This is a genomic window from Wolbachia endosymbiont of Encarsia formosa (assembly GCF_039540065.1).
Taxonomy (GTDB): Bacteria; Pseudomonadota; Alphaproteobacteria; order Rickettsiales; family Anaplasmataceae; genus Wolbachia.
Genome location: NZ_CP154278.1, coordinates 691,542 through 806,884 on the forward strand (window position 1 = coordinate 691,542; position 115,343 = coordinate 806,884).

Consider the following 115,343-nt stretch of genomic DNA (forward strand, 5'->3'; position numbering starts at 1 on the left):
ACTATATAACTTACGCCCTGATTATTATTTTAGTTATTGCTTGCTTGCTTTGTCTTCAATTAGCTTGGGGAAATATGATCTTGCAAGTCAGCATTTAGATATTGCTATGAAAAAAGCTAATTACATATCAATCTACCTTGTTATGGTACAGCTCAAGATTATGTTGCAAGAGTATGATCAAGCAATTTATTGGTTAAACAGGATGGACTCAGAAGCTGTGCCTGATCCAGGTTGGAAATGTGCTGATTGTAATAAAGAGCTAAAGCAATGGGATTATAAGTGCTCAAGTTGTAATAGTCTTAATTGTATTTACCTTATATTATAAGACTCCATAAGGTGTGATACTTTTACATCGAGATTGCTTTAATATATCTCAAAACAGTAAATCTGTGAGTTTCTTAGTTAGGTTTGACTCCAATGTCAAAAAAACTTGTTTTTAGACATTACCAGTTATATATTTTAATAAATTAGAATTATATACAAAATGAAGAGCTTAAAGGAATTATCCTTAAGAATTAAAAATATTAAGTCTGTGCAGAAGACCACGAAAATAATGCAAATGGTTTCTGCAGCAAAATTATTACAAAGCCAAAAGAAATTATCAAATTCAAAATTGCATATATCTAAGCTGCATAGCATTATTTCTTCACTAGCGCTATCAGCGGATCAAGAGTTACTAGCAAGAATTCTAAATATCAATAATGAAGATTCTTTCCTAGTATTTATTATTGCATCTGATCGTGGTTTATGTGGCAGCTTTAACTCCTATGTTGTTAAATTCAGTCAGGAGCATATAAACAAATTAATTGTAAATGATAAGAAAGTAGACATTGTTTTTTTTGGCAAGAAAGCTTTTGAGGTAGGTAAAAATAGATTTAATTCTAAAAATATCTTGAAGGTTGAAAATAGTAAGGGAATCACACTAAAGCATGTGGAAGCTTTGGTTAGTGATATAGATCTAAGTAAATACAATAAAGTTAAAGTTTTTTATAGTAAATTCTATAATACCTTCATGCAGAAGCCAATATTAGAAACAATAAAACCATGGAGTAAAGACTCATTATTAATTGATAATTCTGTAGTTAGTTCTATAACAGATTACAGCTATGAGTATGAACCACAAAATATTGAGTTTATTTTAAAATCTTTGACTCAAGATTATGTTATAGCTGCTCTTTATTCTGTTTTACTTGAAAGTGCAGCAAGTGAAAATAGTGCTAGGATGGTTGCTATGGAATCAGCAAATAGAAATACAAAAGAAATGCTAAATAAATTAGCGTTACTTTATAATCGCTCTCGTCAAGCAGCAATTACAACTGATTTGATTGAAGTTATAAGTGGTGCAGAATCTTTCTGAGGAATAAAAAATGAGTATATTAAATATTGCAGCGGATATCACTAAACTAATAAAAAAGCAGAATCAAGACGCAGAAGTTACAATATATGAAACTAATAAGACCTCGATTTCTCAGCGTCTATCAAAAATTGAACAAATATCACAATCTAGAAACTGTACTGTCGGAATTAGAGCTATAGCAGGTAAGAACAAAGCTGCGTATATTTCCACAAATGATTTGAATAATCTTAGTAGTGCAGTGAGCCAAGTGGTGGAAATGGCAAAGAATGCCCAGGAAGATCCTTATATTAGTTTTGCTGTAGATGGCAGTAATTATATCTCTTCTGCAGATTTAAATATCTCAGATAATAATGTTGTAACAATTGATAAATTAAAAGAAATTACTGAAGCTACAGAAAATTCAGCTCTTGCACATAAAAATATTATTAATTCCGAAGGAGCTTCATCTTCACATACTTCAGTAAATACAGTATTATCAACCGTTTCTGGTTTTGTTGGTTCATTTAGTAAGTAAACTTTTGTTAATCAGGTTTCTGTTGTTGCTGGAGAAAAGAGTGAAATGAAAATAGGCTACGATTACGATGTAGCATGCAACTTCAGTGATTTAAAAACACCGGAGTTAGTAGGGAAATAAGCAGCAAAAAGAGCAATAGATCAATTGGGTTCATGTACAATCAGGACAGGCAAATTTCCGGTTGTTTTTGAAAAAAGAGCAGCAAAAGAGCTGGTAAAGAGCTTTGCTTCTGCCATAAATGGTAGCAATATTGTAAATAATAGCTCTTTTTTGAGAAATAGTTTAAATAATCAAATTTTTAATACCGAGATTAGCATTATTGATGACCCGTTGTTACCAAGGGGTATAACATCAAGACCGTTTGACGGAGAAGGAATAATGAGCAGAAGAAATGAATTTGTAAAAAATGGAGTACTGCAAAACTGGATTTTAGATCTATATTCGGCTAGGAAATTAAACTTGGAAACGACCGAAAATGCAACTCGTGCAAGTAATGCTGCAATTATTCCTTCAGCTAGTAATTTCTATTTCAAAAATGGTAATAGATCGTTTAAGGAATTAATTGAAGAAGTAAAAGAAGGAATATATGTAACTGATTTATTTGGTTTTGGTGTTAATTTAATCAATGGCGATTATAGTCAAGGTGCATGCGGATTTTTTATAGAAAATGGTAAAATAACGTATCCAATACACGAGATTACTGTTGCCGACAATTTGAAAAATATGTTTAGCAATTTAGTTGTTGCAAATGACCTAACTTTCTGTGGGCAGTTTAATTCACCAACGATTAAAGTTAGCGAAATGACAGTAGCAGGTTCATTTAGTGATTAAAAATTTTAGTTGCATTAAGTACAATAATTGTGTACTATTACTATGTAATGTTAAGAATAGACTATGGAGTATAGAAGTTTAGTTGCAGTAACTAAGCTTAAAGCATTCTAAATCGTAATTTCAAAGTTTTTCATCACATTAATAATATTAGTTAGTAGTTTAGGAGTTATCCATATGGAATTTGGTAATATAAAATGGTTTAATGTTGAAAAAGGCTATGGTTTCATCAAGCCAGAAGGTAAAGGTGAGGACGTTTTTTTACATGTTAGTACATTAGAACGTTCAGGAATAAGACCTGATGCACTTCGAGGAGAGGATAAAAAGAGAGGAATGAAAGGGGAAAGAGTAAGTTATGAGCTTAAAGAAGAGCGTGGTAGGAACGGAGAAGATAAAAAGTCTGCAATAAATTTAAGATTGGAAGATTAGTCTATCGTGAAGCTTTTTAATAGGGTAATGTATTGTGAGTAATTTTAATGAAATGGGGCTTCCAACTTTGCTTAGGCAAGCTCTAAGTAAAAATAATCTTTGTGTTCCAACCCCGATTCAAGTGCAAGCGATTCCTCTAGCTCTTCAGGGGAAAGATATTCTTGGGTCTGCTCAAACGGGAACTGGAAAAACCTTAGCGTTTGCTATTCCACTGGTTGCTAAATTGATGAATGAGCCAAGCATTGGTTCAGCTTTAGTCATCGTGCCAACCAGAGAGCTTGCTCATCAAGTAACAAGTGAGATAAGAAAACTCTTATCTCAAAGTTCTTTACTAAGAGTTGCTTTGTTGATCGGAGGCGAGCCTATTTTTAAGCAGCTAAATCAGCTTCAGAAAAAACCACAAATTATAATAGGTACTCCTGGTCGTATTATAGACCATATTGAGCGTAAAACTTTAGTTACTCGGAATGTTGATATTTTTGTGCTTGATGAGATGGATCGTATGTTTGATATGGGCTTTGGAATTCAGATTGAAGAAATTATGAAGCATTTGCCTAAAATAAGGCAAACTCTTATGTTTTCTGCAACTCTTCCTGGAGAAATAGTAAAACTTACTGAAAAATATCTTAATCAACCAGAGCGTGTTTCTGTTGATTGCCAGGCTACAACTTCTGTAAAAATTAAACAAGAAGTTGTTTATGCATCAGAATCAGAAAAATATGGCAAGCTTGTTACACAATTATGTCAGCGCAAAGGATCAATCATTATTTTTGTCAAAACAAAGCGAGGAGCGGATCAGCTAGCTGACAAATTGCACAAAGATGACTATAGCGCCTTGGCAATTCATGGTGATTTAAGGCAGCACAAGCGTGAAAGAGTCATTGATTCTTTTCGTCGTGGCCGCAATCAAATCATGGTTGCAACAGATGTTGCTTCTCGCGGCCTTGATATTCCGCACATTCAACATGTTATCAATTATGATGTACCACAATCGCAAGCTGATTATGTTCATCGTATAGGTAGAACTGCACGTGCGGGAGCTGAAGGATTTGCATTATCTTTTGTTACACCTCAAGATAAGAGAAGACTGCCTGCACTAGCAGATAAAGAAGGAGAGCCAAATTTTGATTGTAGTATGCAATCTCAAAAACGTAACAGCAAAAAGATCTTTAAAAGGCCAAGTACGTTAAAGGCTAAATACGGTAGAAAAAAGATCAATGTATTTAAGAAGAAAAGCAGAGTACTAGAAAAAGCGTATTAATGTACTTAACTATTCTTCTATTCTTTAAAAGCTCCAGTAAACTTGCTGAAAAGCGAAGTGATTGGAGGATGGTAGAAAGAATATATAGCTAGCCCAAATTAGATTTACCTACAATTTGATAATCTTAATTCTGCTGCTTATAACGTTTTGAGATTATCACAACGGTATAATGTTAGGATGTGTGGACTATAATCTGTAGCTTAATTCAATTTGGCTACAACGAGCTGCTAGATTTCAGTTTTTTTAATAATTGTGTGCTACTAATTATATATAGATTTACACTTTTAAAGAGAATAGATGATTTCTAAAAATTTAGAGGCAAGTTTAAATAGAGCGTTACAGATTGCTTCTAATTGTAAGCTTAAATATGCAAAAGTGGAACATTTGTTGCTAGCATTAACCAAAGATTTGGATGTAAATTATGTTTTATCAAGATGTAACATCAGAGCTGATGAAATCATAAATATAGATAATATTATATTAAGAAATGGTCGTGGTAATAATATAAAAGGTTTTTTGCAAGACAACTCCGAATTAACTGTCAATAAAATTGAGCCTGATTCGCTATTTCAATGCATAATACATAAAGCCATGATACGGGCTCATCGCTTAGGGAGAAAAGAAATAAATGGAGCAAGTGTTCTATTGGAGATTCTGTCTTCTGAACAAGGTTCATACGTTGAAGATCTATTGCGCAAACGAAATGCAAAGGATTCTAATTTGATTGATAATATATCTAATATAAGATATTCAGATGATGTAGAAGAATACATAGCTAATCGCAAGATAAAACTTGATAAAAATAACGATATCTCTACTGTAGCAAATAAAGGTGAATTATTAAAAGATGAAGAAGTTCTACAAAATTATTGTAGAAATTTAAATGATTATGCAAGAAGCAAAAAAATAGATTATATCATTGGTCGTGATTATGAATTAAATCGCACTATAGAAATCTTACTAAGACGCAGAAAGAATAACCCTTTATATGTCGGAGAACCAGGTGTTGGTAAAACAACAATAGTTGAAGGTTTGGTGTTGAAAATTATTGAAGGCAGCGTTCCGAGTGCACTGAGATCCAGCACAATTTATGCTTTGGATTTAGGATCACTTCTTGCAGGAACACGCTATAGAGGTGACTTTGAAGAGAGAATAAAATCTATAATAAAAGTAATTGAGGCAAAACCTGGTGCTATTCTTTTTATTGACGAAATACACACTATTATTGGAGCAGGTTCAACAAGTGGCAGCTTTCTTGATGCTGGCAATCTGCTTAAACCTGCGCTTGCAAGAGGTACATTGCGTTGTATAGGTGCAACTACATACAGAGAATACAGGAATAGTTTTGAAAAGGATAAAGCATTAGCAAGAAGGTTTCAAAAAATTAATGTAAAAGAGTCTTCTGTTAATGATACAATAAAGATATTGGATGGTATAAAGCATTACTATGGAGGGTACCATGGAGTATATTACACGAAACAAGCCATTAAATCTGCAGCTGAACTTTCACACAAGTATATTACTGGGCGAATATTACCTGATAAAGCAGTTGATGTTATAGATGAAGCAGGGGCGTATTGTAAGTTACAAAAAAACAGGCGAAAAATTATAAACAGTAGAGATATTAAGAATACTATCACTAGGATTACAAACGTACCTTGCGAGCTTGATGATGTGCAAAGAGTAAAATCTTTGAAAGAAAATCTCAAGAAAGCCATTTTTGGTCAAGAGCAAGCGATAGAGTCTCTTGTTAATTCTATTAAAATTGCTAAATCTGGTCTGAGAAGTTACAGTAAACCCTTGGCAAATTATCTTTTTGCAGGACCAACTGGCGTAGGTAAGACTGAGCTTGCAAAGAAATTAGCACAGAATATGGGTATGAACCTTATACGATTTGATATGTCCGAGTATATGGAACCTCACACAATATCTAGAATGATTGGTTCCCCTCCTGGATATGTGGGTTACGATCAAGGTGGATTGCTTACAGAATCTGTATCTAACAATCAATATAGTGTGGTACTTCTTGATGAAATTGAGAAAGCTCATAGTGATATTTACAATATATTACTACAAGTCATGGATTATGGTTATGTTACAGATACTTACGGGCGTAAAGTTAATTTTTCCAATACAATTTTAATTATGACAACCAATGCAGGGGCATTTGAGCGTAGCAAAAGTTCTATTGGCTTTGGGTATAAGGACTTTAATATTGGTGATAGCGAAAAAGCAGTAGAACGGATTTTTAGCCCTGAATTTCGTAATCGCTTGGATGCAGTCATTTCTTTTTCTGACCTCAATTTAGATGTCATTTTGCACATTATGGATAAATTTATTCAGGAATTAAAAAAACAACTTGTGCAAAAGGGTATAAGCTGCTCAGTCGAAGAGGAAGTAAAGTCTTATCTTGCGCAAACAGGTTATAGCAAAGAAATGGGAGCACGCCCAATAGAGAGGCTGATTGAAAAAGAGATAAAAAGTCATTTGGCTGAAGAAATACTGAATCGTCGATTAATTAAAGGAAAGAAATTAAGGATTTATATTGGTAAACACGGAATTGCTTTTGATATAGTTTAAATTCTTGCTTGAGTATTAAATTTGTAGTATAGTCACTATTTTTTAATGAGGCTATAGTGGCAAGTTTAACCAGAAATCAATATTACAGTAATCAAAATTTATTTTCAAGACTGGGAATAAAAGCAGAGGAATTAATAGGTCAGGAGTTTGATGATATACTCAAGTTAGTTGAGCGGTGCTTTAGAAAAGATTCATTAAAATGTCATCCTGACAAAGTAGTAGGAGAGAAAGAGAAGAAAATAGCTGAAGAAAAGTTTAAAAAACTTAGCGCAGATAAAGATAGGCTGGAGCAATATCTTAATGCTTTAAAAGCAGGAAGAATTTTTTCTATGCACACAACTTCACCAGAAGGATTAGGGGGAAACAAAGAAAAATCGATGAGATTTTATCGCGTAGAGGGCAGGCTATAATTAGAGCGGCTTTATTTTATATATTGGCAGGTGTTATACTTAATCCGTCGCATAAAGTCGAATATTGCTTATCGCAACTTGCTAATGGTAGCAAGGTGCAAAGCGTTGCTTATAAATTTTATGCATTCAGCATCGGGATTTGGCCATGGTTATTTATTATATCCTTTTGTAGTATTATTTATGCAGCAAGTAAACAAAGAGGTTCACAAGAAGAAAATCTAGATAGGTTAAATAGGGGATAAAAATTACTTATTGCTGCTGATAGTTATGTGCTATGTATAGCAGCAGCGTTTGCTGTGTGCAGTTTAGCGTCGGAAATTGCACAAAATGGCTGGCCTGTTCAATATGGAATGGTGCTTATGGCTAATTTAGCATTAGATTTATTACTTATTGCTTTACTTAGAACTTTTATAAAAGCTTCTGAATTATATAGTGAGCACTGCATCCAGCCTTTATACGAAGAAGATGCAGAATTTAGATACAAGGAAAAGTTTGCATGGTATGACTATAAATTAGTGCTTATGCCGCTCATTCTTCCTATTGTTAAAATGTATTTTGAAGATTTAATTCAAGAAAAACCACAACAGCACACCACCGATCCTAAAGTTACACCTTTAAATATAGGCGTAGGAACAAGAGCATAAAAAGTTCTTTGCTTCAACTATAGTTTTTGCTACAGTTTGAGTAAATTTGAAGATATTAATGAGTGAAGAAGTAAAACAAATCCTAAGTTACTACGAAAGTGAAAACCCTGGAGTAAAAGCGAATCTTACTCGCATTCTTATGCATGGGAAACTTGGTGGAACTGGCAAGTTAGTAATTCTCCCTGTAGACCAGGGATTTGAGCACGGACCAATAAAAAGTTTTGAAGTTAACCCTGATGCTTACGATCCACATTATCATTTTCAGCTTACAGTTGATTCAGGAGTAAGTGCATACGCTGCTCCGCTTGGTATGATCGAAGCTGGTGCTTCAACTTATGCTGGAATGCTACCACTTATTTTGAAGCTTAATAGCGCTAACTCTTTGCACTCAAAAAGCTTAACTTCAGATCAAGCAATAACTGCCTCTGTAAAAGATGCGCTGCGTTTGGGCTGCATGGCTGTTGGGTTTACTATATATCCTGGTTCTGCTAAGTGTTTTGATATGATGGAAGAAGCTCGCAAAATTATAGCTGAGGCTAAATCTTGTGGCCTTGCTGTAGTGCTATGGTCTTATCCACGTGGTGAAGGGATTTCCAAAGAAGGTGAAACAGCAGTTGATGTGATTGCTTATGCTGCGCATATAGCGGCTTTGCTCGGTGCCAACATAATAAAAGTAAAACTTCCAACCAATCATCTTGAAAGAGAAAAAATAGAAAATATTGAATCATTATCTAAAAGAATTGAATATATTAAAAAGTCTTGCTTTGCAGGAAAAAGAATAGTAGTTTTCTCTGGTGGTGAGTCAAAGTCAGTGGATGATATATACAATGAGGCAAAAGAAATTAAGCAAGGTGGTGGTAATGGTTCAATTATCGGGCGCAACACTTTTCAAAGAAAAAAAGAGGATGCTTTATCTATGCTAAAAGATATAATTAATATCTACGCATAAAAAAACGGCTGGGTGGCAGAATGGCTTATGCTGAGGACTGCAAATCCTTTTATACCGGTTCAATTCCGGTCCCGGCCTCTTACTCCAATTAGATCGTTTTTTCTTCTGAAATTTTAACAAGAAGTGTGGCTTTTAATGAAATATTTAAAAAAATAAGATACTATATTCAAAATATAATCAGTAAAATGCCAAAGAGATTAACAGAAGTTTTATTATTGATTGGTTTGCCCTTCTTGCTTACCAGTTGCACTTTTCACTATTTATTAAAGATCTCGTATACTCATCTTGCACCAGAAAAGTACCCTTCATCCAACAAACAGCCGGTTTACGTCGGTACAGCTTACAGTGCACAGACTATATATAATGCGTTATTTAATGACTTTCTGTTAATAGGTAAGTCATCATTCACAGCCAAACATGGGCGTGCTAGTCAATATGTTAACTATGGAAGAGAAGTTGGAGCAGATGTGATAATCGTATCATTTCAAAATATGCAAAAGGATAAAGAGCATTTTAGCATCACAGAAAAACTATTATGGGACACAAGCTTAACAACATTTCATACAAGGACCATTATAAACTTTGATCAGGACGTACTCTTTCTAAAAAAGGTAGGTGATGCAAAAGCTCCATGGGAATATGTCAAAGGAGAGTTCAAGCTTCACGAAAAAGACGATACTGATCCATATCTAGGGAATTGGGTAGGGTATAGAATATGCAAGATTGCAATATCTTCTTCAGAAGATGAATACTTAGGATTTGTAAATGAAGATAATTGTAAAGAAAAATCTGGAATAAATAAGATGCTTGCTTGGAAAAATGGGGATGTAAGGTTGCGAATTAATAAACAATCAAAACAGGGATTTTATTTAAATCGAAATAAGATTCCTATACTAATAAAATCTCAAATTAACAAATTTGGCTACCTCGAATTAGTAGATAAAAATACTGATCAAGTTCTGGTTTCCCTTCAGAAAAATTAGTTTTTACTACTCATAGAAACTATATACTTACTATTTTGATAAACCTCAAGCTTTCTAAGTTATTCTTGTTGCATGGTAAAAAATAAACTAAAAATAAGCAAAGTGTTTTACAAAATGATATTACGTAATTTATTGTTTTTACTGCCGCCTGAAATCGCTCACTCCTTGGTAATAACGGCGTTAAAAAAGATGCCCTGTAGGAAACCTATAGAACTACCTAAGTCTTTAAATGTAAACTTTTTTGGTAATAAAATTAGGAGTCCTGTAGGTCTTGCTGCAGGTTTTGATAAAAATGCGGAAGTTGTAAATCCGATGCTCTCATTTGGTTTTGGATTTATTGAGGCTGGTACTGTAACTAAACATCCCCAATATGGAAATAAAAAACCGAGAATTTTTCGATTAATTAAAGATGAAGGAATAATTAATAGATTGGGATTTAATAATAAAGGAGTAGACTATTTTCTTAAACAGATAAGTAAAACTAAACTTGGTGATTGTATTTTTGGTATAAATATAGGAAGAAACAGTACATCAAAGGACCAAATCAGCGATTATGTTGACTTAATAAAGATAGTATATGGAAAGAGCAATTATATAGTACTGAACATCTCATCCCCAAACACACCTAACTTGCGCGATTTGCACAATAAACAAGAATTATCCAAATTGTTGAAATCTATCACTCTAACCCGGAAATCAATCGATAGCTCTGAATCCATACCGATAATATTAAAAATTTCTCCAGATATAGATCAGCAAACAAAAGAAAATATCGCTGAGCTTACACTAGAATATAAAATTGACGGCTTAATAGTAAGCAACACTACGATAAGTCGAGATTCTTACTATAATGAGAGTGGTGGGTTGAGCGGCAGACCATTGTTTCAACTTTCAACCGAGTTATTGAGTGATATGTACAAGCTTACTAAGAGCAGGGTTCTATTGATAGGATGTGGGGGAGTTTCAAGTGGTATTGACGCATATGAAAAAATAAAGGTAGGAGCCTCTTTAGTACAACTGTACACTGCTCTCGTATATCAGGGGCATCAAGTTGTGAACAAAATCAATCTGGAGATTGCAGAATTGGTAAAAAGAGATGGATTTAGTAACATTACTGAAGCAGTGGGTTGTATACATTAATTTTGGAAGTTATTGATATTGTTTTAGTAAAGTAGAGCTAACTTTTTAGTGTAAAGGTATGATATGGAGTGCTTTTCTTTTGAATGATGAACATGAAAGTTTTGAACGATATAATATCTAAAGTTATTAATTATAAATTTACAGATCATGCAATATTAGAAGAGGCATTAACCCATCCAAGCGTAAATAAAAGGAATAGCGAAGACCAGATCGTAAGCTACGAAAGGCTAGAGTTTTTGGGCGATAGTATTTTGAACATGGTTGTATCTGCTATGCTGTTTAAAATGTTTCCTGAAGAAAAAGAAGGAGCATTGGCAAAAAGAAAAACGGATCTAGTTTGTGGCAGTACCATTGCTAATGTTGCTAAAGAAATAGAGTTAGGTAACTTTATCATAATGAATAATAGTGAACGTTGCAACGGAGGGAAATGTAACTTAAAAAATTTAGAAAATTCGCTTGAGGCACTAATAGGTGCAATTTATATTGACGGTGGACTTGAGAGTGTTGAAAAATTTATTATCCAACATTGGGAAAAGCTAGCTAAAGACATCCTCGATCCTCCTCAAGATCCTAAAACTTCACTGCAAGAATGGACTCAGAGAAATAAATTACCTTTACCAAAGTATGAGCTTGTAAAACAAACTGGACCAGCACACAATCCTGAATTTACTATATCAGTTTGCATAGAGAGTTATGACAAAGTTTCTGCATGCGCTCCTAGTAAGAAAATTGCTGAACAAAAAGCTGCTGAGTTGATCCTAGAAAAAATTAAAAAAACGACTTAGTTTAATCAAAACAGCCGTTAGCATAAATTTAAAGTAAGCTAAGCTCTTTAGTTCAGCTTACATATTTTTTTATCTCAGCCAGAATCTTATCAGATTGACTTTCATCTGAATTTAAATCAGCTACAAAGTTTGTGACATATTTTCCTTCAGGGCCGATAAGGTATATTATTGAAGAATGGTTAATTTCCTCTTCTCCACCTACTTTGTTTGCATATACTTTATACTTTGCAACTACTTCATCTATTTTTTGTCTTTCACCAGTTAGCATTTGTATTCTATGGTCAAATTGCTGCTGAAATTCTTTAAGCCTTTCTATGTTATCGCGCTCAGGATCAACTGTGATAAAAAATGTTTGTATCTTATTGTCAGTTTTCTTATCTAACTTTGCAAGTGTTTCTGAAATTATTCCGAGGTTCATAGGGCAAATTCTTTTGCATGAGGAAAATCCGAAAAAAATCATCATATACTTATTTTTAAAATCACTACTGCGTACTGTTTGTCCGTCTTGATTAATCAAAGAAAAATCCCCACCTATTTTAATTTCTGTATTTTGTGAAACAAATATGCATTGCTTGGTAAAATAACAATAACCTAAGAAGACAGCTGCTACTATTATTAATAAACCAGACAATAACCTTATGAATTTTACCATTAAAGCGTTTCCAATAAAATTAAATCATATCTTGATTAGCTGATTGATTCAACATATTCCTTCCAAAGTGGATTGTTAATTTTATCTAACAATTTCTTATGCTCATCAATTTCTTCGCTGCTTGGTGAATGTTCTCTGCGAGCTAAATTTCGCACTTTATGCTGAATAAACGTAGAGCTATTGTCCTGATCACATTTACTATTAAACAAAAAGGTTTGCAATCCTCCTGTAAGCTCAACGTAGACCTTTGCAAGCAATTGAGCATCAACTAATGCTCCGTGCAACTCTCTACCTTCCAGCGATATGTCAAAACGTTTACATAATGCATTTAAAGAAGCAGGTGATCCTACAAACTTTTTTCTTGCAAGCGGCAATGTATCTAGCACTCTATCTGAGGAAATTAACCTAGCATTTAACTTGCCTAACTCCATATTAAGGAACTTAACATCGAATTCAGCATTATGAATCACCAAAATGTCATTAGATATGAAGTCGAGAAATTCAAATGCAACATCTGAAAATAGTGGTTTATCCTCTAAAAACTCCTCACTAATACCATGAATCTTAAATGAGTGGTAAGGTACATCTCTTTCTGGATTAAGATATCGATGAAATGTTTTACCTGTTGGAACACGATTAATTAGTTCTACACATCCTATCTCGATAATTCGATGGCCAGACTCAGTGTCAAGACCTGTAGTTTCAGTATCAAGTACTATTTCTCGTAGCCTACTTTCCATCGGTGTAACTAATCTTACTTGTCATTTGCTGTTAAATTTTTATCGGTACTTGCCTTCTTGTAGTTAATGGAAACAAGCAACCAGGTTGGATCTGATGAATTAATATTTTTTTTGAATTGCCATACATCCTCAACTTTGTTAATAGTAGAAATACTACCTGATATGATATCTCCTTCATTATTCTTAACGAAGTTAATTTGCTCTGAAAGGAAATATAATGCAATAAATATTACGTTTTTTACTAGCTTTATTTCTAAGATCTTTTGTGAAACGATAGAAACAATTATAGACTCGTGTATCTCTTTACGATGCTTAATCTTATCCACAAAGCTGTTATACAAATCTTTGTCCAGAAGGGATTTTAATTGAGGTAAATTCCCTTGGTTAAAATATTTAATTATTAATTCAAAAGCTATGCTTGAACTTTCTATAAAATTGGAAATAGAGAACTCTCTGTTTTTTTGTAATATTTGTTTATAAGTAGCTTCTATTGAACTTTTGTCGTTGCTATAAATATAATCTTCGATATTTTCTACCACATCCTCTTTACTTTGACTTGCATCCAATACAACTGTTAGCTTTTTTAGGTTGAGACTGGCTGATCTTCCTAAAGAATTGTATAAGCGTGAAAAAATAAACGCCGCTAGTAAAGCATATATTACAAGCTCTATCATGGTAACTTAACCCCTTGGTATATAAAGTATCTAAATATTATTAATTATTGATAAAAATATGTTTTGCATATTAGCCTATAGTTAGGTTTGCTATTCGTTTATAAATGAATATATTATATAAGAAAGTATTAAATATCTCAACTTAATTAAAGGAGAAGTAAGAAATGTTACAACACAAAATGAAAATTCATGGTCAGTATGTCAAAGATCTTTCGTTTGAGAATCCAAATTCGCCATTCCTTCCTTCTAGTAAAGCTCACGATATTAATGTAACGGTTAATATTAATTCAGCAAAATTAGAAGGAACGGAAAGCAAAGAAGGAATAAATGAAGAAAAACCTTTTCATGAAATTAATTTGCATATAGAAGTCAAAGCGACGGTAAAAGATGAAGATATAAAAAATGGTATAGCTTTCATTTGTGAGATAAAGTATTGTGGTATTTTTTCAATAGAAAATTTGAAAGAGTTGAGTAAAGAGGAAGTAAGACAAGCTTTGTTTATTGGCGGGCCTACTTTTCTTTTTCCTTTTGCAAGAGAAGTAATTGCAAGAACTACAAGTAGTGGTGGGTTTCCTCCACTTATGCTAGATCCTATAGATTTTGAAACTATGTATCAGCAGCAAAGTCAACAACAAAAAAGTAGCGCTAGTAATTCCAATTTTAACTAATACAGGATGAACAATTCTTTAAATGCAAAGACGACTTTAAATATTGATGGAAGGTTATATAACTACTTTAACCTAAGTAACGCTGGTAAATTCTTAGGAGTAAATTTAACCAAATTGCCTTGTTCACTCAAGGTATTGCTTGAAAATTTATTGCGCAACGAAGATGGAGTAAGCGTTAAATTAGATGACATAAAGATATTAGCAAATTGCGTCAAGAAACACATTAATCACGAAATTAGCTACAAGCCAGCAAGGGTTTTGATGCAGGATTTCACAGGAGTTCCTGCTGTCGTTGACTTAGCTTCAATGCGTAATTATGTGAAGAAAAACGGAGGTAACCCAAGCAAAATAAATCCATCTGTAACTGTTGATCTTGTGATCGATCACTCTGTTCAAGTAGATAGTTATGGAAGCACTTCCGCATTCAGTAAAAATGTTGAGCTAGAAGTAAAAAGAAATTTGGAGAGATATCAATTTTTAAAGTGGGGAGAGTCGTCCTTCACAAATTTTAGAGTAGTACCACCAGGTACTGGAATTTGCCATCAAGTAAACCTTGAGTATTTAGCGCAAGTTGTGTGTAATAATGATGGGGTCATATATCCTGACACTTTAGTTGGTACTGACAGTCACACTACAATGATTAACGGGTTATCAGTCCTTGGTTGGGGTGTTGGAGGCATAGAAGCTGAGTCTGTGATGCTTGGTCAACCAATTAGTATGGTGATTCCAGAAGTAGTTGGATTTAAATTAATTGGCAGACTACCGGAAGGAGTAACTGCGACTGATTTAGTGCTGACGGTTACCAGTATCCTAAGAACAAAAGGTGTTGTTGGTAAATTTGTAGAATTTTATGGTGATGGTTTAGATTATTTATCTCTAGCAGACAGGGCCACTATAGCTAACATGGCCCCAGAGTATGGTGCAACTTGTGGGTTTTTTCCAATTGATCAGGAAACACTCGATTATTTACATTTAACAGGGCGACCAGAAGAGCTGATCAAATTAGTTGAAGTCTATTCAAAAGAGCAGGGATTGTGGCGTAGCAGTAATGAGTTAGCATTTTTTGACACACTAGAGCTTGATTTATCAAGCGTAAAGCCAGTGATGGCTGGTCCTAAAAGACCACAGGATAAGATTTTCCTTTCAGAAGTAGCGGAATCTTTTTCTACATCTTTTCCTATTAATGAGACAAACAGACCTACGTTGGAACCTATCTATGGCGATCAGCTCCAGAGTGGCAGCGTAGTGATTGCAGCAATAACAAGCTGCACTAACACCTCAAATCCAAGTGTGATGATTGCTGCAGGTCTTGTAGCTCGTAATGCAATTAAACTTGGATTAAAATCAAAGCCTTGGGTTAAAACTTCTCTTGCTCCAGGGTCACAAGTTGTGAAAGAATATTTAGAAAAGTCTGGATTACAGGTAGATCTAAATGCTTTGGGTTTTAATCTAGTTGGATATGGCTGCACAACTTGCATTGGAAATTCTGGTCCACTTAATAAGGATATAGAGGATGATATAAAAAACAAAAACTTAACTGTTGCTGCAGTTTTGTCTGGCAATCGTAACTTTGAAGGAAGAATTCATCAGTTAGTCAAAGCTAATTACTTGGCATCTCCGCCACTTATTGTTGCATATGCACTTGCAGGCACTGTGCAAATTGATTTGACAAAAGATTCAATATGCAAAGATAAGAATGGAAATGATGTCTATCTCAAAGATATATGGCCAACAAATAATGAAGTTGAGAGCTGTGTTAAAAGTGTTGTGACGCGTGAAATGTTCATACAAAAGTATAAGGATGTTTTTTCTGGTGATGAGCATTGGCAAAAGATAAAGTGTGAGAAAGGTGAAATCTATGATTGGGACGCGAAAAGCACTTATATACAAAACCCTCCCTATTTTGATAATTTATCGACTAAGAACAATGGAAGCAACATAGTTGATATAAAGAATGCGCAAATACTAGCGATGTTTGGCGATAGCGTCACTACCGACCACATTTCCCCTGCTGGGAATATTGCCTCAAATAGTCCTGCAGGCATATATTTAAAAGGTCTTGGAGTTGAATCGCAAGATTTCAATTCATATGGATCTCGCCGCGGTAACCACAACGTAATGATGCGTGGAACCTTTGCTAATATCAGAATAAGAAATAAAATGGTGAGCGCTGAGGGTGGCTATACAAAACATATTCCTTCTCAAGAAACTATGTCAATTTTTGATGCAGCAATGCAATATAAAAGAGAAGCTGTTCCATTAGTTGTCATTGCAGGAAAAGAATATGGTACAGGTTCAAGTAGGGATTGGGCAGCAAAGGGTACTGCATTACTGGGAATTAAAGCTGTGATTACAGAAAGTTTTGAACGCATACATAGGTCCAACTTGGTCGGCATGGGTGTTCTTCCACTTATATTCCAAAATGGAATAACCAGAAAGATATTTGATGGTAGTGAGATAATAAGCATAAAAGGTGAAATAGTATCAAATGGAAATCTAGAATGTATCATTAAAAGACAGGATAATTCAAAGCAATCAATACAACTCAAATGCTGTGTACAAACCGCAACTGAGATTAAATACTTAATGAGTGGTGGAGTGTTAAGCTACATACTTCTTTCGACTTAGTAAAAGTAAGTACTAGACTTCTTTTAGCTCCAGCCCTGGTCCTTTTAAATAATGATTTGTTCTATGCGAAGTTATGATATAATTTTACCTTACATATAGTAAAGGTATTTTATAGATAATTATGATTAGCTCTATACAAGAACCTAATGAACTCAGAAAACGTTTACAAGGATTTTATCGTACTGATGAAAAAAGCTGTGTACGTTATCTTGTAGAAAAAGTAGAACTTTCGGTTGATTCGAAAAACAGAATTTACAATATTGCAAAACAAGTTATTGAAAAAATCAAACACAATAAATTAAGTATTGTAGATTCCTTTATGCAGCAATATTCGCTTTCCAATGATGAAGGAATAGCATTGATGTGCCTTGCTGAATCGCTACTTAGAATACCAGATGATTACACAATAGACGAATTGATCAAAGATAAAATTACCAACCAAGAATGGAATAAACACTTGGGGCGTTCCTCTTCATTGTTTGTTAATGCTTCCACATGGAGCTTGATGATAGGTAGCAGTATATTGAGAGATAATGAAGGCGATTCGAAGTTCTATTACGCAATTTCTAAGTTACTTAAGAATTTAGGAGAACCGATCATTCGCAAAGCAGTAAAACAAGCAATGTCTATGCTTGGTAATCATTTTGTTGTTGGAGAAACCATAGAAGAAGCTTTAAGATATGCAAAACTAGATGACAATAGTAAGTTTTTATACTCTTTTGATATGCTTGGCGAAGCTGCTCACACAGCTGAAGATGCAGAAGAGTGTTTTGATTCATACATGCACTCAATAAAAGCTATAGGTGCAACTACTGAAGTGAATGATTGTTTTAAATCCCATGGAATTTCAATAAAACTTTCTGCTTTGCACCCACGTTATGAATTTGGTCAATTTGACCGAATTGCTGGTGAGATATTTACTAGGGTTTTAGAGCTCTGTCGTGAAGCAAAAAAATACAACATTTCACTATGCATAGATGCAGAAGAATCAGAAAGACTTGAGATGTCATTAGTTTTATTCGAGCAACTGCGTCTTGATGAGTCACTTTCTCAGTGGGGAGGGCTTGGCTTGGCTGTACAAGCATATCAAAAACGTGCTTTATCTGTGCTTGATTTTGTTGAGGATGTTGCTATCCGATCAAAGCATAAAATTATGGTAAGGCTTGTGAAAGGTGCATATTGGGACTCAGAAATCAAGTGTGCACAAGAGCTAGGGTTAAGTGGTTATTCAATATTTACAAGAAAAAGCTATACTGATGTATGCTACCTTGCGTGTGCACAGAAGCTTTTAAGCAAAGTAAATCACTTTTACCCATGCTTTGGAACTCATAATGCCTATACTTTTGCTACTATAATAGAGCTTGCTGACAAAGATCATCCTGGATTTGAGTTTCAGCGTTTACACGGAATGGGTGAGGATTTATATGATTATGCAATGTCAGAACTTGCAACAAGCATCAGATGTCGTATATATGCACCAGTTGGTAAACGTAGTGATTTATTACCATATATTGTTAAGCGTCTTCTTGAAAATGGAGCTAATAGTTCGTTCGTCAATCAAATAAATGATCCTAACGTTAAAATTGAAGAATTAGTCTCGGATCCATTAGAAAAAGCTAAAAGTTTAGAATATGAACCTCATCAAAACATTCCATTGCCACAAGATATTTTTGGAAAGGAAAGAAAAAACTCCTTGGGGATGGATATTAGTGATTCAATTACAGTTTCGCAATTTGCAAATGATATAAAAAAATTTAGTGAAAAGAAATGGCAAGTTGGGCCAATAATTGATGGAAAGGCACTACTTGACAGTGCTGAATTTATCGAAGTAGTGAATCCTGCACATTTGGAAAATGTAATTGGAGAAGTGTCAAGTACAACAAGCGCTCAGGCTTTAAATGCTCTTGAAATAGCACATAGTGCTTTTACTAAGTGGCAGAATATTTCATCAGAAGAGCGCGCTAAATGCCTTGAAAAAGCTGCAGATTTGCTTGAAGAAAGGATGAAAGAGTTGGTTTACATTCTGATCTTGGAAGCAGGAAAAATTTTATCCGATGCAATAGCAGAAGTAAGAGAGGCAATCGACTTTTTGCGCTATTATGCAATGATAGCAAAAAACGAACTGAATGACTGGAAAAAATTGCCAGGTCCAACAGGTGAAGATAACTTCATCTTTTTTGAGGGCAGAGGAGTTTTCTTATGCATATCACCGTGGAATTTTCAACTTGCTATCTTCATTGGGCAGGTTTCAGCTGCACTTGTAGCAGGTAATGCAGTGCTGGCAAAACCGGCAGAGCAAACGCCGATTATTGCCTATGAAGCCGTTAAGATACTACACGAAGCTGGAATACCAAAAAATGTATTACATCTTGTTCCAGGAGATGGTCGATATTTAGGTAAAATATTAGTGCCAGATAATAGAATTTCCGGTGTAGCTTTTACCGGCTCAACACAGACCGCTCAAATAATTAATAGAATGCTTGCCAGCAGAGATGGTCCTATTGTGCCACTTATCGCTGAAACTGGTGGATTAAATGCTATGATTGTTGATAGTTCTGCTCTTTTAGAGCAGGTAACTAAGGATGTTTTAATTTCTGCATTTCGCAGTGGCGGTCAACGTTGTTCTGCTCTCAGAGTGCTATTTATTCAAGAAGATATAGCAGAAAAACAGATAAAAATGATATGCAATGCAGCTCAAGAACTAAAGATAGGTGACCCAATACAACTGAGCACAGATATTGGTCCAATAATTGACAAAGCATCTATTGATATGCTCACTAAACATACGGAAAAAATATCAAGGGATGAAGATTCAAACCTTTTGTCCAAGGTACCCATGGATACAAATTCTTATGATGGTTATTTCTTTCCTCCGTACATTTATGAGATACAAAAAATTTCGCAATTAAAGCAAGAAGTGTTTGGACCTATTTTACATATCATACGTTTTAATAAGTCGAAGTTAAATGAAGTTATAAGTGATATAAACAATACAGGATATGGACTTACGTTTTCTTTGCAAAGCCGTGTACAAAGTCAGATCGATTTAATAAGCAAGAAAATATCAGTTGGAAATGTATACATCAATCGCAATCAAATAGGTGCAGCAGTTGGAACACAACCATTTGGCGGTAGAGGACTGTCAGGTACCGGACCAAAAGCTGGTGGTCCTAATTATCTGCAACGTTTTTCTATAGAAAAGGTTGTAAGTGTCAACACTACAGCATGTGGCGGTAACATTACACTTGCGTGTTTGGATTGATTTGCAATTTCTAAATTGGAAGTCCGTGCAGTTGTGTATGCAGTACTAAAACCTAAAACTCATACACTGAAAGGATAGTTGTGATTCTAAGGAGGATTAAAAGAAAGTCTTGTCTTTAATAAAAGAAAAAGGTTGCTATAATTCTGATAAAAGCACTATAAACAAAATGAATGTAAAAAATATCTTATTAGCGTTTTTAGTACAATTTATATTCGATTTGTCATTATTTGCGGCTGATCCTATTTTGCTTAATTGTATTGAAACTCCAGGGATTTATGATCTTGAAACAAGGCCAAAAAGCTTTAACTCTTCAAATAATTTAAGAAGAAAACCTGGATCTCCAAATAATGCAGCAGGAGAATTAATAAATGTAGTGGGTAGAGTTACTGATGTAAATTGCTTACCGATACAAAATGCTGTGGTTTCTATATGGCACGCAGACTCACTTGGCATGAGCTATTATGATGAAAATGTGGAGCTTGATCCAAATTTTGCTGGATCAGGAAGATTTGTAGTAAATAACCTTGGCTATTATAATTTTATTACAATAGTACCAGGTAAAATTGGTGATAGGGCTCCACACATCAACTTTTTGGTCCAACATCCAGATTTTCCAGAATTCACAACACAAATGTTTTTTGCTGATCATAATTGCGATAACTGTGATGATCTTCTTCTTGGTAATTTTATTGAGAGTGGACTTGCAAGCCTTCTGATAGCACCATTTACTTATAACACTCAGGCTATGAAGACCTACACATTTAATATAACCCTAGGTGGGCATAACAAATTTTCTGATAAAAGATAAAGCCCTTGCATATCATGGTAGTTCATAGTAGTCTTAAGCGCTATTGTACTTAAAATGTATATGAAAAATATCTTACTAATGTTTTTACTATGCTTTATGTGCAGCTTACAATTATTTGCAACGGAGATGTAAACGATGAAGATAACAATTTCTAAAGCTTTACCCGATTTTGAGACGCTAGTGGTAGGTTTGTTTGAGGGTGATAAGCTCATAACTAATGTTCTACAAGATAAGCAAGCTATAGATAACATCAAGAAATTTAGTGATTTTAATGGAGGTTTCGGTGAATTTTTCTCCGTTACTTCATCAGAGGGAAAAAATATTATAGTTGCTGGTCTTGGAATGAGAGATGAATGGGATGAAAGCAAAGGATTAAATATTGGTGGTAAAATATATTGTGAGCTAAGCAGATTAAGAATCAAGCGAGCGGCAATCTCAATCGAAGGCAATGCAGCAAATGTTGCATACGGTGCATTTTTGCGCAGTTTTAAATTTGATAAGTATAAAACCAAAAAGGATGAAAAAGTTACAGAATTAGAGGAGATTACAGTGCTAACGAAAGATGAGCAATTCAGTAGTGCTGAAAAATCATTTGAGCGTTTAAGACAAGAAGGTGAAGGCATATTTCTTGCACGTACTCTTACCATTGAACCACCTAATGTTTTATATCCAGAATCCTATGCTGATTATATAAAAACCGAGCTTACTAAGCTTGGACTTGAAATCGAAGTGCTTGGTAAGAAGCAGATGGAAGAGAAAAAAATGGGAGCATTGCTTGGGGTAGCACAGGGAAGTAGTAAAGAGCCAAAATTAGTAGTGATCAAATGGAATGGAGCTTCCAAGGAACAAAAGCCTGTAGCTTTTGTGGGTAAAGGCATAACGTTTGATACTGGTGGAGTGTCACTCAAGCCTTCGCGTGGCATGGAGTCAATGAAATATGACATGGCGGGTTCTGCTACTGTGGTTGGGGTGATGCGTACTCTAGCTGGACGAAAAGCAAAGGTAAATGCAGTTGGTGTAGTTGCACTTGCAGAAAATGCAGTGGACGGTAATGCTCAAAGACCAAGTGATGTAGTAACTTCGATGTCTGGACAGACGATAGAAGTGTTGAACACTGATGCAGAAGGAAGGCTCATACTTGCAGATGCTTTATGGTATACACAAGATAGATTTGCACCGAAATTTATGATTGACCTTGCAACTTTAACTGGTGCTATAGTGGTTGCACTGGGAAATAATGAATATGCTGGTCTTTTTTCAAATAACGATGAATTAGCGAATCATCTGATTGATGCAGGAAATGAAGTAAATGAGAAATTATGGCGATTTCCTATGAATGAAACTTATAACAAAATTATTGATTCGCCGATTGCTGATGTGAAAAATATAGCTCCTGCAGGTTCTGGTGGAGATAGTATAATGGCTGCACAGTTTCTACAGCGTTTTGTAAACTACACTTGTTGGGCACATTTAGACATTGCAGGCACTGCTTGGCACGAAAAAGGCACTGATATTTCTCCAAGAGGGGCAGTAGGTTTCGGTGTAAGGTTGCTAAATAAGTTGGTTGAGAAGTACTATGAGATTAATAATTAAGGATCTTTATATTGAGTTTATAGCTTAATTTACGGCTACATGAATGTCTATTTATAAGACGTAGAAAATGATATCATCAAAGTAACTTACATTTTCTTTTTTGGGGATTCTAAAGTTACACACTTGAGCAGCATCAAGAGAAAGTATTTTGTTCAAATGATGATTGTAATGATGGACTATTAAAACTTTAAAGCTATTTGGTATTGACGGTATATACTTAAGTGTTAGAATAAAATAGGAAGTTTTTAGGAGTTTATATGGCAGCAGGCGGAAAAGCGAAAACAGCTAGTAAAAATAACCCTACTCAGCGTAAGAAAGCAGAACAAAAAATGTATAAGGATAAACCGGTAAAGCCGGTTAGATATATAGACCGTGATTCACGTATGAACTATATGTCTGCTCAATACGATAACGGCAATCTAGTTGAAGATGAGGTAAGCGGAAATCCTATAAAGTGGGAAGCTGTATAGTAGTTGTGGTTAAAGTTACTATTAATTCTAAGGAATGTGAAGTAGAGCATGGGCTCACTATAATTCAAGCTTGTGAAGTTGTGGGCGTTGAAGTTCCGAGGTTTTGTTATCATGAGCGTTTAGCAATTGCTGGTAACTGCAGAATGTGTTTGGTTGAAGTTGAGGGTGGACCTCCAAAACCAGTAGCTTCTTGTGCAATGCCAGTTGCAGAGGATATGGTTATTCACACGAATACTCCCAAGGTAAAAAAGGCGCGTGAAGGTGTGCTTGAGTTTTTGCTAATAAATCACCCGCTTGATTGCCCAATTTGTGATCAAGGTGGTGAATGCGATTTGCAAGATATCACGATGGCTTATGGTAAAGGAATCAGCAGACTTGATGAATATAAGAGGGCTGTGCCAAAAAAACATTTTGGTCCGCTGATTGAAACTGCGATGAACAGGTGTATTCATTGCACTCGGTGTGTTAGATTTTTGTCTGATGTTGCAGGTACAAATGAACTTGGAGGAATTGGAAGGGGAGAAAATATAGAGATTAGTACTTACATAAAAAGGCATATTAGCTCTGAATTATCTGGGAATATTATAGATCTTTGCCCGGTGGGAGCTTTAACTTCAAAGCCCTATTCTTTTACAGCACGTCCATGGGAGCTATTACATTGTGAAACTATAGATGTGCTAGATGCTGTGGGAAGTAGCATTAGAGTTGATTATCGTGGCCTGGAAGTTATGCGAATATTACCAAGGCTGAGCGAAGAGGTAAATGAAGAATGGATATCAGATAAAACCCGTTTTGCCTATGATGGACTAAAAGTTCAGCGTCTTGATCGACCTTATGTAAAAAAAGATGGTAAATTAGCCCCAGTTGATTGGAATGAAGCATTAACTGTTGCTGCAAAGAAACTAAAGAGTACGAAATCAAACAAAATAGCTGCAATTGCAGGTGATTTAGCAGATTGTGAGTCTATGCTTCTACTCAAAGAAGTGATGCAGAAGCTTGGTTCGGGGAATATAGACTGCAGGCAAGATGGAGCAAAGCTTATACCAAATAATCGTGGGTCATATGTATTCAACACCACTATTGAGGGTATAGAAAATGCAGATTTATGTCTGCTTATAAATACAAATCCAAGAATAGAAGCACCAATAATTAACGCAAGATTGAGAAAGAGATATTTACAAGGTAATTTCACTATTGCAAATATTGGTCCTAATCTTGAATATCTATATAATGTTGAAAGATTAGGTGATGGTCCAAACGTTCTAAAAGAAATAGAAGAGGGAAATCATAAATTCTGTGAGTTACTGAGTGCGGCTCAGAACCCTATGCTAATTATCGGTCAAGATGCATTAATAAGAGATGATTCTGAATCAGTTTTAGCTCTAGCTGGCAAAATTGCAGAAAAATTTAACATGATCAGAGATGACTGGAATGGCTTTAACGTACTGCATAAGGCTGCAGCAAGGGTTGGTGGACTCGATATTGGATTTGTTCCTAGCAAAGGTGGAAAAGACATTAATCAGATGCTAAAACAGGCAGAAAGTGGTGAGATAGAAGTAGTTTATCTTCTTGGCGCAGATGAAATTGATATATCAAAGTTAGAAAGTACATTTGTAATTTATCAAGGCCATCATGGTGATAGTGGAGCACACATAGCAGATGTTATTCTACCTGGAGCTGCTTACACAGAGAAATATGCAACTTATGTAAATACTGAAGGGCGAGTACAGAGAACGAATTTAGCTGTTTTTCCTCCTGGTGAAGCAAAGGAAGATTGGTTGATTATAAAAAATTTATCCCAATATTTGTGTCTTTCCTTGCTATATGATAGTTTATTTGACGTGAGAAAAAAATTAGACACTGTTGGCCTACAGTTTAAAGATGCTGACCAAGTAGTAAAAAATAAATGGGTGTCGATTGCCTATGATGAGATCAAATTAAGTAATATCCCTTTCACTCTAAAAAAGTGTAATTTTTATATGACAGACTCAATAAGTCGCGCTTCAAAAATAATGGCAGATTGTACTAAAGCTTTCCATGGACACGCTGATTAATATCTTATTTGTTTTAGTACCGCTACTGCTTTCAGTTGCATATTTAGTATATTTTGAGCGCAAAGTTATTGGTGCAATTCAACTTAGACATGGTCCAAGTGTAGTAGGGCCATTTGGTTTATTGCAGCCGTTTGCAGATGCTATTAAATTGATAATTAAAGAGCCGATAATACCATTTAGAGCAAACACCATACTGTTTATTATGGCTCCAATGCTCACCTTTATTTTAGCATTAATTTCCTGGGCAGTTATACCATTTGGAGCTGAAATAATTACAGAAAATGGACAGCAGGTAATAATCCCTAAGGTAATAGCAAATATTAATGTTGGAGTGCTTTATGTGCTAGCTATATCCTCTTTGGGAATATATGGCATTATTATTGCAGGCTGGTCTAGTAATTCTAATTATGCATTTCTTGGCGCTATAAGGTCAGCTGCTCAAATGATTTCATATGAAGTTTCAATAGGTCTAATAGTTGCTACAGTTGTTATTACAACTGGCACATTAAATCTCGGAGAGATGGTGGTAGCGAAACATAATATGCCATTTTGGATTGATTTGCTACTAATGCCTATGGGAATAATATTTTTTATTTCTTTGCTTGCAGAAACTAACCGTCACCCATTTGACTTGCCAGAAGCTGAAGCAGAGCTTGTCTCTGGGTATAATGTTGAGTATTCATCAATGCCTTTTGCTCTCTTTTTCTTGGGAGAATATGCAAATATGATTTTAGCAAGCGCTATGATGACAATATTCTTTCTAGGAGGGTGGTATCCTCCATTAGAGCTTAGTTTGCTGTATAAAATTCCTAGTTTAATCTGGTTTGTTTTGAAGATAGTTGTACTTTTGTTTATATTTGTTTGGATTAGAGCTACAATACCTCGTTATCGTTATGATCAATTAATGCGTCTTGGTTGGAAAGTATTTTTGCCAATATCGGTACTTTGGGTTATACTCATTTCAGGAGTGTTGCTTTTTACTGGGAATTTGCCTGGATCCAATGTTTAATTTCCCAAATACAAGGTTAAGGCGTAGGCGCTCAGGCAAGTGGATTCGCACTTTAACAAGTGAAAGCACTTTATCAGTAAATGATTTGATTTTTCCCTTATTTGTTCATGACGGAGAAGAAACAATTGAGCCAATTTCTGGCTTACCTGATATCAAATGTTATTCAATAGATGGGCTGGTTTCCATAGCTCAGGAAGCTAAGGATTTGGGAATTAATGCTGTTGCAATTTTTCCTGTAGTTGATAGTAAACTAAAATCTGAAAACGCTGAGGAAGCGTACAATCCTGACAATTTAATCTGTAAAGCAATTTGTGCTGTAAAATCAGATGTACCGGATATTGGCATTATTGCAGACATTGCACTAGACCCATACACTACTCACGGTCATGATGGCATTTTAAAAAGCAGTAGGATAGATGTAGAAAACGACGAGACTGTGTCAGTATTATGTAAGCAAGCTCTTGTTTTAGCAAAAGCAGGATGCGATATAGTTGCTCCTTCTGATATGATGGATGGCAGGATAGGAAAAATAAGAGAAACATTGGATGATAATGACCTTCAGAATGTGTCAATATTGTCCTATGCAGTAAAGTATTGTTCTAGCTTCTATGCGCCATTCAGGAAGGTTGTCGGTTCGTGTGCGTCATCAAATTTCATTGATAAAAGTGGTTATCAAATGGATTATAGAAATGCACGCGAAGCAATCTGCGAAATCGAAATGGATATAGATGAAGGCGCAGATTTTATTATGATAAAGCCAGGTATGCCATACTTGGATGTAATAAAAACAGCAAGTGAAAAGTTTAATTTTCCAATTTTTGCTTACCAAGTAAGCGGTGAATACGCAATGATAAAAGCTGCAGCAAATAATGGCTGGCTGGATTATGACAGAGTGATTTATGAGTCTTTAATTGGTTTTAAACGTGCAGGTGCAAGTGCAATATTTACCTATGCTGCACTTGATATTGCAAAAAATTTGGTATCTACTTAGCAGTGTGGAACATCTAAATAGGTAGCTGGCCGAAATGACTTGACAAACCTTCCCACTTTCCTTATCATATCAATAAGAGTATTTATCCTTGTTTTTAATCTCTGCAGATTTAACAACAAAAATTCAGTAAAAAACTCAGGTATATATTGGCAGATTACATAAAATTATAGCGGCTGCATGTCTTTTTTATTTTTTCTACATTCAGCCAAAACACGCTTATTTTAAGTGTTAGCACATTATTACAATGCCAATTTAAATTATTATAGGGTTAAAACTCGTTACAAGGGGATTTTTTGCCTTTTTTTTATTTGGTAAATTTTTTAATATTTATAGCTAAAGCTTCAGGCCAGCGCTTCTTATTACCTGGTCTGGATTCCAGCGTCATGCGCTGGAATGACATCAACTTTTGAATTTTAGTTATGCAAGAGATCTAATGACACAAATGGGCAACTTGGATAACATTCCACTATGTCATTCCAGTACTGGAATCTAGAAAAAAAGAGCCAATCTATGGGCACTGGGATGACGATAGAAGGGGCAACGGTTATTGGTAAACTTAGATCGTTTTTAACTATTTGCCTTTTTTCTATGCAAGAAGTGTATTGATAAGTCCATTACAATTCAGTATTGTGAAAAATATAAGTCAAGTGTTAGTTAGGACATGGGGATTTTTTTTCAATTTTTGGGTAAGATGCTAGGCAAGGTTTTTCCTGCCAAAATAGTAAGCTCTTTTTTAGGAGTAGGATATTTACCGGGTTGGCAGCATTATTGGTCTTCTTTTCTAATATTATTTATTACCGACATTATATTAATGCTTACATACGGAGGTGATTTTATACTATATAAAATGCCGAATTCAGGCATAGTTGTAGCTGCTATTTTTACCAAGCTAGCAATAGTTATGTTAGTGCTTCAATTAGTTGCAATATCCATTTTTCACATTCAAGATCCTTCAGCCAGCAGTGATGAGAATATAGTAGTACAAATAGCATCAGGACAGGTGATGACTGTTGCGCTTTCGATGCCGGCAATAATGTCAATTTATTATATTGTAAGTAAATTCTATTTAAGTATATGCAAGGCAATACTTCAATGTCCATTTTGGTTTAATGATCTTATGCATTTGTTCTTTTTCTTTATAATACCTTATTTATTTTTTAATATTGTAGAAGTAATAAAACCATGGCCGATAAGTACGATACAGCTTAGTTATAACAATGCAATATCAATCACATTTGAAGGGATTTTTCATGTGTTTTATGCAGTGATTTTATTGTACTTGACTGCATTTATATTCTGCGATCTGACTATGCATGATGCGATTGTTCTAAACAAAAGCATATTTGAGTATGTAAAAGAAAGTTCAATAGCCTTGAGTGACTATTTTCATGGCACTATTAAAAAAATAAGTATAGAATAGTACTTATTTGCTTATGTATTAAGTTTAAAAGATATACAGTTTGCGTGAATCTACATGATATAATAAAGGGATTACAAGATTTTTGGGCAGATGAAGGGTGTACTATACTTCATCCATATACGTCTGAAGTTGGAGCTGGAACACTACATCCCGCAACAATCATGTCAGCAATTGATGAAAAATCAACAAAAATTGCGTATCTACAACCAGTAATAAGACCTACAGATGGGCGTTATGGCGACAACCCTAATCGCTTATATCAGCATCATCAATACCAAGTTATAATAAAACCATCTGGCAGCAATTTGCAAGATGTTTACTTAAATAGCTTAAAAGCTCTTGGTGTATCGACAAAAGAATATGATATTAAGTTTATTGAAGATGATTGGGAAAACCCAAGTGTTGGTGCATCCGGTCTTGGTTGGGAGGTTACATGCAACGGAATGGAAGTAACACAACTTACTTATATACAGCAAGTGGGAGGTATTGACTGCAGAATAATTCCTGGTGAAGTAGCATATGGGTTAGAGCGTTTAGCAATGTGCATACAGGGTGTAGATAATGTTTACGACATAATGTGGAACGATAATGGTGTAACTTATGGAGATATTTTTAAACAAAGAGAGCGAGAGTTTTCTTACCTGGCACTTGATTATTATGATACTAAAGTAGTACAACAGCAGTTTGAGGATACAGAAAAACTGTGTAAATTCCTTGTTGAAAAAGAATTGCCGATAGCAGCTTATGACCAATGTATTAAAACGAGCCATCTACTTAATATACTTGATGCAAGAGGTGTGCTTGGTGTGAATGAACGTACATCCTATATTGGTAGAGTGAGAGAGTTAACAAAAAAATGCTGTGAATTATATAGAGCAAAGTAGAATATGTTGTCACAATTATTGTTTGAATGTCTTTCAGAAGAAATTCCATCAAGAATGCAGAATTCATCTGCAGCTCAGGTTAAGAGCTATATCACTAATGCTTTTAGTAAAAATAATGTGAAATTTGCATCTATAGAAGTTTATGTGACTGCACGTCGCATTGCTCTTTTTATTGATGGCATAAGTGCTTTAGAGCTAAAAGATTCTAACAATGAAATTAAAGGACCAAGAGTTAATGCACCGAAAAGTGCTATCGAAGGTTTTTTGAGAAAAAATCGGAAAGGTGAAGAAGATTTACTCATTCGCAAAGTAAATGATGAAGATTTTTACTTCATTAAGAGAGAAAGCTGCTTATTTAACATCAACGGGTTTCTCAAAAATCAACTGGAGGAAATGCTAAAAAACTTTTCTTGGCCAAAGAGTATGAGATGGAGTGAAAGAAAAGAGAGATGGGTTAGGCCAATTAAAAATATTCTATGTATTTTAAATGACGAAATAATACCTATATCTTTTGCAGGGGTTACAGCATGCAACGTGACGTATGGTCATAGGTTTCTTTCAGGTGATGCAGTACTTACTGTTAAAACACCCAAAGACTATTTTGAATTGTTAGAAAAAAATAATGTCATTCTCCAGTTGGACAAAAGAAAGCAATTTATACTAGATCAGATTAATAAGTTTACAGAAGAGGAGAACTTACAACTTGAAAAAAATGATTATTTACTTAATGAATTGGCAGGGCTTATAGAGTGGCCAATAGTATTATTTGGTAAAGTAAAATCATCAGAATTACCGAAGGAAGTAATATTTAGTATAATTAATACGCAGCAAAAGTATCTTGCTTTAAGTGATGGACAGAAAATATCACATTTTGTTACTGTTGTAAATGTTAACAATAATGAAGTTGTCAAAGGTCATGAAAGAATATTAGAAGCACGTCTTGCTGATGCCCAGTTTTTGATATCTCAAGACAAGAAGGAAAACCTAGATTACTATGTCAAAAAATTGAGCTCTATTTCATTTCATGCTTCGCTCGGTAGCGTAGAAGAAAAAGTGAAGCGTATTATCGCTCTTTCAAAGTATATAGCGATATTTATTCCACATGCTTCATTAATTAAAGTTGAACGTGCTGCATATTTAGCAAAGGCAGATCTTGCAACGTTGATAGTGAAAGAATTTCCTGGATTGCAAGGAGTAATGAGTGGATACTACGCTTCTTATTTTCAAGAAGATAAAGAAGTAGTAGAAGCTATAACTGAGCACTATAAGCCAATTGGATCGGAGCAAGAATGTCCTAAATCTCCTACTGCGATTGCTGTAGCTATTGCAGACAAGATGGATAGTTTGGTTGGTTTAATTGCAGCAGGTGAGAAAATCTCTGGTTCGTATGATCAGTTTGGTTTGCGGAGAATGACAATTGGTATAATTAGAACAATACTTGAAAATAATTTGCATATTCCAATTAGATTGCTGATAGATAAGTCAGTATCTTTATGTTCAAGACTTCTATTGAATAAAAATATAACTCCAGTTGATAAGCCAAGTGAAAAACAAATTTCAGAACTAGTATTTAAATTCTGCTTAGAAAGGTTCAAGATTATTTTAAAAAATAGAAATATAAGGCAAGATGTTGTAGATTCAATACTATATAAAGTCGATATTAATGATCTGCTGAAAGCGGAAAAGCAAACTGTGATATTGGATCGTTATCTTAGTACAAAAGAAGGTGAACAGGTTCTAAGCACTTATAAAAGAGCCAGTAATATGATGGGCAAAGTGAGAAAAAGTGATGGCACTACTTATAATCCATCTTACAGTAAGAAGTTTTTGATTGAAAATGAGGAGATTGCGCTATCAAATTGTGCTATAGCTGCTTGTAAAAACATAAAACAAGCGATAGAAAATAACGACTTTAATACAGCGCTTGATGAACTTGCTCGTTTTGCTCCATTTATCAATCAATTTATGGACAGTGTAAAGATTAACTGTGATTCTAATGAGCTTAGAATAAACAGGTTATCTTTGCTTGCAAATGTTGTTTCTACCTTTCATTTAGTAGCAGAGTTTAACCTTATACAGGTTAAACAATTGATAAATGCTCAGGCAATATAAGGAACAAATCAAATCATCTCCACAATCCTGTGGCGTTTATAAGATGATTGGAGATAAGAGTAAGGTTTTATACATTGGTAAAGCAAAAAACTTGAAGTCGAGATTATCTGACTACCTTCAATTCGAAAACCTTTCTGAACGAATCAGAGTAATGATCTCACAGGTTATTAAGGTTGAAATATTCATCACTGAGAATGAAATCGAAGCATTGCTTCTTGAAGTACAGTTAATAAAATCGTTAAAACCATCTTATAATATTTTGCTTAGGGATGGAAAATCTTATCCTTATATAACAATTTCTAAGCATGATTATCCAAGAATAGCGAAATATAGAGGTAAGTTTAAGAAGAATGAGTTTCATTACTATGGCCCTTTTCCATCTGCTGCTGCTGTTAAGAACACTATATTATCATTGCAAAAAGCTTTTCTCTTAAGAGTATGTTCAGATCAATATTTCTCTTCAACAAAAAGACCATGTCTTGAGTATCAAGTTAAGCGCTGTTCAGCACCATGCGTAGATAAAATTACAAAAGATGATTACTGCAAATCAGTAAAACAAGCACAAGATACTCTGCTAGGAAGGAATAAAGAAGTGCAAAGACAGCTATTTTCTACAATGGAAAAGTGCAGTAGGGAGATGAACTACGAGCTTGCTGCTGTCTATAGAGATCGATTGAAATTTCTTCAGCAGATTCAAATGCAGCCAATGGATTTTTCTTTTGAAGAAGATGCAGATTTCTTTAGCGTTGTACGTGAGGCAGACTTAGCATTCATTGGTGTACTATCTTTCAGAGATAAAGGTAACTATGGAAGCATTCCTTACTTCATTGAGAATTGTAGTGATCATCCAAATGATGAAATTTTATCAACCTTTTTGGTCAATTTGTATAATCCAGTTAACACACCACCAGCGCAAATTTACGTTCCCGATTTTATTAAGGATAAGGAAATTATAGAACAAGCACTTTATGATCTTACTCAAAAATCAATAAAAGTTTTGCATGCGAAAAATAGCAAAGAACGTGATTTGTTGAATTTTATTTACAATAATTCTCAGCATAGCCTAGAGCAGAAGCTTACTGATTATAGAAATAACCTAGAAAAGCTCGAAGAGCTTAGGAAGATTTTCTCGTTACCAAATATTCCAAAGCGTATCGAGGTTTATGATAATAGCCATATATCTGGAAATCAACAAGTTGGTGTGATGATTGTTGCAGGGCAGGAAGGTTTTTTAAAAAGTGAATACAAAAAATTTACTATAAAAGAAGAAATTTCAGGTGATGACTATAAAATGATGAGAGAAGTGCTGACTAGACGTTTCTCTGGCAATATAAAAGATATAATCCCTGATTTTTTACTGATTGATGGCGGTCCAGGACATGTTTCCATAGTGCAGAATGTGTTGGAAATATTGAATATAAAAGTTCCTTTTGCTTGTATGGCAAAAGGTCATGATCGTAATGCAGGAAATGAAAGATTTTATGTGCCTAGCAGAGAAGAATTTACTCTAGCAAGTGACAGTAAGGTCATGCTTTATTTACAATTGCTGCGTAATGAAGCTCACCGTTTTGCAATAACTTCGCACAGAAAAAAACGCGATAAACAGTTTTTTGCTTCACAATTAAGTGAAATATCAGGTGTTGGCAGTAAAAGAAAGAAGGCACTCATGTCTCATTTTGGTTCGGTAGAAAATATAAGCAAAGCTTCTCTAGCTGAAATTCAAAACGTACCTGGAATTAGTAAAGGTTTAGCAGAAATCATTCTTCAACACGTGAATTCTAAGAAAGGTACTCCTAAATAGGTACTCTAAAATTAACCTTTATTTCTTCTTAATAAGACATAAAAAGCTCCTTTGCCACCATGTTTTTTTATGGCTTGCTGATAGTATAAGATCATATTTCGAACTTTTGTGTCATTCAACCACTTATTTACGCTATTCTTTATAGTGTCTATTTTATCTGTACTATTACCATGCCCCGTAATTACCAATAAGCACCTATTCCTTGCTTGATAATTTTTGATAATAAAATCTATCAATTTACAATAAGCATTATCTATACTATATCCATGCAAATCGAGTTTATCGCTTATAAAATATTTGCCACTATCGATCTTTAATTTTGTATTGTAGTCAAGACAAAATGATGAATCACCATTATCAGTATTAAGAAAATTTTCTTGTAAACTAGAGGCACCTTTATCAATCATAGATTTTATATTTACTTTGTGATCAACTTTCAAAGTAACTTTTCCACATTCTATTGGCTTAACATTTTTTTGCCAATCTAACTCATCGTCTGACATTAATTCATTAATTGAACTGCATAATTTTACAATAATATATAAACACAGTAAAATATTGCTTACTCTATAAAAATCTGATTTTTAATAATGAGATGAAGTCATTAAAAGCTAATGAAAACTGTTGGATATATGGAAAGCACACTTGTATTTCAGCATTAAGAAACAAAAATAGGCGGTGTATAGAACTGTTAGTAACAGAAAATTTCTACAGAGAATTTGAGAAAGACATTAAACAATGTGCAGATAGTAAGGGCATTAAACCTCGACTGGTAGAGAACAAAATGTTCAATGATGTTTTACCCAAAGGTGTAAATCACCAAGGAATTGCTTTAAAAGTTACTCCTATTTTTCATAGCTTAAATATTGAAGAAATAGCTGAAAACAGCTCTACTATAGTCATTTTAGATCAAATTACTGATACACACAATATAGGATCGATTTTAAGAACCTCAGCTTGTTTCAACATTGATGCACTGGTTTTACCACATCACCATTCACCTAGCGAAAATGCATCTATCGCAAAAGCAGCAAGTGGAGCACTGGATATTGTTCCTCTAATATACGTTACAAACATAGTAAAAACGATGGAGTCTTTAAAAAAGATAGGCTACTGGTGTTATGGGTTTGATTGCAATGCAAAGGAAAATATAGATGAAATAAAGAATTTTGGGCAAAAAAGAGTAATTATTTTTGGTTCTGAAGAGAAAGGAATGCGGAGATTAGTGAAAGAAAGTTGTGATTATCTTTTAAAAATTCCAATGTCAAACGTAATTGATAGTCTAAATGTTTCAAACGCAGCAGCAATAGGACTATATTCCATTTACATTAAAACAAAAATCACTGCAAATTAGTTGCAATAAAACAAGGATGTCATTCCAGCATGTGATACTGGAATGACAACAGTTGATGATATCTTGCGATGTCATTCACTAGCACTTACATTACCAATCCCAAGAAAGAGGTGAACTTGAATCTGTTGGAATCTCGAAGGATGGCTGTGACATTACTGCCTTTACAGCTTCTTGAAATCCTGCATCTTGAGCATTGACTGCAATTTTGGCACTAGCTTGAAAACTTGGGTTTTTTACTAGCTCGGTGGCTACATCTTCAGGCGTTGGTCCCAATCCTTTTGCAGTTAAGAACTCTTTTGCTATCTTTTCACTACCTTGAGCACCATATACTTTGTCGTCAGCATTATCTTGAACCCTGTCTAAAGCTTCCCCAAGTTTATTTACTAAGATTGATTGTTTGCCATCTTTAGCAGGAAGAATAACTTCTGCGAAAGCTTTTTGGTTTGCTGCATCTGTAAGGTTGGAAGCATCGATTTTAACAAAACTAGTATCTACTGTGCCTTTAGTGTAAACCTTCTTAGTATCATCAGTACCAACTGTTGCAAGAGCAGGAACTAAAACATCCACAACAGGCTGTTTTACTACTTCTTCTGCAACTTTTGTTGCAAGATCTGCAGTTTTAAGAAACGTACTCTCTGCTGTTGTTTTAGTGTAAACACCATTATCACCAGCTCCTGCTTTAAGCTTTCCTACTAGAGCATTTATAAAGTCACCATCGTCTATGAGCTGTTGTTCTGTTTTACCATTCAAATTATCACTCAACGCCATATCACACTCTCCGTTAATTATAAAAACCATAATGTGCATGAAAATAATATAAATTCCGTAAATACTAGATTTTGCATAAGATTTCCTTGAAGCTTTTTGCTTCAGAATTCTTCTCTTGTGATTCAAGTATGTAGCAGATGATGTCATCCCAGTGCTTGACACTGGGATCTCATTTTATTTTATAATTTCATCATATAAATCAGTCCAATTTGGGTTTTCCCTTTCAACTAAATCAATTTTCCACTCTCTTTTCCAGCTTTTCAAAAGTTTTTCTCTGTTCAGAGCTGAACCTACATCTTGAAATATCTCAAAGTAAACTAATTTCTGCACATTGTACTTTGATGTAAAGCCAGAAATAACTTTATTTTTATGTTCCCAAATTCGTTTAGTTAGATTTGACGTTATACCTATATACAGAGCCTTATTGTGCTTGCTTGTAAGTTATAATAACTTTTCATATCTAGTAAGTAAATTTACTAGATCCCAGTGTCAAGCACTGGGATGACAGAAGAGAGAACTGGGGTAACATCGAATTGAATGACAAGAAGAGGGCAGGGCCCTCCTTGTATATTATATATAGGCTGAGTTATGATCGTGATAAACGTGATCGCTTGTGCAGTCGAACATTTTCACAAAACCATTCTCTAGATAGAGATTATATTCATGATGTTGATCTAATAACTCAAAGTTATCTTGTGTTTCTAAGCTGAAGTGACTTGAATCTGATAGCAATTCGTAATTTGGATTATCTATTTTACTAATGCTGCTTATTACTTTGCCATTACCATTTGATATAGCCAAACTATAACTATCACCATCCTTCATTATTTTGATGGATACCTTATCTTCAGGTAACACTATAAGCTTTTTCGTGTCACTATCGTGAATTAGAAATTTGCCATCTTTAAAGTAATACTTGTCTTCCGGCAAAGCACCAATCTTATAATCCGATGTATGCAGTTTGTTCCAAAAATCTAACACAGATTGCTTATCTGCTCCTTCTGATCTATTATACAAGGCTTTCACATCATTATAATCTATGATTACATTTGCCTTATGCTTTCCTTCTACATCTCTATCATAGCTCTTTTCTATTTTCAAGATTGTGTCTTTCAACACTACCTGCTCTTTCTCCTCCACTGAAGATGACCTTTTTGCCCTTGTTGGAATTTGTGGTTGATCAGACTGTATTTCACTATTGTCGTTTGATACAGTTCTCTCTTCAGCAACAACATTAGTAGTACTATGAACTTCTGTCTTAGTTTCACTTACTTGCCCTTTTGGACTTTCGGTTTGTTTCTCTTTTGTGAATATTCTCTGATAGTCAGTGTAGCCTCTATTAGTGTCACCGATATCTCCATCACCTTGATCAAAAGTTATTTTTTTACTTCCATTTCCCATATCCTCAATTTCAACTTGAGGAGAAACAGATGATAGGAAATCGTTATAACTGTAGTTATAATCAGCAGAAAAGAATATTTTTCCTTTGAAGTTATGGAAGTTATTAGATAACATTCCAATTTCTTCATCAGTATCACCATCAAATAGTTTTACTTTAGTGAAATATCTTTGATTGTTGATTCTCACTATTTCACCACTCGAGTTTCTTTGTATCTGATAATCATTTGGATCATGTTTAATGGTAAAAAGTTTACCAGGGGCATATTTTTCTAAGTTTATAAGGCCCACATTTATATGTTTATGAGAATAATCTCTCTTTTCATATTCATGTGCAAATACTGGGTCAATATATTTGTATTCGTCTGGTATGCTACTATATTCTCTTCCTTCAGAATCAGATGGTGCTAATTTATATTGTCGATCTTTTTCCACCAATTTTAGGTGAGTAACATTGCCTGGCAATTGAAACCTTACGTTTTTTCCATGATCATGAATGAGCAAGTTACTTTCATTTATAACTTCACCTCTTTCATTTTTTATTTCTTCAGTAATATAGAAACCCATATTTTTGAATGCATGTAGATTTTCGCCTCCTTGCTTTACAACCGCTTCGTATACATCGTCGTCTGTTCTATCAGTCCCTTTATCATCCAATAATGTTCCTTTTTCTACGATTACGCCGCTTTCTCTTTGCTCATCAGAATATTGAGCATGCTTTGAATCCTGATGATTTAGAATTTTGGTCCCTCTAAGAAGAAGAGAATCTAAATCTTTTTGAATGTGTCCAGTGCTAGGATGCAACAATTCATTTTCATGTAAATGTGCTTCATCAAAGTATTCATCACGTTCAACTGTTCTACCGTCTATTAAAGAAGCTTTATAATGACCATTTTCTTTTGTAATAGCCATATAAGCACCACCGTCATATTGAGTATTCAAGTTGTGCAATATGTCCTCAAAAACAAAAGTTTCTTTAGTTTGGCCTTCAATTTGCTTAAAAAATCCTGACTCGCTTGACAATTCTCCAAGCTTTGTATTTCCGTCATATATAGACAGTGCACCCATATCCCCGTGACCAAGAGCTTTGATAGAGAAGATCTTGCCTTCTTGTGGATCAATTGTACCTCTGATCAAGTTTGTATCGATATTGACCATTTCTTCTAACATCTTTTCTACGTCAATGTTCTGAGTTTATTTTACTTGTTTCAAGCCAGCGTTTATGGTTTTATCAAGCAAATCATCTTTCAGTTGTGTATATTTGTCCTGTGTAGCATTATATAATCTCTTATCTTCATTATGATAATTAGTGCTGGCTGAATTGCATTTTTCTACAAATTTCTCATAAGAGATCTCTACTCTTTTGTATTGTTCGTATGCATCATGACGCTGTGTTTCTTCCTGTTCACGCAGGCTTTTCAACATATCATTATATTTTATATCCTTCTGCTTATCTAAGTCTTCTTTCCCATCATAGTAAGATTTTCTAAGATCTTCACCATGTTTTGATAATATCCTCAAAGCTTGCATTTTATACTCTTGACTATTTTGATATTCATTACCTTGTTGATCAGAGTAAGTCAGCTTAACCTGCCCATCAGTAGTTTTTACTGCCTTTAAGAAATGATATTCCTTTGATATATCTAGGGTATCATTTGTTGCCCTATTAACAGCACGAGCATAATCGTAAAATGACACATGCTCTACAGCAGAGAAACTTCCAACGTTTTCTCCATCTATTTTTTCTATATTTGCTTTATAATACGATACATCTTTAATTTCTCCACCCACTATTTCTTGACCAGTTGCTATAAAATCTCCTTTTGTAACTTGCAAAGCGTTGAGATGTTCCATTGCAGTTTCTGTATCATTCTCAGCAAGCCAACTTTTGAAGTCAGCATCATGTCCTTTTATGTCTTTCAAGAAACTTTTTGATTCATCTGATTTACCTTGAAGTAAAGCATCTAGGTAGTCTCTTAATAAACTAGGATCTTTTTCCTGTAAGTACATTATCAACGCATGACCAGTTTTATACACTAAACTGTTTTCTTCACCATTGGCTGAGTATTGTAAATTTAAAATTCCACCTAGATCCAAATTTGCGGCTTCAGTTTTATCAATGCTTGACCCTTGAGCATTAAACTTGTGATATGAATGATGTTCAAAGTAATCTTCAATTCCCTCCATTAATAATGTAGGTAGAGATTTTCCTCATGTAGCCAAGTAAGTTAAACCATGTGCAAATTCATGCTGAAGGTTATGAACGCCACCTTGCTGATAGACATAAATCTCAGCAAAAACATCAGCTTCTCCTTTGTAGTAACATTTACCACCCTCATCTCCAAGGTAAGAACCAAAACGTTCGCTTCCGCCAAGATGAGTGTAATCAGCCTTATCATAAAACACATAAATTTTGAACGTTTGTTCTGAGCTACCAGGCTCCAACTTAAATGCATCTTTAAAATTAGTAGCTGTTTCTCTTATTTCACTTTCAATTTTAGCAACTTTACTTGCTCTTAAATCGTGAGAATAAACCTCTACTTTAATATTTAAATCTTTAACTTCTATAACATGCTTATCGTTAAAATATTCTTCTTTAGTTATATTTTTGTTTACTTGTTGATTGATTGTCATTACTTTAACCCCTAATTTATTAGTCTTTACAATATCAAGCATAAAGTGACTCATCTGAAAAAAACGTAAATTCTCATATTGGTATAATTTATATCTTAATAAAAAAAGTATAGATAGTTAACTTAATATGCAACATTTAGAATGTGGCTAAAATTCTATAGCTAACCTCAAGCAGCCGCTAAGAGCATGTCTGCAAACTATATAGGAAGCAGTGAATAATGTCATTTCAGTAAAAACTGTATGAACATTTTAGCTAATTTACATAGCGAAAGGTGTTACCCCAGTATCATAACACCGGGGTAACGATAAAGAAGAAAGTAGCTATATGCTCTGTCCTGGTATATTTGGTTGTTCAGTATCAACATCTTCCAATTTTGTAAAAACAGTTCTTGACAATGCAGCACCAGCTCCACCCCCAATTGCAGTTGCAGCTAAAGTTATAAGGCCAGATTTCAATGATTCTTTATGAGTATTAAAGATGATGTAAGAAATCGATGTACATAATCCTGCAATAACTCCTGATAATACAATATTTTTTGTACTAATTGACCTGCATACTTTTTTTAAATTATCTGCAATTGGCGCTAACTTCTGTCTTGCTTCAGAATTATCTGACATTGTCTCCAGTATTTCTGATGAATAATTTACAGCTGGCATGGATAGCAATCCTACAAGTGTTGCTGTAACAATTGTACCTATTTTTGATTCTCCAAGACGAGTTTTTAAGGTTATTGCCGTAGATATTGAAAGTATTACTGAGGACATAAGAATTATTTGATTTTTATTTTCTTGATGTCTTTTCTCTGACTCTTGTTGTTCCCATGATGAGTGCCCATCATAAGTTTGTTGACTAGGATCATCTACATTATCGTACTGGCTTTTTTTTGCTGGATCAGATAATACTTTGAATGCTACTGATATCTTTTTGAACTTTTCCTCGCTCTCTTTAAATTTTTTTTTCAGTTGAATTAGTTGATCTCTTTCTACTTCTGAAAGGTCCGTCTTTGCTTTTAACATATTGAGATCTGTTTTTTTAGGAAATTTATCTAGATGAAGCTTAAGTGCTAATTTTCGATATGCTTTTTTTATCTCGTCTTGAGTAGCATTTCTTTCTACTTCTAATACTTTATAATGATCAATCATTTATTCCTCTACTATTTTGAAACATTTTTCATTACATCACCAATACTACATCTTTATGAAAGCACGGTACTGCAATATAAATGTGTAGCAAATATTATAATAAGTATCAAGATTTTAATAAATTGAGTAAAAATTTGTAAAAAATACTAAACCCTGTAGCGTTACAAGAGACTTGTTTATTTACCTTCTTAAAATTGCAAAAAATACCCACCTTTGTAAGAGCAAGCCGCATAAATACATGGTTGTAAAAATAGAAGCTTCAAATTGCTGCAACAAAGTCAGGTAAATTAGTTCGTATATAAATATGACAAAAGTAGGCTAATATAGATATTTTCACGATATACTAAATTTTCCTACCATTTCCAAATAAATTACATTAACTTGGACATTAATGAAAGTGTATATTTATATAAACAGCTTCTTGTTTATAAAATCAGAAATAACTTAGACGGATTTAAGATAGCACTATTACAGTTTACATTAGATCTTAATGACTCTTTTTTACGTTCAATTGTTTTACTATCAGGAGGTAACTTACATGTCGTTGATCACCTTATATCACGCCATTTTTGATGCTTTCAACACTTATGGAAGTTTGTCAAGGAATTTCATCCAGCAAAAAGCAAATTGACTTTCATTTCACTGAAGCACTATACTAAAGCTACGATGGGTAATTAGCTCAGTTGGTAGAGCACTTGCTTGACGTGCAAGGGGTCGCTGGTTCGAGCCCAGTGTTACCCACGATTTTTGCTCATAAAAAGATTTTATATGACAGCAGTGCACAATGGCAAACACTCAATAGCAGAGTCCAAGCGCTTAATTTATTCCATAATAATAGTTGCAATAACAATGGTTATGGAGATAGCAGGTGGAATAATTTCACACTCGCTTGCTCTATTATCAGATGCAGGGCATATGCTTACTGATCTTTTTGCCTTAGTTTTAAGCTGGATAGCGCACAAATTTTCAGCTAAGAAATCTGATTCACAGAGATCATATGGGTATCATAGGTTACAGATAATAGCAGCATTTGTTAATGGTTTAACTCTATTTTTCATTGCAGCGGTCATTATAATTGAATCAATAAAGAGATTCATTTGTCCAGTCAATGTGGAATGGAAAATAATGCTAATAATTGCCACACTTGGCCTAATCTCTAACATTATAGTCTTTTTTATATTACATAGTAAATGCGAAAGTAATATAAACATAAAAAGTGCTGTATTGCATGTTATCGGAGATATTTTAGGTTCTGTAGCTGCTATACTTGCATCCATAATTATCATGTTTACCGGATGGCAAATAGTGGACCCTATTTTGTCAGTATTTGTCAGTGTAATAATCTTAAACAGTGGATATAAAATTCTCAAGAATTCTTGCCATATACTCCTTGAAGGTACACCTGAGAGTGTATCTGCTGAGGAGATAAAAAGTGAGATTGTATCTAAGTTACCTGAAGTGATAGATGTGCATCATATACATGCATGGTCACTATCTGATAATTATTTTATACTTACTATGCATGCCAAGATAAAGCAAAATGGGCAACATACTAATATTATGTATGAGATAAAAAAAATACTATTAAATAGATTTGAAATTGCACACTCTACAGTTGAAATTGAATACGATGAGTGCGTAGACAGTAAGATACTTAAGCATTGACATTTATAGGCTATTTGTTATTACTAAAATATAATAATATTAGAGGGTAGGCTATGATAGGTATTTCCCAAATACAACTTCCTGCAAAAGACTCTTACAAGTTAAAGACAGCAGGTTACTTTGCAGCTTTTGTTTCTTTAAGCATTTTAGTTAATCCGGCCAATGTCTTTTTATCTTTCGCCACAGTATTTTTTAGATCTGAAATAAAAACTTTTTATGTTCATAAGGATATAAAATATGCAAAACAGGAAAAAATAAGTAAAAAAGAATATTGGGAAATATTTTTTAAGAATAATAAAATTAAGACAGCATCTTTCCTTTTATTTTTTGCTTCCGTAACATACCTAACCTTTACGACTACTTTCCTGCTCATTTCGTTACTTGCAACAATACCACTTGCAATGGTTTTAATTCTATTACAAAGTGAATTAAGGCCAAGGGATTTTAATCCATTTACGCTACTCAAAGCTGCTATAAATTTCTTTTTAGAAGGCATAAAAGAAAATACTCGAAGTATGGTAAATAGATTTGATTATACTTATGAGCATTTACTGCCCCATCAATTGAATGATGATATTAATAATAATATTGATAAGCTATTGTATAAGTATGGTGGGGTACCAGAAGACGCTATTAATAATGAAGAACTTAGAGAATTTATTGAATATATAAATTATTTATATATTCTTGATGGCCAACCATTTAGTAATGAGAATAAGGGAAAATTAGTAATGTTTTTGCAAGATTTTTGCAAAGGTAATGAGAAACATAGATCTGGTTTCACTGGTGGACAAATTCTTCTGTTAGTTCTTAGAGCCTGCAATGATGGAGATGGAGAAGCTGTAAAAAATAAAAAAGACGCGTTGATTGCAAATTTACTAGATAGCCAAACTTTCTCTAGAAAAGAACGAATTCCTAACACATGTTTTACTGGTGTTATCTACAGAATGTTAAGTACATTAGAGGGTATTCATTCCGATCCAGAGATTAAATTTACACCACCTAGACAAATTCTCCTTACAGAAGCAGAAAATGAAGCACGTAAGTTTATGTTAGACAGGCTAAAAAATAAGAAGAACAGTAAAGAAATTCTTAGGGCTTGGCATAACGCCCAAAATAATTATTAAGATGATAAAAGTCAAAAAATAGTTGATGATTTTATTGCAGAAGTAAGTATTTCCTTAATGAGAAATTTACTGAGTTTTACTTCTCAATATAGTGAACAAATTGTGCTGACGTTAATGAAAAATATTAACTCTGTAAAGTTAAATAAATTAGAGCACTTTGCGCTGTATCAGCACATAACAAGTAAACTACAGGGGGATGGTTTAGACGATCAACTCGAAAACATCAAAGGAAAAGTCTTTTTGGAGCTTTTAAACCAAAATTTACTTAGAACAGATTTTTTTCTCAAGGACTCATCTTTAACTGAAGCTAAGAGAATAGCTAGCAAAATAATAAAAGAAGAAGTAAAAGAATTAAAATTGAAAGCCAAGAAGACTATTAAGGTTCAAGTGGCCAGAATGTTAGATAGTTTAAGAACGTTACCACGAGAGAAAAGGTGTTATAGGGTATACACGGAACTGAGTAAAAATAGCAGAGACGATAAAGAAGAAATAAAGAAAATTCTGCAAGAAAAACTAGCAACAACAGAAGCAGTGATAAATAACATGTTAAAAAAAGAAGCTTCACACAGGCTAGAGATAGAGATTGAAGATATTTATAATCAAAATAAGCGAAATGTAACCACACTTTATGAAAAAATACAAGAAGTGAAGCAAAGATTCATTGAAGATGAATTTTTAATACCTCAAGAAGTAGAGAGTATAACAAGAGTAAAAATTACAATCTTAAATAAAGAAGATAAAATAATACCATCAAGCAGTTTATCTAGTAGTTTAAGTGTCAGTGATTTTACATCTCATCGCTTATAAAAACTTATGCTCTCTGCCTTGCAGAAGATTTGCAATGTTTCTATAGTGCTTTAAGAAAATTAATATTGCTACAGTGAGTAGTATAAGGAATAACTCCTTTTGAAAAAAGAAAGATGCTATAACAGCTGCTGCAGTAGCAGCCAAGGAAGCAAGAGAGGAGTACCGAAAGATAAAAAATACTATTAGCCAGAAAAATACAAATGCTAATGCTATCGAAATGTTAAGTGCTATCAAAACTCCCAAAGTTGTTGCAACCCCCTTTCCTCCATTGAAGCTTAGCCAAATAGGAAACATATGCCCTAGAACTGCTAAAATTGCAGATACATATATATAAAAATCGTTATTATCACAAAATTGTTGTGCTGTATAAACCGCGACAAATCCTTTCAAAGAGTCTAAAAATAATGCGAGGACAGCAAGTCTCTTATTTCCTGTTCTTGCAACATTTGTAGCACCAATGTTTCCTGAACCTACTTCTCTTAAATTTATACCATTTATTTTTGCAATAATTAAGCTAAACGGTATTGAACCTAGTATGTAGGATAATATAAGAATTATATATTTCTCCATTATTCTAGCATCCTCTCTCTTGTCATCCCAGTGCGTGACACTGGGATCCAGCGAACTTTATTCGCAAACGAATCTAGTAGATAAATATAAAATTTTACATTAAAATATAACACTATGGTGGAACTATATGCAAAATAGATCCCAGTGTCACGCACTGGGATGACAAAAGGGAATTTTGCTATGAAAAGAAGATGGCACTGGAATGACATCTGTTGTTGTACCTTCATATGCCAGAATTTAATTAATTTTATTATTCCTTAGCCTTTTTAGATAACATTGGACTTCATTGTTAATCTGATTGCTAAACAGTATAAGTGCTGTCATATTGATGAGTGCTAAACAAGAGAATAAAGCCCCACCAATATTAGCAATAGCCATTATATCTTTAGACAAACCTGACAAAAATGAAACTACTACCACCGCTATACGATATATTACTACACTTTTTACACCAAACAAATACAGCCATCCCATTTCACAACAATATACAAATGAAATTACTGAGGAAAACGCAAACAAAGGCGCAGCGATGGTTAAAAGTATAGGAAACCAAGAAGAAACTGTTTCAAATGCTTTTTGGGTGATCAATATTCCCTCGCCAATGCCGGTATGGTATGCACCTGTTATTACTATTGTTATTCCTGTCAAGCAACAAATTAACATTGTATCAAAGCATGGTTCTATCATCGCAACCAGCCCAGTTCTAACTGGCTCCTCATCTTTAGCTACCGCATGAGTGATTGCAGCAGAACCAACACCTGCTTCACTGGCAAAAATTGCCCTTTGAATCCCAGCAACAAATGCTCCTACCGTTCCTCCACCAACGGCATTGAAGTCTATCATACTGGAAAACAATATTTTTAATGTATTGCCAAAATTGTGAATATTGAATGCAATGATTGTGATACAACTCAAAATATATATTAGTGACATGATAGGCACTAGTGCAGAAGATACTCTAGCTATTCTTCTAATTCCACCGATAATTACCAGAGCAAGTAACGTAGAAATTATGGAAGAGAGAAACCAAGGATGACCATCTATCCAATTTGAATAACCAGATAATATTGAAACCATTTGGTTAGTTTGAAATGCTACACTTCCACCAAGACCTGACAATACAAAAAACACTGCATATATTGCAGCTATTACAATACCAAGCTTCTTAAATCCAAATTCCTCTAGTCCATTTCTTATATATTGAAAGGGACCACTGAATAACTGCTCCTGGCCTTCTGTTCTGTGTCTGAATGCTAAAGTTACTTCAGCAAACTTTGCAGACATACCAAAAAAGCCTGTGATCATCATCCAAGGTACCGCTCCTGGCCCTCCGATTGAAATTGCAATTGCAACACCAGCAACAGTTCCAAGACCTACTGTGCTTGATAGCGCGGTTACAAATGCCTGAAAATGCGTAATGTGACCATCATGATGATCTGTGTCATATTTTCCACATAAAATAGCGAACGCATGCTTAAACATCCTTATGTTGAGAAATCTAAAACGTAGTGTTAGAAATATATAACCAAAGGCCAATAAAAGAATTATAAATGGTACGTGAAAGATCTTGAAAAACAACACTTCATTCATGAAGTTGCTTACTCCATTTAATGCAGTGTCATAACTTTTATGAAAAACTGAAGCAGCGTATACATCATTAAATGGTAGGCAAAATAACACTATATAAAGCATTCTATAAATCATGTTTAATACCTTTTGTAATAAGAATCTATTGTATTTAAGACTTCCCTTCTCAGTAGATATATCGCAACAGCATTTGGAATCATAAGGCACATAAACAGGCTATCACCTAAATAAGATATAAATTCTATATTTTTTGATATACAGCTTATATACACTGAACCCACTATAAAAAACTGAAACAATATCAGTACTTTTTTGTTACCAAATAAGTACACTAGGGCAACTTCACAGTAGTAATAGTAAGCTATTATTGTGGAAAATGCAAAGGAAAACATTATCAGCGGAAGAGCTAGCTTGCTAAATAAAGGTAAGGCTGTTGAAAATGCTGAGATAACTAACGTAATATCACCTACGGTATTAGTGATATGCATATCGGTGATAATTATCACAATACCAGTCAAAAATGAGACTAATATTGTGTCTACAAATGGTGCAATCATTGCAACACTTCCAACTTTAACTGGGTCTTTCTCTTTTACAATAGAATGTGCTATAGCTGCTGTTCCAGTACCTGCTTCATTAGCAAACACTGACCTTCTTACCCCTGCTATTAATCCACTCAATACTCCACCTCCTATAGCTGATTTGTTAAAGATATCTTGAAATATTATAGATAGAGCATTCAGTAGATTATTTCCGTTTACACAGATTAAATATATACACATGCCTATATATAACATTATCATGATCGGCCCTAAACCTGTTGCAACTAAAGCAATTCGCTTTATTCCTCCCAGTATTACAATTAATACAAATAGCGAGATAATAACAGATGTGTTGTATTCAAATAAGTTACTTGACAACGCTGCAATTTGATTTGCCTGAAATGGTATGCCGCCTAGAATCATTGCAACAAGCAGCATAACTGCGTAGATAAATGCAAGGAATTTGCCAGTCTTCATAAATTCAATCTTTGCAAGTCCATGTTCCATATAATAAAAAGCCCCACCAGTTGTGTTTTCAGAGCGATGAGTAAATGCAAGCACTACTTCAGCAAATTTTATTGACATGCCAAGTACTCCGGTAATTATCATCCAAAAAACTGCACTTGGCCCCCCTATTGTAATAGCTATTGCAACTCCTGATATTGTTCCAAGACCAACTGTTCCTGAAATTACCGTTGCAAATGCCTGAATGTGGGTGATTATGCCGTTATTATTATGGCTCTCTAGGTTGAATAGTGTTTGTATCCCATATTTGAACAACCTAAAGTTAATAAATTTGAATCGAATCGTACAAAAAACCCCAGTTGCAATTACCCAAATAATTATAAATGGTATGTTGAATATCTTTATATATAAAAAAGAGTTTAATAGATCAGTTGCTTTTACAATCATGCTGCTCACTACTTTTATATAGCTAATGAGTTTTATATGTGTAGTATATATAAAGTCCAGTGCTTATTGGAATAGTAAGTATATACAATGCGCCTAAAATTGGTAGTGTTATCCAGGGCTTGCTTATAAACAGTATGATCAATATTCCAAAAAACGACACAAATATATAGGATAGGCTTCTAGGAACATAAATGTACTTTGCAGAGAAAGTTGGAATATGACTTATCGAAAAAAATGAAATGGCCAAAAAGTAACAAGCTGTATTCTTTACGTTAAAAAATTGCTCTATAAGAAGTAAGTATTCACTCTCATGAGATTGAAAGGTAATAATTATTGGTAACAGAGCAAGTAAAGCGCATACAGGAGCTGGAACGCCGGAAAAGAAAAATTTTTTCCAGTATAATTGCTCTAAATGTAGCGAAACATTGAATCTTGCAAGTCTTATTGATATGCAGATTACATATATCATTACTAAAATCCATCCTACAACTTTAATTTCCTTTAATTTCCAAAAATATAAAAGAAAAGCAGGTGCTGAACCAAAATTTAGAAAATCTGCAAAAGAATCAAGCTGTGCTCCAAAATCGCTAGTTGATTTTAGAATTCTTGCTATTCTGCCATCCATTCCATCTATTATTGCTGCAATGATAATAAAAATTGCTGAAAATTCCCATTGTTCATTAAATGTGAATTTAAGTGAAGTAAGGCCAGCACATAAACCCAGTAAAGTTATAAAATTTGGAAATAACTTGGTAATAGGTAATGATTTACCGTTACTTTCATCGTTATTCATACAATGTCAAAGGTAAGCTTCTCTTGTTTATTTAAATCTGCTATAACTGTCTCACCGCCAATAACAGTTTGTCCTTCTGAAACTCTTACTTCTATACCAATAGGAATATAAATATTTACTCTGCTACCAAATCTTATAATTCCAAATCTTTCACCTGCTTTTACGCTCTGAGATGTCCTCAAATTACAAACAATGCGTCGTGCAATAAATCCAGCTATTTGCTCTACAATGATTTCTTTTCCCTTCTCATATTCAATCGCAATAACCTGCTTTTCATTCTCATTACTAGACCTATTGCTTATTGCGGAAACAAACTTGCCTTTTTTATAACTCATTTCCTTTATTGTACCAGATATTGGTATACGATTAACGTGGACATTCAAAACACTTAGAAATATGCTAACAAGCGTAAACTTCTTTTCTTCTTCATTCTCTTCTGATAAAGAGTAACTAACTTCTTCTATCTTTGAAATTACACCATCAGCAGGGCTTAATATAAAGTCCTTATTGTTTGGTACAGCTCTTGCTGGATCACGAAAGAAATAAGTACATAGTAGTGTTGGTAATAAGCAAGTAATGCCAGTCCCCCAAGATATAGAAAATGCTATACACGTTACTATAAAGGAAACAATTATAAATAAATAACCTTCTCTGTTTATATTAGGCAAACCAAAGCACATAATTTATTCTCGATAATTCATTATTAATAATTTATCATTTATCATTTCTCATGAAAAGCTTTTTTTCACTGCTTCATTTTTGGAATGCTTATATAATCATTGATGGGTATTAAATTTTTAATAAAAATTAAAGATTTTTAGCTGTTGTTAATATTATTTTAATAAAAAATTAATAACAATTCTTAATAATATATGAATTGTTGTGTTCTTAATTTCGTATGACAGGGGAAATAGAAAAAGATGAATCTCCTTCTCTAAGAGATGTAATTCAGGGAGGTGATATTGAAGCTACAGAGCTGCTAATAAAGTTTGGTGCAAATGTCAATGATAATTATGAACGTAATCTTACACCACTACATATTGCTATCGGGTATAAGCAGTTTGAAATAGCGAAATTGCTGATAAATAACGGAGCAAACGTTAACGCAAAAACTGAAAATCATGGCAAAGATGACTTAACACCAATGCACCTTGCAATTTTTGCAAACATGCCAGAGTTTATAGAATTGCTAGCTAGCAATGGTGCGTCAATTGATGAAAGAGAAAGCACTGAAGGACATACGCCTTTTCACCTTGCTGCTTTATATGGGAATAAAAGTGTAATACAAGCCTTAGTTGATAAGGGACAGAATATTGAAGATATTGATAATAATAGGCGTACAGCTTTATTTTTAGCTATTAGGCAATGCACTGGAGCAGAGGATGATAGCAGAATAGAAGTTATCGAGTATTTGATAAATAAACTCAAAGCAGACATAACGAAAAAAGATAATAATAACAACACAATACTTTTTCCTGCTGCTAATAATTGTCCTGGAAAGGTAGTAAAACTCATTATTAAACAATATGTAGAAATTTTTGGTAGAGATAAGCTAAAAGATTTTATCAATCACAAAAATAATGCTGGAATGGATGATTTGGATATTGCGCTCAACAGTGAAAATGAAGAAGCCATTGAAGTACTTAGATCATATGGAGCAGATATCGAGAATAAAGTAACTCCCAAGATTACTGTAGAAAAACCAAATAGTACCTTAGATGGAGCAGAAAGTGTAGAAGTGGTATCCTCAATCAAGCAAAAATAAAAGCAGCTCTAAATTTCTTGCTTTCTTTACATTCTTTCTATAGCATTGTATATTAATGTTAGAAAGGGATGTTTGGTATGTTTCCAGGTCAAAATAATAATCAACAGCAGAATAGAAATAGAGTACAGGCTTTAATAGAAAGAATGCAAAATGCTTACAACAACACTAATAAAATTAAAAGATTCATTAATATAGTTTTATTAGTAAGTATGATTCCTTCATTTCTTCTTCTTGTACAGCTCTCTTTATATTTATCATTATTAAATTATTTTTTCAAACCAAGGGAAAATGAAAAGAGATTATCAGCATGGCCAAAAAATGTTATTAGAATAACATTAAGCATTTTTTTTATTATACACATTATTAATTCCTGTGTGTTTTTGGTACTGCCTATATTGTGCTTATGGTTGCTAAACAAATCACTCATTGAAGAAATACAGCAGTTTAACTATTTAATACAACAAATTCCAGAGGAAGAAAGGCATGTTTTCTTTCAAGATTTAGCAACTATTCCTTTTATGGCACAAACTACTCATGACCCAAGTGCAGTTGCTAGTATAAACTTGAGTGTTGATAGACTCATAGAAAAGTATAAAGAGAATTTAAGCAAAGATGAATTCTATGTACAGCTAAATAGAGGCAACACAACCGAAATTGAAGAGTACATCAAACAGTCAAATGAATTTACAGAAGGCGATAAATCTCATGCACTTGAATGCTTAAGATTTATCAATAGAACAGGAGATAATTTTAAATACAACCATAGTAAGTTAACACTAAAACAGGCAGCTATTTTATGTTGGAAAGCCTGCAATGATAGAAATACAGGGACAGAAAATCAAAGAACTCATTTGAATGATGAAGACATAAAAAACAGAAAAGATATGTTTTTAAAAGGTCTTGTAGACGCTGCAACAACTTACGGTAATCAAGGTCAAAGTTGTGCAGGTGGAACATACAATAAATTATTTGAGTTTTTATCTGGTTTACATCCATCAGTGGTTATTACACTCGATGGAGAAGAGGCTAGAGCAATGATAAAAGAAACGATCACACAAAAATTACCTGAAATGGCCAGAGCCAATTTCACCAATTTCTCTGGAACAGAACAAGAAAGGATCCGTAGCGAGTTACCAGAGTTATCATCTGAAACAGTAAGGTATATTATGACTACGCATTCAGCTCTTGAGAGAAGGTGTCAAGAGTTCAGCAATAGATTAAACAATGATAAAAAGAATGAAATATTAGAAGAGTGTATGAGCAACTTATCCTGTGTTGAGCTAGAAAGTCCAATTGAAAGAAGAAGGTAAATTGTATTTGATTGTAGCCATTTATCTTAAAATATGAAGCAGAGTTTTGGATTATTTAAACTTAAGTTTATGTATTGAAATAACATGTAAAACCACTTCGTGTAGGTGATGTATTATATTTTATCTACATGTCAAGGATCCTTCTTTCAACTTAAAGATGTTGCTAATCAGCACATACAAATGTAATATTAATTAATATTTATAAATAAATCAATTCCATGGAAAGTAACTACAACGCTGACGCAATAAAAATCCTAAGAGGTCTTGATGCTGTGAGAAAGCGTCCAGGTATGTATATTGGTGACACTGATGATGGATCGGGCCTGCATCATATGGTGTATGAGGTTGTTGATAATGCGATAGATGAGTCTTTAGCTGGATATTGCAGTAGGATTGAAGTTAGCATAAATGAAGATGGCTCAGTATCTGTAACCGATAACGGTCGTGGCATTCCAACTGATATTCATGCAGAGGAAGGAATATCAGCAGCAGAAGTAATAATGACCCAACTACATGCAGGAGGTAAATTTGACAGCAATACCTATAAGGTTTCCGGAGGATTACATGGTGTTGGAATTTCAGTTGTTAATGCGTTATCGAGTTGGCTGGAATTAACCATCTGGCGCAATAAAAAAGAACATTTCATACGCTTTGAAGATGGTGAGTCTGTTGAATCTTTAAAGGTAATTAATGAACACACAAATAAAAGAGGAACTAGAGTAACGTTTATGCCATCAACGGGGACTTTTAGTAGTATTGATTTTAGTTACTCCACTCTTGAGAGTCGCATCAGAGAATTGGCATTTTTAAACTCAAATATTGAGATCATTTTGTGTGATCTCCGTAATAAACCACATGTAAAGTCTCATTTTAACGATAGTAAAGAGTCTGAAGATAATTTTGGTACAGCTAATTTTGTACGGTACTTAGACAAGAATAAGACACATGTTACTAAAATTGCCAGCATTAGAGATAATGTAAAAGATCTAGGTACCAGTGTAGAAATATCAATGGAGTGGAATGATTCCTACTATGAGAATATGCTATGCTTCACAAATAATATAAGACAACGGGATGGCGGTACGCATTTGGCAGGGTTTAGATCTGCACTAACCAGATGTATCAATAACTATGCAAACAATGAAGGTTTTTTGAAGAAGGCAAAAGTGAATTTGACTGGAGAAGATGTTAGAGAAGGCTTAACTTGTGTTTTATCTCTCAAGATGCCTGATCCTAAATTTTCTTCACAGACAAAAGATAAATTGGTCAGTTCTGAAGCGCGGGCAGTTGTAGAGAGCATAGTTTTTGACAAGTTGAGTACAATGCTTGAAACTGACCCCAAGTTAGCAGCAAGTATAGTAGAAAGAGCGATTAGGTCAGCAAAAGGAAGAGAAGCCGCAAGAAAAGCACGAGAGTTAGTTAAAAATAAAAACAATATTAATATTGCAACTCTACCCGGAAAGCTTGCCGATTGTCAGGAAAAAGTTCCTGAGTTATCGGAATTGTTTATAGTAGAGGGTAATTCCGCAGGTGGTACTGCAAAGCAGGGACGTAATCGTAAAACACAGGCGGTACTTGCTTTAAGAGGGAAAATTCTAAACGTAGAACGTGCAGGGATGGATCGTATTTTTTCATCTGCAGAAATTGGCTCTCTGATCACGGCAATTGGGGCTGGAATAGGGAGTGAGAACTTCGATATTGAAAAAACTAGGTATCATAAAATTATCATTATGACAGACGCAGATGTTGATGGCTCGCATATAAGAACTTTGATTCTAACTTTCTTTTTTAGACATATGCGTGAAGTAATTGAGAAAGGATATTTATACATAGCGCAGCCGCCGCTCTATAAAGTTACAAAAAATGCTAAAGATACTTATATCAAAGATGATGAAACTTTTGAAGAGTATATAGTAAATTCAGCGATTAAAAGATTAACATTAAATGGTGTAGGCAAAGACTTGCGTTTCGTTTTGAATAAGTGCATCAGTATTTCAAACATTAGCAAAAATTATGATAGGGAAATACCACAAAATCTCTTAGAATCACTGCTAATTTTAAGCAAAAAGAATGCTCTATTGTCTGCTGATGAGATATTAAAATATTTAAAATTGATGTATAGTGAATATAATTGGGAAGTAGAAGTAAAAGATGAGGAAATTCACATTGCTAAATTGTTTCAAGGGTTAGCAGACAAATATGTATTCTCGCTTAGTATGCTTGAAAGTAAAGAAATACGGAATATATTGAGTTCTCTTGATAACATAATTGACTTATTTGATGGTGATTCATTTTTACAGTCGCAAGAAACTGAAATAAAAATAAAGTCTCCGAGTGCACTCGCAAAAATAGTGATGGATTATGGTAAAAAAGGTTTAACTCTGCAGAGATTTAAAGGCCTTGGTGAAATGAATGCTGATCAGCTTTGGGAAACTACACTCAATCCAGAAACTAGAACTCTGCTAAAAGTTGAAATAAAAGATTGTGAGGAAGCAGATGGCATATTCTCGGTGCTAATGGGTGATATAGTTGAACCACGTCGTGACTTTATAAATAACAATGCACTTAACGTGCATGATGTTGATATTTGATTTTAGAAATGCTAAACCCTTATGGCTCAGCATTGTGTGCCAAACCGGCTATTTAAAACGTACTACTAACCAATCCATTTAAGAAATCTGAATTGATCTCGGTTGTATTCCCGTTTTCGATCATAAATATATAGATTTTCTGCCGTATTGTTGTTACAATTAATGCCTCGCTAAATTGAATATTAATGGATGAATGAATTAAGAAAGCTAAGTATTACAGAGATGCATGATGGACTTAGGCAAGGAGATTTCTCTGCTGTTGAGCTTGTGGGGGCACATGTCAACGCAGTTGAAAGTGAACAGCTAAATGCGTTTATAACAAAGACTCCAGAAATCGCAATAAAAGCTGCTAAAATAGCAGATGAACATTTCTTAAAACAAAAAGATGATATCTCACCACTTATGGGCATACCAGTTGGTGTTAAAGATTTATTCTGCACGAAAGGAATAAAAACAACAGCATGCTCAAAAATGCTGGAAAATTTCATCCCGACTTATGAATCTACGGTATCTAATTTGCTTTTAAAAAGTGGAGCAGCCATGCTCGGTAAACTTAACATGGATGAATTTGCTATGGGCTCTGCTAACATAAATAGCTATTTTGGTCCTGTTGAAAATGTATGGATTAGAAAAAGTGACGGAGAAAAAGTTGTTCCTGGTGGATCTTCCGGTGGATCTGCAGCATCAGTTGCTGGGTTTTTATGCGCTGGAGCATTAGGAAGCGATACTGGTGGGTCTGTACGTCAACCAGCAGCTTATTGCGGATTAGTGGGAATAAAGCCAACTTATGGAAGGTGTTCGCGTTTTGGTATGATTGCATTTGCGAGCTCTCTTGATCAAGCAGGAGTAATTACTCGTTCCGTTTCTGATTCAGCGTTAATGCTGGAAACAATTTGCGGCTATGATGAAAAAGACTCAACATCGAGCGAAAAACCAGTGCCTAAATTTTCTAATCTTATAAATGGTGATATCAAGGGTAAGCGCATTGGTATACCAAGAGAATATAGAATGGATGGGATTTCAGAAGAAATCGTTCATTATTGGGAAAAAGTTTCTTCTAATTTAAAAGAAAATGGTGCTGAAGTTGTTGACATTACTCTGCCTCATACTAAATATGCGGTACCGTTTTACTATCTAATTTGTTCTGCTGAAACTTCATCTAATCTTGCTCGCTATGATGGTGTACGTTACGGATTCAGGGTTGATGCTGATACTCTTGAAGAAATGTATTCGCTAACAAGAGCAGAAGGTTTTGGTAAAGAAGTGAAAAGGAGAATTTTAATTGGTGCTTATGCGCTTTCTTCAGGTCATTACAATGAGTATTATGAAAAAGCACAGTGCATTAGGGCATTAATCAGAAATGATTTTATAAAAGCATTTGAAAAAATAGATTACATACTTGTTCCATCTGCTCCAACAGAAGCTTTCGGCTTGAATGAAAAGCCAGATCCATTAATTATGTGCATTAATGATGTGTTTACGGTGCCGGCAAGCTTGGCTGGATTGCCTGCTATCTCTATTCCTGTTGGACTCTCCAATGAGGGCTTACCGCTTGCCTTGCAAGTAATTGGAAATTATTACGATGAAGCTGGAATATTAAATATGGCAAGTGTGATAGAGCAAAATTGTGGCAGAATAATTAACTATCTTATGTAATATGCCTTCTTATAGTAACTATAGCATTTTAGCTATAGGAAGCAAGAACTTGATTTTTGTAGCTAAATAATAGATTATCAAAGGCACACTCAAATATCTAAAATGAAAGAAAAGACTTTCACGATCATTGATGGTTACGGTTTTCTTTTCAGAGCTTATTATGTTTTGCATCATTTAACTACCACAACTGGTATTCCAATAGGTGCTGTATATGGTTTTCTGAATATGGTTCTTAAATACATTGTCCACTCGGACTACTTAACTATAGCATTTGACTCTGGCAAAAAAAATTTTAGGCACGATTTATATTCTGAGTATAAAGCAAACAGAGTAACGCCTCCTGAGGATCTAATTCCACAATTTACAATACTGAGAGAAGCAGTGGAAGCTTTTAACTTCAGCTATGAAGAGATTGAAGGCTATGAAGCAGATGACATAATTGCAACACTAGCTGCAAAATATGCCAACCACGAAGACTTTAAAGTAGTAGTAGTCTCATCAGATAAAGACTTATTTCAACTCTTGAACCACAATATTTTAATATTCGATCCCATTAAAAATATATATATAGATGAAAAACAAGTAATAGAAAAATTTGGTGTAAACTCACACAAGCTTCTTGACTTATTTTCTCTAACTGGAGATGCATCTGACAACATTCCAGGCGTCCCAGGAATAGGCCCAAAGACTGCAGCTAAATTACTAGATGAATTTGATTCGTTGGATAACATTATAGAAAACATCAATAACATCGAGCAAACAAGAGTTCGTAATATTCTTACTGAGCATAAGGAAAAAGCACTTATTTCAAGAGAACTTTTATCACTATACGAAAAAGTAGACCTTCAACATGATATTGCAAAATATGAAGTCTATCCTCCAAATATGGAAAAATTGTTATCCTTTTTGAAGAAATATGAATTTAATTCATTGATAGGAAAAGTAGAAAAGCTTTTTTCTTATAGTGGATCTAGCACAAAAGAGAAAACAGAATATAGCGGTGAAGAATTAGAAAAATTTTTGGAGCATTGCAGATATGAAGGCAAAATTGCAATTCATTGCCACTTTGAAAACAACGCGTTAAACAAAATCTCCTTATCTTGCAGTGAAGATAATATTTTCTACATAGATCAAAACTGTCTACAAGATGCACTCACTATAATAAATTCAACTTTATTTTCAAATGGGGTGCTTAAAATAATACATGATATTAGAAAGATCAGAGAAATATTTCCTACAATAGAGAGAGTGCTAGACTCAATTGATGACTTGATGATCATGTCATACAGCCTTGACACAGGTAAGCATGATCATAGTATTCCAAACATAGTTTCACACAATTTAAGTGAAAATGTAGAAACTTTCTCGGCAAAAACTTTAATAGCGATCCATGAGAAACTGACACAAAGATTATTTCAGGAAAAACTTTTTACGATTTACGAGCGCTTTGACAAGCCTCTAATGAAAGTAATATTTGATATGGAGCAAAATGGAATACTGCTCAATATTCAAAAACTACAGGAATTGTCTGATAAGTTTGAGCAGCTAATTGCTGTACTTGAAAACGATATACATAATTTAGCAGGAGAAAAATTCAACATTGCATCGCCAAAACAATTAAGTGATGTTTTATTTAATAAAATGGAGATAAGTAAAAAGAAAAAGTCAAAATCTGGGTCTTATAGCACAAACTCTGAAGTTCTAGAGGCGCTTGAAGAGGAAGGAGTAGAAATTGCAGGTAAAATTTTAAGTTGGCGACATTCAAGTAAATTAAAGGTTACTTACACTGATGCGTTAATAAAACAGGTTGATCCGCTTGATGGTAGGATACATACAAGCTTTTCAATCACTGTGACTGCAACTGGAAGGCTGAGCTCTAGCAATCCTAATTTACAAAATATTCCTATCAGAAGCGAAGAAGGTAGTCTTATCAGGCAAGCCTTTATTGTGCCAAAAGGGTGCAAGATAATTTCTGCTGACTATTCGCAAATAGAATTAAGACTCCTGGCACATGTGGCAGATGTTGCGGCATTTAAAGAAGCTTTTGCAAATAGGGAAGATATTCATGATATTACCGCAAGACAAGTTTTTGGAGTGCAAGAAATAGATGAGCAATTAAGACGCAAAGCAAAAACCATTAATTTTGGAATTATATATGGAATTAGTCCATTTGGCCTTGCAAAGCGACTTGGAATTACCTTTCAAGAGGCTGCTGAATACATTAATTACTATTTTTCTTGTTACCCAGAAATAAAGGTCTATATGGAAAAAGCAGTATCTATCGCGAGAAATCATGGTTATGTAGAGACTTTGTTTGGTAGAAGATGTTTTGTAAGAGACATAAACAATAAAATTCCTTATCTAAGACAATTTGCAGAAAGGGCAGCAATAAATGCACCACTTCAGGGAACTGCCGCTGATATAATAAAACGCGCGATGATTCGGCTTTTTGATCAGTTAAAGTTAGGTAAAATAATCCTCCAAGTCCACGATGAGCTACTAGTTGAAGTAGAGGACGACAAGGTACAAGAAACAGCAAAACTTATGAAAGACGTAATGGAAAATGCGATAGAAATCTCTATACCACTTGAAGTAGAAATAAAAATTAGCGACAACTGGGGCTTTTCTTAATTATACCGTATACCCTAAGAACCTGTCTTGAAAGGACTTAATTAACAAGCATAGTCATATTAAAGAGTTCTTGAAGTAAGGAGAGCACGTTAAGCAAACAACGTTTACCTAAAATTATGTGATATTAGCAGCTTTCTTGCCCCGTTTTCAGTAAATAGTGATTTTTCTATATAAATTTTATTTTAGCTAGCAATAGGCGCCTATTGGTTTTTAGCTAAAGTAAAGGTCAAATATCTGGAATTATGGACATAAAATCCCCCTGTGTGAAAAAGATTAGAAAAAAGTGCAGCGCACATACGACAGAGATTAAGTATACGTTTATACACTGAAGAAGATACGCTACGCTTTTTGATTAAAAGTTTGACTGAAAAGTCTGCAGACAAAGATAGATTTTGAGCTCTTAAAATATCTCTAACTGTAATTATAATCAGATTTAAAATATATGGAAGCAATTTTTTACATTCCCTTATCATTTGTTACTTTTCTATTTCTTGCTTTATTCTTTTCTTTTTTTCTCTTTCAAGACAGGTTCTAAGAAATTTGAATTAATGCGAAAATATGCTATAATTAAAGCATAGGTTAGTACGGATAGATCAGTTATGACAGTTCCAAAAGCAAAAAATAAGCCTTTAGAATCATCTACTCAGGTGACCGGGCAAAATGAAATGCTCTTCAAGAAGGAACATAAGGAAATTTACGATTACTTTGTGAAAGTATTAGAAGTTAAAGCCAAATTAAAGGAGAGCAAAGGAATAACTGATTATTTTATATTAGCTTACAAGAAGATACTACTAACTAATGTCAATCCAGAAAAGATAAGACCACTCAGTGAAGAGAATTTTTGTCAGTTTTTACTTTCTATATTTAAAGAAGTTAGAGAGAAAAAATTGGCTATAGAGGAAGATATTAAAGTAAAGCAAATAGTAGAAGGATGCTTAGATGATGTACGTGGTACAGAAGCTAGGGATTGGGTTGTTGATTTTGTTAAGCGTAAAATACCTGGAAGAGGATTATTAGAAAAAATACCAGGTCTTGGAAAAGTTTTAGATGTTAAGGAAGAAGAGGATAAACCACTACTTAGTGATGAAGAGATGGTAACAAAGTTCTTACGTAAAGTTTTTTTTCCTATTCTTTTTTCCATTGCTTCAATATTAATTTTTGGTCCTATTACACTTGCGATAATTTCTGCTGTTATTGGTACAATATTTGCTGTAAAGGGAGGAATTGAAGTTCTTTTTTCAAATAATAGGCCAGGTACTTTATATGACCCTAGCTCACCAGATAAAGATGATATAGAAAAGAGAGAAAAATTGAATGAAAAAATTCGCAATGGCATTGATGATATTTTAAAAACCCCAATTGAAAGACCTCTTGAAACAATTGCTGACGGGAGTAAAAAACAACCTACTCCGAAACAAGCTTCTCAGGTGGGAAATAAATGGGGTGAGCAGCTTACTATGCTTGATGGAAAAATTACTATAGATCAGCCAGCCAAAAGCACAGAAAAGACAGCAGTCAATTAAGACCTATTTGCCAAAGGTGAATTGTGTAATAGGTCTTTTATTGTTTTATAACACATACAACGGGAGTATGATCAGATGGGTTTTCTAGTTTACGCAACCTATCATCTATGTAACATGTTTCCAATTTATCTGCAGCTTGTGGCGATAGCAGCATATGATCTATTCGCATTCCTTGATTGTTTCTGAGTAAATTGCCTTGATAATTCCACCAAGTGAATTGTTGTAAGTTGAGGTGAGATATTCTAAATGCATCTTTAAAACCAAGATTCAAGATCGCTCTTAATTTCTCACGCTCTTTTATATGAAAGCACACTTGGCCATTTAATAAATTTGAATCAAAAACATCAATTTCATCCAGTGCAACATTATAATCACCAGCTATAATAGTTAACTCTTCATTTTTCAACAAAGTGCCCATCCTTTCATATAGGTTATCAAAAAACTTGAGTTTATACTCAAAAGTATGAGAGTCTGGGCTTTGACCGTTTGGAACGTATACACTTCCTACCCTTACCTTATTATTGGTGTGTTTTATCACACACTCTATATAACGTGCTTCTTGATGACTCTCTACAACATCAATTTTTAATTTTTCCAGTATTGGATATTTAGATAAAACACAAACACCATTTCTTGCAACCTGTCCATAGACAGCATATTCATATCCTAACTTTTCTATCTCTGCATAAGGAAATTGCTCTTCTGTACATTTTATCTCTTGCAGCAAAACTATATCTATCTGACTATCAACTATAAAACTACAAAGTTGGTTAATTCTTTTACGTATGGAGTTTACATTCCAAGTTCCAATCTTTAGCATCAACAATCCTTATTAATTATATCAATTAAACTCTCCCCTGTAGGCAACCTCGATGTTATAATTTTTTTCCACTTGATTAACTTTAAACTATCAGCAATGTTTTTACTCATGGTATATGCAACTGTATTATTCATCACAGGAGATAGCCCACTTTTTAGAACTAATGAACAAAACACCCTTGCTGTCTGTGAGGAAAAAAAAGCAACACTATCAATTTTACCATCCAATAGTAAATTTTTACACCTATTAGTTAGACTCCTTTTAGTAATTGTTTTATAGAGTACAACTTCTCTTACGTTAAAACCTTCTTCAGATAATCTTTTTTTTAGGTCACATGATACTTCTTGTCCCCTTATATATAAGAACTTTATTGCATTTGAATAATGAGCTTTTATGAATGATATCAGACCATCAACGTTGCTGTCTGCTGAGATTATATCGGAAAATCCCAAATTTTTTGCAGCCTGCATAGTTGAATTACCAACCGTAATAATTGGAAAGCCATCCTCTTTACATATTTGACTGAAAGCCTTTACACTGTTTTTACTTGTAGATATCACAACGTCAAATTCATACGCAGATATATCAGGATTTAAGTACTTTATTGTGAATACTGGCTCTATAAAAACTTTGTATCCATATTTTTTCAGCGTGCTTCTTGTGCTCAACGAATCTAATAAAGGCCTTGTCAATAAAATATACTTCATTCTGATTTATTTCACTAGCAGTAAAATAATATCCCTTATACACAAATTATTGAATAAAAACTTTTATTTTTTAAGTTTCTTGCGTAATCTATGAAAAAGGCAAGAGAAACTCAATAGTTGGCCTAGTAATAAAAAATTGATCATAAACAAGCGAATGTTTTTGATCAAATAAAAAAAAGATGTTACTCACTGAGTAACATCTTTTTTAAGAAGATAGATAGTTTTGTTTACTCTCTATATCTTCACTTTTGGAGCTTTATGCTCTACATCAACTTCATCAGTTACTGTTGAAGAAGGTCCCGCCAATTTGTCAAAAGAACCTGTCTTTCTTAAGTCAGCTTGGGTTTTTAACTTGCCATTTTTCTCAGTGAACATACCATGTTGCGGAGAAGAACTTGGTGAATTGAACCCACTATCAGAATTACGACGGTAACTGGCAAAGCTAGAAGTTGTAGCAGTACTGTCAGTGCTTAAATAACCCATTGAATTGCTTCTTGGCGGTTTCTCCGGAGAAACATAAAAACGGCTATTTCCTATCTCCGCAGATTGTATCTGATCCAACTCATAATCTTGATATCTTATATAAGTAGCTTCCTCTGGCTTTTTGTCACCTTTTAGAGATGATGACAACTTGCTCCAAAATGAAGTAGATGCTTTTACTTCCTTGTGCTCACTAGGGTTTAACAACTCCGCTTCGCTGCTAGTAGTGCTGTAACTACTTAAAGAATTCATTGAACTACTTCCTGATAAGCTATTTTCCAGTGAATTCATAGAACTTGCTTTATGCCTTTTTGCTAACTTATTAAGCCTTTCTAAAGTATTAAAACGAGTATGCTTTTCCTTGCATTCTTTAATAACTTCCTTAATCTCATCATGATGTTCAGAGAAAATTTCATATAGGCTGCTATTATCTTTAGCTAACAAATGTTGCAACTTCTTAGCATCTAATTTATTGATAAAATCTATTTGCTGCTTCAATCGGTTGATCAACTGGTCCTTTTTGGCACTGTGTTGACCATCAACAGAATAAGCTTTCTCTAATATTTTTTCCCCCAGCTTAGAAAATATTTTCCTAGTTAAAGCAGAGCTATTCACACCTTTGTCTTCAAAAACTTCCTTGACAAACATTTCCTTTACACTATTAAAACTTCTCGTTTTTTCTTTTGTTTTCAAAATAACAGTTTGATCTTCATTACCTATTGAATATGCGATGCCATCTAAACTAGACATGCTTGCACCACTATCACTCATCTTCCTTCCAAGGTTTTGAATGTTATCCCCCATTTTTCTTAATGTAGAGCTAGCTCTCTCTTGTGTTGCCTGTTTTACAGAACTTGCAGTTTCTTTTACCGAATTCTTGGCATATACAGCACCATCCTTAATTTTTCTGCCAATATGCTTCGCTCCTTCAACTGTTTTTTCTGCTGACCATTTGAGTCCTTTATATCCAGATAGAACTGCTTTTACAGCAACTTTCACAGCGAAAAATAAAGTAAGACCAACTATAGCACCTGGTATAGCAAGTGTTGCACCAACTGCCAAAAGTGGTAGCACTGCTGTAAATAATCCACTTGCTGTACCTACTACAAGAGCCTTATCTCCTTGCTTCATTTTAGAGAATTCTGTATCTCCTTTTAACAAGTCAGTAATTCTTTCCTTTAGTTTTTTAGAATCATGAACAATATCTGCACTTAATGAATCTTGCATAATTGTACTAACACCAAAATTATCTTGTTGAGCTTCAACAGGACGTGAGTTAGATTTTATTTCACTAGGTGACATTTTTAACCTCACTATTAATTAAACATACTAATATTGTATATACATGATTCTTAAGTTAGGGTTAATTCACCTAACAATGTCCACTTGCTTTTAAATGATTTTGCTTGATGTGTTTTTTTGAAAGCACAGAAAATTAGTGATTGTTGCGGTATGATGTTTCGTTTGGATTAGCTATAGTTGAAGTAAAAACTCATAATCCTAAAGGGGTAGATTTTTCCGTAGCCTTAGCAGGAACTGTGTTTGGATCTGATAGTTCTGTTCTGACATATTTGCCTTCTTTATCATATAGATCACGGAGATCACTCATTTCCACGTCAGTTTGAACTTCCATTCCTCTAGTCTCTTTTTGATCTGTTGAAGATGATGCATCAACTCCTACATTTTTAGCCTGTGTACCTTGGTCTTGTGTTTTAGGAACTGTAGTTTCGTGATCACTTGCCTGGATTCCTCTACTTTCATATTCAACTTCAGTTTGAGTTGCCTGACCTTTTTCCTGCTGTAATATGTTCTGCAGTTGCTCTAGACTCTCTTTGACAGATGCCAGCTCTTCCCCTGTACACGTTAACATCCCTTCCTTTTCCTTAAGCTGTTGTTTAAGCTTATCTATTTCTGATTGTTGCTTTCTGAACGATGTTGAATCTGTACTTTTTGCTCTTAATTGTCTAAATAAATTTTCCTTTTCTTCTGCCAATTTTTCTATTTGCTTAGTCAGCTTATCTTTATTATCGATAAATTTAATCTCAGCTTGTTTTAGTTTACGGGTTAAATTTTCAATATACTCACTATCTTCGTTTTTTACTTCCGAATACTTTGCCCTTAAATATTGAAGCTTTCCTTCTAATTTCTGGCTCTCTCTTACTATCTGCTGTATCTTTTCATCCTTCTGCTTAATTTCTTCTCTCAAACTCTCTATTTTCTCATTTTTCTTCACTCCTTCTATCTCATCTGCAAGAGACTTTTTACCTATACTAGATTGCTGAATTGCTATTTCTAAATCTTCTTTTTTTTTGTACAGTTGATTTAATTCCTTAACTAATTCTTGATTCTTTAATTGCTCTTTACTCATAAGCGACTCAATTAAAGTACCTTGTTCCTTTATTCTTTGATTTTTTTCAGATATAACTTGCCGTTGTTTATTAACTTCATCCCTCAAGAAGTCACGCTGATCTGCAAGTTTGTTAATTTCATTTATAGTCTCATCTACTCCTTTTAGTCCTTCTTGTTCATACTTTCTCTCATAATCTTTGTGCATTTTTTGTTTATCGTAACCGTCGTCAATGTATTCATCAGTGATTTCAGACTCTTCATCACCAATTTCGCTCTCAGTGAAAAAAGAACTTCTGCGTGAAGAAGGTGTACTAAGAGAAGAATATCCACTGCTACTTGGTATAGGTGACTGTGGTGAATCTTTTGTAAATGTTTCCTCTGCTGGTGTTTGTTGATCGTTCACACTTTTGCCCGTATCAGTGCAAGCTTGATGTAGAGTTTTGCCATTGATAAAAACTTCTGTGTTTTGTTCTACTAATTCTAATATTTTCTTTTTTGTTTCTTCTGATTCTAAATCTTTGAAAATTAAATCACCAAATTTTGGTTCACCAATCACTCTTTTTATGCCCTTAGAATTTACTTCTACAGTCATGCTACAATCTATGCTATTGCCTTTAGAATCCTTAGCTTGCCAGTTAATGGTCATCTCACATGAGCTTGAACCAGCAAAATTATAGTGCCTTTCGCTGCCTTTTTTGGTTGCAGTTATTTGACTATCTTTCCCTAAAGATAGGTTATAAACCTTACCTTCGTCACTGGCTCTTAAAAGGGTGCTAATCTCTATTGGTTTTTCTTTATTTTCAAATCTAATTTGAAAGTCATTATCTTTTGTTGTATATACTAAGAAATTTTCACCTGGTAGAGATTCTTCAAAATTTTTATGTGTTTCAATTTATTAATTGCTCAAACTTGTGAAACTCATCTTTCCACTTTGAACTTACCTGTTCTTTAATGTTCTCATCTTTGTGTAAAGGACCAATAAAGTACCAAATTAAGTTTTCTTCCTCTAATTTTTTTATAAAATCCTGAAAATTGTTGCAAGATTCAATGAAACTTAAAATATCATTTTTCTTCTGATCATCTACATCTAAATCTTGATTTTCAGCTATAAATAAGTTTTCTTTTAGCATAATTTCTGTTTTTAGAGAACTATATTATAATATTAACATATTTTCTTAAAAAATCAACTAATTTTATAGTTAAATAAACTTGAGTATTTGACGGGAATGTTATATATTAACCACTCCAAGAAGTGCACTATGGACAATACTATTATAAGAAAATACGATATTAGAGGTGTGGTAGGCAGAGACCTGCAGATCAGTGATGGGTATGAAATAGGCAGAAAATTTGGTCAAACTGCAGCTAACGTTTGTGTAGGCTATGACAGCAGGATAGATTCACCAAGTATAGAAAAAGAATTAATCAGAGGTTTAATTTTATCCGGTGCAAATGTTATACGGGTTGGACTATGCTCTTCACCTATGCTCTATGCTGCAACAATGCAGGCAGATCTTGGGATTATGATCACTGCTTCTCATAATCCCAGAGAATATAACGGCTTTAAATTTTTCAGTAGTAAAAAAGTTTACTCAGATCAAGAAATGAAGGAAATTATAGGCATTACAATTAAAAACAGCACGAAAATTGGAAGCTTAATTAACACGAATATATATAGTGAGTACGTTAACATATTAAAAAATGCGCTCAAGAATAACGCTACACAAAAACTAAAAATAGCTTGGGATTTTGGCAATAGTCCAACAATTGTAAGGTATATTGAAAAGATTTTACCAGATCATATACACATCGTAACCAATAGCTTTATAGATGGAACGTTTCCACTGCACGACCCAGATCCCATAGAAGAGAAAAATCTTGCTCAGTTAATAGATATTGTCAAGAAAGATAAATGTGATCTTGGTATTGCACTTGATGGTGATGGTGATAGGGTACGCTTGATTGATAATAAAGGTAATGTTGTTTCCAATGATCACTTGTTTATGATTTTTGCACGTGAAGTATTGGCGGAACACCCAAAAAGCAAAGTTATTGCCAACGTAAAAATGAGTATGAAAGTGCATGATTTCGTTAGCAAATTAGGGGGGCAAGTAATTACCTGTGCCACTGGACACTCACTAGTTAAGAAAAAGATGGTAGAAGAAGGGGCAAAATTTGCCGGTGAACTCAGTGGGCATTTTTTCTTTTCTGAGCTGGGTTTCGATGATGGACTATATTCTGCTGTTAAAGTCATTAACATTTTACTTAAGAAAAACCACAGCCTATCTGAGATGATTGAAGATTTGCCAAAGTTATATATCACTCATGAAGTGAAAATTGTAGTGAAGGATGAGAAAAAATTTCAAATAATTGAGTCAGTAAAGGAGACACTAAAGAAGAAAAATATTGTATTTTCAGAGCTTGATGGTATTAAGGTAAACGATAATAAAGGTTGGTGGCTTCTTAGAGTATCAAATACGCAAAACTGCATTACAGCAAGATGTGAAGGAAATACCTTAGAAGATTTTGAACTCACTAAAAAAGTTTTGTTTTATTACATTGATGAACTAAAATTATACATTTAAATTTTTTTTGATGGTTTACTTATTAGTCAATGTTTGCAGTTTTGTTTGATTAGTCATAGGAATTGGTAACCTATGGCGAATTGCTGTGGATAATAGCTGTCTAAGCTAATTTAGCTATAGAAAATGAACACTCACTTTTCTTTATTGTTTTGAGATTTTTCTTTATCAACCATTTCCTCACCGATCTCTTTTATTTTTAGTATCAATGACTCTGGCACATACATGTTAATTACTTCTTCTGTTGTCACAAATAAAGCCTGATAAGAGTGTGAATTTATTATCCAATTGGGCAATATGTCTTCTGCTTCTATTTTAGACTCTCCCTCTTTTTTATCGTATACTGTGTGGCAATATAAGTGCACAGCAAAAAATAGTACATAAGAAAGCAATATTCCTCTAAGTGCTCCGACAAACATTCCAGTAACTCTATCCATTAATCCCAACCTTATAGGTGATAATATGTACATTAGCCAGTTATTCATTGTCATGAATGTAAGATTAAGTATGATAAATACAGAGATTGTAGAAAGTATGTTTTGTGTAACTTTAGAGTCAAAATACTTACTATAATTTATAATAAAAAAATCATAGTAACTAGCTGTCAAAAAGACTGATAAGAGCAAGAACATTAATGCACATAGCTCTTTTATAAAACCTCTAGTTATTGATATTATTACACACAAGACAATAATAAAAATAATTAGGCTATCGAAAAACATATTTTGTATCTATATGATTTTCAAGATATAATAGTTGTAAATAACAAGGTTGTAAAATTAATTGTGTTGATATTTTATCAGCTGGTCTAAGTACCGAGCAATCATATCAACTTCTAAATTTAGGTAATTACCTGTTTTATTATGCTGAAAAGTTGTGTTTTTCCATGTATAGGGAATGATATTCACAGTGAATTCTTGATCGACAACTGAATTTACTGTAAGGGAAACTCCATCTAGCGTTACAGAACCCTTTTTCGCAACAAATTTAATTAATTCTTGTGTGCACGATAGCTTGATTTCATGAGAATCTAAATCTTGTTCAATTATTAAAATTCTTGCTATCCCATCAACATGACCCTGAACTAGGTGGCCGTCAATTCTGTCACTCAGTTTCATTGCTTGTTCTAGGTTTATTTTTTTCCCTGTTTTCCACGTATTTAAGTTAGAAACCTTCATGGTTTCTTGAGATACTTGAACTGTGAATACATTGCTCATTATGTTGACAACAGTTAAACACACTCCTGAGCAGGATATTGAATCTCCTTTGTTTATAGAGGATAAATTTTGTGTCTCAATATGGAAGATTTGATCAGAGTTAGGATGGATAGTGATATCAGTTATAGTGCCAATATCTTTGATAATTCCTTTAAACATGCAATAAAATAAATAATTATATCACAAAAGATCTTATTTGTTAGGTGCGCAAAGGAAGATCTTTTTTACTTATCTGCTCAATAGATTCTACAGAATATTCAGAATATAGAAAGTAAGCCAGGTTCAAAACGCACAGTGTAATTAATATTGGTAACCCTATGTTTAATGTTAGACCGATACTTTCCCTTTTTTCTGTTGGCACCAATTCCTTTAAAATTGACACTTTTTCCAGCGGCAAGTGCCATAGGCAGAGTGCTGATATAGAAGCTGCTACTAAAAATAGACAAAAATAAGTCTCTTTTGAAGAAAATACAGTTTTTAATGGTGATTTGAGCCTAATATTAGTAGGCAATGGAGTTTTAGCTTCATTTGTTTTTGGTAAATGGTCTACAGCTTTGCTTGGCAAAATTTCATGAGAAACATTTTTAGGCTGTGGAGAAGGTTGGCTTGAAACTAATTTGAGTAATTGCACTTTTTTTCTATATACTTGCTTTTGTAAGTATTCTTTACCTAGAAGTGAGTTATTAGGAGGTTGTGGCCTTTTGAGTACCTCTAGCACTTCTGATATTTCATCTGGTTCTAATATCTCATGTAATTGTTTATCTTGAAAGTAAACAATATTGAATATTGAGTTGAAAATATTGCTAAATGTTTCTGGATCTTGATTTTTGTATCCATTTATCACTTCAATAAATATTTCATCAAGTTTTTTCTCTCTACGCTCAATCTGGTTATCTATCATAGCTACTCTAGCATCATTTTGAGCTTGTTTTATGATAGATTGTTTTTCTTCTTCTGATAGTTCTTGAGCTTGCTTTTTTGACTTCTTTTTTCTGTTAGCCTTAAAATAATCTGTGTGCGAAGTAGTTTGACCTATATCCCGTTCCACTTCTTGAGGAATTGGATTTCCTATACTACCCTCTGTTATCCTCACTTTTACCCACAAATAAAAAAGTGAGTAAAATGGATACCAAATAAATTTGGGATTAAAATGAGTGAAGTAAGTACAAATGTGCAATATACTGATGGCTTAGGGGATAAATGGCTGGAAAGAGAGTTAAAACACGTTAATTTAGGAAATACAAGACTTAATAAGAGACTTATTAAAACAGGATATTGTATAGAGGGTAAGGCGTCTGGATCAATTAATCAAAGCTGTAGTGGATGGAAAGAAGCTAAGGGTGCATACAGATTATTTAGCAATGAAAAGCTTAAGGATAAGGAAATTTATTCTTCCCATTACAAAGAAACTATGGAGAGAATGAAAGGAAATCAGTTTGTTTTTTCAGTTCAAGATACAAGTTATTTGGATTTTGACTCTCATATAAAAACCAAGAGGCTAGGTAGTATTTCTAAAGCTTATACGAAGAATAAAATGGGTTTACTGTTGCACAGTGCCTTAATAGTCAGCAAAGGAAGGATTGCCTTTAGGTCTATCTTCTCAACAATGTTGGGCACGTTCTATTAGGGAAAAAGAAAAGGCACAAGAAAAAGCAAACAGGAAATACCGTACCTCCATAGAAGAAAAAGAAAGTTATAAGTGGATAACAGCTCTCAAAGAAAGCATAAACAACCTTCCTGCAAATGTACAACTTGTTACCCTTGGTGATAGAGAGGCAGATATCTTCAAATTTTTATGGATCACTGAGACATTAGGTAGTTTTTATGTAATCCGTAATCGAACTAATAGAAGATTTATCTGTACTGAAATTGGAAAAACAGATTTGCAAACACGCATCACTCAACTGCCAGTAAAGAAGAAAATTTCTCTATAAGTTAATAAAGATAGAAACCAAAGATCAAGGAAAGCTAATATTGAAGTTAAGTATATGAAAGGCTATATACCTATCAGATCTTCTTCAATTTATGGATCAAAAGACACAGTGCATAAAATAAGTGATAAAATCCCTGTATATGTGGTAAGTGCAAAAGAAACAAATCCTCCTGAAGGATTGGAAGCTATTGATTGGACTTTGCTGACTAATGTACCAGTTAATAGCACTTTAGATGCTATAGAAAGGATAAATTGGTATAAGCTAAGATGGAAAATTGAGGAGTATTTCAGGGTTTTAAAATCAGGATGTAAAATATAAAGCTCTCGTTTAACTAGAAAGGAAAGGCTACAGAAATTAATTGCTATAAAGAGCATTATTGCATTTAAAATTTTATATTTAACAAAAGTCGCTTTATCAAATCCCATGGAAACCTGTACTAAAATTTTAAGCAATGAAGAGTGGAAGGCCCTTTTCATACGTGAGCATAAAGTAGCTACATTGCCAGAAGAACCTCCAAAAATAAAACAAGCTATTATTTGGTTAGGAAAATTAGGTGGATTTATGAATAGAAAAAGTGATAATTTACCAGGGGCTATGACTCTATGGCGGGGCTATGAAAATCTTAAGGAGAGCATAGTTATGCTTCACATCATGACCTCTCAAAATTGTGGGTAAAAGTGAGGTTAAGAAGAAGTGGCGTAAGGAAGAAAGGAAATAAGAAAAAGCTATTTTATATATTAATTAATAAAGTGAAATATTCAAAAAAGCATAAGGGTCAAGTTAAGGAAATAAAGGTATGAAGAAGATAGGATAAGAAGATATAAAATTCTCTCGGATATATTTTAGTGAGAGAACTAATGATGAATAAAATAAATTGCTTATCAAATTACCTCAACAAATTTTTCAATGAAATGGCAAATAATTGAAACAGAAAAGGAAAAGAAAATTGAGTAATTGATGATTCATAAAAGCTATAATTTTGGGTAATATAGGGGTTACAAACTGAATCATAGATACAATGTGCCAATTATTAAATGAAGAATCTGTGATAATAACGAAACAGGGTTTAGATTTCAGGTTTACTAAAGAAGCAGTAGAATTTATGAAAAGAATGTACAATGGCTTTATTTAAAATACCCTGCAAATTGATTGTAGAATCTTGCAGCAATTTAAAAGCATTGGATAGTAGCTTTGCCTAACAGCATGGAAAATCTATATAAAGGTTATGGACAAAGGTTATGAGAGTAACACTAAGTGTGGAATAAAGTTAAAATTAGTTTTTGATTACCTAAATCAGACATTGGATCAACTTAACATAACGGAGGGAGTAAGAAGGTTATAGGGAGAAGTTGCTAATATCTGACCTTGGTTCAAGTTCTTTTAAACAAATCAATGGAACGGGAGCTTATTTTATAAGTCGTTGATACCAATGTATATGCTATAGAAACAAATCAAAAAATGGAATTATTGGAATGTTTAGGAGACAAGCTATTTTTAGAAATGAAGGTGTTGTTGGGAAAAGAAGCAAAGATTAGAGTAAGAATGATATATCATAAATTAACTGAAGAGCAGTCTCTAGCCAGAAGAAGAAAAGCTAATAAATTGGCAAAATCACATGATCTTCCAAAAGTAATCAGAAATTGTTGAACTGGTCAAAACTAATATTCCAGAGGATAAAATTAGTGCTGAGCAAGTATTACAGAGTAAGGTGGCAAATTTAGTTGTTTTTTAAACTATACAAGAGCTACATAAGACTTAAAAGGGAAGCCACACAGAGTATTGTGTGAATTATATGCTAAATTATGTGCAATTCTCATATTTCATGAGTTGTACAAAATTAAAAAAGAATACAGAACTCAGTTTAACAAAGGCATTTATTGAGCTAAAAAGGCGGATTAGAGAGTTATTTTTAGCACTAAAGAATAGAGTTAATAGTTTGAAAATTTTTCTTAAAAAGATTGCAATAACTTGTTCATGATTTTCATTAAAAGACAAGTACAGAAAAACTAGAGTATCTACTTTAACTTCCCTAAATTTTCAACGTTCATATGATTATAAGCAGTATAGCTATTAATCATCGATTATTGATATACCTGAATTATTCTCAGTAAATAAATCAAGTATAATGTTAGGTACTCTACCATCAACTATGTGAACAACCCCTGCACATTCTTCTACCATTTTAGTATATGACATAAGCCTTTCAACAAATTTTTCTCCTTTAATTTTTCCACAATCAATCGATTCTTTTAAATTTTTAATCAAGACTCTTCTATTGCCAAATTTGTTTATTTCTTCATCTGTATCACTCAAGATTATCATTTTAGATGCGTAAACTGCAAGTGCAATTGCACTTGCAGTGCTATCAGTATCAATATGGTATGTTTCTCCATTTTTTCCATAACCGATAGGTGCAATAACTGGTATAGAATCTGATTCTTCAATAAAGAATAATATATCAGGATTGATTTCAGTTGGTCTACCGATAAATCCCATGTCTAGTATTTTTTCAATATTATTTAATCTATTTTCCCTAAGCGTAGTGCTTATCTTTTCAGCTTTTATGAGGTTTCCATCTTTTCCACATAATCCAATAGCTGAACCACCAGCAGAATTTATATGCTGAACAATTTTTTTATTAATTGAACCACACAGTGCCATTTCAATGATTTTCATAGTGCTTTTGTCTGTAAGTCTGACGCCATTTATAAACTTATCTTCCATACCTAGCATTTTTAATACTGAGTCAATTTCATATTCTCCATCATGAACTATCACCAGATTTATACCAAGCTGTTTCAACAGGACAACATTATGCGCAAAAGCACTAAGCAGCGTTTCATCTGAGATTACTACACTGCTGCACTTGATGATAAAAGTTTCGCCTACAAATTTAGGTATGCTAGACAGCACTTCAAATAATATTTCTGCTTTTTCCTTCAATGGCATCTTACCATTTAAAGATTCATCACTTTTCATTTTTTTATCTTGTAAATTTGAAAAACTCATCTCTTACCTTGGTTATTTTATGCTTAACACGAATGCTTATTTGATGAATTGATACATGTTCATTATTAACCCACTTTTGAGTGTTTTCTAGAATAGTATCTAGACTTTCCTGATTCACTTTATCTATTTTTGTTAGCACAATATTAAAGTTAATATTATTACATATTAACCAATAAACAAAGTCTTTGTCTATTTCTTTTAATCCTACCTTGCTATCTATAAGCACAAACACTCTTTTTAGATTTCTCCTGTGAATTAGATAATACTCAATTAGGTTTAAGTACTGTACTGCTTCTTCTTTGCTTGCGCAAGAATAGCCATAACCCGGTAGGTCGACAATCCTAAACTTATCATTGTACATAGAGTAAAAATTTATTTGTCTAGTGCATCCAGGTTTAGAAGAAACTCTTGCAGCTTTTTTGCTGTTTATCAGCAAGTTGATCAAACTCGATTTTCCTACGTTTGATCTACCAGCAAACGCAATCTCTGGAGCCGACTCATCTGGTAATGATTTTTTGTCTGAAGCTCCAAATATGAAGCTGCAGATTGATGTTATCTGTTTTGCCATTATACTTAGGTAGAAATATTCGAGACAATTATAGTGTTATTGCTTGATATAAGAAATTTTTTATTTCAGTATATATTACTTACTTAAACAGCTAAAAACTAGAGCTATACTATATGGATATAGAGAATAATTTACAAGACTTAAAAAAAAAGTTTTCTGATGTAGAGAGAAATCTGGAAAACCCTACCAATTTGAGTCAAAAAGAATTCGTTAGTTTTTCAAAGGAATACTCTGAACTCAGACCAATTATCGAGATAATCGATGAATATAATGTATTAAAAGAGGAAATTTCAGATTTAGAAGAAATCATGAAAGATGAGAACAGCGAGAGTGATATAAAAGAGTTAGCAAAAGAAGAACTTCTTGAGAAGCAAAAGATACTATTACCAAAAGTAAAAGCCAAGCTAAAGTTAGCGCTATTGCCAAAAGATGAAGATGACTCAAGAAATGCAATATTAGAAATTAGAGCAGGCACAGGAGGAGAAGAAGCAGCATTGTTTGCAGCGATACTATTTCGCATGTATCAAAAATATGCAGAAAGAAGAAATTGGAAATTTGAACCAATAAACATTTCTAACACAGGTATAGGTGGTTATAAAGAAGCTTCTGCAATCATTAATGGAACAGAAGTTTTTGCAAGGTTAAAATTTGAGTCAGGAGTGCACAGAGTACAAAGAGTGCCAGAAACTGAATCCTCAGGAAGGTTGCATACCTCAGCAGCCACTGTTGCAATATTACCTGAAGTTGAGGAGGTTGACTTTAAAATAGAAGAAAAAGACTTGCGAATAGATGTTTACAGGTCTAGTGGCCCTGGCGGGCAATCAGTGAACACAACCGATAGTGCAGTAAGGGTTACTCACTTGCCAACAGGGATAGTTGTTATACAACAGGATGAAAAATCGCAGCACAAAAATAAAGCTAAAGCACTTAAGGTATTGAGAGCTAGGTTATATGAAATTGAAAGACAAAAAAAAGAAATGGAAAGATCAACAATGAGAAAAAGTCAAATTGGTTCTGGAGATCGCTCTGAGCGTATAAGAACTTATAACTTTCCACAATCAAGAATTACAGACCATAGAATTAATCTGACTTCACATCGATTAGAACAGATTATAAAAGAAGGTGAACTAGATGAATTTATTGAGGCATTGATTTCACGAAATGAAGCAGAAAGGTTGGCTGGAGGGGGTAACGTCACTCTTTGAAGGGAATTTGAAGTAAAGCATAGGTATCAGGTTAAAAAGAAGTAAAGTTAGTTGTTCATACGGTTGACAATTATTTAAATTATACTATAATTAGAATCTCTATAACTTATAAAAACCATGGAAGTTGACTTTAATCAATATGTTAATAGTAACACCTTAGGGTTAAATAATCTATATATATATGGAAAAGCTAGTAAACTTTTTACAGAAAAAGCAAAATATTACAAGCTTGACTTTATCTAATTGCTATATTGATGCTCAGTGTGGAGAAGTTTTAAATGAAGCATTAGAAAGTATTAATCTTCCAAATATTACTGAGTGTAAATTAACTTCTAGCATTATTGGCGCAGAAGGTTCGATAGCAATCACTAAATTGTTAAAGAATGGTAACTTTCCAAATCTTGTTAAACTTGATTTAATTTCTAATGATATTGATGTTGAAGGTGGAATAATATTAATGAATGCACTAAGGGATGGTAGTTTTTCAAATATTAAAGAATTTAATTTACTTTATGACAATGTCTGCAATGAAGGCATAACAGCATTACGTGAATCATGGAAAAGTAATATGTTTCCAAATCTTATTAAGTTTAGTTTTCCCTTTAGTATTACTAATGATAACAAAGATATAGAAATGTCAAGCCAATACCTATTCGGTGAATAGTATCATATAGAAAAAGGCAAGTTACATTTATTTGTTGCTGCTTATAGAACACCCAAATTCAACCATGGACCTGTTAAAAGATGTAGGCAGTCTTACTGCTATTGCGAAAATTCCATCAATAATTTTCTCTCAAAAAGAGACAAGTTTAGTAAAAAATAATGATATTATAAGTGGAACATAAAATAGTCCCACTGCAGTACTAATTAGGAGCAATAAAGTAGCTTTATCTGGTTGATAATTTAAAATATTAGCAAGTATTATACTGGATCCAGAAATCGGAATAATAGCAAGTAAAATCAGTGCTTTATAGATGCTTTCATCATATATACCTGTAACATGCTTGTCTAGTAAGACAATTCCCAAAACAAATAACGGCCAGAATATGTACTTTGCTACAATAGTGGTCAAAGCAAGCTTCCAATCTACTTTAAAATTTGTAATTTGTGCAATACTTACTCCAAGCAGCACCATTCCTAATGTGATAAATGTACTTCTAATATTTATCATAACATCTGTTAAAAAAGTGGGTATTTGTATATCATATATACTTAAAAAGAAACCTAGAATCATCGCATATAATGAAGGAAGTTTGAGTAACTTTAATATGCATTCTTTTGCAGTATAGATACCATTTGCAGCTATATAAAATCCCAAGCTATTTTCAAATAGTGCCATTCCTATGTAACAGACAACATACACAGACACTGAATCTTCATCAAATAAAGCCATGGCAATCGGTAGACCAAAATAACCCATGCTTGTGCTGCCCGAGCTAAACGCTAATATGTTTCTCGTGTTGTCCTTAAATAAAAAAGAAGAAAGATAATACACTAATAAGGACATAGTACTACCTATAAACCATATCAAAATCGGCAGAGAAATTACTTTTAAATTAACTTCTGTATGAGATACTCCGTATAAAATCACTATTGGATTAGCTATATAAAAGAGTATTTGCGATATAGTGTTTCTATCAATTTTAAGGTATTTTCCTGCTAAATAACCAATAAGTATTGTAATGTAAATAGGTAATATTTTGAGGAAAAGAGTAAAGAACATACTAGCCTATTGTGATATCTTTGCTGATAAAGTGATATTAGATTTTAAGGTATTGTAAAAGTAAATAAAATTTATTTTCCAATTAATCAAGTTCATAGTTAGATTCACTGAGTGCCAAAATTTGTTCTTATATAGGACTTAATAATGATATTTTTATGATAAAATTATGTTAAGTTTTTATAAAGCCTCTTGTATGTTTTTATAAACCACTTGTAATAATTTAATCAGAAATTCTTGCCTTAATCATTAAAATCGCACTATTACTTTCCATAATTTTTTTAAAGCCAACTTTTTCGTAAACACGGATTGCACAAACATTTGCTATACCTGGGTCGACAAAGGCATTCTCATAAACTTTAAAGACAAATTTGTTTAAAAATATATTCAAAGCTTGTGAACCAACTCCTTTACCTACATAATTCAGCTCTCCGATATACCAGTCTATAGCAGCACAACTTTCTGGAAGCTCTGAAGTATCGTAGCCTTGTTCAGGTGGAAAATCTTGCCTATTATAGTATTGAATATAACCAATATCAACTGCGTCACAATTAATAATGAATGCATACATCGGTTTTTCAATAATTTGTGTCTCAAACTTCAAACGTTTGAACCCCTTAATGTAGGTACTATATTTTTTCTCAATTAACTCTGGTGTCCAATTTATATCTGCATCCCACCATAGCTTTACGTGAGGTGTTTCTAACCATTTTAATAACAGTCAAAAATGTTCTTCTTTCAACGCTTTAAATGTGATATTTTTATTCATTAATGAAAAATCTCAAATGTTACTACCATTTCTGTTAATCCTGTCTCTAATTGCCAAGTTCATTGAGATTGACATTTCCGTACCTAGTTTTCCTGATATGGTGCGCTATTTTAACGTATCAGAAGGCACAATTCAATTAACTATTGCTTATAATTTTTTAGTCGTTTGCATAGGAGGGTTATTTTTTGGTCCATTGTCTGAATGCTATGGCAGAATAAGTATGATGATCATAGGCAACACTTTGCTACTCATCGGTGCTGTTGGCTGTGTTTTTGCGCTGTCAGTTTCTTGGCTTTTAATCTCTCGCTTTATTCAAGGAATTGGTGTTAGCACGTCTGTAGTTGTGTTTGCAATTATTGCAGACAGCTATAAAGGCAACGAAGCAGTAAAATTTATTGGAATCATGAATTCTATTATCACAGTTCTCATAGCAATTGCACCAGTATTAGGCAGTTTCATCAACAAAATTGTTGGGTGGCGTGGCAACTATGCAAGTGTTGCAATACTTTGTTTCATCTCTTGGGTTTTGCTGCTTTTTTTGTTACCAGAAACAAAAAAGGACCGTGATATTTTTAGTCTAAAAAAAATGATGAAAGACTATAAAAAATTATTATCAAGTTCAAAATTTATGGTGTTGTCTTTGGCACAGAGCCTTTTTTCTGCGGCTTATATGTCATTCATTACTTGTGGCCCTTTTTTGTATATGGAAACTTTTGGTTTATCCAGCACTATTTATGCGCTACATCAAGGTGCAATGGTTGGGTCTTTCTCACTAATTAGCCTGTTTTCCAGTAAGATCTTAAAGAAACTTGGAGCAATTTGGTGTGTAATTTCCGGTACAGGCGTAATTTCTATTGGATCCCTATCACTTTTAATATTCAGTATAATCATGCCCAGTGCTTACTACTTAGTAACGCTGTCTATGGTTATTTTTTGTATTGGCTGTGGAATTTGTCAAGCAGTCATTTTCAATGCATCATTAAATATTTTCCCTGAAATGAAAGGCACAACTTCTTCTGCAATTTCATTTATTAGAGCTTCTATCATGGCTATTTTTATCGGCTTAACAAGCTACGTTTACGATGGTCAAGCAACCAGTGTAGCTATTCTTGTTTTTTTTGCAGTAGTTCTAATTTACTGTCTATTTATTGTTTTCAAGATCTGGAAAAATCTATAATCACCATATAGATCCTTCTCATTTCTAGTTATTGCGGTAATATGTATTGTAACTTTGCCGGCTGCTCTAGATGTATCTCTTCCAAATCACTAATCTATATTAGTTAAAGAGTATTATCTTGCTCATGCGCCTAAAGTTTGAGAGCCAATTTTCAGCAATCCAATCAAATTCCAATTTTTTTCAAACAACTGTTTCTTGCTATTTTTGTACCTTAAAAAATTTAGCTTACTTTTACGCTAGCTTGTTCAAATAGCATTAGTACGATTTACTTTTTTTGAATGTAGAGATTTTCTAGGGATTGTCCTCTTAAATTCTATAGTATCTTGTTTAACATTGAAACGAGAATCCAGTTTCAAGCATTGAGGTGATGAAGAAAGGGCTGCTTTTATTCCACCCCTCTCAACTACTCGAGTAGTGGACAATGGAATAAGATTACTTTCGTTTATACTAATCAGCACGTCAAATTCTATGCTATTATTGTGTTGTTTGATGTTGCTAGCTCTAATTTTACCATTTCCAAACCAAAACTTTATAGAATTACTCGCATCATGATTGATGTCTGCAGAATCAGGTAAAATAGCAAAATTCGCGTTGTTTACAAATCTAGAAAACGCATTTTTGATGTCGTTAAATGTACCGTAATGGTCTATATGGTCGTCATTAATACTTGTTACAACAGCAATATCTGCAGGAATTTTTAACATAGTTCCATCAGACTCATCAGCCTCAATTAAGAAAATGTCACTTTTGCCAAGTTTTGCATTACTCTGATAGGAATTTAATATTCCTCCAACAATTACAGTGGCGTCAGCACCAGAATGATCAAAAATGGAAGCAATCATAGCTGTCGTCGTCGTCTTGCCACTTGAACCTGAAACTGCTATCACATATTTACCTTTCATAATTTTAACCAGCATGTCTGACCTATGCAAAACGGTTTTATTGTTATTTCTTGCTGCAACTAGCTCCACATTATCAGGTTTTATTGCGGAAGAATGTACAACTATTTTAGCTTGTCTAATACTACTTGCATCGTGACCAATATAGACCTCTATACCTAATTTTTGTAACCTATCTATATTGTCGTTTGATCGCGTATCACTGCCTTGAACTTTATAACTGGAATTATGAAGAATTTCAGCAATTGCGCTCATTCCAATTCCACCTATACCGATTATATGTATTACTTCTTTTTTAGTGCTGTGCATATTTGGCAGTAGACGTTTACTTATTACTAAATTTATTATAGTATAATTTAAAATCCTCATGGTATCGAACCATTTCAATAAGTACAATGATAAAAAAACTAGCCTTTCTATGTCTAATATTCGTTTTGATGAGTAGTTGTAGTTTTAGCAATAGGTGTAATCACACCGCAGGTCATTATAAAATTGGTAATAGCTATACAATAAATGGTATCACCTACCACCCAAAATACTGTAGCTGTTATGAGGAAGTAGGAATAGCATCGTGGTATGGAATAGAAGATCATGGCACAATTACAGCTAACGGTGAAGTGTTTAATCGTCACTTGATTTCTGCAGCACATAAGACCTTGCCCCTACCCTGCTTTGTTCGTGTTACTAATTTAGAAAATGGAAGAAAGCTTGTTATAAGAGTTAATGATAGAGGGCCATTTGTTGAAGGTAGAATAATAGACTTGTCAGAAAAAGCAGCACAAGTTTTAGGACTTCATAAGTCTGGGCTTGCGAAGGTAAAAGTCGAGTACTTGAGAAAGAGTTCAGAACAATTGATACAAAATACTCCTCATTACAAAAGGCAATATGAAAAAGAAATGCAGAAACGTCACCCAAAACAAAACAATGCAGAAAGTAAGGGATATGTAGCATTTTTTGTAAACGCTCAGGTAGCTAAATCAGCTGCATCAAAGCTTCGTAATCAAGGAATAGAAAATGTTAGATTGCTTTTCAAGAATGATCAATATTGCGTAAAAGTAAGTTAAAACCTGCATTACAGATTGTGTAGCATGACAGAAACTATTTGACAAATGAGAATGTTCCAAAAGCATGTACGTCTAGTTAAGAAACTATCGTGAAATATAGTAATATTTAAGATTGGTATTTTATTTGTTACATTTCAGGTAGTGACAGCTACCTCAGCTATAGCTGTAAAAAATAGCATAATCTTATTTCTCTATAAAATACTATTTTCAACTTGAATATGTTGAAAAATATTTTGCATATTATCCAAAAAGTTATTCTCTATAGTAGCTAACTCAGATTGTTTTTGGGATAGATTATCATCCATTGTTCTATTGAAGCAATTAAGATCACTGCACTTTAATTGAGAGTGCATGTCTCCATTTTCATACAGGCCTTTTATGGTATTAAGATATGCCAAATCTTCATCATCATTTTCTGATAGACGCCTTTCTTCGAGTATTGCCTTTAATTTTGAATCTATTGATTTCAAATCAAATTCTTCTATATCTAATTTTCCTTTTATGGTATTAACAGCGTCTTCGTGATACTTTTCATACTTTTCAAAACTCTTTGATATTTTACCTTTTACTTCGTTTTGTAACATCTTTAGCTAATCTTTAGCATGAGGTTTTTCAATTTTTTCCTTCCACTCATCATACGTATATTCTTGTCGAATACCATATTTTGTATCTTGGCACTCGCCTCCTATATTAAACAGTTCTTTGTTACAGATTTTATCACCCTGATAAAAGTGATCACTTATATTGATTTTATCGCTAGTTAAAGTTTGTTTAATTGCTGCTTTATTTTCTGCAAGTTCTTCTCTATATTTAGAGATACAGTTTCTCATTTCTTCTTTACAATCTGTAGTCATAAGCTGTTTCCTTTAATAAAATTAAAACCTATTTTAGCATAAAATAATTAATACTTTATTACTAATCTGAGGTATACTAAGGTAGTGATAAGAAGTCCAGCATCTACAAAGTTTGTTTAAACTATTTTCAAAACGAATAAAATGTAATTTTAGGTAAATAAAATGAATTACGATGTAATCATTTCAGGTGGTGGGCTAATTGGTCTTATTACTGCTATTGGCCTGAGTAATGACTCTGTATCTGTAGGCGTAATTGAGAAAAATAGTTTACCACGTGCAGTTGATGATAATCGAGCATTTGCCATTTCTCAAGGGTCAAAAAAAATACTAAAAAAATTAGCAATTTGGCAGTTCTTAGAAGATGAAGCTGAACCAATACTTGATATATGCATATTAGATGGAGATAGCCCATTTACTGTTCATTATGACCATAAAATGGTTGGTGAAGAGCCAATGGGTTATGTAATCAAGAGTGCTATTATATGGAATGCAATCAATAATAATTTTTTGCATAAACTCAATATATATTCTCCACGTTCCTATAAAACAATCGCTTGTGACGAAGGATACGTGGAAGTTACTCTTGATAATGATCAAAGATTGATATCATCGCTATTTATCTGCGCTGAAGGTAAAAACTCTAAGTTGCCAGAGTTATTTTCTATACCAATGATAAAATTTGATTATAAACAAAATAGCATGGTATTTAATGTAAAGCATGAATTACATCACCAAAACTTAGCTGTAGAGCGGTTTTTTCCTGGTGGTCCATTTGCAATTTTGCCAATGAAAGGTGGCTATACTTCTTCAATAGTTTGGACAGAAAAATGCGAAATTTCAAAAATGCTGATGAGCTTATCCGAAGAGGAATTTGTTATAGAACTCAAAAAAAGATTTGGTTCTTATTTGGGAGAAATTGAATTAGAGGGTGAAAGAAGATTCTATCCTTTGAGTTTTTCTTTTGCAAGAAAGCTGCATAAAAGGAGAATTTTGCTGATTGGAGATGCAGCACATTCAATCCACCCGGTTGCAGGTCAAGGACTTAACCTTGGAATGAGAGATTTAGAGAGTGTTATTAGACAAATAACTGCTGCAAAATCCTCTGGCATTGATGTTGGTAGTAACTATCTATTGAAGAAAATTTCACGTGATAGATACTTTGATAATTTTACTATGGCACTTGCAACTGATGGATTAAATAGGATATTTTCCAATAGAATATTCTGCGCTAGAGCATTTGGTTTAATGGTAGTTGAAAATTCAGATTTTCTTAAAAAACGCTTCATTTGCCACGCTATGGGATTTATGTAAATCATTAGATTTCTTTTATAATCAGGTGTCATTTAAGTAGCTGATACTGTAGCCCAAATTCCATAACTTCATCCCAATGTGATACTTTATGCCTTTTTTCTCTACTAAATCTTTTAGGGTATACTTTTATTTTAACCTCCAGCTTCTTATTTTTTGTGATATTTTGTACCTTATAGAGATATTTGCCATCATTACAGCTGCTAGCGATTACTCACGAAAACAACCATATATACCTGATTGTAGACAATTTGAGTATGATTTTGTTTATTTTGGATGTTATTAAAAGTAAAACTTTTGGCAATATCAAAGATCCTATTTCTTTTTATCAGTCAATCAATTTTAACAATACAACTTTTTAATTTATTATTATATTGATTTTGAATTTTCTTTACATGAAACGAGGGATTCTAAATTAACCTTATAGTTTCCTATATGTAAGCATAGAAATATTTGAATCTTCCAATAATTCCCGAACTTCTTTCTCAGTAAATTTTGCAACTGATTTGTTTTTCGTAGCTAAACTTTCAGAAATACCTTTTCTCCTTTCGATCATGCCTAAATCCTCAAAGTTAACATCAAAATAAAGTAGTTCTAAAATTTCTGCAGCAGAGTTATATACTTCTTCCTTTGTAATATCAAAAAGTGCTATACAATTAGGGTCAAAAAGTGAAAAGCTTTCTTTAATGTCACTATTTCGCCTTACTAACATTGCATGTCCACTACCATTTAGACGAGTAAAATATAGAGTTGCATAGTATCCAGGTTTTACTTTATCTATATTTTTGCTAAGTATTGCGCTGTTTATTTTATATTTTCCTGTCGTTCTATCTTGAACCATAATACATTTATGGTCTTCACATGAAACATAATCATTAGGTTAGCAACCATGACGCTCATAAAATAACCTTTCTCTATACCATCTCTCTCGTCGAAAAAATGATGCATCAGAAGAAATCATATCTAATAACTTTTTTTTCTCATCATTTGTAAGTTTTTTTTGTTGATTAACAAAAACTTTGCTAAAAGCCACGCTATTCCGCAAATAATCATTTTTTATCACCCAGTCACACAATATCTCACATAGTCCTCTTATATATCCCTTTTCTTTTGACATACTAAAGTCTGATAACACTTCCACAAACATACGTAAATACAAGCTACTTAATGAATAATTACTTTTTATCCAATTAGGTATAATCCAATATAATGGGTCAAAATTATAAAATTCCCTAGGTTTTCCTTCTAGAACGTGAAGTTTAAAATAATGACTCTTATGCTTATTAACAAAGTCAATCAAGGGTCCTTGAAAAAAAGTAATAGCATTTTCCAGTTTTTTATCACTTACTATACCTTTTAAGCATTCTTTAAAAGTAGGCATATTGTTACCAAAAGTATAACCTACATCTATATTGGCATTACAATGCTAACAATACATTAATGCTACAAAATTCACATACGAAATGGTAACTGAAATAGAAATAGTTAAATTATTGGCGAAATTAGAGATATTATGATAAGCTAAGAATGAAATTCAACCATTAAGATTAAAGTCTCACTTTTACCCACAAATAAAAAAGTGAGTAAAATGGATACCAAATAAATTTGGGATTAAAATGAGTGAAGTAAGTACAAATGTGCAATATACTGATGGCTTAGGGGATAAATGGCTGGAAAGAGAGTTAAAACACGTTAATTTAGGAAATACAAGACTTAATAAGAGACTTATTAAAACAGGATATTGTATAGAGGGTAAGGCGTCTGGATCAATTAATCAAAGCTGTAGTGGATGGAAAGAAGCTAAGGGTGCATACAGATTATTTAGCAATGAAAAGCTTAAGGATAAGGAAATTTATTCTTCCCATTACAAAGAAACTATGGAGAGAATGAAAGGAAATCAGTTTGTTTTTTCAGTTCAAGATACAAGTTATTTGGATTTTGACTCTCATATAAAAACCAAGAGGCTAGGTAGTATTTCTAAAGCTTATACGAAGAATAAAATGGGTTTACTGTTGCACAGTGCCTTAATAGTCAGCAAAGGAAGGATTGCCTTTAGGTCTATCTTCTCAACAATGTTGGGCACGTTCTATTAGGGAAAAAGAAAAGGCACAAGAAAAAGCAAACAGGAAATACCGTACCTCCATAGAAGAAAAAGAAAGTTATAAGTGGATAACAGCTCTCAAAGAAAGCATAAACAACCTTCCTGCAAATGTACAACTTGTTACCCTTGGTGATAGAGAGGCAGATATCTTCAAATTTTTATGGATCACTGAGACATTAGGTAGTTTTTATGTAATCCGTAATCGAACTAATAGAAGATTTATCTGTACTGAAATTGGAAAAACAGATTTGCAAACACGCATCACTCAACTGCCAGTAAAGAAGAAAATTTCTCTATAAGTTAATAAAGATAGAAACCAAAGATCAAGGAAAGCTAATATTGAAGTTAAGTATATGAAAGGCTATATACCTATCAGATCTTCTTCAATTTATGGATCAAAAGACACAGTGCATAAAATAAGTGATAAAATCCCTGTATATGTGGTAAGTGCAAAAGAAACAAATCCTCCTGAAGGATTGGAAGCTATTGATTGGACTTTGCTGACTAATGTACCAGTTAATAGCACTTTAGATGCTATAGAAAGGATAAATTGGTATAAGCTAAGATGGAAAATTGAGGAGTATTTCAGGGTTTTAAAATCAGGATGTAAAATATAAAGCTCTCGTTTAACTAGAAAGGAAAGGCTACAGAAATTAATTGCTATAAAGAGCATTATTGCATTTAAAATTTTATATTTAACAAAAGTCGCTTTATCAAATCCCATGGAAACCTGTACTAAAATTTTAAGCAATGAAGAGTGGAAGGCCCTTTTCATACGTGAGCATAAAGTAGCTACATTGCCAGAAGAACCTCCAAAAATAAAACAAGCTATTATTTGGTTAGGAAAATTAGGTGGATTTATGAATAGAAAAAGTGATAATTTACCAGGGGCTATGACTCTATGGCGGGGCTATGAAAATCTTAAGGAGAGCATAGTTATGCTTCACATCATGACCTCTCAAAATTGTGGGTAAAAGTGAGTCTGTTATCCGAGTGTCTAACACTGGTTCTTTTTCTTTTTGGTCAAGTGCTGGAATAACACCAGGTGGCATATTGTTACTCTGTATAGAAAATTTGTGCAGTTGTGGGAAAAAGAATTGTGCCGTATTAAAAAAATTGAATGGCTGAAAAAGAGACCTAAACCAGGAAATATTTTCATGCATTGCAGCAACAATTACTGGTGCGCGTGTAATTTGCTTTCTGTTACTTACTATATTGTAGCCAAACGAACCTTGCACAATTTGGTTGCCTTGCGTGTTCCCTTTTTCAACCACATTTTCGTTTTTATTTTCAGTTTCTTCTGCTTGTAACGTATCTTGACTTTGCTCCTCGCTTTTAGCTTTTTCTACATGTTTTAGCTTATCATTTAAGAGTGCCTCGATTTGTTGCAAGCTACCGAGGTTGATGTTTTTAACGTCTGTTTGTAGCGTTATTGTTATGCTCTGCAGAAGGATTTGAATTGAAGCATTACTTATGAATTCTTCTACAGTTTTATTAGCTTTATGGTAGTTGTTGTATAGTTCTTCGCTTTCTTTTGCTACTTTTATATTGGCTGTGAAGTTTTTCTCCTGAGAAAGGCAGATTTTAAAAAAGTCAATAAAATGTTTTATTTGAGGTAATATTGTATTAGGGTTTACCTCTGTTAGCAGCTTGATCTTAAATGAAAATTCTTGTGTATCGCTTGTAACATTTTTTGAGCGAATAGTGCTGATTTCTACTACTTCATCGGAAAATACTTTGCCTATCTCTTTAGATTTATCTTTGAAAAATTTAGGTAAATCTTCTACCTCATATTTTCTCTTAGTTTTAACGTTGACGGGGATTTTTCCTGTATCTTGAAACTTATCTTTGAGAAGTTTTGATAAGCTTTCTGCATTAGTTCTAACGCCAGAAACTGCTTTGTTTACATTTGTTTTTAAACCCGCTAAGGACTCAGGTAAATCCTCTACACGAGCTTTAAAGGTAGGAATTACTCTACTTGTGTTTTTTTTAGCCTTATCCATAAAAGACTTAAATGAATTTTTTGTTTGCTCCCACGGAGTTGTGGTATCATTACTGTGCATGTTTCTAATTTTTTAATTTATTAATATAATATTAATAAAAAAATATAATTAGTCAATAAGTTAATAGTAAAAGCACTCTTGCATAACAGCAGCGTGTTGGATTCAATAAAAGCAGAAGAAGTTACTTTACAAACCTCATCAGTCTCCTTATTATGATAATAAGAGTATTTATCCTTGTTTTTAATCTCTGCAGATTTAACAACAAAATTCAGTAAAAAACTCAGGTATATATTGGCGGATTACATAAAATTATAGCGGCTTTTTTTATTTTTTCTACATTCAGCCAAAATCCGCTTAAAATAAGCGTTAGAACATTATTACAATGCCAATTTACATTATAAAACTCACTACTGGGAGATTCTTTTGCCTTTTTTTTTGCTTGGTGAATTTCTTAATATTCTGGATTAGTTAGGAGTCCTATAGAGATGTCATTCCAGCACTTGATGCTGGAATTCAGGAATTTTTTGAGCACGAAAGTTATGCTAAGTTTTTATTGTTAAGTAAAGGCTGGATTCCATTGTAGGAGCACTGGAATGACGGAAGAAGGAAACACTCGGATAGGGGCAATTTTAATGATACCATCATAGAGATCAGCTACTCTGATGACAACTTTTTATGCGAATAGTTTTATTGATGATATTAAAGATTTCACTATAATGAAAGTTTAAGCTAGCGTTTTTAAGGTGAACAAAGAGCTAATAAGTGAAATACCTTTACTTGAAGATAAGGCAGTTTCTGAGATTGAAAGTGCTGCTTCTTTGCAAGATTTAGAAAAAGTTAGGTTGTCATACTTGGGGAGGAAGGGTGTAGTAAAAGCTTATTTCGATGACTTAAAGAATATAGATGATGCAGGAGAAAAACGCGACCTAGGTGCAGTGATTAATGTTTTACGCAATAAGATAGACCAGCTTATAACAAGCAAAGAAAATGAACTAAAAGATAAAGAAGTTAAGTTAAAACTGCAAAATGAAGCAGTTGATATCACACTGCCTGTCAGACCAGAAAGAATTGGCAAGATTCATCCACTGAGCAAAGTTATAAGTGAAGTAAAGCTCATTTTTGCACATATGGGCTTCAAAGCAGTTGATGGTTCTGATATTGAAGATGAATTTCACGTGTTTGATGCGCTCAATACTCCAAGTCATCATCCTGCGCGAGAGGAGCAAGATACCTTCTACTTAAAGAATAAAATAAACGATAAAAGAATGGTGCTGCGCACTCATACCTCATCTGTGCAGATTAGAACTATGGAAAAGACAAAAACTTTTCCAATTAAAATAGTGGCTGCAGGCAGGGTATACAGAAATGACTTTGATGCAACTCACACTCCTATGTTTCATCAGATAGAAGGGCTTTATGTTAATGAAAATGTCAATATGGGCCAATTAAAATTTACTATTCATCGCTTCCTTAGTAAATTTTTCGGAGATAAAGGTCTAAAAATACGCTTTCGTAATAGTTTTTTTCCTTTTACTGAGCCTTCTGCAGAAGTGGACATAAGTTATAAAGGTAGTAAATGGATTGAAGTACTTGGATGTGGTATGGTGCATCCAAATGTCTTTAAAAATGTTGGAATAGACCATACTAAATACAGTGGCTTTGCATTTGGGATTGGTATAGAAAGGCTAGCAATGCTGAAATATCAAATTAGTGATATAAGGAGCTTTTACGACAATAGAGTTAGTTGGATCAACCATTATGGTTTTCATTTTTCGTCTTTAAGATAAGTGACAAATAAATCTTATACATTTGTTGTACTTGCTGCTGGGCATGGTAAGCGAATGAATTCAAGCTTGCCTAAGGTTCTGCACAAAATAGGTAATTTCTCCATGCTTGAGCATGTCATTTACAATGCAAAGCAGCTGAATCCTGAAAAAATAGTTATTGTAGTCGATTTGCCTTTAACTCAAAGGCTGAAATGCTTTGAGGGTATAAAACTAATTACACAAGAGTCAACGCTCGGTACAGGGGATGCAGTCAAAATTGCAATGAGAAACCTGAAAGAATTGTCAGATATAGTTGTTGTGCAGTATGGGGATACTCCACTAATAAAAAGCAGCACAATAACTAAAATGATAAGCTGCTTAGGAGAGAGCAATGCTTTAGTTTGTCTTGGGTTTAAAACTAATAATAAAGGATACGGTAGACTAATTATTGAGAACGGCTCCCTAAGAGAAATCGTAGAAGCACAAAATGGTAGAAATAATGATGAGGAATTTCTTGCTAATGCCGGAATAATGGTTGCACGTGAAAAGAATCTACGTGAATTGGTGGAGAAAATAGAGTGTAATAACCAAGCTCATGAATATTACTTGACCGATATCGTTGCCATTGTAGTAAAGAGTAATTTAAATGTCGGCTATGTTATTGCTGATGAGGAGGAGGCAACTGGCATAAACAATAGGAATGACCTTGCAACGGCCGAGTTTTACTTTCAAGAAGAAAAAAGAAAGTTTTTCACTAACTCTGGAGTAACGCTTGTTGCTCCAGAAACTGTTTTCTTCTCTCTTGATACGCAAGTTGGTATGGATTCGATTGTTTACCCATACGTTTTTTTTGGTCCTGGAGTAAAAATAGGATCTGGTGCTAGGGTTGGTCCATTTGCCAAATGTGAAAATACAACAATAGGTGATGGTGCAATCATAGGTAATTTTGTTGAAACAAAAGCAAGTGATATAGGTATAAATACTAAGATAAAGCACTTAAGTTATATAGGAAATACTCAGGTAGGGCAGGGGAGTAACATAGGTGCAGGTACCGTTATTTGTAATTATGATGGGAAAAAGAAACATAAAACAAATATTGGAAGCAATTGTTTTATTGGTGCCAATAGTTCATTAATTGCACCGCTTAATGTTCATGATGACTCTCTAGTTGCAGCAGGTAGCGTTATAGTAGAGGATGTGCCAGAGAAAAGTCTTGCAATTGCAAGAGAAAGGCAAATAACTAAGAAAATAAAATAACTCTAATTTTTATTACGCGAATTATGTTATTTTTAATATATGCATTAGTATACATGTATATCAATATACATGTTAAAAATGAAAAAGTTGCTGATTTTGGTGGTCTGTTGTTTCCTGTAAGTACCGTCTTTTGGAGTTGATTGGATTAAAGATAGAATCTATACTTCTTTATCATATAGCCGGCTTGGTATTAACTATGATGTTGGTTTTCACTATACAAATAGCACTAAAATTTCAGTTGGCTATGTAATCAAACCTATTATTAATTCTGTAATCAAACCTACTCTTGATGAAGAATTTGGAGGAGTTATAGGGCTTATGGCAAAGCTTCATTATCATCATCAATTTGAAAGTACGGATATTACTCCTTATGTTACTTTTGGTGTAGGAGGTGGAGCTAAAGTATCTCCACCAGCACAGCAAGGTCAACAGCCAGACGTAGAAAAGTTTTTTCCTACCAGATAGGTTCTGGTATTAGTCTTCCACTTTCTGAGAGAACGAATGTTTTCGCTGGCTATAAACTTCACAAGTTCAGTGAGTTTTCTCATGGGTTTGAACTTGGAATGAGTTTTAATTTGTAAGCTCTGATTGAATGTTTTTAGTGAAAGCTTATTAACGTCGTAAAGTTTCCATGAGACTAAGAGAATTTAAGAGTAGTCAAGTTTTTGAACTTGACTACTATCCAAGGAAAAGCAGGTAAAGGTAGAAGTATTTCATGTTTTTATTTATATTGACAGTATGTGTAACATCATTTACGATTAGTATTAATAACAATAATTGATATTTGTCATGTTTGCAGTAATCGAAACTGGTGGAAAGCAGTATTTAGTAAAAAAAGGCAGCATAATTAAAGTAGAAAGATTACAAGCTGAAGAAAAAGAGGAAGTGGAAATCAATAAAGTGATTTGTGTTTCAAGTAATGGATTATCTTGTTCATCTAATGCTGTTGTTAAAGCTGAAGTACTGGAGCAGTGTAGAGATAAAAAAATTATAATCTTTAAGAAAAAGAGAAGAAAAAATTACCGTAGGAAAAATGGTCATAGGCAGTATATTACTGTTCTTCGTATCAATGAAATTAGTCTTCAAAAGTAAGAGGTAAGATATGGCAACTAAAAAATCAGGTGGTAGTTCCTGTAATGGTAGAGATTCGGCAGGGCGTCGGCTCGGGATAAAGAAGAATGGTGAGGTTATTTCAGGTAACATAATTGTACGTCAAAGAGGTACAAAATTTCATCCTGGAAAGAATGTTGGTATGGGTAAAGATCATACGATTTTTGCTAAAACGAAAGGCTGGGTGAGTTTTAGAAAATCAGCAAATAAAAAGACGTTTATTGATGTTGTGCCTACAGATGATATGCAAGCCTTGGCTTGAATAGATACGGGTCTGTAGCTCAGGTGGTTAGAGCGCACGCCTGATAAGCGTGAGGTCGGAGGTTCAACTCTTCCCAGACCCACCATTTAAATTTGCAATAGTTTTGATATTGTGTAACTAAACGATGGTTTTACATAAGAATTCAGTAACCAGTGAATCAGTAGCAGCCGGTCATCCAGATAAAGTAGCAGACCAGATTTCAGATGCAATACTTGACGAATACCTTTTTAATGACTCTTCCTCTCGTACTGCAATAGAGACTTTAGTTACTAAAGATAATGTTATTATAGCTGGGGAAGTATTTGGGCCGAACATTGAAAATAGCAAGATTGAAAGTATTGTACGGAATACAATAAAAGATATTGGTTATGAGCATGATGGTTTCCACTGGGAAACAGTGAAAGTAAATATATTGCTACATGAACAATCAAATGACATTGCAATAGGTGTGGATCAAGGTGCTGGGGATCAGGGCATAATGTATGGCTATGCAACAATAGAGACAGAAAGCCTCATGCCGGCACCCATTTTTTATGCACACTCGATTCTGAGAAATATCATGAGTATGGTCAAAGGGGTAAAGCTTGGTCCTGATGCAAAATCGCAAATCACTTTGGCGTATGAGAATAACCTTCCAGTGCGTGCTGAAAGTATTGTTGTTTCAATACAGCATCTTGAGGATATGAGTCAATTGAAAGTGAAGGAAATAATTTATCCTTACATAGCTTCATCTTTACCTGAAGGGTGGATGTGCCCTAAAGAAAATCTCTTAGTCAATCCAACAGGTAGATTTGTTATTGGTGGACCAGTTGGTGATTGTGGATTAACCGGACGAAAAATTATGGTTGATACTTATGGAGGATATATTCCACACGGTGGAGGAGCGTTTTCTGGAAAAGATGCAACAAAAGTTGATAGATCCGCAGCTTATATGGTGAGATACCTTGCTAAAAATATTGTCTTTGCAGGTTTAGCTGAACGTTGTCTTGTGCAGCTTTCTTATGCAATTGGTGTCTCAAAACCTACTTCATTTTACATTGATACATTTGGCACGAATACAATAGATGAAGAGAGGATTAAAGGGTTTATTGAAGGTAACATAGATTTATCAACTAAAGGCATAATAAGACATTTATCACTTAATCGTCCTATATATAAACGTACAGCCTGCTATGGGCATTTTGGTAAAGAATCGGAAAGTGATGGTGGATTTTCTTGGGAAGGTGTGGACTTATCTACTGATTTTTGTAAAGAATTTAATATAGAAGAAGAAAAGAGAGAATGTCTTTAAACTATTAAACTCTTTTATTTCTAGCTTGATACTGATATAATAACTTATTATAAATTGTAAGTAACTTTTTAGTAACTATACTAGTTTTAATATTTATGAGGCTTACAAGATGTCCGACAAACCAAAAGAAGAATTTTACGATATTGCTGTAAGAGAGTCATCTGGCCTTATTGAAAAAATAATAAAACATCCTTTCAATGTTGAATTGATGAACAATACGCTAGATTATGAAAAGTTTAAATTTTATCTTCAGCAGGATTTTTTATATTTAGTGGACTGTACTCGTGCTTTATTGATTATTACAGCTAAAGTTCATGACATTGAAATAATGAGCAGCTTAATAAATGTGGCAAGAGGAACATTTGATGTTCGGAGGCAATATAAAGAACATTTTGGAGATTGTGATTTATCTGATAATCACAAAAAATCAAGAGCCTGTTCTGCCTTTACTGACTTTTTCATGCGCGCTGCATATCACAGTTCTGTTGCTGAAGCTTTATCAGCATCTTACCCTTGCTTTAACATATACCAAATCATTCTACAGAATATGATGAGTGAGGTAACATCTGATGAGGTTAAAAATAGCAAGTACGAAGGATGGATCAATATTTACAATAGCAAAGCAATGAATGCTGCAATTGATGAGTTTACTAATGTTACGAATAAATTTTATAAGAAAGCTGGAGATTGTGAAAAAAGAAGGATGCATGAGTTTTTTAAGAGAGGTTTAGAGATAGAAATATTGTTTTGGGATGAGATGTATTCTCTAGCATAGTCTGTAGTATTAACACTAAATTATATTCTAGTTTATGTGATGTTCAGTGGTATAATTAAGAGCTATTATGGGTCAAATCTTTTAAAGGATATTATTGAGCATCCTTTCAATTTTGAATTAGCAAATAATACTTTAAACATAGAAAACTTCAAATTTTATATACAACAAGATGCATTCTTTTTAGCTGATTATATTCGTACTGTTTTAATGATTGCATCAAAAATGGAGAGTTGTAATAACATTGTTCCATTGATTGGGGTGGCTAAAGGGTCAATAGAGATTATGAAAGTGTTATACAACCACTACTTTGCTGTGTATTCCATAAATCGTGGAGAAAAGTCGCTTGAGTGTTTCAATTTTACTAACTTTCTTTTGTCTACTTCATATAGCGATGTTTATGAAGCTGTAACAGTTCTTTACTCTTGCCATTTCATATATAAAATTGTTGTTGATAATATGAGAAATAAAATTAAAAAAGATAATAGGTATAAGGATTGGCTTGATTTTTTTTGCGGTAATTTGATGGAATCTTGATGTGTTGCTTTGGAAGATATTGTTGACGAATATTGTAACAAAGTAGGAGAAAGTGAAAGAACCAGAATGCTAGAATTATTTAAAATAACTGCACAATTTGAGTTGGATTTTTGGAGTGGGGTATATAATTTTTCAAAATTTAATCAAGATTTTAAGAAATATTGACAATTTTAAGCTAATTTGTATGCTTAATACGTATTTTTGAAGATGATATGAAAAGTAAAGAACATGATTTTCACTTAGTGGACCCAAGTCCCTGGCCAATTGCTATATCAGTAGCAATTTTTGTTCTTGCACTTGGGTTAGTTGGTGTATTTCATAAACAAACTTCTGGAATATTTGGTTTAGTTTTAGGAATCTCTGCAGTATCAGGTGTACTGTTTTATTGGTGGAGAGATGTAATAAGAGAAGCAATTTATGATAAATGCCATACTGCCATTGTAAAACATGGACTCAAGCTTGCAATGTACTTATTTATCCTCTCGGAAGTTGTGTTTTTTATAGCGTTCTTTTGTTCATTCTTTAAAGCCTGGCTTGATCCGGTTTTTTTATTTGAAGCGTTTTCTCCTACAAAAAAAGTTGAATGGCCCCCTGAAGGCATTTTACCACCGGATCCGTGGTCGTTACCATTTATGAATACACTAATATTATTGCTTTCTGGTACAACAATTACTTCAGCACATCATTTTTTACTTGAAAATGATAAAAAAAGAATGATTAAAATGCTGTCTATAACTATATTGCTTGGGATGTTCTTTATAATAGTGCAAGCAATTGAGTATTATGAAGCAAGTTTTTCTCTACAAGAAGCGGGAGAGAAACTTATCTATACATCCAACTTTTACATGATTACTGGTTTTCATTGTGTGCATGTTATAATAGGTATAATATTTTTGTCAGTATGTTTATTTAGAGCTCGAAAAGATCAATTTACACCTCAAGATCACTTATGCTTTGAGTTTGCTTCTTGGTATTGGCACTTTGTCGATCTAGTCTGGATATTTTTATTTCTGTTTATTTATTGGTTAAGCCTTTATTAAGTGATTAAAATAATAGGCCTAGATCCAGGGATGAGTAAGACTGGTTGGGCCATTATTAGACTGGAAGAAAAAAATAATATTAAATTTTTGGATGGTGGCACCATATCAACTGATAGTAAGTCGGGTATAGGTGAGCGTCTACATATAATTTTTGAAGAATTAAAGAAAGTAATTTCTTTATACTCTCCAGATGAAGCTGCTGTAGAAAAAATTTTTGTTAATAAAAATCCAAAATCTTCACTAACTTTGGGATATGCAAGAGCAATTGCAATTTTAATATTACAAATGACGGATTTACCCATGAATGAATATGATGCAAACTATATAAAAAAGAGCATTACCGGAAATGGTCATGCTGATAAGGATCAGATTATATTTATGGTGAAGCAAATAGTTAAAAACTTAAATATAAAATGTCATCATACTGCTGATGCTCTTGCTACAGCAATTTGTCATGCTTATACGAGAAGTTCTTGTTTTATTGAATAGTTTTACATGAATTAAGTTAAAAAAACTATTTGATGGTATTTATCTTATCTAACGTTCGTTGCAGAATAATACATGCAGCAATTTTATCATCTATTTTTTTTGATTTTGTGATTGATATTCCAGTAATTTTTAGTGCGTGAGTTGCAAGAGATGTTGATAGACTTTCGTCTTGTAGGTATATGTGTACTTTACATTTTTTTATTATTTTATTTGCAAACTGGATTATTGCTTTACACCATTCAGTCTCTTGGTCATCTATTTTGAATGGTAGTCCTATTACCATTGATCCAGATTCATTTTCTTTAAGCACTCTATTTAGATAACCTAAATCTTTGCTCATATTTCTTCTATAATATATACTATGAGCTGTAGCTATAAGCTGTGTTTTATCACTAAATGCTATGCCTATTTGTTTTTCTCCCATATCAAGGCACATTATACGTTTATCTCTTGGAATAGACTTTAGAAATTCATCTGGATTTCTATGTATCATCTATGAAAACATAACTTTTGTACAATTGTATTTTTGTGACAGTAAGTTATGTACAGTCTACTGGCATGATAGACATTCATCATAATTAATATCTGTTTTTTGTTGCAGTATTTCACTTTTTTTGAATATGTCATGTGAGACCTTGTCAGCTCTCTGCATTGATTGTGATCTGCAGTAATACAAGCTTTTTAATCCTTTTTTCCAAGCAAGCATATGTATTTTGTGTAAGTAACGTTTATGCACATTGGCAGGTAAGAACAGATTTACTGATTGAGATTGACAAATATAAGGAGTTCTATCACTTGCATGTTCTATGATCCATTGTTGATCAAGTTCGTATGCTGTTTTAAATGTCAGTTTTTCATGCTTGCTAAGAAAATCTAAATGCTGAACAGAACCCTCATTTGTTGAAATTGAGGACCATGTTTCATCATTGTCTTGATTTTTTTCTGCTAGTAGTTTTTGCAAGAATTTATTTCGTACTACAAATGAACCTGTCAATGTCTTCTGTATAAATACGTTTGCTGCATACGGCTCTATTCCAGGAGAAGTGTTGCCTGCGATAATCGAAATTGAGGCAGTTGGAGCAATAGCGAGCTTATGTGTAAACCTTTCCATTAGATCGATTTCTTTAGCGTCAAGACATGGCCCTTTTTCTTCTGCTAATTTTTTAGAAACTACATCTGCTTGCTCGCGCAAATGCTTAAATATTTTTTTATTCCATTGTTGGGCTGTTACTGATTCAAAAGGAACCATTTTACTTTGTAAAAATGAATGAAAACCCATCACGCCAAGACCGATACTACGCTCTCTTATTGCGGAATATTTTGCTCGCTGTATTTCATTTGGTGCTTGGTTTATGAAATCCTCTAATACATTATCAAGAAAACGCATTATATCTTCTATGAAAAGCTCATTATCTTTCCATTCTTCGTAGTATTCAAGATTTACGGATGATAAACAACATACAGCAGTGCGTGACTTTTTCAGGTGATCGTAACCTGTAGTTAAAGTTATTTCACTGCATAGGTTTGACATTTTGATGTCTAAGTTGAGTTTTTTGTAAGATTCTGGCTTATTGTTATTTGTTGCATCAAGGAAAATAATGTAAGGTTCTCCAGTTTCAACTCTTGCTGTTAATATTTTAATCCATATATCCCGTGCTTTTACTGTTGAAATAACTTTATTGTTATGAGGGCTTATTAAATCCCATTCTTGATCATCTTCAACAGCTTGAATAAACTTATCTGTTACTATTACAGCATGATGTATATTTAATGCTTTGCGATTTGGGTCACCACCAGTTGGCTTGCGTAAATCCAGAAACTCTTCTATTTCTGGATGCCATACAGGAAGATAAACTGCTGAGCTTCCTCTTCTTAAGGATCCTTGGCTGATTGCAAGCGTCAGAGCGTTTTGTACTACGATAAATGGCACAATTCCTGATGTTTTACCGCTACCTTTGACACTTTCACCAATTGAACGTAAATTTCCCCAATAACTACCTATTCCACCACCACGTGCAGCGAGCCAAACATTTTCATTCCATAAATCAACTATTCCCTGTAAGCTATCTTCAGTTTCGTTAAGAAAACAGGAAATAGGCAATCCTCTCTTGGTACCACCATTACTAAGTATTGGAGTTGAAGGCATGAACCATAAATTGCTCATGTAATCATAAAGACGTTGTGCATGCTCTTTATTATCAGAGTAGTAATTGGCAATACGTATAAAGAGATCTTGATAACTTTCATTTTCTATTAAATACCTGTCCAATAGAACTGCTTTTCCAAAATCAGTTAATTTACTATCCTTTGCGTAGTTAATAGCAATGTAATTCATAAGGCTCCTTTTATAATAACATAGAAATTTATTTGAGCGATTTCTCGATTAAGTTGTTAAATTTTTTTGTGGATACTGTAATGCAAACAAGATACCATCAACTTGGCTGCCATATATTTTACAGTAACTCATTTGACTTATTTGCATATTTGTTTCTTTTGCAACATGCTGAATATAATCTTCTGAGTGACGAAAATAATCTCCTTTCTTTACAAAGTCAATACCTTTACTTTCCTTTCTTCTTACTAAACATACAATAATCCCTTTTTTGTTTGTCAATCCTTTTGCTAGTTCCAATTCTGCTAGAAAATCATGTAGATAGTGTAGCACTTCAGCAAAGATAATTACATCATATTGCTGATTCTTCTCTTGTTTAAGAAATTCTTTCATTTCTGTATGTATTAACTCATCGTAAACAGGTTTACCTTTTATAAAGCATCCTCTTGCAATATTGAGCATTCTATTTGAGATGTCAACTCCTGTTATGCGACTTCTAATATTACTTATTTTTAGGAAGTGACCACATATTCCAGTACCGCAACCAAGGTCGAGTATATTCAGTTCAGAAGTGGAGTTGTTAAAGACTTTTGTAATTATCATGTGTATGAGTTCATGCCCTCTGTATTGTTTGGCAATTAGCCAATGCTCAACAAAATATTCACCTGTGTAATCAAAATATTGCTTTATGAGATTTTTAGGCAATTCTACGATATATGATGTGTTTGTTATTTTTTTTAAGTAGTAAGAAGCTTCTTTGTGACTACTATCTAATTTTAACGTCTTTGTTAAATAATTATAAGCTTTATTAGTATTTCCTACTGCAAAATGACATCTTCCAATATTATACCAGATTATAGGTAAATTGGGGTAGAATATGCTAATTAACCAAAATCTTAACTTTGCATCTGATATATTACCTTTATAGAAGTGATATAACCCGATTTCAATGTTGGTATTTAACAGGTTTTTAGATTTTTCAAGAAGCACTATAGTTTCTTTATGGAGATTATTGTATCTATCCATAATGAAATTTTTTACTTTTTTAATGTTTAATAAGCAAGTAAGCTTAGATATACAATTTAAAGCAAAGTTTTTTATAAGAGATAGATTACTTTTCATACATTAGAAATACTCCAAATGTTCATTGTCATTTTTAGGTAACTAATTTTAACACATTTTATCTTACAAAATATCTTTTTCATTAATTTTTCTGTACATATCAATTTATAGAATATTTCTCAGATTTTACTGTTTAAGATTGTTGATAATAATAGGTAAATGTTTTGTATAAAAAGGCGTTGACATATGATTTATCAGATTGTAACATATAAAAGATTAGTTTTTAGATGTTTGAAAAGTTTTATGGTAGAGATTATTTAATCTCAATTCAATTGTAAGTTAATATTTAACTCTGCATATTCTACATATAGTCAGATAAATAAATTATTAAGAGCACTTGATGGATGCCTTGGCGTTAAGAGGCGATGAAGGACGTGGCAGGCTGCGATAAGCTGTGGGAAATTGTCAACAAATTTTGATCCGCAGATTTCCGAATGGGGAAACCCAACTAGCTTAGCTAGTTATTATATACTAAGTATATAAAGCAAACTTGGTGAACTGAAATATCTAAGTAGCCAAAGGAAAAGAAATCAACCGAGATTCTGTTAGTAGTGACGAGCGAAAGCGGAAAAGGCTAGTGATTTAAAAATAAGAATTAGAATACTCTGGAAATGGTAACCATAGAAGGTGATAGTCCTGTATAAATAGAAAGTTTTTAAATCCTTGAGTAGAGCGGGGCACGTGAAATCCTGTTTGAATGTGGGGGGACCATCCTCCAAGCCTAAATACTCCTTAACGACCGATAGTGAACAAGTACCGTGAGGGAAAGGTGAAAAGAACCCCGGGAGGGGAGTGAAATAGAATCTGAAATCAAGTGCTTACAAACAGTTGGAGCTCTATATCAATTTATTGATATTTAGAGTGACAGCGTACCTTTTGCATAATGGGTCAGCGAGTTAATCTATGAAGCAAGCTTAAGCCGTTAGGTGTAGGCGTAGCGAAAGCAAGTCTGAATAGGGCGTTTAGTTTTATCGATTAGACCCGAAACCAAGTGATCTAGTCATGACCAGATTGAAGGTATGGTAAAACATACTGAAGGATCGAACCAGTTAATGTTGCAACATTATTGGATGAGTTGTGATTAGGGGTGAAAGGCCAATCAAACTTGGAAATAGCTGGTTCTCTGCGAAATCTATTTAGGTAGAGCGTTGTATTTATGTTGTTGGGGGTAGAGCACTGGATAGACTAGGGGGATTCATCGTCTTACCAAATCTAACCAAACTCCGAATACCAGTAATTAATTATACAGCAGACACACTATGGGTGCTAAGTCCGTGGTGGAAAGGGAAACAGCCCAGATCACTATCTAAGGTCCCAAAATTACAGCTAAGTGGGAAAGGAAGTAGAAAAACCATTACAGCTAGGAGGTTGGCTTGGAAGCAGCCATCCTTTAAAGAAAGCGTAACAGCTCACTTGTCTAAATAAGTTTTTCTGCGCCGAAAATGTACCGGGGCTAAAGCTGTATACCGAAGATGTGGGTGCTTATTGATTTCGATTAGTAGGCGCGGTAGCAGAGCGTTCCGTAAGTCTGTGAAGGTGGTTTGTGAAAACTGCTGGAGATATCGGAAGTGAGAATGCTGACATAAGTAGCGTAAAAGAGTGTGAAAAACACTCTCACCAAAAATCTAAGGGTTCCTACGTTAAGTTAATCTGCGTAGGGTTAGTCGGTTCCTAAGGCGAGTCCGTAAAGGAGTAGTCGATGGCAATTAGGTTAATATTCCTAAACCTCTTAAGTGTGACGGGTTTTGTATTTGTATAGGTCTTATTGGATTGATCTATGCTTAAAAGAAGCTCCAGGAAATAGCACTTATATTTATGAGGCCGTACCGTAAACCGACACTGGTGGATGAGTAGAGTATACTAAGGTGTTGAAAGAATGATGTTGAAGGAACTCGGCAAATTATACCTGTAACTTCGGAAGAAGGGTAACCTGCTTTTAGGCAACTATAAGTAGGTGGCACAAAATAGGGAGTAGCGACTGTTTACTAAAAACACAGGACTCTGCAAACACGTAAGTGGAAGTATAGGGTCTGACGCCTGCCCGGTGCTGGAAGGTTAATAGGAAGAGTGCAAGCTCTGAATTGAAGCCCCAGTAAACGGCGGCCGTAACACTGACGGTCCTAAGGTAGCGAAATTCCTTGTCGGGTAAGTTCCGACCCGCACGAATGGCGTAACGATTTCTCCACTGTCTCCAACATCATTTCAGCGAAATTGAATTCCCCGTGCAGATGCGGGGTACCCGCGGTTAGACGAAGAGACCCCGTGCACCTTTACTATAACTTTACATTGCTATTAAAAATGTGATGTGCAGGATAGGTGGGAGACTTTGAAGTTATGGCGCTAGCTGTAATGGAGTCGACCTTGAGATACCACCTTTTACATTTTTAATATCTAACTATGTTTCATTATCTGAAACTAGGACATTGTATGGTGGGTAGTTTGACTGGGGCGGTCGCCTCCTAAAAAGTAACGGAGGCGTGCGAAGGTAAGCTAGAGCTGGTCGGAAATCAGCTTGATAGTACAATGGCATAAGCTTGCCTGACTGCGAGGCTGACAAGCCAAGCAGAGACGAAAGTCGGTCATAGTGATCCGGTAATTCTGTATGGAAGGGTTATCGCTCAACGGATAAAAGGTACGCCGGGGATAACAGGCTGATGGTGTTCGAGAGTTCATATCGACGACACCGTTTGGCACCTCGATGTCGACTCATCACATCCTGGGGCTGGAGAAGGTCCCAAGGGTTCGGCTGTTCGCCGATTAAAGTGATACGTGAGTTGGGTTTAGAACGTCGTGAGACAGTTCGGTTTCTATCTGCCGTGGGTGAAGGAAATTTGAGAAGATCTGACTCTAGTACGAGAGGACCGAGATGGATATACCTCTGGTGTACCAGCTGTTATGCCAATAGCATCGCTGGGTAGCTATGTATAGATGGGATAATTGCTGAAAGCATATAAGCAAGAAACCCTCTTCAAAAAGATTTCCCAATTAAGGCCGTGGGAGACTACCACGTTGATAGGCTAGGTGTAGAAGCATGGTAACATGTGAAGCTAACTGGTACTAATAGCCTGATTGATTTATTTGCTTTCTATATGTGCATATGCAGTGTTAAATATTAAATTAAAATTTATTAAGTAAGAAATTTTTGTTGACTTGGTGGCTATAGCAAAAATGAACCACCCGATCTCATTTCGAACTCGGAAGTGAAACTTTTTAGCGCCGATGATACTTAAAAAGGGAAAGTAGGTCGTTGCCAAGTTTATAAAAATTTCTCCTTATTTATATCTTTTCAGTAGAGCGATGAAACAAGGTAAACATAGAGTAGCTTGTGAGGTAATATAACTGATCTTTTAGAACTCTGCGAAAACTTTAAGATAAAAGTAGAAAATTTAAAAGTAGAATTTGTCACCTATTTGCAAATTAGGAGGAGAGATAGCAACATTTAACAAATCATCAAACAATTGATCTTCTGAAAATCAAACTTTATATAATTGAATATTAATTAAGTTATTGGAGATGAGGAGAAAGAAGAAGTAGCAAACTATCAAGAAGAAGATACATTCGGTCCAAGAGTTAGTTGATAATTGTAGTACTCAGTTGATTTTATAAAAATTAAAAACGTGAGAATTATAATTGATGTTTTTAATGTAAATTGAAAGCGTATCAAATAGTGAATATAGAGTTCCTTCAAAATGCAAAAAGGTGTATGAGCAAATCGAATAAGAAAAGTGAGGTTTTGCACATCAACATGTTATAATAAAGGTAAACTTGGTTAGTGCTGAAGCAACACTGCAAGTTTTAAAGGGAAAGAAGATTTAAAAGACAGTGTATGTTGCAATCGTAATAGTCGCTGACAGGTACTTTGAAACATAGCTGAACTATTGAAGTTAAAATTCTGGTCTGTTACTTAAAAAACGCATTCACTGAATTATTTATACTAAAAAAAAGCTTTATTAAAAAATCAAACAGAAGTGTAAGAAAGTTGCAAAACGTATAAGGTATTACTTGAAGCTACCTATCTGAAGCAACTGGAGCTTCTCAAGTTGCGAAAAATATTTTAAAATCTGAAAGAATGATGTGAAATTTTTTAAGTAAACCAGAAAGTATTCCACTATCGCGCTGAACAGCAAATTAGGAATTATATCATTTACTGTAAAAGCTCATATTTTACGTAATCAGAGCTAGGAATTTGAAAGGATAATTTCATTATACTTAACATGGAAACAAAGAGAACTATACAATCCCCTGCCTATCGTTTCTTGAACCACTCCCCTGAACGGGTACTTTTACTTTTATCAAACTATTTCCTTATTGTAATAAGTTGCTTCTATATTCAACTCTCGCAACTCCCCTCTAGTATTATCCTTATTTTGTTCTAAGTATTGGTTTTGTTCAAATGCCATTGTCCATTGTGTAGAACAGATAGAGTTTTTATATTCATAAAAACTCTCTTCAGTATTATTTGTACCGAGCTTTTTATATTGTTTTATTATACTCTCTACCATCAAGCACCCACATCTATTAATTTATTTTTAAAAACTTTACTTATCTTATCATAAAAAATATAGCTGTAAATACTTTAGTGAAAATTTCTTCTTATTTTATCTTTCTTTAAGCAAATATTGAGGTCTTTTTGTAAATTTTTATAGCCTGCTTGCATAATGTTTTTATGGGTTAGTATTATGTAATAGTATCCTACATTACTTATATTAGAAATGCTAACTTTAGCTAGCATTCGTAATTGCCTTTTTATTTTATTTCTTTTTGCTGCTTTTCCGACTTTTTTACTGATAGCCAGACCTACTCTAATAACATGAATATACTTTTCAGGTTCTCTTTCTTTTATAGCATATAGTGATATATATACCCCTCGATAAAAAAGACTGTCAGGTGCTAATCTATTTTTAAAGGCAAAGGAAAACTCTTTTTTTTTATACTTACTATGCGCATAATTTGTTACACCCTAATGAACGGCGCCTATTAAGGATTTTTCTTCCAGCTTTTGTTGACATACGTGAACGAAATCCGTGTCTACGCTTTCTTATCAAATTTTTTGCTTGTAATGTTCTTTTCATTGTTTTTATATTAATATGACTATTTATTTTAAATTATTTTGCTCTATTGTCAAATAATGGTCAACTTCTATAGCATTCTTATTGAATAAAATTTGATATATGGAAAAATGAATTTAATTATAGGCGTACCTGTTTTACTAATCCTTTTATTTTGTTTGAGTAGGTTTCAAGCAGTAAGTAAAGTTAAGTCTTATATATATTTGAGTTGTATTTGGATGTTAGCTTGTTTGTTACCACTCTATGGTGGTTATTTTATAATTTCTATTTCTATAGCGTTACTTTTTTTTATGCTGATTTTTATCTTTAAAGATAAAAGAAATAAGATGGTAAAATTTTTGTTATTTATGGCTTTAACCATATCACTTTTTATCACTTTATTTATAATGCTATCTATTTTTATTCAGTCCATTTCTTTTTTTAACAAAGTCGCTATTTCAGAATTCTTATTTTGCTTAAAATGGAAGCATAATGTAGCTATTATTGGTGAAGGAGAGGTGGGGTGTTTTGGTATAGCGCCACTTTTAGTGGGGACATTACTTATAACTATTGTAGCAATGTTAGTTGCGGTGCCGCTTGGTTTATTTTCTGCAATATATATTAGTGAGTATGCGAGTGAAAAAGTGCGTTATGTTATTAATACAGCCTTACAGGTTTTGTCTGCTATTCCTACTGTTGTATATGGATACTTCTCAGTTGTATTTTTGTCTTTTTTTATAAAGCAGGTAGCGAATTTTTTTAATCTAAGTATACACTCAGAAAGTGCTTTGATTGCTGGTTTATCGATTGGAATAATGATTCTTCCTTTTATTATTTCTTTGCTTGAAGATGCTATAAGATCTGTTCCAAAAAGTTTACGTTATGGTTTTATGGCGCTTGGCGCAACACCAGCGGAAACTATATGGCATATAACAATACCTTATGCAATTCCTACAATTTTAAGTGCAGTTTTATTATCAATTTCAAGGGTGATAGGTGAAACAATGATTGTACTAATGGCTGTGGGAATCAATGCAAATTTGACCTTTAATCCTCTCAATTCAGTTACTACTATCACTGTACAAATTGCTACATTACTTACCGGAGATCAGGATTTCAATAGTGTGCAAACTCTTGCTGCTTATGCGCTTAGTTTGGTGCTGTTTGTTATTACTTGGCTATTGAATGCATTTGCATTGTTTATAATGAAACGTAACTAGTAAGTGTTTTAATATTGCAAAGTTTCTGTTAATAATATAATATTTATTTTCTTTAGAAGTTCTTTTATAGAATTGTAGTGTTAGGTGATGAAAGAGATGAGTACAGGTAAAGTAGTTAAAATAACTCAAGCAGTTGTTGATTTAAAATTTGAAGGTGAGTTACCTAAGATATTTAATGCTTTAAAAAGCAAACTAAAATGTAAGGGCAAGGAGCTAGTTTTAGAGGTTTCACAACATATAGGTGACAATATAGTTCGTTGCATTGCTATGGATAGCACATATGGTATGTCAAGAGGTGATGAGTTTGTTGATACAGGTGCACCAATATCAGTTCCGGTTGGACGCTCAACTTTAGGAAGGATTTTTAATGTTGTAGGGGAGCTTATAGATGAGTGTGGTCCTTTAAAAGGAAAGTATAATTTAGAACCTATACATAGATCACCTCCAAGTTTTACTGAGCAGAAGATACAGGAAGAGGTTTTAGTTACAGGAATAAAGGTTATAGATCTTCTTGCTCCTTATCTTAAAGGAGGAAAAATTGGCTTATTTGGTGGAGCTGGTGTTGGTAAAACAGTTCTGATAATGGAATTGATTAACAATATAGCAAAAGCTCATAAAGGATTTTCTGTGTTTGCTGGAGTAGGAGAGAGAACGCGTGAAGGTAATGATCTTTATAACGAGATGATTACTTCGAATGTAATAGATATAAATGAGCACGAAAAATCTCAAGCCGTTTTGGTTTATGGTCAAATGAATGAACCTCCTGGAGCAAGGGCTAGGGTTGCTTTAACAGCACTAACTATGGCGGAGTATTTTCGTGATCATGAAAATCAAGATGTTCTATTTTTTGTAGATAATATCTTCCGTTTTACTCAAGCTGGCTCTGAAATTTCTGCTTTGCTTGGAAGAATACCGTCGGCTGTTGGTTATCAGCCAACTCTTGCGACTGATATGGGCGCTATGCAAGAGAGAATAGCCTCAACTACTGCTGGTTCTATTACTTCTGTACAGGCTATATATGTTCCTGCAGACGATTTGACCGATCCAGCTCCAGCAACGACATTCTCTCATCTTGATGCCACTACAGTATTGTCAAGGAAGATAGCTGAAATGGGTATATACCCTGCTGTTGATCCACTTGATTCAACTTCTCAGTCTTTATCTGCTGAAATCATTGGTGAAGAACATTATAATGTGGCTTCTGAAGTGAAACGTATATTGCAAACTTATAAGTCGCTGCAAGATATTATCACAATACTTGGTATGGATGAACTATCTGATGAAGATAAAATTATTGTTGATAGAGCTCGTAAAATTCAGAAGTTTCTTTCTCAACCTTTTCATGTTGCGGAGGTATTTACTGGCATGTCTGGCAAATTTGTTGCACTTTCTGATACTATTTCTAGTTTTAAAGGAATTATTGAAGGTAAATATGATCATCTGCCAGAAGATGCTTTTTATATGGTGGGAAGTATAAGTGAAGCAATAGAAAAGGCTGAATCAATAAAAGCTGAAGTTGGAGCAGGACATTAAAGATTATGAACACTTTTAGAGTGCAATTTTTTTCTCCTGATAATCGAATTTCATTCGATGAAGTAGTTTCGCTTTCAGTGAACGGGCTTAAAGGGGAATTGATTATTTTAGCCTACCATTCCCCTTATTTAATTTATTTATTGCCTAGTATAATTACTGTTCAAATGAGTAACCAGATAAAGGAGAAAGTTGTAATTGACAATGGTGTATTAGAGGTTGTAAATAATGATTGTAGCATTCTAACAAATCAAATTCAGGTTTTTGATCATTTGACTCATGATGAGGAATCATTAAAAAATAAGAGAGTTAGTATATATTTAAGTTATCTTGATGTCAAATCTCTTTAGGGGCTCTTTTTGTGTTCAAGAAATGAGTTTACTCTTGTCATTCCCACTTCAAGTAGCTGACACACAACTGTACGAAAATTATGGTTCAGGGAAGATGTCATTCCAGTATCTTCCTTCTTGTTATCCCAGTGCGTGACACTGGGATCTATCTTATTTTCATCATGGATATGATTTTAACATATGTTCCTAGAATCTGTTGTCCATTGCATAATTTGCAAATGTTTTTATGTCCAGATCCCAGTGTCACGCTACTCGGATGACAAGAGTTGAGTGACAAGAAGAAGCACTGATTTCATATGCATCTTTAAACACCTACACGCTTACTTTGGCTACGCACCTCTGAGGGACTGATGGTTAAGTCTAGAAGTGAATTACAGTGATCGCTATGAAATGCGCTATCAAAGCTTAAAGACCTAGCTGAATCATCAATTTTTTCTGTAAGATGGTAAAACATTTTTGAGTTATTATCAAAAACTTCCTTTTTATTAACAAGTACTTTATCAATTACTCGACTTAACAGTTCTACTTCGTTATTTAAGTATTGTACTTTATCGTTTAGCTCTTTTTTTTCTCTTATTAATCTTTCAATCTCATCTTCATATTCTTTAAACTTTAATTCCAGTGATGGACGGTACTTATTAACTATTTCTTCTTCTATCTCCTGCCGTACTTTCCCTCTTATTGTATCGATTTGCTTATCTTTAAGCTCTAGCTCGTTCTTTAACATTTCAAAATCCCGCGTTAGCTGATCTGCCTCTTGTTCATCAGATTCCAAATGTGCGTTATGATCATTTTCTAAATTTTGCATTCGAGATTTATAACTCGCTATACACTTATCCCTTGCACTTATTATTTGTTCTACTTCCTCTATCTCTTCCTCTTTTTTTTCAAACTGGTTCAATTTACCTTGTAGTTTCTCTTGTTCTGCATTAGCAGTTTTTAGCTTTTTCTTCAGTTCTTCTGCCTCTTCTTCCAGTTCCTTATTTTTTTCATAAATTTCTTGAATTTTCTGCTCTTGCTCCTTATTGAGCTGGATTATTCGCTCATCTGTTTTACTCGTTTCTTTCTCAAGTCTTTGTTCCTTTTCTTTACACTCAACTTGTAAATCATTGCACTGTTTCTTCAATTCCTCAATTTTTTGCTTAACCTCCACGAGTTCTTGTTCTGATTCTACTTGCTTTGCTTTTAACATTTGATTTTCTTCTTTTAGTGATAATAACTTTCCTTCCAAATCTGATATTTGCTGTTTACTGCTTTCCTCCGTACTATTAATACGGAGTTCTAATTGATCAAGTTTGTCTTCCAAACTATACTTTTCTTCTTTCATCTGATATAATTCCTCTTGCAATTTTCTTAACTCACTTATCAACTCTTCTTTTTCTGCATTAGCAATTTCGAGGTTTTTCTTTCCTTCATGTGCACTTTCAAGTTCTTGTTCAGCCTTGTCGAACCTATATCGTAATTCGTTCCTCTGCTCATTTAATTCTCTAATTTCTTGTTCAGCTTTTGTAAGCTTTTGATCTAGTTGTTGTGAGTGAACTTCTGTTTGCACTGCAGCTTCTTGCAAATTAACTTCTGTCTGAGTTTCAGTTTCTTGAGAGCCAATTTCCGCTTGAGTTTCAACGTGCTGCACAGCAACCTCTATCTGAGTTTCAGTGTGCTGTAAATTAGCTTCTGTTTGAGTTGCAACCTGGTGTGGATTAATCTCTGTTTGAGTTGATATGTTGTTGCTAGTGAAAGAAAGAATAGGATTGCTTTTAGCATCATTTTCAAGATCTTTCATCTTTTCATCTTTATTGATTACGATATGTTCGTTATTTTGCAGATTAATAACAGCTGGAGCATTTTTATTCTTTTCCAATAATGCTTTTACAGCATCATGTAGAGAGAGGCCTTGAATATATAATTCCTTATTTTCTCTTATTAAATTCCAAAACTCCTTAGATGGCGATTCAAAATCTTTATCATTAAACTGTAGTACTTCAGTTATACCAGAACTACTTACATTCATAACCATAGTACAGGTAAAAGTTTTCCCATGCTTATCCTGAACAAGCCAAGTGCTTGTTATTTCATAATATGCATCCTCTTTAAATTCATAATGTCTTTCCTTACCTTTTCGATAAGCGTATATGTCATGCTTTTTATCGCAATAGATGTTCAACATGATAATATCCCTTTCTTGATGCAAGATATCGCTAATTCTTATTGGCTCACTTCTATTGTAATTAATAAGATTAATATTTAACACTCTATCAGAATTGTTAGTTTTTACATAAAAAGCTCGAAGGTCTATGTCTTTGTCTCTAAAATACTTACTTACAGCTTTTTTTGCCTGATTTGCTAATTCTATAAAGTCTTTTTTAAAGCTCTTGTTGAAAGATAGATCTATATATGCTTGCTTAAAATTTTCATCATTTGTTAAATCCATGAGTAAGTCATAAATCTCCCATTTTTTCTGACAATGTTCTTCTAGAACAGTAATGATATTTTTTCTTTTCAGTTCTGCTAATATATTTTTCAATATCAGGAATTTTGCTGACATAGTATACCCCACTTACTATATTGTTCTGGTAATATATTTACTTTAGGAGTGATTAACTCCTTTTATATTAACCTTTTTAGTTGAATTTAATTGCGAGCGTTAAACTCGAACTTAGTCATTTTGTTTATTGTTCATCACTACCTATTTGTGTTACTATACTAATAGTAGCACTACGTTTTAGGTTATGCAAGAATTTCTATTAGATGTAAAATTAGTAAACTTCAGAAATTGGGTATGCTAATTCTATTAATAAAATGCAACCAATTCATGTTTATTACCAGAGGTATACTGTGTCTCAGTTCAATATTTTCTTTCCTAACAGACTTAGAATTGAGTTGAGTTAAAAATCCGATTTTATTTAACACTTTCCAAAGATGACAATATTTTGTAAAAATAGGTTTTGAACAGGACAATAATATGGAAATTTTTCTTGATAGTGTTGATTTACATGAAATTAAGGAGCTAAAAGAGTTCATTGATGGCATAACAACTAATCCTTCTTTAATAGCAAAGTCTGGGCATAAAGATAAATACGAAGATTTAGTAAGTGAAATATGCTCTATTATAAAAGGGCCTGTTAGTGTTGAAGTTGTTGCAGATAGCCATGAAGATATGGTTAAGGAAGGCCTTAAGTTAGCGAAAATAGCTAGTAATATCGTAGTAAAGTTACCCCTTACACATGAAGGATTAATTTCTTGTAAAAAGTTGTGGACAGAACATAAAATACCTGCTAATATCACGTTATGTTTTTCTCCTGGACAAGCACTGTCTGCCGCTAAGGCCGGTGCTTGTTTTATTTCTCCCTTTGTTGGTCGCCTTGATGATATAAGCTATGATGGCTTATCACTAATAGAAGATATATGCACTATATATTCTAATTATAATTTTAAGACAAAAGTTCTTGTTGCATCAGTGAGAAGCCCAGCACATGTAATAGAAGCTGCAAGGATTGGCGCTGATTCAATTACTGTACCAGCAAAAATACTTAGACAATTAATTAATCATCCACTTACTGATCAAGGGCTCGCAATATTTGAAAAAGACTGGGGCGTAAAGTAATACATGATATTGCTATAAAATATAATATAAAAAGGACATAGGTACCATCTGTCCCTTAAAGACATGCAGGTTAATGATATGCATAATTCAGAATTTTAAACATAATGATCCTCCTGTTAATAAAAAAAGATTCAGAAAAATGTATACAGCTACGACCGAAGTATAGCTAAAATATATTTTAACTGAAGATTGCAGATTAATTGAATTGAAAAGTCTGTAGACGAAGATAGATTCCGAGCTCTAGAACACCTTTACTGCGCATGGTAACAAAACTATTAGAGTTTGTCAAGTAATTTTTTATCGCAATTTTACGAACATATCATGCCAGTAATTATATCCAGTTAAATTTGTGAAGTAATACAACGTTTTTGATAATTATGAAAAAGCTGGATTTCAGTACTGGAGTAACATTTTGGAAATTGGGATGAAAAGAGGGAAAGTACTAGTTTGAAATTAAGTTTTCTGGATTCCAGCATCAAGTACTGGAATGACAAGAGAGGAGTTTCAGGTACAGCTGTTACCTATAGAATGGCAGTACTAGAATGATAACAAAGAGGCTACCTGAATGACATATTTAATCTCTATACAGATGTACATCACGCACCGATTTCCATTCAAGGTAATATCATTCCAGTGCTTGACATTGGAATCCAGTTAGATTTGCGAGTATAAAAGTAATACAACATTTTTGATGATGAAAGCCATTACTAGGATAACAAGAAAGGAAGTGCTGATTTCAGTGTTTATACGTTAGCCATGCATCTAAAAATTTATAAACAAAAGATTACACTTCACAACTTTGTGATGGAATAAGTTTTTCAATGCTGTTGACGCAAAACTCAGTTGTATTATTAGCTATTTCATCGAATTTATCATTTATATCTTTACCTATTTTTTTTATCTTTAATATCTTCGTACAGAGCTAAAATAGCTATAGTTGAACATATTGCAATGAAGCCAGCTTTTGCTGTAATGAATAATGATAGCACACCTGCAAGTATTGACACTGCTCCAATAGCTAGGTTTATAATTTTATTTTGTGTTGATTGATTCTCTTTATCCTCTAAAACATTTGATATTGCTTTTGAGGCAATTTTTATTGCTATTGCTGTAGTTGATATTATAACAAACATCATAGCTATTTTTGCTAAGAGAAAAATTGATGGTAGCATTATTACAAGAAACAATGAAGCACCCCCTATAAATAACCATTTCTCATTTATTTTTTTAGACTGATCTGTATTATTAGGGATTGCAACCCTCTACTTTCATTAATAGTTTATTCATATAATATGAAACATGCGATAGTCAAGATGTTTTTGTGTGGAGAAATTTGCGATTGAGTTTTGAAGAGCTTTAGCTTTACAAGATGGTAGATTTGGTGATTATCGTAAGATTCTTGCAGTCATTTTAGTGGGAAGAATTTGTAAAATATGAAAAAATAACCGCCAGAAAATTGGAAAAGCTATAACTTTCTTTCCTTTAAATATACTTTTTAAAATATATGCTGCAGCTTTTTCTGGTTATCATATGAAGGGAAGTGGTTTATTAGACTTAAACATATCTGTTTTTACTGGCCCTGGCATTATAGTGATAAACTTTGTGCTACTGTTAGCATATTGGATTTTTAGTGATTGAAAACAACTTCTTAGTGCTGCTTTGCTGGCACAGTATGCAGAAGCATGTGGTGTTGCATGTACAACAACAAGAGAGGATATTGCTACAAAAGTTGCTGAATGGCTGTAGCTAAGCCACTCTTCAATCCAGTTGATAACACCAAAATAATTGGTTTCAAATGTTTTTCTATGGATGTTGGTATGAAACTTATCTTCTATTTCGCCACATCCTGCATTAAGAAAAAAGAGATTTGGTATAATATTTTGCTTTTTTAAAAAATCAGACGAGTTTTAATATTTTCACTTTTGCTTACATCACACGTTATAGGTAAAAAATTACTACCTAATTCTTCTTTTAATTTTTCCAGTTTTTCAGTGCGTCTTGCAATGCCAATCACAAACCATCCATCCTTAATGAGCAATCGTTTCTCCAATGCCAGATGATGCTCCTGTAATGAGACAAGTTTTTCTATCCATGTGAATTTACATAACGTGAAGTATGAATATAATGACTATTGCCTATTCACACAAGTTAAGTTTGCTATAATTTTGCTAAATAATAAAAAAAGAAAGCTACTTATAATTTTGAATTTTATATAAACTTAAAGGGAAATTTAGTATTTGCTTACTTGTAATTTAAAATTCTTATATAATATTTTAAATGAGTTGAGAGAATTAAATGCAGGATGCAGCTTTAGTTTTACAAGATGGCAAGTGCTTTTGGGGAAGATCGGTAGGTAAAAAGGGCAAATGTATAGGTGAGGTTTGTTTTACCAATGGTATGACCGGGTATCAACATACTATAACCGATCCTTCTTTTGCTAATCAAATCATAGCGTTCACTTTTCCTCATATTGGTAATGTTGGAATAAATCACAAAGATAATGAAGGAGAGAAAATTTTTGCAAGTGGTGTGGTTATGCGTGAACTTTCTATTATGTCTCACTCTTCTTCATATATTAGTTTAAATGATTGGTTGGAGAAAAATAATGTAGTTGGGATATCGGGAATTGATACTAGAGCTTTGACGAGATATTTGAGAAAACATGGATCTCAAAATGGAATGATATGTCCGTCAAGTGAGGCACATATATTAGATGAATTGAAGAAATACAAATCTGTAAATGGAATAGAAATAACCAATAAAGTTAACTTGCATAGTAAATTTAAAAGTGACCTTAATGCAAAATACAAAGTTGTGGTAATTGATTTTGGTGTAAAGGCTAGTATAGTTTCACGTTTAGTAGAACTTGGTTGTACGATTGAATTAGTCAAACCAGATACAGGTTTTGCTCAAAAAATATTAAGCATGAATCCAGATGGTATAGTTCTTTCAAATGGTCCTGGCGATCCGCAAGAGATAGGGGAGAGTGTAATTTCAGAGATAGAAATTATTGTAAAGTCTAAGGTGCCGGTTTTCGGCATATGCCTGGGCCATCAATTACTCGCAGTTACTTTGGGGGCAAAGACTGTTAAGATGGATATTGGTCATCGAGGGAGTAATCATCCAGTTTATGATCTGGAGAGTAAAAAAGTTGAGATAACTAGCCAAAATCATGGTTTTGTTGTTGATTCAGCTTCTCTTCCAAGTAACGTTGAAGTTACTCATATTTCTCTATTTGATAATAGTGTAGAGGGAATAATGATGAAGGATTACCCAGTCTTTTCTGCTCAATACCATCCAGAAGAAGCGCCAGGTACGCATGATTCACATTATTTATTTAGGCGTTTTATTGATAATATTTTGTTATATAAAAGTAAAATCTAACTGAAATCAGTTAGATTAGCTTTTATTACTTGATCTTTTGGATTTGGATGTTTAATATTAGGGATAATAAAACTTAAGTTAAGGTAGTGTTCTCTTAACAGATTTTTGTGGAGGAGTGACCGAGTGGTTAAAGGTAACAGACTGTAAATCTGTCCGCGTGAGCGTACGTAGGTTCGAATCCTACCTCCTCCATTGTGCGGGTATAGCTCAATGGTAGAGCTCTAGCCTTCCAAGCTAGTGACGTGGGTTCGATTCCCACTATCCGCTCTTTTTTTTGTTGTATTTATATAAAATCAACATATTATTTATTGATGTATTTGTATTTTAGGTAGAAGAGTTAAGGTTATGACAGCAATAGTAGAAGCATTTGGAAAGCCGCATGTAAACGTGGGAACGATAGGACATGTGGATCATGGGAAGACAACGTTAACAGCGGCGATAACAAAGCATTATGGTAATTTTGTAGCATATGATCAGATAGATAAAGCGCCAGAAGAAAGAAAGAGAGGGATAACAATAGCAACAGCGCATGTTGAATATCAAACAGAAAAGAGACACTATGCACACGTTGATTGCCCTGGACATGCTGATTATGTAAAGAATATGATAGTAGGTGCAGCACAGATGGATGCAGCAATATTGGTAGTGTCAGGGGTTGATGGGCCGATGCCACAAACGAGAGAGCATATATTGCTGGCAAAACAAGTGGGTGTTGGATATATCGTGGTATATATAAACAAAGCTGATGTTGCTGATGCTGATATGATAGATTTGGTGGAAATGGAAGTGAGAGAGTTGCTGAGTAAGTATGGATTTCCAGGTGATGAAGTGCCTGTGATAGTTGGGTCTGCGTTAAAAGCATTGGAGGATGATGGTAGTGAGTATGGAAAGAAATCAATAGATAAATTGATGGAGAAGTTAGATGAGTATGTGGCAGTACCTCCAAGGCCTATAGATTTGCCGTTTTTATTGCCAATAGAAGATGTATTTTCAATATCGGGCCGAGGGACGGTAGTAACAGGAAGAATAGAGAAGGGGGAG

At 33.7% G+C, this 115,343-nt stretch carries 101 protein-coding genes, 5 tRNA genes, 2 rRNA genes and 10 pseudogenes (2 of these 118 cut by a window edge); 76 read left to right on the top strand and 42 right to left on the bottom strand.

Going from position 1 to position 115,343, the window contains the following annotated elements; all coding sequences use genetic code 11:
• From AAE962_RS03720 to rnc, 14 genes and pseudogenes are all read left to right on the top strand, one after another.
• Window positions 1-325, top strand: partial view of a tetratricopeptide repeat protein gene (locus AAE962_RS03720; RefSeq protein WP_264719650.1) — the 3' portion only. 896 nt of this gene lie to the left of the window's left edge; only the last 325 of its 1,221 coding nucleotides appear in the window; its start codon lies off the left edge, out of view; its stop codon occupies window positions 323-325.
• A gap of 159 nt (window positions 326-484) precedes the next feature.
• Window positions 485-1,357, top strand: coding sequence for an ATP synthase F1 subunit gamma (gene atpG / locus AAE962_RS03725; protein ID WP_343288626.1), 873 nt, complete (start codon window positions 485-487; stop codon window positions 1,355-1,357).
• Between the two features lie 10 nt (window positions 1,358-1,367).
• A pseudogene (locus AAE962_RS03730) lies at window positions 1,368-2,702 on the top strand (TldD/PmbA family protein).
• A 174-nt stretch (window positions 2,703-2,876) separates the two neighbouring features.
• Window positions 2,877-3,128 (top strand): cold-shock protein, encoded by a 252-nt coding sequence (locus tag AAE962_RS03735; protein WP_264336822.1) that lies wholly within the window; start codon window positions 2,877-2,879, stop codon window positions 3,126-3,128.
• A gap of 34 nt (window positions 3,129-3,162) precedes the next feature.
• Complete coding sequence (locus tag AAE962_RS03740) at window positions 3,163-4,389, top strand: DEAD/DEAH box helicase (RefSeq protein WP_343288627.1); 1,227 nt, start codon at window positions 3,163-3,165, stop codon at window positions 4,387-4,389.
• Between the two features lie 297 nt (window positions 4,390-4,686).
• Entirely contained in the window at window positions 4,687-6,969 is a 2,283-nt protein-coding gene (locus AAE962_RS03745) for an AAA family ATPase (protein ID WP_343288628.1), read from the top strand.
• Window positions 6,970-7,025: 56 nt separating this feature from the next.
• Window positions 7,026-7,379 (top strand): hypothetical protein, encoded by a 354-nt coding sequence (locus AAE962_RS03750; protein ID WP_343288629.1) that lies wholly within the window; start codon window positions 7,026-7,028, stop codon window positions 7,377-7,379.
• 23 nt (window positions 7,380-7,402) lie between these two features.
• Window positions 7,403-7,621: a hypothetical protein gene (locus AAE962_RS03755; protein ID WP_343288630.1), complete on the top strand. Its 219-nt coding sequence runs from the start codon at window positions 7,403-7,405 to the stop codon at window positions 7,619-7,621.
• Between the two features lie 27 nt (window positions 7,622-7,648).
• Complete coding sequence (locus AAE962_RS03760; protein WP_343288631.1) at window positions 7,649-8,023, top strand: hypothetical protein; 375 nt, start codon at window positions 7,649-7,651, stop codon at window positions 8,021-8,023.
• Window positions 8,024-8,081: 58 nt separating this feature from the next.
• Window positions 8,082-8,972 (top strand): class I fructose-bisphosphate aldolase, encoded by an 891-nt coding sequence (locus AAE962_RS03765; RefSeq protein ID WP_343288632.1) that lies wholly within the window; start codon window positions 8,082-8,084, stop codon window positions 8,970-8,972.
• Between the two features lie 6 nt (window positions 8,973-8,978).
• Window positions 8,979-9,050 (top strand) — tRNA-Cys (locus AAE962_RS03770).
• A 107-nt stretch (window positions 9,051-9,157) separates the two neighbouring features.
• Complete coding sequence (locus AAE962_RS03775) at window positions 9,158-9,955, top strand: hypothetical protein (RefSeq protein ID WP_343288633.1); 798 nt, start codon at window positions 9,158-9,160, stop codon at window positions 9,953-9,955.
• 72 nt (window positions 9,956-10,027) lie between these two features.
• The gene (locus tag AAE962_RS03780; protein ID WP_343288634.1) at window positions 10,028-11,095 is read left to right on the top strand and encodes a quinone-dependent dihydroorotate dehydrogenase; all 1,068 of its coding nucleotides are present in this window, start codon (window positions 10,028-10,030) and stop codon (window positions 11,093-11,095) included.
• 92 nt (window positions 11,096-11,187) lie between these two features.
• Window positions 11,188-11,880 (top strand): ribonuclease III, encoded by a 693-nt coding sequence (rnc, locus tag AAE962_RS03785; protein ID WP_026092689.1) that lies wholly within the window; start codon window positions 11,188-11,190, stop codon window positions 11,878-11,880.
• 52 nt (window positions 11,881-11,932) lie between these two features.
• On the opposite strand, the gene AAE962_RS03790 is transcribed toward rnc, so the two are convergent.
• The 3 genes from AAE962_RS03790 to AAE962_RS03800 are packed head-to-tail and all read right to left on the bottom strand — an operon-like array spanning window position 11,933 to window position 13,946.
• Entirely contained in the window at window positions 11,933-12,532 is a 600-nt protein-coding gene (locus tag AAE962_RS03790) for an SCO family protein (RefSeq protein ID WP_343288635.1), read from the bottom strand.
• Window positions 12,533-12,567: 35 nt separating this feature from the next.
• Complete coding sequence (dnaQ, locus tag AAE962_RS03795) at window positions 12,568-13,272, bottom strand: DNA polymerase III subunit epsilon (RefSeq protein WP_264719603.1); 705 nt, start codon at window positions 13,270-13,272, stop codon at window positions 12,568-12,570.
• A 14-nt stretch (window positions 13,273-13,286) separates the two neighbouring features.
• Window positions 13,287-13,946 carry a Tim44/TimA family putative adaptor protein gene (locus tag AAE962_RS03800; RefSeq protein ID WP_343288636.1) on the bottom strand — a complete coding sequence of 220 codons (660 nt, stop codon included), beginning with the start codon at window positions 13,944-13,946 and terminating at the stop codon, window positions 13,287-13,289.
• A 164-nt stretch (window positions 13,947-14,110) separates the two neighbouring features.
• On the opposite strand from AAE962_RS03800, the gene secB reads away from it, so the two are divergent.
• From secB to uvrC, 13 genes are all read left to right on the top strand, one after another.
• Complete coding sequence (secB, locus tag AAE962_RS03805; RefSeq protein ID WP_343288637.1) at window positions 14,111-14,614, top strand: protein-export chaperone SecB; 504 nt, start codon at window positions 14,111-14,113, stop codon at window positions 14,612-14,614.
• A 6-nt stretch (window positions 14,615-14,620) separates the two neighbouring features.
• Window positions 14,621-17,242: an aconitate hydratase AcnA gene (acnA, locus tag AAE962_RS03810; protein WP_343288638.1), complete on the top strand. Its 2,622-nt coding sequence runs from the start codon at window positions 14,621-14,623 to the stop codon at window positions 17,240-17,242.
• A gap of 121 nt (window positions 17,243-17,363) precedes the next feature.
• Window positions 17,364-20,504, top strand: coding sequence for a bifunctional proline dehydrogenase/L-glutamate gamma-semialdehyde dehydrogenase PutA (gene putA / locus AAE962_RS03815; protein ID WP_343288639.1), 3,141 nt, complete (start codon window positions 17,364-17,366; stop codon window positions 20,502-20,504).
• A 166-nt stretch (window positions 20,505-20,670) separates the two neighbouring features.
• On the top strand, window positions 20,671-21,312 hold the full coding sequence (locus tag AAE962_RS03820) for a protocatechuate 3,4-dioxygenase (protein ID WP_343289576.1): 642 nt from the start codon (window positions 20,671-20,673) through the stop codon (window positions 21,310-21,312).
• Between the two features lie 135 nt (window positions 21,313-21,447).
• On the top strand, window positions 21,448-22,905 hold the full coding sequence (locus AAE962_RS03825; RefSeq protein WP_343288640.1) for a leucyl aminopeptidase: 1,458 nt from the start codon (window positions 21,448-21,450) through the stop codon (window positions 22,903-22,905).
• A gap of 257 nt (window positions 22,906-23,162) precedes the next feature.
• Window positions 23,163-23,375 carry a hypothetical protein gene (locus AAE962_RS03830; RefSeq protein WP_006279675.1) on the top strand — a complete coding sequence of 71 codons (213 nt, stop codon included), beginning with the start codon at window positions 23,163-23,165 and terminating at the stop codon, window positions 23,373-23,375.
• Entirely contained in the window at window positions 23,360-25,429 is a 2,070-nt protein-coding gene (nuoG, locus tag AAE962_RS03835) for an NADH-quinone oxidoreductase subunit NuoG (RefSeq protein ID WP_343288641.1), read from the top strand. Before AAE962_RS03830 ends, nuoG begins: the two co-directional genes overlap by 16 nt.
• Window positions 25,413-26,438 (top strand): NADH-quinone oxidoreductase subunit NuoH, encoded by a 1,026-nt coding sequence (gene nuoH / locus AAE962_RS03840; RefSeq protein WP_343288642.1) that lies wholly within the window; start codon window positions 25,413-25,415, stop codon window positions 26,436-26,438. Before nuoG ends, nuoH begins: the two co-directional genes overlap by 17 nt.
• A complete protein-coding gene (hemB, locus tag AAE962_RS03845; RefSeq protein WP_343288643.1) occupies window positions 26,431-27,429 on the top strand; it encodes a porphobilinogen synthase in 999 nt (332 codons plus the stop codon). Before nuoH ends, hemB begins: the two co-directional genes overlap by 8 nt.
• A gap of 661 nt (window positions 27,430-28,090) precedes the next feature.
• Window positions 28,091-28,849: a phosphatidylglycerophosphatase gene (locus AAE962_RS03850; RefSeq protein WP_343288644.1), complete on the top strand. Its 759-nt coding sequence runs from the start codon at window positions 28,091-28,093 to the stop codon at window positions 28,847-28,849.
• 44 nt (window positions 28,850-28,893) lie between these two features.
• Window positions 28,894-29,733 (top strand): glycine--tRNA ligase subunit alpha, encoded by an 840-nt coding sequence (locus AAE962_RS03855; RefSeq protein ID WP_343288645.1) that lies wholly within the window; start codon window positions 28,894-28,896, stop codon window positions 29,731-29,733.
• Window positions 29,734-29,736: 3 nt separating this feature from the next.
• A complete protein-coding gene (glyS, locus tag AAE962_RS03860; protein ID WP_343288646.1) occupies window positions 29,737-31,845 on the top strand; it encodes a glycine--tRNA ligase subunit beta in 2,109 nt (702 codons plus the stop codon).
• Complete coding sequence (gene uvrC, locus AAE962_RS03865) at window positions 31,829-33,646, top strand: excinuclease ABC subunit UvrC (RefSeq protein WP_343288647.1); 1,818 nt, start codon at window positions 31,829-31,831, stop codon at window positions 33,644-33,646. Before glyS ends, uvrC begins: the two co-directional genes overlap by 17 nt.
• 11 nt (window positions 33,647-33,657) lie before the next feature.
• On the opposite strand, the gene AAE962_RS03870 is transcribed toward uvrC, so the two are convergent.
• On the bottom strand, window positions 33,658-34,149 hold the full coding sequence (locus AAE962_RS03870; RefSeq protein WP_343288648.1) for a Smr/MutS family protein: 492 nt from the start codon (window positions 34,147-34,149) through the stop codon (window positions 33,658-33,660).
• A 92-nt stretch (window positions 34,150-34,241) separates the two neighbouring features.
• Between AAE962_RS03870 and rlmB the strand changes: the two genes are divergently transcribed.
• A complete protein-coding gene (gene rlmB / locus AAE962_RS03875) occupies window positions 34,242-35,000 on the top strand; it encodes a 23S rRNA (guanosine(2251)-2'-O)-methyltransferase RlmB (RefSeq protein ID WP_343288649.1) in 759 nt (252 codons plus the stop codon).
• A 90-nt stretch (window positions 35,001-35,090) separates the two neighbouring features.
• Here rlmB and AAE962_RS03880 read toward each other — a convergent pair whose 3' ends face one another.
• The 6 genes and pseudogenes from AAE962_RS03880 to AAE962_RS06750 form a co-directional block, all read right to left on the bottom strand.
• A complete protein-coding gene (locus AAE962_RS03880; protein WP_343288650.1) occupies window positions 35,091-35,930 on the bottom strand; it encodes a hypothetical protein in 840 nt (279 codons plus the stop codon).
• A gap of 12 nt (window positions 35,931-35,942) precedes the next feature.
• On the bottom strand, window positions 35,943-36,185 hold the full coding sequence (locus AAE962_RS03885) for a GIY-YIG nuclease family protein (RefSeq protein ID WP_343289577.1): 243 nt from the start codon (window positions 36,183-36,185) through the stop codon (window positions 35,943-35,945).
• A 153-nt stretch (window positions 36,186-36,338) separates the two neighbouring features.
• A complete protein-coding gene (locus tag AAE962_RS03890) occupies window positions 36,339-38,336 on the bottom strand; it encodes a surface protein-related protein (RefSeq protein WP_343288651.1) in 1,998 nt (665 codons plus the stop codon).
• Between the two features lie 24 nt (window positions 38,337-38,360).
• Window positions 38,361-39,353 carry a hypothetical protein gene (locus tag AAE962_RS03895; RefSeq protein WP_343288652.1) on the bottom strand — a complete coding sequence of 331 codons (993 nt, stop codon included), beginning with the start codon at window positions 39,351-39,353 and terminating at the stop codon, window positions 38,361-38,363.
• A 24-nt stretch (window positions 39,354-39,377) separates the two neighbouring features.
• Window positions 39,378-39,842 (bottom strand): hypothetical protein, encoded by a 465-nt coding sequence (locus tag AAE962_RS03900; RefSeq protein WP_343288653.1) that lies wholly within the window; start codon window positions 39,840-39,842, stop codon window positions 39,378-39,380.
• 825 nt (window positions 39,843-40,667) lie between these two features.
• Window positions 40,668-40,943, bottom strand: a pseudogene (locus AAE962_RS06750) (DnaJ domain-containing protein); the annotation flags it as partial.
• Between the two features lie 668 nt (window positions 40,944-41,611).
• Between AAE962_RS06750 and AAE962_RS03910 the strand changes: the two are divergent.
• The 4 genes from AAE962_RS03910 to AAE962_RS03925 all read left to right on the top strand — a co-directional run bounded on the left by AAE962_RS03910 (window position 41,612) and on the right by AAE962_RS03925 (window position 44,542).
• Window positions 41,612-41,684, top strand: a tRNA-Val gene (locus tag AAE962_RS03910).
• Window positions 41,685-41,711: 27 nt separating this feature from the next.
• A complete protein-coding gene (locus AAE962_RS03915; protein ID WP_343288655.1) occupies window positions 41,712-42,608 on the top strand; it encodes a cation diffusion facilitator family transporter in 897 nt (298 codons plus the stop codon).
• Between the two features lie 53 nt (window positions 42,609-42,661).
• Window positions 42,662-43,735, top strand: coding sequence for a hypothetical protein (locus AAE962_RS03920; protein ID WP_343288656.1), 1,074 nt, complete (start codon window positions 42,662-42,664; stop codon window positions 43,733-43,735).
• Window positions 43,736-43,792: 57 nt separating this feature from the next.
• The gene (locus AAE962_RS03925; RefSeq protein ID WP_343288657.1) at window positions 43,793-44,542 is read left to right on the top strand and encodes a hypothetical protein; all 750 of its coding nucleotides are present in this window, start codon (window positions 43,793-43,795) and stop codon (window positions 44,540-44,542) included.
• Here AAE962_RS03925 and plsY read toward each other — a convergent pair.
• From plsY to AAE962_RS03950, 5 genes are all read right to left on the bottom strand, one after another.
• The gene (gene plsY / locus AAE962_RS03930) at window positions 44,537-45,112 is read right to left on the bottom strand and encodes a glycerol-3-phosphate 1-O-acyltransferase PlsY (protein WP_343288658.1); all 576 of its coding nucleotides are present in this window, start codon (window positions 45,110-45,112) and stop codon (window positions 44,537-44,539) included. The two genes, AAE962_RS03925 and plsY, sit on opposite strands and share 6 nt — an antisense overlap.
• Window positions 45,113-45,349: 237 nt before the next feature.
• Window positions 45,350-46,816, bottom strand: coding sequence for an amino acid carrier protein (locus tag AAE962_RS03935; protein WP_343288659.1), 1,467 nt, complete (start codon window positions 46,814-46,816; stop codon window positions 45,350-45,352).
• Between the two features lie 2 nt (window positions 46,817-46,818).
• Window positions 46,819-48,153 (bottom strand): amino acid carrier protein, encoded by a 1,335-nt coding sequence (locus tag AAE962_RS03940; RefSeq protein ID WP_343288660.1) that lies wholly within the window; start codon window positions 48,151-48,153, stop codon window positions 46,819-46,821.
• A 22-nt stretch (window positions 48,154-48,175) separates the two neighbouring features.
• Window positions 48,176-48,946 (bottom strand): CDP-alcohol phosphatidyltransferase family protein, encoded by a 771-nt coding sequence (locus AAE962_RS03945; protein WP_010404443.1) that lies wholly within the window; start codon window positions 48,944-48,946, stop codon window positions 48,176-48,178.
• A complete protein-coding gene (locus AAE962_RS03950) occupies window positions 48,943-49,626 on the bottom strand; it encodes a phosphatidylserine decarboxylase (protein ID WP_343288661.1) in 684 nt (227 codons plus the stop codon). The genes AAE962_RS03945 and AAE962_RS03950 overlap by 4 nt, the downstream gene beginning before the upstream one ends.
• Window positions 49,627-49,844: 218 nt before the next feature.
• Between AAE962_RS03950 and AAE962_RS03955 the strand changes: the two genes are divergently transcribed.
• The 6 genes from AAE962_RS03955 to AAE962_RS03980 all read left to right on the top strand — a co-directional run bounded on the left by AAE962_RS03955 (window position 49,845) and on the right by AAE962_RS03980 (window position 60,422).
• Complete coding sequence (locus AAE962_RS03955; RefSeq protein ID WP_343288662.1) at window positions 49,845-50,711, top strand: ankyrin repeat domain-containing protein; 867 nt, start codon at window positions 49,845-49,847, stop codon at window positions 50,709-50,711.
• A gap of 77 nt (window positions 50,712-50,788) precedes the next feature.
• Window positions 50,789-52,021 (top strand): hypothetical protein, encoded by a 1,233-nt coding sequence (locus tag AAE962_RS03960; RefSeq protein WP_343288663.1) that lies wholly within the window; start codon window positions 50,789-50,791, stop codon window positions 52,019-52,021.
• Window positions 52,022-52,239: 218 nt separating this feature from the next.
• Window positions 52,240-54,612: a DNA topoisomerase (ATP-hydrolyzing) subunit B gene (gyrB, locus tag AAE962_RS03965; protein ID WP_343288664.1), complete on the top strand. Its 2,373-nt coding sequence runs from the start codon at window positions 52,240-52,242 to the stop codon at window positions 54,610-54,612.
• Window positions 54,613-54,801: 189 nt separating this feature from the next.
• A complete protein-coding gene (gene gatA / locus AAE962_RS03970; protein WP_343288665.1) occupies window positions 54,802-56,268 on the top strand; it encodes an Asp-tRNA(Asn)/Glu-tRNA(Gln) amidotransferase subunit GatA in 1,467 nt (488 codons plus the stop codon).
• Window positions 56,269-56,370: 102 nt separating this feature from the next.
• The gene (polA, locus tag AAE962_RS03975; protein ID WP_343288666.1) at window positions 56,371-58,899 is read left to right on the top strand and encodes a DNA polymerase I; all 2,529 of its coding nucleotides are present in this window, start codon (window positions 56,371-56,373) and stop codon (window positions 58,897-58,899) included.
• A gap of 599 nt (window positions 58,900-59,498) precedes the next feature.
• Entirely contained in the window at window positions 59,499-60,422 is a 924-nt protein-coding gene (locus tag AAE962_RS03980; protein ID WP_343288667.1) for a hypothetical protein, read from the top strand.
• 37 nt (window positions 60,423-60,459) lie between these two features.
• On the opposite strand, the gene AAE962_RS03985 is transcribed toward AAE962_RS03980, so the two are convergent.
• From AAE962_RS03985 to AAE962_RS04000, 4 genes and pseudogenes are all read right to left on the bottom strand, one after another.
• Window positions 60,460-61,242 (bottom strand): exodeoxyribonuclease III, encoded by a 783-nt coding sequence (locus tag AAE962_RS03985; RefSeq protein WP_343288668.1) that lies wholly within the window; start codon window positions 61,240-61,242, stop codon window positions 60,460-60,462.
• The gene (locus tag AAE962_RS03990; protein WP_343288669.1) at window positions 61,242-61,949 is read right to left on the bottom strand and encodes a uroporphyrinogen-III synthase; all 708 of its coding nucleotides are present in this window, start codon (window positions 61,947-61,949) and stop codon (window positions 61,242-61,244) included. Before AAE962_RS03990 ends, AAE962_RS03985 begins: the two co-directional genes overlap by 1 nt.
• Before the next feature lie 234 nt (window positions 61,950-62,183).
• Complete coding sequence (locus AAE962_RS03995) at window positions 62,184-63,731, bottom strand: hypothetical protein (RefSeq protein WP_343288670.1); 1,548 nt, start codon at window positions 63,729-63,731, stop codon at window positions 62,184-62,186.
• 190 nt (window positions 63,732-63,921) lie between these two features.
• Window positions 63,922-65,908, bottom strand: a pseudogene (locus AAE962_RS04000) (hypothetical protein).
• Between the two features lie 129 nt (window positions 65,909-66,037).
• On the opposite strand from AAE962_RS04000, the gene AAE962_RS04010 reads away from it, so the two are divergent.
• Window positions 66,038-67,363 carry a phosphomannomutase/phosphoglucomutase gene (locus tag AAE962_RS04010; RefSeq protein WP_343288673.1) on the top strand — a complete coding sequence of 442 codons (1,326 nt, stop codon included), beginning with the start codon at window positions 66,038-66,040 and terminating at the stop codon, window positions 67,361-67,363.
• A gap of 131 nt (window positions 67,364-67,494) precedes the next feature.
• On the opposite strand, the gene AAE962_RS04015 is transcribed toward AAE962_RS04010, so the two are convergent.
• The 3 genes and pseudogenes from AAE962_RS04015 to AAE962_RS04025 all read right to left on the bottom strand — a co-directional run.
• Window positions 67,495-68,082, bottom strand: coding sequence for a CvpA family protein (locus tag AAE962_RS04015; RefSeq protein ID WP_343288674.1), 588 nt, complete (start codon window positions 68,080-68,082; stop codon window positions 67,495-67,497).
• 57 nt (window positions 68,083-68,139) lie between these two features.
• A complete protein-coding gene (locus AAE962_RS04020) occupies window positions 68,140-68,736 on the bottom strand; it encodes a riboflavin synthase (RefSeq protein ID WP_343288675.1) in 597 nt (198 codons plus the stop codon).
• A 40-nt stretch (window positions 68,737-68,776) separates the two neighbouring features.
• Window positions 68,777-69,667 (bottom strand): annotated as a pseudogene (locus AAE962_RS04025) (hypothetical protein); the annotation flags it as partial.
• 60 nt (window positions 69,668-69,727) lie between these two features.
• On the opposite strand from AAE962_RS04025, the gene AAE962_RS04030 reads away from it, so the two are divergent.
• From AAE962_RS04030 to AAE962_RS04050, 5 genes and pseudogenes are all read left to right on the top strand, one after another.
• A complete protein-coding gene (locus AAE962_RS04030) occupies window positions 69,728-70,204 on the top strand; it encodes a transposase DNA-binding-containing protein (RefSeq protein ID WP_343288676.1) in 477 nt (158 codons plus the stop codon).
• Complete coding sequence (locus AAE962_RS04035; RefSeq protein WP_343288677.1) at window positions 70,158-70,511, top strand: hypothetical protein; 354 nt, start codon at window positions 70,158-70,160, stop codon at window positions 70,509-70,511. The genes AAE962_RS04030 and AAE962_RS04035 overlap by 47 nt, the downstream gene beginning before the upstream one ends.
• A 54-nt stretch (window positions 70,512-70,565) precedes the next feature.
• Window positions 70,566-70,829, top strand: coding sequence for a hypothetical protein (locus AAE962_RS04040; RefSeq protein WP_343288678.1), 264 nt, complete (start codon window positions 70,566-70,568; stop codon window positions 70,827-70,829).
• A 105-nt stretch (window positions 70,830-70,934) separates the two neighbouring features.
• Window positions 70,935-71,186: an IS4 family transposase gene (locus AAE962_RS04045; protein ID WP_343288679.1), complete on the top strand. Its 252-nt coding sequence runs from the start codon at window positions 70,935-70,937 to the stop codon at window positions 71,184-71,186.
• 185 nt (window positions 71,187-71,371) lie between these two features.
• A pseudogene (locus tag AAE962_RS04050) lies at window positions 71,372-72,585 on the top strand (IS4 family transposase).
• Here the strand turns inward: AAE962_RS04050 and argB are convergent.
• A complete protein-coding gene (gene argB, locus AAE962_RS04055) occupies window positions 72,582-73,520 on the bottom strand; it encodes an acetylglutamate kinase (RefSeq protein WP_264336965.1) in 939 nt (312 codons plus the stop codon). The pseudogene AAE962_RS04050 and the gene argB overlap by 4 nt on opposite strands.
• Window positions 73,495-74,091 (bottom strand): ribosome biogenesis GTP-binding protein YihA/YsxC, encoded by a 597-nt coding sequence (yihA, locus tag AAE962_RS04060; protein ID WP_410543841.1) that lies wholly within the window; start codon window positions 74,089-74,091, stop codon window positions 73,495-73,497. Before yihA ends, argB begins: the two co-directional genes overlap by 26 nt.
• 110 nt (window positions 74,092-74,201) lie before the next feature.
• Between yihA and prfA the strand changes: the two genes are divergently transcribed.
• Window positions 74,202-75,293: a peptide chain release factor 1 gene (gene prfA / locus AAE962_RS04065; protein ID WP_343288681.1), complete on the top strand. Its 1,092-nt coding sequence runs from the start codon at window positions 74,202-74,204 to the stop codon at window positions 75,291-75,293.
• A gap of 181 nt (window positions 75,294-75,474) precedes the next feature.
• Window positions 75,475-75,957, top strand: coding sequence for a hypothetical protein (locus AAE962_RS04070; RefSeq protein ID WP_343288682.1), 483 nt, complete (start codon window positions 75,475-75,477; stop codon window positions 75,955-75,957).
• 129 nt (window positions 75,958-76,086) lie between these two features.
• Here the strand turns inward: AAE962_RS04070 and AAE962_RS04075 are convergent, their stop codons facing one another.
• The gene (locus AAE962_RS04075; RefSeq protein WP_343288683.1) at window positions 76,087-77,016 is read right to left on the bottom strand and encodes an AEC family transporter; all 930 of its coding nucleotides are present in this window, start codon (window positions 77,014-77,016) and stop codon (window positions 76,087-76,089) included.
• A gap of 220 nt (window positions 77,017-77,236) precedes the next feature.
• A complete protein-coding gene (locus tag AAE962_RS04080; protein WP_343289578.1) occupies window positions 77,237-77,734 on the bottom strand; it encodes a GNAT family N-acetyltransferase in 498 nt (165 codons plus the stop codon).
• Between the two features lie 64 nt (window positions 77,735-77,798).
• Here AAE962_RS04080 and AAE962_RS04085 point away from each other — a divergent pair, with 64 nt between their 5' ends.
• On the top strand, window positions 77,799-78,959 hold the full coding sequence (locus AAE962_RS04085) for an MFS transporter (protein ID WP_343288684.1): 1,161 nt from the start codon (window positions 77,799-77,801) through the stop codon (window positions 78,957-78,959).
• A gap of 439 nt (window positions 78,960-79,398) precedes the next feature.
• Here the strand turns inward: AAE962_RS04085 and AAE962_RS04090 are convergent.
• Window positions 79,399-80,227, bottom strand: a pseudogene (locus tag AAE962_RS04090) (Mur ligase domain-containing protein); the annotation flags it as partial.
• Between the two features lie 26 nt (window positions 80,228-80,253).
• On the opposite strand from AAE962_RS04090, the gene AAE962_RS04095 reads away from it, so the two are divergent.
• On the top strand, window positions 80,254-80,922 hold the full coding sequence (locus AAE962_RS04095; RefSeq protein WP_343288686.1) for a septal ring lytic transglycosylase RlpA family protein: 669 nt from the start codon (window positions 80,254-80,256) through the stop codon (window positions 80,920-80,922).
• A gap of 191 nt (window positions 80,923-81,113) precedes the next feature.
• Here the strand turns inward: AAE962_RS04095 and AAE962_RS04100 are convergent, their stop codons facing one another.
• Entirely contained in the window at window positions 81,114-81,506 is a 393-nt protein-coding gene (locus AAE962_RS04100) for a hypothetical protein (RefSeq protein ID WP_343288687.1), read from the bottom strand.
• 6 nt (window positions 81,507-81,512) lie between these two features.
• Window positions 81,513-81,776 carry a hypothetical protein gene (locus AAE962_RS04105; RefSeq protein ID WP_343288688.1) on the bottom strand — a complete coding sequence of 88 codons (264 nt, stop codon included), beginning with the start codon at window positions 81,774-81,776 and terminating at the stop codon, window positions 81,513-81,515.
• Window positions 81,777-81,938: 162 nt separating this feature from the next.
• Between AAE962_RS04105 and ubiH the strand changes: the two genes are divergently transcribed.
• On the top strand, window positions 81,939-83,087 hold the full coding sequence (gene ubiH, locus AAE962_RS04110) for a 2-octaprenyl-6-methoxyphenyl hydroxylase (RefSeq protein WP_343288689.1): 1,149 nt from the start codon (window positions 81,939-81,941) through the stop codon (window positions 83,085-83,087).
• 418 nt (window positions 83,088-83,505) lie between these two features.
• On the opposite strand, the gene AAE962_RS04115 is transcribed toward ubiH, so the two are convergent.
• Together AAE962_RS04115 and AAE962_RS04120 are read right to left on the bottom strand one after the other, a co-directional pair.
• Window positions 83,506-83,925, bottom strand: coding sequence for a hypothetical protein (locus tag AAE962_RS04115; protein WP_343288690.1), 420 nt, complete (start codon window positions 83,923-83,925; stop codon window positions 83,506-83,508).
• Window positions 83,926-83,964: 39 nt separating this feature from the next.
• Window positions 83,965-84,465: a hypothetical protein gene (locus AAE962_RS04120; protein ID WP_343288691.1), complete on the bottom strand. Its 501-nt coding sequence runs from the start codon at window positions 84,463-84,465 to the stop codon at window positions 83,965-83,967.
• 235 nt (window positions 84,466-84,700) lie between these two features.
• Between AAE962_RS04120 and AAE962_RS04125 the strand changes: the two genes are divergently transcribed.
• The 4 genes from AAE962_RS04125 (at window position 84,701) to AAE962_RS04140 (ending at window position 86,159) form a co-directional block, all read left to right on the top strand.
• A complete protein-coding gene (locus AAE962_RS04125) occupies window positions 84,701-85,177 on the top strand; it encodes a transposase DNA-binding-containing protein (protein WP_343288676.1) in 477 nt (158 codons plus the stop codon).
• A complete protein-coding gene (locus AAE962_RS04130) occupies window positions 85,131-85,484 on the top strand; it encodes a hypothetical protein (protein ID WP_343288677.1) in 354 nt (117 codons plus the stop codon). Before AAE962_RS04125 ends, AAE962_RS04130 begins: the two co-directional genes overlap by 47 nt.
• 54 nt (window positions 85,485-85,538) lie before the next feature.
• Complete coding sequence (locus tag AAE962_RS04135) at window positions 85,539-85,802, top strand: hypothetical protein (protein ID WP_343288678.1); 264 nt, start codon at window positions 85,539-85,541, stop codon at window positions 85,800-85,802.
• A gap of 105 nt (window positions 85,803-85,907) precedes the next feature.
• Window positions 85,908-86,159: an IS4 family transposase gene (locus tag AAE962_RS04140; protein ID WP_343288679.1), complete on the top strand. Its 252-nt coding sequence runs from the start codon at window positions 85,908-85,910 to the stop codon at window positions 86,157-86,159.
• Here the strand turns inward: AAE962_RS04140 and AAE962_RS04145 are convergent.
• Complete coding sequence (locus AAE962_RS04145) at window positions 86,085-87,188, bottom strand: hypothetical protein (protein WP_343288692.1); 1,104 nt, start codon at window positions 87,186-87,188, stop codon at window positions 86,085-86,087. The genes AAE962_RS04140 and AAE962_RS04145 overlap by 75 nt on opposite strands.
• Window positions 87,189-87,931: 743 nt before the next feature.
• Between AAE962_RS04145 and pheS the strand changes: the two genes are divergently transcribed.
• From pheS to ruvC, 12 genes and pseudogenes are all read left to right on the top strand, one after another.
• The gene (gene pheS, locus AAE962_RS04150) at window positions 87,932-88,975 is read left to right on the top strand and encodes a phenylalanine--tRNA ligase subunit alpha (RefSeq protein ID WP_343288693.1); all 1,044 of its coding nucleotides are present in this window, start codon (window positions 87,932-87,934) and stop codon (window positions 88,973-88,975) included.
• On the top strand, window positions 88,976-90,211 hold the full coding sequence (locus AAE962_RS04155; protein WP_343288694.1) for an NTP transferase domain-containing protein: 1,236 nt from the start codon (window positions 88,976-88,978) through the stop codon (window positions 90,209-90,211).
• A 144-nt stretch (window positions 90,212-90,355) separates the two neighbouring features.
• Window positions 90,356-90,792, top strand: a pseudogene (locus tag AAE962_RS04160) (hypothetical protein).
• A 208-nt stretch (window positions 90,793-91,000) separates the two neighbouring features.
• Window positions 91,001-91,303, top strand: a complete 303-nt coding sequence (gene rplU / locus AAE962_RS04165; protein ID WP_015588327.1) for a 50S ribosomal protein L21 — start codon at window positions 91,001-91,003, stop codon at window positions 91,301-91,303.
• 10 nt (window positions 91,304-91,313) lie between these two features.
• The gene (rpmA, locus tag AAE962_RS04170; protein ID WP_343288695.1) at window positions 91,314-91,583 is read left to right on the top strand and encodes a 50S ribosomal protein L27; all 270 of its coding nucleotides are present in this window, start codon (window positions 91,314-91,316) and stop codon (window positions 91,581-91,583) included.
• An 8-nt stretch (window positions 91,584-91,591) separates the two neighbouring features.
• Window positions 91,592-91,668, top strand: a tRNA-Ile gene (locus AAE962_RS04175).
• A 39-nt stretch (window positions 91,669-91,707) separates the two neighbouring features.
• On the top strand, window positions 91,708-92,874 hold the full coding sequence (gene metK / locus AAE962_RS04180) for a methionine adenosyltransferase (protein WP_343288696.1): 1,167 nt from the start codon (window positions 91,708-91,710) through the stop codon (window positions 92,872-92,874).
• 109 nt (window positions 92,875-92,983) lie between these two features.
• A complete protein-coding gene (locus AAE962_RS04185) occupies window positions 92,984-93,649 on the top strand; it encodes a TenA family protein (RefSeq protein WP_343288697.1) in 666 nt (221 codons plus the stop codon).
• Window positions 93,650-93,688: 39 nt separating this feature from the next.
• Window positions 93,689-94,183 (top strand): TenA family transcriptional regulator, encoded by a 495-nt coding sequence (locus tag AAE962_RS04190; protein ID WP_343288698.1) that lies wholly within the window; start codon window positions 93,689-93,691, stop codon window positions 94,181-94,183.
• 9 nt (window positions 94,184-94,192) lie between these two features.
• Window positions 94,193-94,348 (top strand): hypothetical protein, encoded by a 156-nt coding sequence (locus AAE962_RS04195; protein WP_343288699.1) that lies wholly within the window; start codon window positions 94,193-94,195, stop codon window positions 94,346-94,348.
• Between the two features lie 47 nt (window positions 94,349-94,395).
• Window positions 94,396-95,223 carry a cytochrome c oxidase subunit 3 gene (locus AAE962_RS04200; protein ID WP_343288700.1) on the top strand — a complete coding sequence of 276 codons (828 nt, stop codon included), beginning with the start codon at window positions 94,396-94,398 and terminating at the stop codon, window positions 95,221-95,223.
• Entirely contained in the window at window positions 95,224-95,712 is a 489-nt protein-coding gene (ruvC, locus tag AAE962_RS04205; protein ID WP_343288701.1) for a crossover junction endodeoxyribonuclease RuvC, read from the top strand.
• A gap of 25 nt (window positions 95,713-95,737) precedes the next feature.
• Here ruvC and ruvX read toward each other — a convergent pair whose 3' ends face one another.
• The 3 genes from ruvX to AAE962_RS04220 are packed head-to-tail and all read right to left on the bottom strand — an operon-like array spanning window position 95,738 to window position 99,166.
• Window positions 95,738-96,205 (bottom strand): Holliday junction resolvase RuvX, encoded by a 468-nt coding sequence (gene ruvX / locus AAE962_RS04210; RefSeq protein ID WP_343288702.1) that lies wholly within the window; start codon window positions 96,203-96,205, stop codon window positions 95,738-95,740.
• Between the two features lie 57 nt (window positions 96,206-96,262).
• Window positions 96,263-98,047 carry a ribonucleoside-diphosphate reductase subunit alpha gene (locus AAE962_RS04215; protein ID WP_343288703.1) on the bottom strand — a complete coding sequence of 595 codons (1,785 nt, stop codon included), beginning with the start codon at window positions 98,045-98,047 and terminating at the stop codon, window positions 96,263-96,265.
• 48 nt (window positions 98,048-98,095) lie between these two features.
• Window positions 98,096-99,166 (bottom strand): methyltransferase domain-containing protein, encoded by a 1,071-nt coding sequence (locus tag AAE962_RS04220; RefSeq protein ID WP_343288704.1) that lies wholly within the window; start codon window positions 99,164-99,166, stop codon window positions 98,096-98,098.
• Window positions 99,167-99,483: 317 nt separating this feature from the next.
• Here AAE962_RS04220 and AAE962_RS04225 point away from each other — a divergent pair.
• From AAE962_RS04225 to AAE962_RS06755, 3 genes and pseudogenes are all read left to right on the top strand, one after another.
• Window positions 99,484-102,248 (top strand): 23S ribosomal RNA (locus tag AAE962_RS04225).
• Window positions 102,249-102,315: 67 nt separating this feature from the next.
• Window positions 102,316-102,422, top strand: a 5S ribosomal RNA gene (gene rrf, locus AAE962_RS04230).
• Between the two features lie 392 nt (window positions 102,423-102,814).
• Window positions 102,815-103,426: pseudogene (locus tag AAE962_RS06755) on the top strand (IS66 family transposase); the annotation flags it as partial.
• A gap of 32 nt (window positions 103,427-103,458) precedes the next feature.
• Here the strand turns inward: AAE962_RS06755 and AAE962_RS04235 are convergent.
• The 3 genes and pseudogenes from AAE962_RS04235 to rpmH all read right to left on the bottom strand — a co-directional run bounded on the left by AAE962_RS04235 (window position 103,459) and on the right by rpmH (window position 104,238).
• A complete protein-coding gene (locus AAE962_RS04235) occupies window positions 103,459-103,668 on the bottom strand; it encodes a hypothetical protein (protein ID WP_343288705.1) in 210 nt (69 codons plus the stop codon).
• A gap of 74 nt (window positions 103,669-103,742) precedes the next feature.
• Window positions 103,743-104,033, bottom strand: a pseudogene (gene rnpA, locus AAE962_RS04240) (ribonuclease P protein component); the annotation flags it as partial.
• Window positions 104,034-104,103: 70 nt separating this feature from the next.
• Window positions 104,104-104,238 (bottom strand): 50S ribosomal protein L34, encoded by a 135-nt coding sequence (rpmH, locus tag AAE962_RS04245; protein WP_264336924.1) that lies wholly within the window; start codon window positions 104,236-104,238, stop codon window positions 104,104-104,106.
• A 107-nt stretch (window positions 104,239-104,345) separates the two neighbouring features.
• On the opposite strand from rpmH, the gene pstC reads away from it, so the two are divergent.
• The 3 genes from pstC to AAE962_RS04260 all read left to right on the top strand — a co-directional run bounded on the left by pstC (window position 104,346) and on the right by AAE962_RS04260 (window position 107,314).
• On the top strand, window positions 104,346-105,434 hold the full coding sequence (gene pstC, locus AAE962_RS04250; RefSeq protein WP_343288706.1) for a phosphate ABC transporter permease subunit PstC: 1,089 nt from the start codon (window positions 104,346-104,348) through the stop codon (window positions 105,432-105,434).
• 96 nt (window positions 105,435-105,530) lie between these two features.
• Window positions 105,531-106,967 (top strand): F0F1 ATP synthase subunit beta, encoded by a 1,437-nt coding sequence (atpD, locus tag AAE962_RS04255; RefSeq protein WP_343288707.1) that lies wholly within the window; start codon window positions 105,531-105,533, stop codon window positions 106,965-106,967.
• 5 nt (window positions 106,968-106,972) lie between these two features.
• The gene (locus AAE962_RS04260; RefSeq protein ID WP_343288708.1) at window positions 106,973-107,314 is read left to right on the top strand and encodes a F0F1 ATP synthase subunit epsilon; all 342 of its coding nucleotides are present in this window, start codon (window positions 106,973-106,975) and stop codon (window positions 107,312-107,314) included.
• 304 nt (window positions 107,315-107,618) lie between these two features.
• On the opposite strand, the gene AAE962_RS04265 is transcribed toward AAE962_RS04260, so the two are convergent.
• Window positions 107,619-109,859: a hypothetical protein gene (locus AAE962_RS04265; protein ID WP_343288709.1), complete on the bottom strand. Its 2,241-nt coding sequence runs from the start codon at window positions 109,857-109,859 to the stop codon at window positions 107,619-107,621.
• A 417-nt stretch (window positions 109,860-110,276) separates the two neighbouring features.
• Here AAE962_RS04265 and fsa point away from each other — a divergent pair, with 417 nt between their 5' ends.
• Window positions 110,277-110,918, top strand: coding sequence for a fructose-6-phosphate aldolase (gene fsa, locus AAE962_RS04270; protein ID WP_343288710.1), 642 nt, complete (start codon window positions 110,277-110,279; stop codon window positions 110,916-110,918).
• A 784-nt stretch (window positions 110,919-111,702) separates the two neighbouring features.
• Here the strand turns inward: fsa and AAE962_RS04275 are convergent.
• The 3 genes and pseudogenes from AAE962_RS04275 to AAE962_RS04285 all read right to left on the bottom strand — a co-directional run bounded on the left by AAE962_RS04275 (window position 111,703) and on the right by AAE962_RS04285 (window position 112,968).
• A pseudogene (locus tag AAE962_RS04275) lies at window positions 111,703-112,171 on the bottom strand (hypothetical protein).
• A 273-nt stretch (window positions 112,172-112,444) separates the two neighbouring features.
• Entirely contained in the window at window positions 112,445-112,795 is a 351-nt protein-coding gene (locus AAE962_RS04280) for an SDR family NAD(P)-dependent oxidoreductase (RefSeq protein WP_343289579.1), read from the bottom strand.
• An 11-nt stretch (window positions 112,796-112,806) separates the two neighbouring features.
• Window positions 112,807-112,968: a hypothetical protein gene (locus tag AAE962_RS04285; RefSeq protein ID WP_343288711.1), complete on the bottom strand. Its 162-nt coding sequence runs from the start codon at window positions 112,966-112,968 to the stop codon at window positions 112,807-112,809.
• A gap of 245 nt (window positions 112,969-113,213) precedes the next feature.
• On the opposite strand from AAE962_RS04285, the gene carA reads away from it, so the two are divergent.
• The 4 genes from carA to tuf all read left to right on the top strand — a co-directional run.
• The gene (carA, locus tag AAE962_RS04290; protein ID WP_343288712.1) at window positions 113,214-114,302 is read left to right on the top strand and encodes a glutamine-hydrolyzing carbamoyl-phosphate synthase small subunit; all 1,089 of its coding nucleotides are present in this window, start codon (window positions 113,214-113,216) and stop codon (window positions 114,300-114,302) included.
• Between the two features lie 109 nt (window positions 114,303-114,411).
• A tRNA-Tyr gene (locus AAE962_RS04295) sits at window positions 114,412-114,494 on the top strand.
• A gap of 4 nt (window positions 114,495-114,498) precedes the next feature.
• A tRNA-Gly gene (locus AAE962_RS04300) sits at window positions 114,499-114,569 on the top strand.
• A 78-nt stretch (window positions 114,570-114,647) separates the two neighbouring features.
• Window positions 114,648-115,343, top strand: partial view of an elongation factor Tu gene (tuf, locus tag AAE962_RS04305; protein WP_264336932.1) — the 5' portion only. It continues 477 nt past the right edge of the window; only the first 696 of its 1,173 coding nucleotides appear in the window; it begins with the start codon at window positions 114,648-114,650; its stop codon lies beyond the right edge, outside the window.

Bases quoted from the DNA above. Each gene is read 5' to 3' on its own strand.
- AAE962_RS03765 (WP_343288632.1), top strand. From the start codon at position 8,082: ATGAGTGAAGAAGTAAAACAAATCCTAAGTTACTACGAAAGTGAAAAC.
- AAE962_RS04015 (WP_343288674.1), bottom strand. From the start codon at position 68,082: ATGTTTTTCGATAGCCTAATTATTTTTATTATTGTCTTGTGTGTAATA.
- AAE962_RS04120 (WP_343288691.1), bottom strand. From the start codon at position 84,465: ATGCCTACTTTTAAAGAATGCTTAAAAGGTATAGTAAGTGATAAAAAA.
- rpmA (WP_343288695.1), top strand. From the start codon at position 91,314: ATGGCAACTAAAAAATCAGGTGGTAGTTCCTGTAATGGTAGAGATTCG.
- AAE962_RS04220 (WP_343288704.1), bottom strand. From the start codon at position 99,166: ATGAAAAGTAATCTATCTCTTATAAAAAACTTTGCTTTAAATTGTATA.
- AAE962_RS03820 (WP_343289576.1), top strand. From the start codon at position 20,671: ATGAATGTAAAAAATATCTTATTAGCGTTTTTAGTACAATTTATATTC.
- AAE962_RS03830 (WP_006279675.1), top strand. From the start codon at position 23,163: ATGGCAGCAGGCGGAAAAGCGAAAACAGCTAGTAAAAATAACCCTACT.
- rlmB (WP_343288649.1), top strand. From the start codon at position 34,242: ATGAAGTCATTAAAAGCTAATGAAAACTGTTGGATATATGGAAAGCAC.
- fsa (WP_343288710.1), top strand. From the start codon at position 110,277: ATGGAAATTTTTCTTGATAGTGTTGATTTACATGAAATTAAGGAGCTA.
- AAE962_RS04095 (WP_343288686.1), top strand. From the start codon at position 80,254: ATGATAAAAAAACTAGCCTTTCTATGTCTAATATTCGTTTTGATGAGT.
- AAE962_RS04145 (WP_343288692.1), bottom strand. From the start codon at position 87,188: ATGGATAAGGCTAAAAAAAACACAAGTAGAGTAATTCCTACCTTTAAA.
- AAE962_RS04140 (WP_343288679.1), top strand. From the start codon at position 85,908: ATGGAAACCTGTACTAAAATTTTAAGCAATGAAGAGTGGAAGGCCCTT.
- AAE962_RS03735 (WP_264336822.1), top strand. From the start codon at position 2,877: ATGGAATTTGGTAATATAAAATGGTTTAATGTTGAAAAAGGCTATGGT.
- AAE962_RS04235 (WP_343288705.1), bottom strand. From the start codon at position 103,668: ATGGTAGAGAGTATAATAAAACAATATAAAAAGCTCGGTACAAATAAT.
- AAE962_RS03985 (WP_343288668.1), bottom strand. From the start codon at position 61,242: ATGCTAAAGATTGGAACTTGGAATGTAAACTCCATACGTAAAAGAATT.
- AAE962_RS03940 (WP_343288660.1), bottom strand. From the start codon at position 48,153: ATGATTGTAAAAGCAACTGATCTATTAAACTCTTTTTTATATATAAAG.
- plsY (WP_343288658.1), bottom strand. From the start codon at position 45,112: ATGGAGAAATATATAATTCTTATATTATCCTACATACTAGGTTCAATA.
- hemB (WP_343288643.1), top strand. From the start codon at position 26,431: ATGTTTAATTTCCCAAATACAAGGTTAAGGCGTAGGCGCTCAGGCAAG.
- AAE962_RS03990 (WP_343288669.1), bottom strand. From the start codon at position 61,949: ATGAAGTATATTTTATTGACAAGGCCTTTATTAGATTCGTTGAGCACA.
- AAE962_RS04085 (WP_343288684.1), top strand. From the start codon at position 77,799: ATGTTACTACCATTTCTGTTAATCCTGTCTCTAATTGCCAAGTTCATT.
- nuoH (WP_343288642.1), top strand. From the start codon at position 25,413: ATGGACACGCTGATTAATATCTTATTTGTTTTAGTACCGCTACTGCTT.
- AAE962_RS03790 (WP_343288635.1), bottom strand. From the start codon at position 12,532: ATGGTAAAATTCATAAGGTTATTGTCTGGTTTATTAATAATAGTAGCA.
- AAE962_RS03925 (WP_343288657.1), top strand. From the start codon at position 43,793: ATGAGAAATTTACTGAGTTTTACTTCTCAATATAGTGAACAAATTGTG.
- AAE962_RS03745 (WP_343288628.1), top strand. From the start codon at position 4,687: ATGATTTCTAAAAATTTAGAGGCAAGTTTAAATAGAGCGTTACAGATT.
- AAE962_RS04115 (WP_343288690.1), bottom strand. From the start codon at position 83,925: ATGGTTCAAGATAGAACGACAGGAAAATATAAAATAAACAGCGCAATA.
- metK (WP_343288696.1), top strand. From the start codon at position 91,708: ATGGTTTTACATAAGAATTCAGTAACCAGTGAATCAGTAGCAGCCGGT.
- acnA (WP_343288638.1), top strand. From the start codon at position 14,621: ATGAACAATTCTTTAAATGCAAAGACGACTTTAAATATTGATGGAAGG.
- polA (WP_343288666.1), top strand. From the start codon at position 56,371: ATGAAAGAAAAGACTTTCACGATCATTGATGGTTACGGTTTTCTTTTC.
- dnaQ (WP_264719603.1), bottom strand. From the start codon at position 13,272: ATGGAAAGTAGGCTACGAGAAATAGTACTTGATACTGAAACTACAGGT.
- AAE962_RS03920 (WP_343288656.1), top strand. From the start codon at position 42,662: ATGATAGGTATTTCCCAAATACAACTTCCTGCAAAAGACTCTTACAAG.
- AAE962_RS03775 (WP_343288633.1), top strand. From the start codon at position 9,158: ATGCCAAAGAGATTAACAGAAGTTTTATTATTGATTGGTTTGCCCTTC.
- AAE962_RS04105 (WP_343288688.1), bottom strand. From the start codon at position 81,776: ATGACTACAGATTGTAAAGAAGAAATGAGAAACTGTATCTCTAAATAT.
- pstC (WP_343288706.1), top strand. From the start codon at position 104,346: ATGAATTTAATTATAGGCGTACCTGTTTTACTAATCCTTTTATTTTGT.
- AAE962_RS03800 (WP_343288636.1), bottom strand. From the start codon at position 13,946: ATGATAGAGCTTGTAATATATGCTTTACTAGCGGCGTTTATTTTTTCA.
- prfA (WP_343288681.1), top strand. From the start codon at position 74,202: ATGGATATAGAGAATAATTTACAAGACTTAAAAAAAAAGTTTTCTGAT.
- ruvX (WP_343288702.1), bottom strand. From the start codon at position 96,205: ATGATACATAGAAATCCAGATGAATTTCTAAAGTCTATTCCAAGAGAT.
- AAE962_RS04215 (WP_343288703.1), bottom strand. From the start codon at position 98,047: ATGAATTACATTGCTATTAACTACGCAAAGGATAGTAAATTAACTGAT.
- AAE962_RS04045 (WP_343288679.1), top strand. From the start codon at position 70,935: ATGGAAACCTGTACTAAAATTTTAAGCAATGAAGAGTGGAAGGCCCTT.
- AAE962_RS04135 (WP_343288678.1), top strand. From the start codon at position 85,539: ATGAAAGGCTATATACCTATCAGATCTTCTTCAATTTATGGATCAAAA.
- AAE962_RS03935 (WP_343288659.1), bottom strand. From the start codon at position 46,816: ATGATTTATAGAATGCTTTATATAGTGTTATTTTGCCTACCATTTAAT.
- carA (WP_343288712.1), top strand. From the start codon at position 113,214: ATGCAGGATGCAGCTTTAGTTTTACAAGATGGCAAGTGCTTTTGGGGA.
- AAE962_RS03850 (WP_343288644.1), top strand. From the start codon at position 28,091: ATGGGGATTTTTTTTCAATTTTTGGGTAAGATGCTAGGCAAGGTTTTT.
- AAE962_RS03780 (WP_343288634.1), top strand. From the start codon at position 10,028: ATGGTAAAAAATAAACTAAAAATAAGCAAAGTGTTTTACAAAATGATA.
- AAE962_RS03950 (WP_343288661.1), bottom strand. From the start codon at position 49,626: ATGTGCTTTGGTTTGCCTAATATAAACAGAGAAGGTTATTTATTTATA.
- AAE962_RS04075 (WP_343288683.1), bottom strand. From the start codon at position 77,016: ATGTTCTTTACTCTTTTCCTCAAAATATTACCTATTTACATTACAATA.
- putA (WP_343288639.1), top strand. From the start codon at position 17,364: ATGATTAGCTCTATACAAGAACCTAATGAACTCAGAAAACGTTTACAA.
- AAE962_RS04125 (WP_343288676.1), top strand. From the start codon at position 84,701: ATGAGTGAAGTAAGTACAAATGTGCAATATACTGATGGCTTAGGGGAT.
- atpD (WP_343288707.1), top strand. From the start codon at position 105,531: ATGAGTACAGGTAAAGTAGTTAAAATAACTCAAGCAGTTGTTGATTTA.
- AAE962_RS03960 (WP_343288663.1), top strand. From the start codon at position 50,789: ATGTTTCCAGGTCAAAATAATAATCAACAGCAGAATAGAAATAGAGTA.
- AAE962_RS04190 (WP_343288698.1), top strand. From the start codon at position 93,689: ATGTTCAGTGGTATAATTAAGAGCTATTATGGGTCAAATCTTTTAAAG.
- AAE962_RS04020 (WP_343288675.1), bottom strand. From the start codon at position 68,736: ATGTTTAAAGGAATTATCAAAGATATTGGCACTATAACTGATATCACT.
- AAE962_RS04010 (WP_343288673.1), top strand. From the start codon at position 66,038: ATGGACAATACTATTATAAGAAAATACGATATTAGAGGTGTGGTAGGC.
- AAE962_RS04040 (WP_343288678.1), top strand. From the start codon at position 70,566: ATGAAAGGCTATATACCTATCAGATCTTCTTCAATTTATGGATCAAAA.
- AAE962_RS03890 (WP_343288651.1), bottom strand. From the start codon at position 38,336: ATGTTAGAAGAAATGGTCAATATCGATACAAACTTGATCAGAGGTACA.
- atpG (WP_343288626.1), top strand. From the start codon at position 485: ATGAAGAGCTTAAAGGAATTATCCTTAAGAATTAAAAATATTAAGTCT.
- gyrB (WP_343288664.1), top strand. From the start codon at position 52,240: ATGGAAAGTAACTACAACGCTGACGCAATAAAAATCCTAAGAGGTCTT.
- gatA (WP_343288665.1), top strand. From the start codon at position 54,802: ATGAATGAATTAAGAAAGCTAAGTATTACAGAGATGCATGATGGACTT.
- AAE962_RS03900 (WP_343288653.1), bottom strand. From the start codon at position 39,842: ATGCTTGATATTGTAAAGACTAATAAATTAGGGGTTAAAGTAATGACA.
- AAE962_RS03955 (WP_343288662.1), top strand. From the start codon at position 49,845: ATGACAGGGGAAATAGAAAAAGATGAATCTCCTTCTCTAAGAGATGTA.
- AAE962_RS04100 (WP_343288687.1), bottom strand. From the start codon at position 81,506: ATGTTACAAAACGAAGTAAAAGGTAAAATATCAAAGAGTTTTGAAAAG.
- AAE962_RS04260 (WP_343288708.1), top strand. From the start codon at position 106,973: ATGAACACTTTTAGAGTGCAATTTTTTTCTCCTGATAATCGAATTTCA.
- AAE962_RS03980 (WP_343288667.1), top strand. From the start codon at position 59,499: ATGACAGTTCCAAAAGCAAAAAATAAGCCTTTAGAATCATCTACTCAG.
- glyS (WP_343288646.1), top strand. From the start codon at position 29,737: ATGTTGTCACAATTATTGTTTGAATGTCTTTCAGAAGAAATTCCATCA.
- secB (WP_343288637.1), top strand. From the start codon at position 14,111: ATGTTACAACACAAAATGAAAATTCATGGTCAGTATGTCAAAGATCTT.
- argB (WP_264336965.1), bottom strand. From the start codon at position 73,520: ATGAGTTTTTCAAATTTACAAGATAAAAAAATGAAAAGTGATGAATCT.
- AAE962_RS04070 (WP_343288682.1), top strand. From the start codon at position 75,475: ATGGAAAAGCTAGTAAACTTTTTACAGAAAAAGCAAAATATTACAAGC.
- AAE962_RS03870 (WP_343288648.1), bottom strand. From the start codon at position 34,149: ATGTCAGACGATGAGTTAGATTGGCAAAAAAATGTTAAGCCAATAGAA.
- AAE962_RS03895 (WP_343288652.1), bottom strand. From the start codon at position 39,353: ATGGAGGGAATTGAAGATTACTTTGAACATCATTCATATCACAAGTTT.
- AAE962_RS03825 (WP_343288640.1), top strand. From the start codon at position 21,448: ATGAAGATAACAATTTCTAAAGCTTTACCCGATTTTGAGACGCTAGTG.
- AAE962_RS03945 (WP_010404443.1), bottom strand. From the start codon at position 48,946: ATGAATAACGATGAAAGTAACGGTAAATCATTACCTATTACCAAGTTA.
- AAE962_RS04185 (WP_343288697.1), top strand. From the start codon at position 92,984: ATGTCCGACAAACCAAAAGAAGAATTTTACGATATTGCTGTAAGAGAG.
- AAE962_RS03995 (WP_343288670.1), bottom strand. From the start codon at position 63,731: ATGTCACCTAGTGAAATAAAATCTAACTCACGTCCTGTTGAAGCTCAA.
- ubiH (WP_343288689.1), top strand. From the start codon at position 81,939: ATGAATTACGATGTAATCATTTCAGGTGGTGGGCTAATTGGTCTTATT.
- AAE962_RS04030 (WP_343288676.1), top strand. From the start codon at position 69,728: ATGAGTGAAGTAAGTACAAATGTGCAATATACTGATGGCTTAGGGGAT.
- AAE962_RS04200 (WP_343288700.1), top strand. From the start codon at position 94,396: ATGAAAAGTAAAGAACATGATTTTCACTTAGTGGACCCAAGTCCCTGG.
- rpmH (WP_264336924.1), bottom strand. From the start codon at position 104,238: ATGAAAAGAACATTACAAGCAAAAAATTTGATAAGAAAGCGTAGACAC.
- rnc (WP_026092689.1), top strand. From the start codon at position 11,188: ATGAAAGTTTTGAACGATATAATATCTAAAGTTATTAATTATAAATTT.
- uvrC (WP_343288647.1), top strand. From the start codon at position 31,829: ATGCTCAGGCAATATAAGGAACAAATCAAATCATCTCCACAATCCTGT.
- rplU (WP_015588327.1), top strand. From the start codon at position 91,001: ATGTTTGCAGTAATCGAAACTGGTGGAAAGCAGTATTTAGTAAAAAAA.
- AAE962_RS04265 (WP_343288709.1), bottom strand. From the start codon at position 109,859: ATGTCAGCAAAATTCCTGATATTGAAAAATATATTAGCAGAACTGAAA.
- AAE962_RS03915 (WP_343288655.1), top strand. From the start codon at position 41,712: ATGACAGCAGTGCACAATGGCAAACACTCAATAGCAGAGTCCAAGCGC.